The following is a 115,343-nucleotide window of genomic DNA, read 5'->3' on the forward strand; positions in this document are numbered from 1 at the left end:
GACCGTGGCTTTCGGAATCGTGCCAACCAACTTGCCGTTGTAGGGATTGCGGACTTCGATCACGCGTTCATTACCGACCAGCTTGCCGGCAATGCGCATTTTTTGATGCAAGGGTTCACCATCGTTGAGTTTGTTCAATTCTGTTAACAGCGACATATCATCTCCTGATTCATTGCTTGTGCATTGCGCTTGCGGGACAGCGTCCGCCACAACACCTGAAATTGCGCTACCGGCGCCGGCTTCAACGCCCGATAGTCAATGCCCTGTCGTCAACGCTTTATAGTCAACGTTTTATAAACAGCGCCACCACGGCACTGATGGCACAGCTCACGGCGACAATCGGAAATACCAGTGCCGTGTTGCCCGAGCTGTCCAGCAGATGCCCGATCAACGGCTCACCGAGACCGGCAAACAGGTAGGAAGAAAAGTTCATGATGCCGGTGGCGGTGCCGGCACGGCGGGCGCCGACCAGATCCGGACACAAGGCCCAGAACGACGAGGCGGGTCCGTACACGAAGAAGCCGCACAGGAACAAGGCCAGCACGCCGATCATCGAATGCCCGGGAATCGTGAACATCCACAGACTGGTCAATGCACCCAGGACCATATAAAGCATGATCGCCTTATAGCGCTTCGAGCCGAACAGCTTGTCTGAAATCCAGCCATTGCTCAGGGCGCCGATCGCCATCCCCACCGGCAAGGCGATGCTGATCCATTTGGGATTGATAAATGCGTCCGGCGTCTTGGCCCAGTTGGATCCGAAAAAGTGCACCGGGACCCACACGATCAAGCCATAGCGGGCGGCATTTTGAAAGCCAAGAGACAGCGCCGCAATGATCAGCCGCCAGTTGCTCAGCACCGCCTTATAGCGGGTCCACGAAGATTCATGCTGATCATCCAGCGCCGCATTGGCTTTGTCACCGGCATTGGCAACACCGGTATCCAACGGCTGGAAACCCATGTCTTCCGGCCGTTCACGCGCCACCAGATAAAAGAACACACCGCCGGCCAGCATCAGCAGCACCGGAATCCGGAATATCCAGCGCCAGTCGAGATGCAGAACATCCAGCACCACAATCGACGTCACATACGACAGCACCGAGGCGCAGCCGGCCGCGAACACATAAAAGCCATAGACTTTGCCGCGCTCGCCGATACCCCACCAGTTTGACAACAGACGACTGCCCGGCGCCCATCCCAGCGCCTGAAAGTAACCATTGACGGCCCACGGAAAGATCAGGCTGACAAAGCCGCTTGAAAAACTGACGACCCAATTGGCGAAACAGGACAGGATCGCGCCCAGGCTCATGATGCGGCGGCCGCCGTATTTGTCGGCCAGGTTGCCGTTGATGGCCTGGCCGATGGCATAGGCCCACAACATCGCGCTCGATACCCAGCCCAGGGTTTCCTTGGAAAAGCCGAATTCTTTCTGGATCCCGGGAATGGCAAAGCCAAAGGTCTGGCGACCGGTGTAAAAGAACAGATAACAAAGCATCGCTGCCAGCAGCATGCGCCATTGTGCCCGGCGAAAGCTGGTACCACTTGCGACGAACGTGCTTGACGACGTATGTACATAACTCATTGCATGTCTCCTTTTTAGAGGATAACCGAGTTGCGAGTCCTCGGAAACCTCTCTCCTGCCTGGTTGTAATGGTTGGAAAAGGTAATTTTTTATTTGATTTTTATTGACGTGCCGCTTCCGGTCCTCCTTCCGGAAATCTGAAAATCATCTGGTTCAGGATATGTTCCTGATCTGCGGCCAGCGCCCCTGCGTCTCAAACATGGTGGCACCCGCCGCTGTCGGTCATGGACGTGGTTCAGCGATAACGGTGTGGTGGCAGGTCAAGGCAACGCGGCGATGGTTTTGGTGCCGATAAAATTTTTGCCGCGCGCCCCCAGCATCGCGCTCTGCACCATCTCCAGCGCTTCCGGCGCGGAGACGCCGTAGTCGGAAAATTCGGTACCGACGTCAAGCTGATGCAGGAAATTGCGCAGGCGCTCAACTGCCGTTTTGCGGTCGGCGTTGAAAACCTTTTGCAGCGCAGCATCACGATCCGGGGTTTCACCCCATGCCATGTCCAGCACCAGCGGCAACGTGAACGAACAGGCAATGCCGTGCGGCAGTCCGTAGCGCAAGGTCATCTCGTAAGAAATGGAATGGGCCAGTGCCGTTTTGGTATTGGAAAAAGCCAGCCCGGCTTTCATTGCCGCCAGCGCCATGGTGGCGCGCAAGGTCTTGTTGCCGAGGTCCCTGACCAGCAGCGGCAGGCAAGCCATGATGTCGTGGATGGCGGAAATGGCGAAGGCATCGGAAACCGGATTGGCGTTGATATTCCAGATCGATTCCAGCGCGTGCGACAACGCGTCCAGTCCGGTCGAAATGGTAATTTTTGCGGGCAACGACAGCATCAGGTCGGGATCGACAATCGCTGCCTCGGGCCAAGTGCAATCCAGATGCAATGAATATTTTTTTTGTTTCGCTGCATCCCAGATCGTGGCCCACGGCGTGACTTCGCTGCCGGTGCCGGCGGTGGTCGGTATCGCAATCAGTTTCTTGAAGCGGTTGGGACTGAATGGTTTGCCATCTGCCAGCAGTTGCAACAACTCGCCGAACTGGCCGCTCCTGGTGCCGACGATCAGTGCCTTGGCCGTATCGATCGCACTGCCACCGCCCAGGGCCACCACCGTGTCGCAGGCGTCTTCCTGCTGCCAGAACCGGTTGTACATTTTCGCTAGCTGCGCGACATCCGGATTCGGGTGTACATCCTCGATGACGTAAGCCAGCCGATCGCCCAGCAACTGCTCCATTTTCTCAATCAAACCCAGTGCGCGGGCTTCAGGAAAAGCCACCACGACCACCTTGGCGCCATGGGTGATGCGAGGCAGTTCTGCCAGGCTGCCGGGACCGAAATGCGTTGCGACAGGATTGAAAAATCGCTGTGTCATGCGTGTCTCCTTTTATGGTTTTCAATTTTGTTTGGAGCGATTGTCAGCGCCTCGGCCCTGGAGTACAAATCGATTATTATGCTGTTTCTATCGGCTCAACCGATAACGGCGAGGACCGCATTTATTGTCATTGCCGGCAAGACTTCGGTGCGGTAATGTGCGGATGCAGAGGTAAATCCGGTGGCAGTCGTGAGACCGTGATGTGCAAAAAAAGAATGACAAATCATGCACCGCTGACGACCTGATCAGCGTTGGAGACAACCCGCTCTGGAAGGAGCTTTATGTACCAGTACCACAAGTGGATCCGGTCATTTCACGCGGTCGCCAAAACCCGCAGCTTTACCGCTGCGGCGGCGTATCTGCAAATCGGCCAGCCCACCGTCAGCGAACAGGTCAAGGCACTGGAAGACCGCTTTGCCGTGGAGTTGCTATACCGCAGCGGACGCCATGTCGAACTGACTGATGCCGGACGACGCTTGTATGACATCACGGAAGGAATTTTCGGTCAGGAAGACGAGGCGGTGCAGTTGCTGCAAAGCCTGCATTCACAAAAAACCGGCTTGTTGCGGATCGGTGCAGTGTCGCCGCCAGTGGTGATGAATCTGACGTATGACTTGATGCGCAAACATCCGGGTATCGAGTTTGCGATCTCGATCAATTCAGAAAAGGAAACCCTGGCCCGGCTCTACGACTTCACCATCGACATCGCGATTCTGGCCTTCATCGATCCGGACAAGCGCTTGCATGTCATTCCCTACCGCACCTATCCGATTGTCGCCGTGGTCAGGGATGACCATGCGTGGGCCAACAAAGCGTCGATGCCGCTCAAGCAGATTCAACACGAAGCCATCATCATGCGCGAATCCGGTTCCAAGACCCGCGAATTGCTTGAAAACGCGTGCAACAAGCAAGGCATCAAGCTCAAGTATGTGATGGAACTCAACAGCCGTGAAGCCATCATGCATGCGATTGCCGAAGGACTCGGAATCGGTTTCGTCGCCGAGATCGAATACACCGCGATCCCCGGCACCAAAGCGATTCGGCTCAGAGAGGCGGCGGTCACGATTGACTATTACATGTGCGCACTGGCCGTACGAAAAAACCGCCCGCTCATCAAAAGCGTGCTGGACGCCGGCACCGAACCCAAGAGCAGCCGCAAGAAATAGCGACGTCCGTCGCCGATCCTCATTTCATGGCCGGCGTTTGGCCACTTCCATGAACGATGCCACCAGCCGGCTGTCACGCCGTTCAGCCAGACAATAAACGAACGTACGCGTGCTGGCCGGGTCACCCTCGATACGCACCATGCGAATGCGCGGATCGGGAATGAACTCCGCCTCCGAAACCGTCCCCAAACCCAGCCCGCGCGCGACCGCTTCGCGCAGTGCTTCGCGACTCCCGATTTCCATCACGATCTGTGGTTTGACGCCGGCCTGCTGCAATACTTTTTCCAGCGCCAGCCGGGTGGTTGAGCCTTGCTCGCGCATCAGCATCGGCTGCCCGGCCAACTCTTCGAGCCGCACTGATGCACGGCTGGCAAACGGATGGCCGACGTGCGCGAACAACACCAGCGCGTGGTCTGCATAGGGTGCGCTGACGAAGCGCGCATCATCAGTGAAGTTGGCCAGCACTGCCACATCGGTCACGTAATTTTCGAGGTCGGCCAGGGACTGTGCCGAATTGCCCAGCTTGATGGACAACTCGACCTTGGGATAACGCGCGCGATACGCATCCACCATTTCAATCACATGGAACGGCCCCACTGCCCCTACCCGCAGATGCCCGACATGCAGCACGCCGGAATTGACCAGCAGATTGAGTGCATCGAGTTCCAGCTCGGCGATGTTTTGCACAATCGGCAACAGTTGCTGCGCCGTCTCGCTGAGCTCCAGCCGGCGCCCGCGACGATGGAACAGTTCGACGTTGTGTTCGCGTTCGAGCGCCTGCACCTGCGTGGTCAGCGTTGGCTGGGTCACTCCCAGGGCGCGCGCGGCGGCGCTGAAACCGCGATGGCGGGCAACGGCCAGAAAGGCGCGCAGTTGCGAAGATGTCATCTATAGCCCCAACCTATGGATCAGTGAGAATTTATCGATTATATCGATAATGCTGCCGTCACAAAGCATCTTTAATCTTGCGCTGGTCAGGACTCCATCCCGCCTCTGCTCACTGTTGTTCGACGCCGGCCTGCCCTGAAAACCTTACAAGCACACGACACTCATCAAGGATAAATCATGCAACGACGTTCTCTTTTGACCCTTTGTCTCGGCGCCCTGGCCGCGACCATTTTCAGCCAGGCAGCACTAGCGGCAGGCCCGGCACTGACGGTCGGCCTGATTCCGGCGGAAGACGCGCAAGCCATGCTGGAAAACAGCAAAAAAGTGATCGACAGCCTGCAAGAACAACTCGGCATGCCGGTCAAGCCATTCATTGCCACCGACTACAACGGCATCATCGAGGCGCTGCGCGCCAAGAAGCTGGACGTGGCTTATCTCGGCCCGTTCTCTTATGTGCTGGCCAGTTCCATCGCCAATGTCGAAGCCTTCTCGGTAGCAGAAACCAAGAAGACCGGCAAGAGCGCCTACAAGAGCCTGATCATTGCGCGCAAGGACAGCGGCATTGACAACCTGCAGCAGCTCAAGGGCCACACCATGGCGTTCGTCGATCCGTCCTCGGCCTCGGGTCATCTGTTCCCGAACGCCGGCCTGCAAAAGAACGGCATCGACCCCGCCAAGTATTTTTCACGCGTGATTTTCTCCGGTTCGCATGACGCCAGCATCCTCGCCGTCGCCAACAAGAAAGTGGACGCCGCCGCCGTCGCCGACCGCATCCTGGCATCGGCCATTGCCAAGGGCGTGGTCAAGCAATCCGATTTCAATATCGTCTGGACTTCGCCGGATATTCCTGAGTCGCCGATGGTATGGCGCAAGGACTTGAGCCCGGAGCTGAAGCAAAAGATCGCCACCGCGTTTGCCAATATCAAGAATGTGGAATGGGGCGATCAGGGCGTGCTCAACGGTTTCGTACCGACCACCGACGCCGCCTACAACGTGGTGCGCGAAACCGCCAAGGTACTCAATCTCGACCTGAAGGCCATGAAATGATCACCGTCCGTTCGCTCACCAAGCACTATGGCAGCAATGCCGTATTGCGCGGCATCGATCTGGATGTCGCCGCCGGGGAATTTCTGGTGATACTCGGCCCGTCCGGCGCCGGCAAGTCAACCTTGCTGCGTTGCATGAACGGTCTGGTCACGCCGAGCTCCGGCGAACTGGTGGCGGCCGGATTCGACGCCACCGACAGCCGCAGCGTACGCAAGCTGCGGCAGCAGGTGGCCATGATTTTCCAGCATCACAATGTGGTGCCGCGTTTGTCGGTATTGAAAAATGTCTTGACCGGCCGCCTCGGCCAGGTCTCGACGCTGAGCTCGATCCTGCAATTGTTCAGCCGCCACGATCTGGCGCTGGCAATGGATTGCCTGCGCCGGGTCGGTCTCGACCACAAGGCTGGCGAGCGCACCGATGCCCTGTCCGGTGGCCAGCGTCAGCGCGTCGGTATCGCCCGCGCACTGGCGCAACGGCCGCAAATCATTCTGGCCGATGAACCGGTGGCCAGCCTCGATCCCAAGACCTCGCGGCTGGTGTTGCAATATCTGCGCGCCGCCTGTCGCGAACTCGGTATTACCGTGGTGTGCAACTTGCATCAAGTCGATTACGCGCGCGAGTTCGGCGACCGCATCGTCGGTCTGTCGGGCGGCAAGCTGGTGTTTGATGGCCGTGGCGACCAATTGCGCGAATCGCACCTGAACCTGATCTACAGCGGCCCCGAGCAAGCGCAGGAACACTGTGCCGCAACCAGCCGGCAATCACCGCCAGAGCTGGTCCCCATCCCCGATCTTGCCGCGCAAGGAGCACTGTCATGACTACCCCGCTGCAATCCGCCACCGCCGGCGGCAGTTATCACGACTATGTATGGACCGGTCCGCGTCCGCTGACATTGCGCTCCTGGCTGCTGTGTCTGGCGGCGCTGGTGCTGGCGGCCGTGATCCTGACCTGGAGCGCGCAAGGCACGCAACTGAGCTGGGGCGAACTGGCCAACGGCCTGCCGCAGATCGGCGATTTCCTCAGCCGCTCATTCCCGCCCAACTGGAACATCATCGGCAATCTGATCGCACCGGCCATCGAAACCATTCAGATCGCGCTATGGGGCACGCTGCTCGGCGTCATCGTCGCGATACCGGTATCTTTCCTGGCGGCGCGCAACCTGAACCGCAATCGCTTCGTCTATCAGACCGTGCGCCAATTCCTCAACGTCACGCGCAGCATCAATGAATTGATTCTGGCGCTGGTTTTTGTGTCGGCGGTCGGTCTTGGCCCGTTCCCCGGCGTCCTGGCATTGGCGCTGCATGGGGTCGGCATGGTTGGCAAATTCTTTGCCGAAAGCATTGAAGAAATCGACGACGGCCCGCTGGAAGCACTGCGCGCCACCGGCGCCCGGCCATTGCAAGTGATTGTGTTCGGGGTCTTGCCGCAAGTGATCACGGCCTGGATCGCCACCGTGCTGTATCGCTTCGAAGTCAACCTGCGGCAAGCCACGGTATTGGGCATGGTCGGCGCCGGCGGTCTCGGTTTCGAACTGGTCAACAGCCTCAAGCTGTTCAAGTATCAGGACACTGCCACCTGCATCGTGGTGGTGACGCTGATGGTGGTGGTGGCCGACACCATTTCCAGTCGCCTGCGCCAGAAGATTCAGGACGGTCGCGTGCATTAACAGCAGCCATCCATTCCAACCCTCATTGAAGACTCAAGACCCCATGTGGAATTATCACAACCCGGTGGCGGTGCATGCCGGCGCCGGCAGCCTGTCCCAATTGCCGGCGTTGCTCAACGGCCGGCGCGCACTGCTGATCACCTTTCCCGAAGCCGCTGCGCTGGGCCTGGAACAACGCATCGCCGGCTTGCCCGGCATGCGTCTGGCGGGCATTGAAAACGCGGTGCAGCCCAACCCTGACGTCAGCTGGCTGGGGACAATGTACGAACGGATATGGGCGCGTCATGCCGATGTCGAATGCATCGTCGCCATCGGCGGCGGCAGTGTCATCGATTGCGCCAAGGCCATGCTGACCGCCACACCTTCCGGTCGCTTCGATCAACTGCTGGCGCACTTGCGTGATGGCACACCACTGAGCGGTGCCAATGCCAAAGCATTGATTGCGGTGCCCACTACCGCCGGCACCGGCAGTGAAGTCACGCCGTGGGCCACGATCTGGGACGCCGCCGATGGCCGCAAATATTCGTTGCATCGGCCCTGGACCTGGCCGCAGGCTGCCATCATCGATCCCGAACTGATGCTGAGCCTGCCGCCCGGCGCCACGCTGGCCAGCGGCCTCGATGCCCTGTCGCATGCGCTGGAAGCGATCTGGAACGTCAATCGCAATCCGGTCTCGGCCAGTCTCGCGGCGGCGGCGGCACGCGAGATCGTCGTCACCTTGCCGGCGCTGATGCGTCATCCCGGCCACCTGCCACTGCGCGAACGCATGGCCGTCGCGGCGCTGCAAGCCGGGCTGGCGTTTTCCAACACCAAGACCGCGCTGGCGCATTCGCTGTCTTACGACATCACCTTGCAGCACGGCGTGGTGCACGGCATCGCCTGTTCCTTCTCGCTGCCGCACGTGATGCGCCTGGCCTTCGGCAAAGACCCGCAAGTCGATGCGCTGCTGCAGCAGATTTTTGACAGCACCGATGCTGCTGCCGCCATCACCAGCCTGTCCGCCTTTCTCAGCGATCTCGGCATCAGCACCAACCCTGCCGATTACGGCGTATCGGAACATTGGGACACTCTCGTGCAACGCGCCTTGCAAGGACCGCGTGGCCGCAATTTCATTTCTGCCGCTGCCAACTGACATTTTTTAGCAAAGGATCCTCCATGTCTTCTTCATCCCCATGCGCCATCGCCCTCGAAGCAGTGATCTTTGACTGGGCCGGCACGCTGGTCGATTTCGGTTCGCTGGCCCCCACCCAGATTTTCGTCGATGCCTTCAAGAGCTTTGATATCCACATCACGCTGGAACAGGCGCGCGGTCCGATGGGCCTGTCCAAATGGCAACATATTCAAGCCTTGCTGGCGGAACCGGCGATTGCCCGGCAATGGCAGCAATGCAACGGCCATGCCCCGACCGACAAGGACATCGATGCCATCTACAGCCGTTTCATGCCGATGCAGATTGCCAAGGTAGGCGAGTACTCGCAAGGTATCGCCGGGGTTGCCGCCACGCTGTGCTGGTTGCGCAGCAAGGGCCTGAAGATCGGCTCCTGCTCCGGTTATCCGCGTCAGGTCCTGGATGTGCTGTTGCCGCTGGCAGCCGCCGAAGGCATCGCACCCGACCATGTGATTGCCGGCGATGAACTGGCCGCCGGCGGCCGGCCCGGTCCCTACATGGCACTGGCCAATGTGCTGGCCCTGAAGATTGGCGATGTCGCCGCTTGCATCAAAGTCGACGACACCGTGCCCGGCATTGAAGAAGGTATTCGCGCCGGCATGTGGAGCGTCGGTATCTCGCTGTCCGGCAACGAAGTCGGTGTCACGCCGGAACAGTTGGCGCAGTTGACCAGCGAGCAGATCGCCGGCTTGCGCAGCCGGGCCGAAGCGCGCTTGCGCGAGGCCGGCGCCCATTACGTGATCGATTCGGTAGCCGACTTGCCGGCCGTGCTGGCCTTGATTGAAACGCGGCTGCAAGCCGGCCAGCGGCCGTAGCGTCCGGCCTGTTGCCGGCCGGCACTGGCCGGCAACGGACAAAAATCTGCGACAAGTGCTAATGCGTGCATAATGGGGTTCCCCCCCCACCAGCATTGCCCGTCAACATGCATCACGCCGTCCCTGTCAGCACACCGAATGAATCCGCCCGGCATCCCCTCGCCCGGGATATCGAAATGATTCAATCGATTGCGGCTATTCCAACCATCATGCGCGTGATTGCCGACACCACCGGATTACGCTGGGTCGGCGTGGCGCGGGTCACGCCGGAGCAATGGACCCTGTGCACCGTCAATGACCAGTTGAATTTCGGCCTCAAGCCCGGCGACGAACTGGAGATTGCCAGCACCTTCTGCGATCAGGTCCGGCGCAACAATACCGGCATGGTGATCGACAACGTAAAAACCGACGCCGTTTACTGCACCCACGCCATTCCCCGCGATTACGGATTTGAAAGCTATTTTTCACTGCCGGTGTATCGCAAGGATGGCTCGTTCTTTGGCACTCTGTGCGGGCTCGACCCGGTCCCTGCCGACCTGCGGGCACCGAAGACACTCGATACGCTGAAGCTCTTCGCGGAATTGATTTCAACCCACATCGAGACCGAAGAACGACTCAAGGAAACTGAAAATGATCTGAAATTTGAACGTGAAAATTCCAGGCTGCGGGAGCGCTTTATCGCCATCCTCGGCCACGATGTCCGCACCCCGCTGTCGGCCATGCTGCTGGGAGCCGACCTCATCGGCAAACTGACCAGCGATGAAAAAATCGCGGCGGTGTCCATGAAGATAAAACGCAGCGGCTTGCGCATTCGTGGCCTGATCGACGACGTCACCGACTTCACCCGGGCCAATGCCAGCAGCGCATTGCCACTTTGCCTGAAGCCGGTCGACAATCTGGCATCCGATCTGGAGCATGTGATTGGCGAACTGGCGGCGGCTTATCCGGAACGTTCACTGCAAAGAAATTTTACGCTGACCGGGGCGCTGCGCTGCGACCCCAAGCGCATCAGCCAATTGCTTTCCAACCTGATCGTGAATGCCATCGTGCATGGTTTCGCGCATACCGACATCCTGGTGACGGCCAGCAATCAAGGCTCGCGACTGCGCATCGCGGTCGCCAACCGCGGCAAGCCGGTTGCCGATGAAACCAGGCAACGCATGTTCATGCCGTTTTCGCGCGGCGCAGGAACAGAACAAACAGATGGCCTCGGTCTCGGACTTTATATCGCGTCCGAGATCGCCAAGTCGCATGCCGGCAGTCTGCGTCTCGAGAGCACCGGTGAATATACCGAATTCATTTTCGAGGCTGACTGCACAACGTAACGCGACTGCACTTCCGGGTTCTTGCCAATCATCCCGGCCAGCCTCTGCCCCCTCCTCAGTACCCTCGTCTGCCTTACCTGCCGCACACTGCCAGTCATTCAGTTTGATACTTCAAACTGAGATGGCCGGCCAACCTCCCCCCTGTTCTGGCTTGCATCCGGCCACCACTCCTGCAAACCGGCATCCGTCATTTTCGCAACGGATGTCCATCGTTCCGTTGCAAGTTTAAAAACACGCTGCATTCGCAGCCCCACATTTCGCTCAGATTTGCTCAGTTCCGGCCGGCAACGTTTCTATATGCTCGCCCCAGTTTCCATGCTGCCAGGCGCAAGCGCCGGCATGGAAAAACAACGTACCGATGGGGTGCCCGAATGCACCGGACACCGGGGCGGGCGGCGACTCACAACGCCATTTCACAATCCAACAAGCATTCCAAAAATATGACAATCGTATTCAATACGCGCAAAAAACAGCTTGCCATCCTGATCTCCACAGCCTGCCTGAGCATGAGCAGCGCCTTTGCCAGCAGCTGCGGCGGCGTGACCGGAGGCAATGTCACCATCGTCAACAACAGCACCATCGATACTTGTGCACTGGCTGCCGGCGAAAGTATCGTCATCATGCCAACCGGCACGCTTGCCCGCGACGACGAATACGGCGGCAGCATCGGCGTGCTGGTCAGCAACGGTATCAGCGCCGGCGTGATCAACAATCAGGGTGTCATCGAGCGGCAAAGCAGCGGCATCCAGCTGGACAATGGCACATCGGTCACCGGCATCACCAATGCCAGTAACGCCATGATCACCACGGACGAGACCGGCATTCTGATCCAGGGTGCAACCATCAATGGCCAGCTCAGCAACGCCGGCACCATTAACGCCCGGACCGGCGGGATTCAGATTCTGAACGGAGTCATCAGTCAAGGCATAAGCAATACAGGCAGTATCAGTAACAATGAGAACGACGGCATCGGCATCAGCAACAGTTCAACCATCACCGGCGGCATCAGGAACGGCATCAATGGCACTATTCAAAGTGGCCGGGCAGGCATTATGGTCAGCGACTCCACCGTCAACGGCGGCATCAGCAATGCCGGCACCATCGACGGCGGTGAAGGCGGCGCCGTCCACATCGGCTATGGCGGCATCATCAATGGCAATATCACCAACACCGGTATCTTGCGCAATTTGAATGGGGACGCTGCCTTGCGGCTCACCGGTGGCACCGTCAACGGCAAGGTGCTCAACAGCGGCACGATTTCCGGCGGCGAATTCAATCCCGGCATTTTCGTTGACGATAGCAGCAAGATTACCGGCGAGATTGTGAATGATGTCAGCGGTAGCATTCTGTCAGGCAATATCGGCATTACCGTACTGAGGTCGGATATCGGCGGCATCACCAATGCCGGCCTCATCGATGGCGCTGAAGGTGGCCCCGGTGGCATGGGCATTGTGGTCGCGCTCTCCACCGTCCAGGGCAACATTACCAACAGCGGCACCATCAACGCCGCCAACGGCTACGCCATTCTCATTCAGAACAGTACGCTGAACGGCAAGATCATCAACTCCGGCACCCTGTCCGGCCTGAAAGCAATTGACATCATCAAGGATCAGGTTCCGTTCTCCCTCAACGCGCCGATCACCATTGACAACAGCGGCACACTGGACGGCGCAGTAACGCTGGCAGACAGCATTCTGAATCTCAACGGCAATACTGCCCGGGTAACCGGCGCGGTTCAGGGTGTGGGTTCCGTGGTCAATGTCAACGGCAACTTCAGCGCGCAAAACACGTTCGACGTCGGTACCTTCAATGTCACCAGGGGTGGCACCTTCAATGCCGCCTATGCCATCAGAGCCGCTGACGGCCTGAACAACAACGGCACGCTGGCAGTCAAGGCCAACACGCCATTCACTGTCGATGGCAACTACGTGCAAGCGGCCGATGCCAGCTTCCGCACCGAAGTGCTGTCGGCCACCAATTACGGCCAGATGACAGTGAACGGCACTGCTGTTCTGGCCGCCGGCACCGGCATTGACGTGCGCGTGTCGTCGCTGGCGACACTGGCACCCAACACGGTATTGGCTGGCATCATCAAGGCCACTGCACTGCAAGCCTCGACCTTCAAGGTCACTGATGACAGCGCCCTGTTCAACTTCGCCGGCGTAGTCAATGGCAATAATGTCGATCTGCTGGTATCGCAAGCCTCGACGGTCTATGGCAGCACTGTCGACAATCGCAACTTCGTCGGTGCCGGTGCCGCGCGTGAACTCGACAAGCTGATCGCCGGCAGTAACGGCAACGGCGACATGGGTACGGTTGTCACTGCCCTTGGCCGTCTGTCAAACAGCAAACAAGTGTCCGACGCCGTCAAGCAAACCCTGCCGCTGATGACCGGCGCCACTGCGTCCGCCGCTGCGGCAGCCATCAACCAGACTGGTCGCATCGTGCAGGCGCGTCAAGACAGCAATCTTGGTTTGTCGACCGGTGAAGATGTCATCAGCGACAAACAGATCTGGGCCAAGCCGTTCGGTTCCTGGGCCAAACAGGGTGATCGCAACGGCGTGTCAGGTTTTGATGCGCGCACCGGTGGCCTGGTGGTCGGTGCCGATGGCGTGCTGACCGAGCATGACCGTCTCGGTGCGGCATTTGCGTATGCCCACACCAACGTCAGCGGCAACGACAGCAGCACCGCGCAATCGGCCAAGATCGACAGTTATCAGGCCATGCTGTATGGCAGCCACAGCATCGATGAGCGCACCGAGCTGAGCTGGCAAGGCGATCTCGGTCTCAATCGCACCGACGGCGAACGCGGCATCAACTTCGGCGGCCTCAACCGCCGTGCCACCAGCAACTACAACGGCTGGAGCGCACACGTCGGCACCGGCGTGGCACGCGTGTTCAGTCTGAATGATGCGATCAGCGTGGCGCCGTCGCTGCGCCTCGATTACACCTCGCTGACTACCCGTGGCTACACCGAAACCGGTGCCGGCGCATTGAATCTGCAAGTCGATTCGCAACGCACCGAAGAATTGATCGTGGCGGCGGAAAGCAAGCTGTCGTATGCCGTTGCTGCCGATACCACCATCGTCGCCAATCTCGGCGTCGGCTACAACCTACTGGCGAAAAGCGCGCAAATCACCTCGACCTTTGTCGGCGGCGGCAGCGCATTCTCGACCGAAGGTCTGGAACCGTCGCCATGGACGCTGCGTGGCGGCGCCGGCCTGATTCTGCATCGTCAGGGCGGCACCGAAGTCACGGCCCGTTACGATGCCGAAGCCAACCGCAGCGGCTTCAGCAATCAGACCGTATCGCTGAAAGTACGGCAGTCGTTCTGAGCCTATCCGGTATCGTCAATCCTTACCCTTGCGGCCGCCTCAGCGGCCGCTTTTTATCGAGTCAGCCATGTCGTCCATCGTCTTGTCCGCGTCATCCGTTTGCCGGAGCCCATCATGAGCCGCATCGTCTTCGCCTGGGAGCTCGGCGACAATTTCGGTCATCTGTACCGCATGCTGCCCATCGCCGAAGCATTGCTGGCGCGCGGCCATCAAGTCAGCTTCATCGTCAACCATCTGACAGCAGCACAAGCCATACTGGCGCCGAGGGGAATTCCGTTCCTGCCGGCGCCGGCGTTGCGTGCACCGCATGAGTTGAACCGCGACATCGCCAGCTATGCCGACATCCTGGCCCGCACCGGATTCACGCAAGCCACTGCGCTGCACGGCATGATGACGGCATGGCGCCATTTGCACGGCTTGTTGCAGACCGACGTCGTGGTGCTGGAACACGCACCGGCCGCGCTCATCGCGGCCCGCATGCTGGGCTTGAAAACGGTGCATATCGGCACCGGCTTCACGATTCCACCGGCGGTCGCACCGATGCCCTGCTTCCGGCCCTGGCGTCCCGATCTGGCCGCAGCGCTGGCGACCACGGAATGCAAGGTGCTGGCCACCATCAATACCGTGCTGGCGACGCACGGCCATGCCGCAGCCGCCAGCTTGAGTGAGGCCTTGCAAACCGACCGCACCATCCTGCTGACATTACCGGAACTCGATCATTACCCCGCCGCCAATCGCAGTCATGCGGTTCTGGCCAGCCCGCTGCAACACCATGCCGAGGGTCAGACGGTACATTGGCAGCAGGCGCGGTTACCACGCATTTTCATGTACCTGCGTCAGCACCCTTGGCTGCCCGAAGTGCTTGATCTGCTGGCCGCCACCAATGTCGAGGTCATCGCCATGATTCCCGACATTCCCGAATCGTTGTTGCAGCGTCATGCGGGATCCAGGCGCCTGCGCATTTATCGCCAGCCGCTCAACCTGCAGGCGCTGTTGCCTGCATGCGAGCTGGCCATTACCCATGGCGGCCATGGCACCACGGCTGATTGTCTGCAACATGGCGTGCCGATGCTGTTGCTGCCCGTCCATATCGAACAGTTGCTGATCACCGCGCGCGTCGCCGCTGCCGGCGCCGGTCAGGGTATCCTGCCGGATGCGGTCGAAAATGCATTCGGACAAGTACTGCAAACGCAGTTGACCGACGCCTCGTTCACGCTGGCGGCGCATCAGATCGCCTCCCGCCATGCCAAGGCAAATCCGGCGCAAACGCTGGCGACGCTGATCGAGATCATAGAGTCACTGGCAATCGCTGCCGCCACTTCGGATTGAGCTTTTGACACTGCAATGCCAGCCCGGGGTTGGCGATGCATTTGCCATCCTGACATCAATCTGCAGGGCTTATTGTTGTCTTCCCGACAAACGCCATTGCAAGTCAGATAATTAATGTCAGAATAGCAGCCATCAGACAGTTCACCGTGGACAGGCGCAGCATTCAACATGCACAAGAAAATTTCAGCGGGCGACGCAGCCGGAGCATCGCGGGCAGTGACCAAAGAAGATGTGGCGCGCGCTGCCGGCGTCTCGCACATCACCGTCTCGCGGGTGATCAATTCACCGGACAAGGTGGCGCCGGCCACCCGCGAGAAGGTGCAAGAGTACATTGCGCGCATGGGGTATATCCCCAATCTGCTGGCCGGTGGCCTGGCATCGCGGCGCACACGGATCATCGCCGCGGTGGTGCCGACCATCGGCCATTCGATCTTTGCCGAAACCGTGCGCGGCATGTCCGATTACCTGATGGCGCACGACTATCAGTTGCTGCTGGGCCAGAGTGACTATTCGGAACAGATCGAAACCGAACTGGTAGAAGCCTTCATCGGCCGCCGCGTTGACGGCGTAGTGCTGACCGGTGTGCAGCATACGGCCGCGACCCGCCAACGACTCAAGGCGGCCGGTATTCCGGTAGTGGAAACCTGGGATCTGACGCCGGACCCGATTGACATGCTGGCCGGCTTTTCCAATGTCGATGCCGGCGCGGCCATGGGTGAATATTTATATGAACAAGGCTACCGCCGCATCGCCTTTGTCGGCGGCGAAGATCCGCGTGGCGTGGCGCGCATGGCGGGACTGAGCGCGGCACTGCGGCGGCACCGGTTGCGGGCACCGGTCCGCATCACGGTAGCGCCCGGTTCATTCCTGCAAGGCGGACGCGAAGCGATGGTGCAACTGGCCACGCAACATGCCGATGTCGATGCCGCATTTTTCAGTAACGATGTCATCGCTGCCGGTGCCGTGCTGGAATGCAACCGGCGTCAAATCCGGATTCCAGAGGACATCGCGATTGCCGGTTTTGCCAATCTCGACATCGCCTCGGAAATCAACCCGCCGCTGACCACGGTCCATGTCAGCAGCCATCGCATCGGTGAAACCGCGGCACAAATGATGCTGGCCCGGCTCGGTGGCGATGCCGCTGCACCGGCACCAACGGTCAGCGATCTCGGCTTCTCCATCGTCCGCCGCCAGAGCGCCTGACCCTCAGCAGCCCTGACCGCGGACGAACCTCACTCAAGTGCAACCTCAGGCATCCTCGGCATAGATGACGCCGCGCGTTTCCGGCGCCATCAGCAAGGCGATCAACGCCACCCCGCCCATGAAGACCAGATAACCGATGATCGGGTAATAGCTGCCACCGTAGTAGGCCAGCAAACCGGTGGCAATCACCGGCGCCATGCCGCCCGTGATGACTGACGACAATTCGCGTGCCATGCAAATGCCACTCATGCGGGCGCTCGGTGGAAACAGTTCGGCAAAGAACGCGGCCTGCACCGAAAACATCGGATACAGCCCGAACACGATCATCATGACGAAGCCGGCGATGATCATCGGTGTTTCGCGGGTTTCCAGCATCAGGAAGAACGGCCAGGAACCCAGAATCATGACCAGAATGCCGAGGATGTATACCGGCTTGCGGCCGATACGGTCCGACAGCATGCCCCAGAACGGATTGAGCACCGCACCGAGGCCGGCACCGATCAGCACCGCCAGCAGACCGATACTGGCATCGACCTTCAATTGCACCGTCAGGTAAGACAGCGCCCACACCTGAAAAATATAGCCGGCCGTGTTTTCAGAAAACCGGGCACCGATGGCGATGAACAAATGGCGCCGGTGATTTTTCCACACGGCCTTGATCGGCGACTTCAATACTGCTTTCTTGCTCTTGATCTTTTCGAACGCCGGCGATTCTTGCACATACAGCCGGATATACATCCCCACTGCCAAGCCGATGCTGCTGAGAATGAATGGGATGCGCCAGCCGTAGCTCATGAAATCGGCCTCCGGCATTTGCCGCACCAGCGTGAATATGCCGGCCGACAGCACCACGCCGAGCGCCACGCCGACGCCGGGCCAGCTGGCGTAGTAACCGCGTTTGGATACCGGCGCATACTCGGCCGACATGGTGACCGCACCGCCAAATTCGGCGCCGGCGGCAAAACCCTGTATCAGGCGCAACAGCGTCAGCAAGATCGGCGCCGCAATACCGATGCTGGCATAGGTCGGCAAGAAGCCGATCAGCGTCGTGCTCAAGCCCATCATCAGCAAGGTCACTACCAACACATTCTTGCGGCCGATGCGATCACCGATATGGCCAAACACAAAGCCGCCGAGCGGCCGCACCACAAAACCCAGGGCATAGGAACCGAAGGCGGCCAAGGTGCCCATCATCGGATCGAGCTTGGTAAAAAACAGCACGTTGAATACGATCGCCGCAGCAGTACCATAGAGAAAAAAGTCATACCATTCGAGCGCGGTACCGATCACCGACGAGCGCAACGCAATGTTGCGCTGGCGTTGCATGCTGGCGGCTTCACCGGCCGTACGACTGGCGTCCCGCTCAGTCTGGAGGTGTTCTGAAACGGACCCGATGGCGCGGTTGGCACCCGGGTTGCTGGCGATTGTATTCATCTGTCTGTCTCCTGTTGGATGTCGGCACCAGTGTCGTCCCCTCCCGCGTTGCTGCTATTGCGAGCGGGAAATGCGTGTCGTGTTATCTCGATCTGCGCGCGCCACGATGCCGTTGGAAAATACGGGAACCGATACTCCTCCTTGATGTTGCTGTGGTTTTTTACTGCGATTTCTTGCCGTCATTTGCTACCGCGTGAACACTGCTATGCCGCTGCTGCGATTTGTTGCACTGTTTTATCCGGTTGGCACCGGGCCCACAAGGCGCGCACGCCATCCTTCATGACGCCAGCCTCTTGCCAGCGATCCGACAGTTCATGACCGTCAGCGCCGGTCATCGCATATTCGGGTGGTCCGAGTTCGCACAGAAAGGTCAGCACCGCATCATCGGGCGCGCGCCGGTGCCAGCTCCGGAATCCGTACTCCCACCATTGCATGAACAATTCCACCCACTTGCGATGTTGAGGAAATGCCAGCGGCAGTTGTATCTGCTCGCGACTGGCAACGCGGCCATGAAAGCCCCAGGCGTTGTCGATAATGCGATGCATCAGCGCGTGATTCTCCTCGGATACCGGCCAGGCGAATTCCCGGCCTACTACGTAATGCGACAAGTCGGCCGTCAGTTTCAGATCCGGGAATTGATCCAGCAGATGCAGGGTGAAATACAGATCGGTGGTCATGCGGTCGCGATGCGTTTCGATATGCAGCGCAATACCGGCATCATCCGCCAGCCGTTGCCAGCCTTCAATATAGGGAATGCATTCGGCCAGCGTATAAGGCCGCACATCGGCTTGCAGGTTGATGTGATCGGCGCCGAATTCCTGCACATGCTCGATGATGGGCTTGAGTTCATCGACGCTGCGCGGATAGCACTGGGCTTGCCAGCTCATGCCATGCGCACGCAGGAAACCGGTGACTTCGCGCACGTAATCACGGTCAAAGAAACGCACACCGGCACCATCGAAACCGGCATCACGGATCAGCTTCAGTTTTTCGTCCAGCGTCCATTCCACACCGTCCGGGCGACGGCGTTCCATGGCCCATAACGATTGATAGACGAGTAAGGTGTGCATGGTATCGGTACCCCGCTCAAGTGGAGGCGGCCTGCGCGGCGTCGTCGTCGGCAATGTCGAAGAAACGGCTGCCGCGCGACGACTGATTCTCGTAGATCGAGCCTTGATTCAACGCCGGCGGCAGCGGCATGCGCACCGGCACGTCGCGCATGCGCGGCACAATGGTCGGTTCGCCGCTCAGCAAGCGTGCATTGAATTCATCGAAATCGCTCACGCCCATCAACGGGAATGCATCTGCGGCGCATACTTCATAGAGCAGGAAGTTGCGCGACATGGTGGAGCGATTTTGCGCCGAGCCATGGATCGCGCGTACATGATGAAAGGAGACTGCGCCGGCCTTGCCGGTTACCGGCACTGCCCGCTCAAGATCGAGCCCGGGCGTGGCCGGATCAATGGCGCCGCAGAAGCGCCCGGCGGCATGATGATCGTACGTCGGCCCGGTATGGGAACCGGGCACTACCAGCATGGCACCATTTTCCAGTGAAGTATCGTCCAGCATCACGCCCACCGCCAGGATATCGTCATTGGTATGCGGATAGAACGCCCAGTCCTGATGCCATTCGACCGGCGAACCAAAGCGCGGCGACTTCAGGTTCAGTTTCGAATTCTGCAACCGCAGCCCCGGCCCGAGCAGACCACGCAACACCGCCAGCATCGGCTCGGACCGGATGAATTCTTCAAATACCGGATGGTGCTTATGCGGCTGCTTGATGCGACGCAGGCGCGGATCGGCAGCACTGTGACCGTTTTCCAGATCAAACACCTGAGTATGCGCATCGACCGCACGCGACTGCTCTACCCACTGCGCCAGCGCATCTTTCATTCTTTGCAGCGTAAAGACGTTCAATAAATCGGGTACCACCAGCAACCCGTCGGTGCGATATTGTTCGATCTGTGCGTGCGTAAGCATGACAACTCTCCTGGATGTTCGATGATGGTTCTATGACTGTTCGACGGCTCTTTCACGATTGCTCACGCAGGATTTTCAGCATTTTTCAGCCCTGCCGAAAACACATGTTCGCGCGAACATTGATGTGCATCTTATGTCCCGAAAAAACCGATGTCAACCCGAAAATCGATCAGCAGTCACATTATTGATGATGCGCAGCAGCACAAAAAACCAGCAAGAGACTGGTTTTTTCATTCTGAACAGGTGGGAATACGCAGTCGAAAAACTGCAGCAGCGTGATGCCTGACACTGTTCTGTCCGGACCGGGAATGCACGTCGGCCCCTGCTGCCGAAAAGGCTGTGGATTGTCGCTCAGTGCAAGTCGCGCAACACCGCCTGCAACATCTCCGGCGCCAGCGGCTTATGCAAGATGCCCAGCTGCGCGCCGGTGATGCTGTTGATGCTATCGACCGAGGTGTCGCCGGTAATCACCACTGCCGGAATGTCGTAGCCGCATGCCTGACGTACGGCGCGCACCACATCGACGCCGCTGACATTTTCCGCCAGCCGGAAATCACTGAGGATCAGGTCGAACGGCGGCACGCCGGTGGCATTCGGCAGGTTCTGCAAGGCATGCAGGGCTTGTTCCAGCGAGGCCACCGCCACTACCCGATGTCCCCATGACGACAACAGCAAGCGCATGCTGTCGAGGACGTCGGCGTCATCATCGATCACCAATATCGCCTTCGTGGCACCGTTGGCATTTTGCTCCGGCATGGTTTGCGCGGTCATGATCTGCGTGCGGGGTGCCAGCGGCACCCAGACCGAAAACACCGAGCCGCGCGCCGATACGGATTGCACGCCGATGCGGACATTCAACAAATCCGCAGTGCGCTTGACGATTGCCAGCCCCAGCCCCAGGCCATGCTCGCGTCGCCGGGCCGCATTGCCAATCTGATAGAACTCGCCAAAAATCAGTTGCGACTGTTCTGCCGCAATGCCGATTCCGGTATCGGCCACTTGTATTTCGATGAAGTCACCGCGCCGGCGCGCACCGACCAACACTTTGCCGCGCTCGGTATAGCGCAATGCATTGGAAACGAAATTGGCCAGGATGCTGTGCAACAGGGCGCGGTCGGTCTGGATCAACACCGAGGTCGGGCGGACGATAAAGCGCAGTTTTTGTTCGGCAGCGACGCCGGAAAATTGCTGGTCAATGGTTTCCAGCAACTCCTGCACATCGAACACTTCGCGCCTGACCTTGACCGCCCCCGCGTCCAGCTTGGAAATATCCAACAACACATCCAGCAATTGCACCAGGCCTTTGAGCGCCACTTGCAGCTTGCCGGCAATCGCCCCCACCTCCTGCGTGCTGACAGCCGTGGCATTGCACATCGCGCGCAAGGTGGCGATATACAAACCCAGTGCATGGGTCGGCTGACGCAAGTCATGACTGGCAGCCGCCAGGAATTGCGACTTGGAACGACTGGCCGATTCGGCCCGCTCCTTTTCTTGCTGTAATTGTTCTATCAAGCCGGTGTTTTCAAACCGCAGCGCGACCGCTTCGCGCACGGTGCGATGGAAATTGCGGCTGTAGGCCAGATTGACGCCCAGCAAAAACAGCGACAACACACCCAGCACCGAGAACAAGGGACCACCATGGAAAAATGAACGCAAGGCGAACGGCAATACGGTCGGCAGCGCAAAGGCGTAGTACGCCGGCGGGAACGAGGATTGCGACGCCACCGAGCCGCCGGTCATGCCGGCCAGCAGAATGCAGATGAACACGGTGACGACGGCGTTGTCCGGTGCAAAAAACAAAATCCCGGTCGCGCCCCACAGGCATCCGGACAGTCCCGAGAACAAGGCATAGGTCCATGCACGCCGGCGTGCTGCGCCGGATGGTTGTTCCATTCGCAAGTCACGCCGGACGATCCCGATGCGGATCAGGGTCAACAGGAAAATCGTTGCCGCCCACGACAACAGCGCCGGATGCGCCACCTGATTCCACAACAGATATACCGACAGCGCGGCGACCGCGATATTGCCAAAAAAGATGGGCGTCGCCTGCCGGTACAGCACATTGATCAGTTCGCCAAAGATGCGTGTCGCCACGGTGGATGCCGTCGGGTGTTGAGTCATGCAGATTCCGTTCAAAAACAGCAAAAATTGGATCGTCGCTGCCGTGCAGTGTAATATCTCGCCATCCTTTAATGTCAATTCCACCCGCTATTCATTTCCTCTGCCCGGCGCCATGACGAACATCGTAATTGCAGAAGATCACCCCCTGATCCGGGAAGGATTGCGATCCCTGCTGGCGCAGGCCAGCGATTTCAATGTCGTGGCCGATACCGGCAACGGCGCGCTGGTGGAACAATTGCTGCAACAGACCGCGACCGACCTGCTGCTGCTCGACCTCGACTTGCCCGGCTGCCACGGCATCGCGCTGACGGCGCGCATCAAGCAACAACATCCTCACATCAAGATCCTGATCCTGACCGGCTCCACCGATCACAACAGTGTGCGCCAAGCCTTCGCGGCCGGCGCCGATGGCTATCTGCTCAAACTGGAAGACAGCAGCGAATTGCTGGAAGCCATCCCGACCGTGCTGAACAACCGGCGCTACGTCAGCAAACTGCTGGGGCCGCTCGACCATTTCGAGGAGCATGACGAACAAGCGATGACGCCGCGCGAACAACAAATCCTGAAACTGATCGCGGCCGGCAAATCATCCCAGGAAATCGCTGATGCACTGGCGCTGAGCGTGTTTACCGTGCGCAAGCACAAGCAGAACCTGATGGCAAAACTGTCACTGCACAATGCGGTGGAACTGGTGCGCTACGCCATGCATCAGGGCCTGGCCTGATGCGCCGGGCCGATCAGAACTGCGTCTGCACGCCAAGGCTGAATATCTTGCGCGCATAACTGCTATAGCCGATATTCGACGGGTTATCGATCTGCGTATATTGCGCCCGCAGCACCATGTTGCGGCCGGCCCACCGGCTGATATCCCACAGGCTGGTCAGGCTCGCAATCTTCTGGGTATCCTCGCGCGCCGGAAATAAAATGCTGCCCTGATCATAGCGTACGCTGGCATAGCTATAGTTGCCGACCACGGTCCATTGCGGATTGATGCGCCAGGCCGCAAACACGCTGGGCCCATGGGTGCGCCGCGAATAGACCGCAGAGTCGGCCGACTCGCGCTGCACATTGTAGTCAGCCCCGATTTGCCAGGCCGGCGGCAATTGCGCCACCAGACCGACACTACCCAGCACGCCGTCGGCATTCCGATAATGATCCAGATGCACGGTCCGATTGAAATAGCCGGCCGAGCCGGTCAGCGCCAGGCCCTGACGCAGATCGCGCGAGAACCGGGTAACCACCCCCGGCGTGGTTTCATTCATCTGATTGGCCTGGCGCGAGAAATTGACATTCGGTTGAATGCTCGCGCTCCAGTCCGGCGCCCGGTAGATGAAAGCGGCCGACAACGACATCGCCTCATTGTTGAAATCCGACGTATCCAGATAACCGTTCCCGAGCAACACCCCCTGAAACAATACCGACCAACGCGCATTCAATGGCACCACATAACTGCCGGTGACGCTGCCGGTCGCCCCGAGTGAAGACTTGGGCATCGCTCCCGGATCGAGAATGAAGTTGCCCGGCAAGCCGCCCACCATCGCCGGCACGATATTCGATACCGGCCCGCCGTTGATATTGCTGTCATGCACGACGCCGGCAAACACTTCAATCGACCACGGCTTGCCAGCGGCCGGCGCAAACGCCACCGGATCACCGCGCCCCAGTTGTTCGATCAGATTGTTCATCTGGGTTGATACCGGCCCGGCCGGCAACAATGGCAGGGTTTCCTTGTAGAGCTGCGTCGCCTCATCGCGACGGTCGAGGGCCACCAGAATTGCCGCCAGTTCCACGCGCGGATTGGGCGCCTGCGGCGTCAGTGCAATCACCCGGCGGTAATGGCTGATGGCGGCATCGACGTGCTGCAGGGAAGCATGGCAGCGCGCCAGCACATACAGCCGCTCGGCATCGACACTGTCTGCCGGCGTCTCGGCCAGCAAGGCGCACGCCACTTCGGGATGCCCGCGCTCTTGCATCACGCGCGCCATCACGACCTCGTCGCGACTGCGCATTGCCGCTGCATCGGCGGTACCGGGTGCGGCGGCCGGCGTGGCTGCATGCATCAAGGGCGACGACAACAGGCACGGCACGGCTACGCCGATAGCGCGAAATAGCTGGTTCATACGTTCACAGAAAGAAGATGGATGAGATCAACGGCAACCGGCAATCAGGACGATTTCAGCGATTGGCCGCAAACGTGCCGCCGCCGCTGACGCTGCTGGTCGACATATCCCAGCTGCCCTTGATCGCATTGGCCGCCGGGCCGTAAAACTGTCCGTTGCGGATGTAACCGGTCATCGCCTGATTGTTGTAAGTGCCGTTCATGCCGCCGCCGACATAGCCCCCCGATTGCACCAGACTCAGCGTTGCACTGCCCTTGTTGTTATCGAACTGGACGCTGCCGGGAATCGGCGCATGGCTGCCGATGGTCGCGAAGTTGACCTGCATCGACAGATTGCCGCCCACGACCGAACTGTCACTGAGGGTGCCGCTCAGGCGTCCGCTGAATGTGGCGTTCAGATTGGTCGGCCAGTTGGCGCGGGCCGTCACGTTATTGAGATTGTTGCTGGCCTGCGATGCCGCATTGGACAGCGCAATATCGTTGGCACTGCTGGCAGAAGCCGCCGCCGCCGCCGCTGCGGCAGCCAGCACCGAGGCGCCGACTGCCGCCAGGCTGCCGGTTGACAGGCCAGCCACGCCGGCGGTCGTCGCTGCGCCGGCCGCAGCGGAGGAAGCGGCATTCGGTATCGGAGCAGCGACTGACGCTGCCAGCGTGGTTGCCTGAAGCGCCGGCACATTACCGCCTGAAGCAGGACTGGTCGGACTGGAAAAGATGCCGGCATCGACCAGCTTTTGATATTTTTCTTCAGCGCCCGCCGCCAGTGGTTTGGCCAGTGATGGCGCGGAGGGTTTCGCCGCGTCCGGATTGGTGGCGGTGCCTTCCAGCATCGCCGCCATGCGCGCCTTCAGCGCCTCCAGTTCAGCCTGCGTCGCCGATTGCCCGCCGGAGGAACGCTGCTGCTGTACCTGCATCAGCGCCGTTTCGATATCCATCGAATGGATCTGCACCGGTCCCACGCCTGGCACCACCGCCGGCGCCGGCTGCCGGACTTGCTGCTGCATCTGTTGTTGCAGTTGTTGCAACTGCTCCAGCGACGGCGGCGGCCGCAATGCCGGATCCGGCCGCGGCGACAAAGGTGCGATCATCGGCACGCTCAGTGGTTTGAGCTGCGGCCCCGACTCGGACTGCGGCACCAGCTTGAGCGGATCCCAGGTCTGGCCCGGCGCTTGTGTTTGCTTTTGTGTTTGCTTGCCGGTTTCGAGTTGCTGCAACAAGGTTTGCCGGGTCACTTCCGGTGTCTGCTGCGCCGGACTCGGTTTCCGGGTCAACTGTTCGATCTGCAACAGCTTGGTTTTCTCGCTCTCCCCGGACGGCTTTTGCATGAGCGGCGACGGTTCCGGTTTCGGCCCTTGCTCCTTCGCCTGGATGAGCTGCTCGATCTGCTGTTGTTTGGTTTTTCCGGTCTGTTCTGTCATCTGCGGCAAAATCACCGGTTTCACCGGCGCAACTTGTTGCTGCAGTTGCTGCTGCCCGGACGTCGGATATTGTGCGGGCGCCGGCGTCGGGTGCATGAGCGGCGATGACTCCTGCGCCTGGATGAGTTGTTCGATCTGCGGCTGTTTGGTTTTTCCGGTCTGTTCTGTCATCTGCGGCAAAATCACCGGTTTCACCGGCGCAACTTGTTGCTGCAGTTGTTGCTGCCCGGGCGTCGGATATTGTGCGGGCGCCGGCGTCGGGTGCATGAGCGGCGATGACTCCTGCGCCTGGATGAGTTGCTCGATCTGCGGCTGTTTGGTTTTTCCGGTCTGCTCCGTCATCTGCGGCAAAATCAACGGCTTCACCGGCGCAACTTGTTGCTGCAGTTGCTGCTGCTCGGGCGTCGGATATTGTGCGTGCGCCGGCGTCGGATGCCAGGTCAGCAACCCCAGCAAGACCGACGACGCACAACATGCGCGCGTGCGGTGTTGCCGCCAGGCGGATGACGAATACCGGTAGTGAATTGTGCGCATGAGCTTCTCCCCTTATGCTCGCCGCATATGGCTGCGGCTGATGGCGGCGAGATTAGCAATCGCATCGGAGGAAGTAAATACTGCAAATGCAGTAGTCAAACTTGCATCCACGGTTGGATGGCAATCGTGGCGATGATTGCCGCTGACACCGCACCGGATGTGGCCCGCCATGCTGCGAATGCGTATCCGGACCGCGCCTATCCGATTCAACGCGAAGATTCCAGGCAGCACGTGGCCGAACTGCAAGTGTATGGCGGCAACACCGCGGTCATCATTGCGACCTGCCATCACAAGCTGCGCAGTTTGTTGCACGGAAGAATTCTGGCCCGCCTGCTGGTCGCCGCCGCCCTGCAGCTGTCCGTCATTTGCCTTGTGCCGGCGCGGCGCATGCAAGAGGATGAACGCGCCACCACCTGATCGGCATAGTTGCAACATTGACTATGGCTGCCTGGCGACCTACTCTACAAGCAACCGGTGTACGGATTGTCCGCATGCGCATGAGGGCAAGCCACTGATCGCGATACCGACCAGCAGATCATGCGCCGCAACTCAGCAGCAGCGATTGCCATCCGAACCTTTCCGGGAGATCAGCATGATCATATTGCCCCTTGCCTTCAGCGTCAGCATGGTATTGCTGGCCGGCTATAACGGCCCGGACCAGAATCAGTTGCAGCAGCAACAAAGCGCCTCCTCCGCCAATGAGAAAGCCGGGCGCATGGCTGCCGCCGACCGCGATGCCTATCTGAAAACCGCACGCCGCGATCTGGATCAGCTCAGTGAACAGATTGAAGCCCTCAAACTCAAGGCCAACAAATCCGGTACGGCAATGAGAGCCAGTCTGGAAAAGAAAATTCACGGCTTCGAGGACGACCACAAGAATCTCGAAGAAAGCTGGCAACAGGCAAAAGATGCCGGTGAAAGCAGTTGGCAAGAATTCAAACTCTCGTTCACGGCCAGCATGGAAAAACTGAAGAAGGCCGTCCATAACGCCACCCGATAAAAACGCCGGCATCCGGGATCACGGCAGCCAGCGCTCGCGGCTGCCCGCGCCCCCGCCGCGCCATCCCTTCCCCACGCCATTGCAGCATGCGCCGGCCCGGCAGGTCTTGCCGGCCGTCAGGCCATCACCAGCCCATAAGCCAAACCAATATGCAGAATTAGAAATGATAATTTTTCTTATGCCTGCGGCAGGCGTATAAATCCGAGATCAATTTCGAATTGACTCTGGAGACAAAAATAATGACATCAATCGCTGCTACCAACGCCACCCCATCCAAGGCCTCGCGCCACCAACCGGTACGCGCATCAGCGGCCGCCTTCGTCGGCACCATGATCGAATGGTATGACTTTTATATTTACGGCATGGCCGCCGCGCTGGTGTTCGGCAAACTGTTCTTTCCCACCAGTACCGGTTTCTATGGCACGCTGGCTTCGTTCGGCACCTTTGCCGTCGGCTTCTTCGCGCGGCCGCTGGGCGGCGCGGTGTTCGGCTACATCGGCGACCGCATCGGCCGCAAGAAATCCCTGGTGATTACCCTGCTGATGATGGGCACCGTGACGGTATTGATCGGCTTGCTGCCGACCTATTCCAGCATCGGCGTCTGGGCCCCCATCGCGCTGGTAGCGCTGCGCTTCATTCAAGGCATCGCGGTCGGCGGCGAATGGGGTGGCGCGGTACTGATGGCCAGCGAACACTCGCCGGATCAAAGCAAACGCACCTTCCTGGCCTCGTTTGCACAACTCGGCAGCCCGGCCGGCCTGATTCTGGCGACGCTGATGTTCAAGCTGGTCACCTCGTTTGATGATGCCGCTTTCCTCGACTGGGCCTGGCGCGTGCCATTCCTGTTCAGCGCACTGCTGCTGGCGATCGGTTTCATCATTCGTCTGAGCGTCAAGGAATCGCCGGATTTCCTCGACGAACAAGCGCGCCGCGAAAAAGCCGCCAAAGAGACCAAGGCCGCAGTCGAAACCCTGCCGCTCAAGGAAGTCTTGAAAGGCGCGCCCGGTCTGTTGCTGCTAGCCATCGGCGCCAACGTGCTGGGAATTGCCGGCTTCTATTTCACCAATACCTTCATGCTGGTCTACACCACGCAATACCTGCATCTGCAACGCGGCCTCGTGCTCAATTGCCTGCTGGTGGTATCGGTCATGCAATTCTTCATCACGCCGCTGGCAGCATTGATTGCCAGCAAGATCGGCAACCGTCGCTTCCTGGTGCTGACCTCGGCCTTGTCGGTCCTGACCCCGTACGCCATGTTCACCCTGGTCGATACCGGTTCGCTGTTCAATCTCACCATCGGCATCGGCCTCGCCGTGCTGTGCCTGGGCGCTTACTACGCGGTAATCGCCGGCTACGTCAGCGACTGCTTCCCGACCCGTATCCGATACACCGGCATTTCGATGGCCTATCAGGTATCGGGCGCAATCTTCGGCGGCCTGACACCGATGCTCGGCACCATCCTGGCGGAAAAATTCCAGGGCCACTGGTGGCCGCTGGCATTGCTGTTCAGCGCCATTTCCCTGCTGTCGATGTTGTGCGTATTCAAACTTGCCGCGCAACGTCGCGCGGCCTGAAAAGAGATCGTCAATGAAAGCATTTTTCCATCCTGATCAAAAACTGCACCATCCCAAAAGTTACTATTCGCGCGGCAAAATGCGGGTGCCGCAGGAAGTGCCGTCGCGCCTGGATGAACTGGTGCTGGCGGCACGTGAACTCGGTTTTGACGTGCAGCAACCGGCCGATGCCGGCGCCGCCGCGATCAGCGCCGTGCACGCGCTGCCGTATCTGAGTTTCCTGCAAGAAGCACACCGCGAATGGATGAACTTGCCGGATGACTGGGGCAACGAAGTGGTGTCCAATATCTTCGTGCGCGAACCGAATCCCTTGCGCGGGGTACTGGCCAAAGCCGGCCGCTACCTCGCCGATGGCAGTTGCCCGGTGGGGCCGGATACCTGGCAAGCCGCTTACTGGTCGGCGCAATGCGCGATCGCCGGCGCCCACGCCTTGCAGCGCGGCGAACGTCTGGCCTACGCCATGTGCCGCCCGCCCGGTCATCATGCCCGCCACGACGCCGCCGGCGGCTTTTGTTATCTCAACAATGCCGCCATCGCCGCCGAGATGCTGAGCAAGCAACATCAGCGCGTGCTGGTGCTGGATACCGATATGCACCACGGCCAGGGGATTCAGGAAATCTTTTACGAACGCAATGATGTGATGTACGTCTCGATTCATGGCGATCCGGAAAATTTCTATCCGGTGGTGGCCGGTTTCGAAGATGAACGCGGCAGCAAGGACGGCTACGGTTACAACCTCAATCTGCCGATGCCGCATGGCTCGCCGGAAGCGGTATTTTTCGACAAACTGACACAAGCTTGCCGCGCGATTGAATTGTTCCAGCCCGATGTACTGGTGCTGAGCCTCGGCTTCGACATCTTTGAAAAAGACCCGCAAGCGGTGGTCGGCGTCACCTCGGACGGTTTTGAGCGGCTCGGAAAAGTACTGGGGGCATTCCGCTTGCCGACCCTGATCGTGCAAGAAGGCGGTTACTATATCGAAGGCTTGCGCGACAACGCCAGCCGCTTCTTTGCCGGGTTGGCCAACCCCTGACAGACTGGCGGCGCTGACGGAGCAAGCTCACTACTAAAAAAAGCCGACTCGCATGCACCCTTCTGACCCGCCCGCTGAGCAACGCCCCAAACGCCCGGTGGTTTCCGCCGAACGCATGGACTGGAATCTGTTGCGCACCTTCATGTTTGTGGTGCAGGAACGTGGTGTCGGCCGCGCCGCCACGGCGCTCAGCCTGAGCCAGCCAGCCGTCAGCCAGGCCTTGCGCCGGCTTGAAGAAACCGTCGGCGGCGTCTTGCTGCACCGGCGCAACGGTGAATTCCGGCTGACCACGCTGGGTGAAGAAACCTACACCGTGGCGCGCGAGATGTACGGCATGGTGACCCGCATCGAAGGTGCCGCCGGTCACGGCAAAGATGATGTGGCCGGGGTGTTGCGGCTGTTCCTGATGAGCCGGGTGCAAAGCGCTGCCTATGACGACTTCCTCGCGCAGTTTCACCGGCGCTATCCCAAGATCGAGTTCCGGGTCGACGTCATGCAAAGCGCGGCCATCCTCGACGGCCTCGCCAAGGGCGTGACCGCGCTCGGCATCTGCCTGTGCCGCAAGCCGGTGGAAAAGCTGGAACGCCGCCTGTTTCTGCGCCATCGTTACGTGATCGTCTGCGGCCGCCACCATCCTTTGTTTGCCCAGCGCATCGTCAGCATCGATGACATCCTCAGCCAGAATTTCGTCTGTTTCGCCAGCGACCAGCTCGGCGATACGCTGTCGCCGCTGACGGTATTCCGCGACCAGCAAGGCTTCACCGGCCATATCGCCGGCACCTCCTCCTATGTGGAAGAAATCCGGCGCATGGTAGTGGCCGGCGTCGGCCTCGGATTTTTGCCGGAACACCTGATCCGGCAAGATGTCGCCAGCGGCGAACTGAGCGTGTTGCAAGCCAGCGAACCGGTCGCCGAAATCGATGTGTTTTTGACCTGGCATAAACAACGCAAGCTATCGGTTGCCGAACAGGCGTTCCTCACCATGTTCGAACGCTTCCTGCAACGCGTGCCGCTGGAAGTGCGCACCGCATAGCCCTCAACAATATTGATTTGCAGAAACATTTGACGCCGGGCATGATACGATCTGCACACCGGTCATGCGCCGGTGCGCAGCACAATCATGCAAACGTCAACAGCGTGACGGAATCAGTAAAAATATCTGAGGGGAATGCTTGAATCGCACCGGAGTTATTGTCGTCGCGACATTGCTGTCGCTGGTTGCCGCCATCAGTTCGCTGGGCGGCATGTCTTATCTGTCATGGACGCGCGCGCAGGCCGTCGAAGAAAAACGGCTGCAAAGTTTCGCGCAACAGGCGCTGCAACGGGCGCAGATTCCATTTCATGATGCCAGCGTGGTACTGCACCGCCTGCACAACACGCACGCCGCCCCCTGCTCCAACGCGCACATTTTGCAAATGCGCAAAATCACCATCAATACCCGTAGCATCGAAGACGTCGGTTATTTTGAAAAAGGCGTGCTGAAATGCACTTCCTGGCAAAAGAGCCGCAACACCATCATCCAGACCATTCCCGATTTCATCACTGCCGACGGCATTCAGGTCAGCCAGTCGATGCTGCCGGAGATCAGCGGCAAACCGATGGTGGGCATGTTTTACGCCGGACATAAAGTATTGATCGACCCGGCCCGCTTCACCGACATCGTCCTCGAACCCGAGATTCAGATTGCCATCACCACCAGCGATGGCCACGCGTTAAGCACCCTGCATCAACCCGACATGCAACTGGTCGGTACCCTGCTCAAGGGCACCCAGGCCAAGACCGGCATCGACTCGTTCTCGGTCGTGGTGCGCGACGGCGAACTGGCAGCCGTCGTGCTGGAACCGTATGGCAAGATCCGCGACCGCTTGTGGCAAGAACAGTTGATCTGGGTTCCGTTCGGTCTGCTGCTGGCGCTGCTGTTCATCGGCGCCGTGATCTGGATTTCGCGCCGGCGCCTGTCGCCGCTCGGCGAATTGCGTTTTGCGATTGAGCGGCGCGAATTCATCGTCCACTACCAGCCCATCATCGAACTCAAGAGCGGCATGTGCACCGGCGCCGAAGCGCTGGTCAGATGGCGTCGTCCCGATGGCAGCATCGTGCGCCCCGACCTGTTCATTCCGCTGGCCGAAGAAAGCGGCCTGATTCTGCCGATCACCGATCAGGTCATCGAGCTCGTGATTGAAGACTTGGGGACATGGCTGACGCAACACCCGGACTTGCATATCGCCATCAACCTCAGCGCGCAAGATATCAAAACCGGCCGCGTGCTCGATGTGTTGCAGGCCAAGCTGGAAAACACCGGCATCACCAACCGGCAAATCTGGCTGGAAGCCACCGAACGCGGTTTCATGGATATGCAAGCCGCCCGCGCCACGATAGACAAAGCCCGCGCGCAGGGCTTCTGGGTCGCCATCGACGACTTCGGCACCGGCTACTCCAGCCTGTCCTATTTGCAAAAACTGCCGCTCGACGCCTTGAAAATCGACAAGTCATTCATCGATACCATCGGCACCGATTCCGTCAGCAGCAACGTCACGCCGCACATCATCGACATGGCGAAAACCCTGCAACTGAACATCGTCGCAGAAGGCATTGAAACGCAGGAACAGGCCGATTATCTGCTGGCACGGGAGGTTGAATACGGGCAAGGCTGGCTGTATTCAAAAGCCTTGCCGGCAGCCGATTTCATGCAGTTCTGTCAGACCCGGGCCGGCGCTGCGGCGACCGCGACGCCCGGATGATCGGCCGCCAGGTGCCAGTCTTCGTGCGCCACATTTTCTCCGCAATCGCCGTGACCATGCGCGGCATGGCGCTTGAGCAAGGTTCTCAAGACGTTGCGCGATATGCCCAGGATTTTCGCGGTCTGCGTCTGATTGTTGCGGGCAATCGATAATGCCGCGCCGACCACCGCCGCCTCGATCTTGCCAAACGCATCTTCCTCGCCATCGTCGAGCATGGTTTCCAGAAGACGCGTCAATTTCTCTTGCAAGGATTCCGTTTCCAGCGGGCTGACCATCGCTGGCTGATCGGCCACAGCCAGATCGGCCGCCGGCGAGGTGATGCCGGCATGGGCCGGGACATTATTCTCGGCGCCTGCGGCAAAACCGCGGACCCGAATCGGCCGGTGCCCGATACGCAGATCGGCAGCGCGCATTTCACCATTGCCCGTCACGATCACGGCGTAATGAATGGTGTTTTCCAACTCACGGATATTGCCGGGCCAGTCATAGCCGAGCAACACCTCTTCCGCATCCTTGCTGATCGTGATGCCATCAATATTGAGTTTTTCAGAATAATGCTTAACGAAATGCCGCGCCAGCGGCAAGATGTCGCCGGGCCGGCCACACAGCGGCGGCAATTCGAGCGTGGCGATACCCAACCGGTAATACAGGTCGGCCCGAAAGTGCCCGACCTGCACTGCTGTGTACAAATCGATATTGGTAGCGGCAATCAGGCGCACATCCAGCGGCGTGGCGCGGCGTGATCCGATCTTGACGATCTGCCGCTCCTGAATCACGCGCAGCAACTTGACCTGCATGTTCAGTGGCAAATCACCGATTTCATCGAGAAACAGGGTGCCACCATTGGCGGCCTCGAACCACCCTTGCCGCGCATGCGTGGCACCGGTGAACGCGCCGGCTTCGTGTCCGAACAACTCGGCGTCAATCAGATTTTCACTGAAGGCGCCGCAATTGACCGCAATGAAAGGACCACGCCGCCCGCTGTGCGTATGTATATAGCGCGCCAGCAATTCCTTGCCGGTACCGGTTTCACCGATGATCAATGCCGTCGCGTCAGTCGGCGCAATCTGATCTGCCAAGGCCAGCAAGGCTTCGGAACGCGGGTCGTGAAAAACCAGGGCTTTCGCTCTGATCGAGAGGGGCGCAACACCCGAGGTCGGCAACGTAAGAAGAACGCTCACAATAGTCAGTACCTGAAAAATGATGGCCCACCCCGCCGCGGCCGGAGGGGTGAAATAAATAAAGATGAAAAGCTTCTAACGCAACGATGCGGCAAAACCTATAATCACGAATCGGACAAGACAAGTTGCGATAGAGCATATATTTACGATTGGTTACAACAATAGCGCAAACAAGTTTTCTACTTAACGAATAAAACAGCATATTCTTATACTAAAGAGTCAGAATAAATCCCCATCATGACAAAAACAGACAACGAGATTGAATTCGAAGAAGCAAGCAGCACGCTGGCCGCGGATGGCGAAGACGGCTTTGCGGAACGACTGAAAAAGCTGATTGCGCTCAACGGCACTGTCAATGCGCTGGCAAAAAAAGCCGGCATTTCCCATAGCGGTCTGCTGCGTTATCTGTCCGGTGGCGATCCCTCGCGCAAGGTACTGGTGGCACTGGCCGAGGCGGCCAATGTCGATCTGGTATGGCTGGCGACCGGACGCGGTCAAATGACCGGCGCCATGCCCAAGCAAAGCCTGACCATGTTGCCGCTCTATGACGTATCCGAATTTCCCGGCAACACGGTGATCGCCCAACAAGACAAGACGCAATTGACCGAACTCGCCTTCTGCCGCTTCTGGCTCAACCGCAACGGGCTGGACTCCGGCTGCCTGAAAGCGATGATGGTCCGCGGCGACAGCATGGCGCCCTGCATCGTCAACGGCGACACCATCCTGATCGATGAAACGCGGCAACACATCATCGATGGCAAGATTTACCTCATTCGCGACCACGGCAATCTGCTGCTCAAGCGCGTGCAATGGGAACTGCATGGTCGTTTGCGTCTGCTCAGCGACAATCATCAGTATCGCGAATTTGATGTCGCCGCCAGCGAAGTGGAGATTGTCGGGCAAGTAGTCTGGGGTGCCCGCCTGATGTAACGCGCATGCACTGATCCGCGCAGGATGACCGGCCTCCCCGCCGCCATCCGCGCGCGCCACCGGCCCATCCCGTTTTTTCCCTTCCCGTTTTTTCCCTTCCCGTTTTTTCCTCCTGTTTTTTCCTCCTGTTTTTTCTTCCTGTTTTTTCTTCCGGCTGTTTGATTTAAGACAGCAAGCCAACAACGCGCTTCCCGATTCCTTCCGCGAATCGCTTCTTTTCAACCAACTCTCCCGTATTTCCCTTCATTTCAGCCGTTTTTTTCTGGCACACATCCTGCACTGACAGAGGCGCTGCCTGTTGTACAGCGCGCATTCACGGCGGGCATTTTTCTCTACAAGTAAAAGGTAATGAAATGAATCAACTGTTCTCATCTGCAATCGGCGTAGAGGCAACGCTCTATCTGCTGTTGCTGTTTTCAGTGGCGACCTGGGCGCTACTATTGATCAAGGGCGTCCAGCATGCCCGCGTCAGCCGCAGCAATGCGCGTTATGCGCGCCAGTTCTGGCAAGCGCGGGATCTGCAAAGCGCTGCCGCCATCGCCTCCGCCGCGCCGTTCGCACGGGTAGCCAAGGCCGGTCTGATCGGACTCGGTCATGCCGATCAGCGCGGCTACGATCTGGAACACAGCGGTGATCGTCAGGACTTGCTGGAGCGCCATCTGCGTCAGCAAATACATAAAGAGCGCCGCGCGCTGGAAAGTGGTCTGGCAGTACTCGCCAGTATCGGCAGCACGGCGCCGTTCATCGGTTTGTTCGGCACCGTCTGGGGCATCATGCACGCGCTCAAGGCCATCAGCGCCAGCGGCTCTGCCAGTCTCGATGTGGTGGCCGGTCCGATTGGAGAGGCCTTGATCGCCACCGCCATCGGCATTGCAGTCGCGGTACCGGCGGTGCTGGCGTTCAACTTCTTCCAGCGCCGCAATCGCGCCGTCGGCGCCGATCTCGATGATTTTGCGACGGACTTCATCACGCTGTCCCAAGCCACCGCTTTCCGCCACCCCGGCAGCGCTGCAACGCCAGCGACCTCGGCCAATGACAACCCGGCGGCCAAGCCGGCGGCGACAGACATCCATATCAGAAAGGCAGTGTTGAGCTGATGGCCTTTTCTACGCAAAGCGACGATGGCGTGGTCAGCGATATCAACATCACACCGCTGGTGGATGTGATGCTGGTGCTGCTGGTGGTGTTCATCGTGACAGCGCCGCTACTGACCAATGCGATCCATGTGAATCTGCCGAAAACCACCGCTACATCTGCGCCGACGCAACAGAAGGCGGTGCAGGTAGCGATTGACGAGCAAGGCCGGATCCGGGTGAATGAGCGACTGGTGACGGAAGACGTTCTGGAAGCGGAACTGAAGGCCTTGCAGGCCAACAATCCGGAACTGGCACTGCATCTGCAAGCCGACACCAAGGTCTCGTACGGCACGGTGGCATCCGTGATGGCCTCCATCGAACACGCTGGCATCTCCAAGCTCTCGGTACTCACCATCGCCAAATGAAGGTTGGCGAACTTATCTCTTTTTTTCATCTCAACAGAAACATACTTTTCATGACGACAAGAAAATTCAAAGTGCGCACCATCGTCGCACTGCTGGGGGTCGCTTTTTCACCGGCATTGCTGGCGCAAACACAAAGCCAGACGGCCAAGAGCACGGCGCAGGGCGATATACAACAACTCGATAACGTAGTGGTGCTCGGCACCCGCCGCGCCGACCAGACGGTGCTCAAAAGCGCAACACCGGTGGAAGTCATCAGCTCCCGGCAACTGGAAGAAAGCGGCGCCAAGAATGTGGCCGCGGCACTGGCCAAGCTGGTGCCTTCGATCAATTTCGACCCGTTCAGCAACTCCAACAATTCCGGCGCACGTCCGATTCAATTCCGCAGCCTGGGGCCTGATGAAGTCTTGATTCTGGTGAACGGCAAGCGGCGTCACGCCTCGGCCATGCTGCATGGCAAAGCCAGCTACGGCCGCGGCTCGCAATTCGTCGACGTCAACAACATTCCGGTCAGCGCGATTTCCCGCATTGAAGTATTGCGCGACGGTGCCTCTGCGCAATACGGCTCGGACGCGATTGCCGGCGTCATCAACATTGTGCTGCGCGAAGCCGACAGCGGCGGTGAACTGAATGTACGGGTCGGCGAATTTACCTCCGACAATCGCGGCGGCCTCGAAAAAACCTACAGCGGCTGGAAAGGCATTCAATTGGGCGAAGACGGCTTCCTGACCATCAGCGCCGAATGGAAAGACCAGAACCGCACCCGCAATCCCTATAGCGACAGCCGGCAACAATACTTCAACGGCGATCCGCGCGAAGCTACCGCGAATCGCCATGTCGGCAGCGGCGGCAGCGCCGATATCGACTCCAAATCGTTTGCACTGAATGGCGAAGTCGGAATCAACCGGGATGTCCGGCTGTACAGCTTCCTGACCTATGCCGACCGCTACAGCCAGGCCGCCGGCGTATGGCGCCGGCCGCAAGAAGACACCAACGTCCGCGCCATCTTTCCTGACGGTTATGCGCCGGAACTGGGTACCACGTCCAAGGATTTTGCTGCCGCCCTCGGCGTGCGTTTCGGTGATGTCGATCTGGACGGTGCCTTCGACCTGAGCGTCAATTTCGGCCAGAACGACATTGACCAGACGGTGACCAATTCAGTCAATGCCAGCTATGGCAAAGCCAGCCCGACGCAATTCTATCTGGGCAAACTGATCAATACGCAAACCAATGTGAATGCCGATTACACCAAAAGCATTCCGAGTACATTTGCCGTCAAGCCATTAACCTTTGGCGCCGGCGCCACGGCCCGTACCGAGAGTTATGAAATCCGTCGCGGTGACCCGGCCGGCTATTCTTACGGCGGTGTCGCCATTCTGGATGGCCCCAATGCCGGCAAACCGGCAGCACCGGGGGTGCAAGGCTTCACTGCATATCAGCCGCAAGATGAAGGTACGCTCAAGCGCAATGTCTATGGCGGCTATCTGAGTCTGGAAGGTCAATTGACCGACAAATTCCAGGCCGGTATTGCTGGTCGCGCCGAGCACTATTCCGACTTCGGCTGGACCGCCACCGGCAAGCTGTCGGCGCGCTACGACTTCACCCCGGCGGTAGCGATTCGCGGCACCGCCAGCAACGGCTTCCGCGCGCCGTCAGTGGGCCAGATGGGATTCTCCAACACCACCGTGACCTGGGTCGGCGGCACCCAATACGATACCCGCATCTTCCCGGTCAATCACGCGGCAGCGCAGGCGCTCGGTGCCAAACCGCTGGATCCGGAAAAATCGACCAACTACACCATCGGCACCGTGATTCGTCCGACCAGCCGCTCCTCGGTGACGCTGGACCTGTTCCAGATCGACATCAAGGATCGCATCACCCTGACCGATAACCTGACCGGCACCTATGTCAGAAACGTATTGACCAGGGCCGGTTATCCCACGGTACAAGGGGCCAGCTTCCTGTTCAACGGTCTCGATACGCAAACCCGCGGCGTCGATATCGTCGGCAAGCAACAACTCGACCTCGCCGGCGGCCTGCTCGATCTGAGCGCGGCCTTCAATATCAGCCGCACCAAAGTCAAGAATATCAAGGCCAATCCGGCCATTCTGCAAAATACCGGCATCACGCTGATCGGCCGTCAAACCGTCGGCATCATCGAAAAGAGTTCGCCGGCCACCAAACTGGTTCTGAACGCCCGCTACGAAATCGGCTCCTGGTCGTTCAACGGCACCGCGACCCGTTACGGTGGCTTTGAAACGGTCAGCACCGTGGCCTCCGCCGACGACAGCTTCGGCCCGCAGTGGGTGGCCGATCTGAGTGGCACGTACAAGGTCACGAAGAATTTCAGCATCACCTTCGGCGCCAACAATCTGTTTGATTCCTACCCCACCTACAGCGCCTTGCAACTGGCGCAAACCGGTGGCAGCAGCGGTCCGTACTTGAATGCCGGGGCCCCGGCAGGATCCCTCGGACGCTTTGTTTACGCGGCTGCCAACTATACGTTCTGAGTTGAAGCACACCAACACTTCGCTGTAACAACACACCCGCCGAAATAATAAACACGGCGGGCTTTCATGACCAAGGAGAAACCCATGAGCAACATTGCCACCACTGAAGAAGTCAAAATCGACATCCTGCAATTCGTGCAAAAATTCGAGCAAGACTTTGCCGAGGCACATCAACTGCTGCGCGACAGCAAGACCTTGTCGGTGACTGAGGCCGGCAACCTGAGCCTGCGCGTGCCGGGCGAAGACAAGATTGTGATTGCCGCCTTCAACGGTCCGAAGAACGGCGTTGCTGCCGTGGTCGATTTTGAGCTCAACAGCCATGGCGGCACCTTGACTGCCAGCCTGAAAGAAGTCGCCGCATTGCACATCGCGATTTTGCGCGAACGTCCTGCGATCAATGCCGTGGTGCACACCCACTCGCCCTACCTGACCGCATGGTCCATCGCCGGCCGCTCGCTGCCGGTACGATATGCCACGCTGCTGGGCAATGGCACCGACGATGTGCCGCTGGCCGCATGGGGCGCACGCTACGCGACGGAACCGGTAGTCGAGGTGCTGCAAAAGCACCCCAACGCCTATGCCACGCTGCTGGCAAACCATGGACCGTTTGTCTGGGGCGACACCGTAATCGGGGTAGCACGCCAGCTGGTGTTCCTGGAAGAAGCGTCGTATTTCACCTTCCTCGCAGAACAACTGGGCGGCGCCAGGGAATTGCCGGCCGGTGCCTACGAAGCAGTACAACTGGGCAAACAAAAGTATTACGCCTGATGTATTTCCTCTATCAGATCTGATTCGTTGATTCACCGAGCGCAGGACCCGCATGCCATCAAGGCATGCGGGTCTTGTATCGTTTTTACCTGTTGCAAAAATCCATGATGAATTCCTTGTTGCGCCTGCTTTCCCTGACACTTTTTCTGCTGCTGAATGCATGCTCCCCCACATCCGACAACACGCCGCCGGCCGCGTCCGGCACCAGCGACCTGAGCGAAAATGCTGCGGACCGGGCCGCCCTCGACCACCTGTATCAGTCGGCACGCCAGGCCGGCGAGATTGAAGCTGTCGCCTATATCGGCTCGGTACCGGAAGAGTTGCAGCCCTTGATGGATGCCTTTGGCCGCCGCTTTCCCGGTATCCGGCTCAATCTGCAACGGATGATGGGCGACAAGCTGCATATCCGCATCGATGCCGAATTCCACAGCGGCCGCCGCGCCGCCGATCTGGTATTCGGCGGCCTGACCGACCTCAGCACGCTGACTGCCAGCCAGCGCCTGGAAAGCTATACCCCGGACACGCTGGGGGCGTTGGACAAGCAATATTATGGCCCCGGCAATTACTTCCATGCGCCGTTCAAAAAGGGATTTGCAGTCGCGTACAACCCGACCCTGATCAAGAAGAGCGAATTGCCGGCCAGCGTTGCCGAGCTGGTCGATCCCAAATGGAAGGATCGTTTCGGCTTTCCTTCGCTGGCCCGATTCGGCCCCGGCGATCTGGTGCTGGCACTATCGCAACAGCATGGCGAACTGAGCGCAGCGCAATTGCGCGCGATCAGCAACAATGGCTTGCATGGGCCGCCGACGTCGGAACTGATCCCGGCAGTGGCGCAAGGACGGCTGCTGTTTACGGTCTGGTCAGGTGCCGCTGCCATCGTCGGCCAGCAAGTGCAAGGCGCCAATCTTGACATCGCCTTCCTGCCCAAGCTCGGCGTCCACCTGAATACCGGCGTGGCGTTGCTCAAAGGCGCACCCCATCCACACGCCGCCAAACTGGCCAAATCCTGGCTGTTCACACCGCAGGCGCAGAAAATCCTGGCGGACCTGAATTTCTACGGCACCATGCCGGACGCACCGTTGCCGCAAGGATTTCCGCCGTTGTCCGCGTATCTGAACGGCAATCAGCCGGAAGATGCGCGCCTGATCAAGCTGCTGGAAGATTTTGACGCTTACAAAATCGCCACCAGCGGCGCCCGACGCTAGTCGCCCGGTTTGTTGGTTTAAGCTGCCGGCGTACTGGCATGACCATGACAGCGGCACACCGCCGTCATGGTCATGATGATACTTCTTCCGCAAATCCTCCCGCCTGCATGCTCCACAAGCGGGCATACATGCCCTCCCTTTGCAGCAGATCGGCGTGGCTGCCGTCCTCAACAATTTCGCCGTCGCTGAACACCAGAATGCGGTCCATGTGCGCAATCGTCGACAAGCGGTGGGCAACCACGATCACCGTCTTCTGATGCATCACGTCCTGCAGCGTATCCTGGATGGTTTGCTCGGTGATCGAATCCAGACTGGAAGTGGCCTCGTCCAGAATCAGGATCGGCGCATCCTTCAACAGCACACGCGCAATCGCAATGCGCTGGCGCTGACCGCCCGACAGCTTGACGCCACGCTCGCCGACCATGGAACCATACGCTTCCGGCATGGCGGCAATGAAATCATGGGCATGCGCCTTGCGCGCGGCGGCTTCGACTTCTTCATCCGAAGCATCGATCTTGCCGTAACGGATATTCTCCAGCAGCGAGCGGTGAAACAAGGTCGGATCCTGCGGTATCAGGCCCAACTGCGAATGCAAGGCATCTTGCGTCAGATCGGAAATATCGATGCCATCGATACAGATTTTCCCGCCCTGCGGTTCAATCGTGCGCAACAGCAATTTGACGAACGTCGATTTTCCCGAACCCGAGGTACCAACCAGGCCAACATGCTGGCCAGGCGGAATGGTGACATTGAGACCATGAAACAATTGCTTGCCGTTGCCATAAGAGAAGTCCAGATTGTGGAATTCAATCGCTCCGTTGCCGATCTGTTCCACGCGGGCATGACTTTCGTCGATCAGTTCGTGCGGTTGCACGATGGTGTGCACGCCGTTGGCGACATTGCCGACGTATTCGAAAAACTCCAGAAAGCGCCGGCTCAGGTTGCGCGCTTCATTGATGATCAGCAACGACAGGCTGACCGCCATCACGAAATCGGCGACCCCGATCTGGCCTTGCTCCCACAGCATCAGCGCATACAGCAGGGTACCCACCTTCAACACCGCCGCCGCGCTGAACTGAAACCAGCGCACGCATTCAGCGTAATTGAGCGAACGGCGGATGGCGGCCATTTCACGCCGCAGATAATGTTCCAGATAGCTGCGCTCGAATCCCAGTCTGGCGAACAGGCGCACGCTCTCGAAATTGGCGATGGCATCGACGATCTTGCCGGTAGTTTCACTACGCGCACTGGCTGCATTCAGCGCATGCGGCTGACAGCGGGTAGCCAGCCAATAAGAGGCGCTGACAAAGAACACCGCCCAGCAGGCGACGAAGCCGCCCAACAGCACATTGACCCGCATCAGCAGGGCCACCGACACTGAAAACACGATGGTCATCGGCAGGAATTCGGTGATGATGGCCCACATCACCTGCGACACGCCCATTGCCATTTCGCTGATGCGGTGCGCCAGCGCGCCGGCAAAGTTATTGCTGAGATAACGATGTGAATGATGTTGCAGATAGTGATACACCAGCCGCGTCACATTCTGGCGCTGGCGCGGCCCGACCCGGATCTGGATCGCCCCCGCCATGCGGCCGAACAAGACCTCGCCGCAACTGAAGGCGATGAATAGCAGCAATGGAAAGTGCAACGCGGTGCGCCAGTCAACGCCGCTCTGCAATACCGTCACGCCCTTGATGATCAGGCTGACGGCGTAGGGAATCAAAATGCCGCAGGCGGCGTTCAATGATTCCAGCAACATCATGCCCAGATACCACCATTTGAAATTGGCAAAAAAGTGAGCGATGAAACGAAAGGCGCTTGCCGGCAACAGCGGTGAACCGGGTGCGCGTTTGAATACGTGGAATTGGGACATTTTCTATTTCTCAAATCTATCATCAGCACGCCACTGCGCGTGCCACAAAGTCGGGCAGATCGAAAGCGCTCACGGCCGGCAACGGGCCTTCCCAGCGTACGATGTCAACCAGACAGGATTGGGCGGCACAGCCCTGTGCCAGCGCCGAGGTCGGGCGGTCGCTGGTGAGCATATTGGGATTGCCATGCTTGTCGAGCGTCGGCTCGCCGTCATACCAGGGATCGAGCCAGGCACCGGTCGACAGCCGCACCACACCCGGCGCCATTGCCGCATTCAACTGCGCAATCGCAATACAGGCACCGCGCCGATTGAACACCCGCACCGCATCACCGTCGCCGATTGCGCGGCGGCCAGCGTCGTCGGGGTGCAGATGCAGCGGCTCGCGCCCGTGCCGTTTGGCGGCGCGGCTCCAGCGCGAATGATCGAGCTGGCTATGCAACTTGTTGGCTGGCTGATCTGAAATCAGATGCAAAGGATAGTCCTGCGCCAGACTGGCGCCCTGCCATTCTTCCGGCGGCAACCAGGCCGGATGCGGCGGACAGTCGGCCAGCCCGAAGCCGGCAATCACCTGCGAGTACAGTTCAATCCGGCCGCTCGGCGTCGGCAGCGGGTATTGCTGCGGGTCGCGCCGAAAATCGGCCAGCATGACAATCCCTTTATCCTCGTAATCAAAATCCACCACGCCCTGCGCACGAAACTGATCGAAATCCGGCAATGCGATCGCGGCGCTGGCCGCATTCGCCTGTGCCTGCTGATACAGATGGCGCAGCCATTGCTCGCTGCTCCTGCCTTCAGTAAAGGCCGCTTCATGCCCCATATACCCGGCCAGACGGGCAAAGATGGCATGGTCATCAAGCGCATCGGCATACGCCGGCAGTACCTGGCGCATCGCCACCAGATGGCGTTCGCGGGCAGCAAAGGCAATATCATCCCGCTCCAGCGTGGTGGTGACCGGCAACACCACATCCGCCATGCGCGCCTGCGGATTCCAGAACTGCTCATGCACGATGACGCTCTGCGGCCGTTGCCAGGCGCGGCGCAAGCGATTCAGGTCTTGCTGATGATGAAACGGATTGCCGCCGCACCAGTACACCAGCCTGATATGCGGATAGCGATAGTGACCGCCGTTATAGCGAAACTCTTTGCCCGGATGCAGCAGCATGTCGGTCAAGCGCGCTACCGGAATGAAATCACTGACCGCATTCTTGCCTTGCGCCAGCGTCGGCCCGGCAAAGCGGATATCGGCATTGCCGATGGCATTCATGGCACCGTAGCCGAGCCCGAAGCCACCGCCCGGCAAGCCGATCTGGCCCAACAAGGCGGCCAGCGCAATCAGGGCCCAGAACGGTTGTTCGCCATGCCGGGCGCGCTGCAACGACCACGAAATATTGACCATGGTGCGTGACGTCGCCATGCGGCGCGCCAGCGTCACCGTGCGCGCTGCTTCGATCTGGCAGATCGGCGCCGCCCAACAGGCATCTTTGACAATGCCATCGTCCAGACCAAACAGATAGCGGCGGAATTCGTCAAAACCGCTGCAATGCGAAGCAACAAAACCGGCGGCGTGCCACTGATTGGCAATCAACGTATGACACAAGGCCAGCATCAGTGCCGTATCGGTATTGGGCCGCACGGCAAACCAGTCGACCTCAGCACCGGTTTCCAGGTCATCCCGGGTCGGACTGATGTTGACGAACGCCACGCCGCGCTCGCGCATGTGCGTAAGGGCCGCAGCCGTCCGATGGCGGCCGGCGCTGCCATTGGTGATCTGCGAATTTTTCAGCGGCACGCCGCCGAAGCTGACGAACAGTTCGGTATGCGCGGCCAACACATCCCAGGTCGTGTGATGTGCGGTCAGCCAGGGCATCGATGCAATCACATGCGGCAGCAATACCGTGGCTGCCGCATTGCTATAGGAGTCGACACTGCGCACATAACCGCCGATACCGTTCAGGAAACGGTGCAACTGACTCTGTGCATGGTGAAACCGGCCGGCGCTGGACCAGCCGGCAGAACCGCCAAAAATGGCTTGATTGCCATGGGTCCCGATCACGCGGCCGAGTTCATCACCGACCAGCGCTATCGCTTCTTCCCATGTAACTTCGACAAACGGTTCCCGGCCACGCAAGTGGGGATTGCTGCCCGGCCCCTGTTGCAGCCAGCTTTGACGCACAGCAGGACGGCCGATGCGCAACGGGTGCTGGCTGGCTTCAAGCATGTGCAAGCCAATCGCAGAAGGCGCGGCATCCTGCTGCCATCCCTTCAACACCGGCTGCACACCATCATGCTCTACCTCGTAAATTCCCCAATGACTTGCGGTATACGATTTACGCATCATTCCTTCAGCGATTGCAGGGCCTCGTTCAGATAACTGTCATCCGCCCACTGCTGCACATTGAAATCGTTGGTGACATAGCCACGCTCGCGCAGGAAATTCTTCTTGATCTCGATTCCTTTCAGATTCTTCGCTGACAGTGCCGGCACAAAATCATGCTGGGCAATCGCCCGCGCCGCTACTTTGGCATTCGGCAAGAACGTCACGCGCGGGAAAATCTCGGCAGCGGCCTGGCGATTGGCATTGATCCAGCGACCGGCGCGGATCGATGCACGCAAAAAGGCAATCACCACTTCCGGATGGGCTTCGGCAAAATCGGTATTGACTGCATTGGTGTACGGGCCGTTGGCAATCTGCAAGGTCCAGTCGGCATGCGCGGACAAATCTTCAATCACCTTGAACTGCCCGGTTTCAACCAGTGCCAGAGAGCGCCCCAGCGAACTGTAGATGGCGTCGACGCTGCCGCTGCGCAAGGCCGCTACTTCCGGGTCTTCATGCTGCTTGCCGATGGCCTTGATCTGGCTCCACAACTCGTGCGGACGGACGGCAGGTTTCAGTTGCGGGGCGTCGCCCGGCTGCAACAGATCGACAATCTCCACCTCTTGCTCGGACAGCCCCGCCAGTTTCAGCGACAGATGGATACCATAGTCCGAGGCCGCACGCGAAAAGTCGATGCGTTCGGTATTCGGTGTTTTCGACAGACCGATGCGGCGCCCGCGCAGGTCGGCTACACGATAGATGCCGGAATCGGCACGCACCAGGATTTGCCCGCCCGATTGCGTATTGGTCAAACCGACCAGCTTGGTATCGGTCAGATCGGCCTTGGCCCAAATCGTAGGAATCGCTCCGCCGTCACGGAACAGCGGATTGAGCGAATGCCGGTAATGCGGCAACCAGCCGGCATTGTCGGCCAGCGAGCGCAGATAAGTCGGCTTGGCGCCGACACGCTTGAACTCTTCATCCAGCCAACCGAATTCGGTCGCGATATTGGATGCCACCAACACCGGGCAAATGGTGTAATACGCTTCGGTCAGGCTGGCTGGAGTGGTGGCGTATGGTGTTTGTTTTTCAGTAGTCAGGCTCATGTCTTATCCTCTGGAAAAGGTGAAACAACGGTAATTATTGAGATCTCAGCAAGCAAATCGGCGGCAAGTGCGTCAGGCCGCGACGGCGGCGTGGTCCGTCTGCTGGTAAGGGATAACGGCTTCGCCGCGGATCACCAGCCGGCGCAGCAAACGACGGTCGGTACTGGCAAAGGCTTCACGTCGATGCAACAGGCTGCGGTTATCCCAGATCAGGATGTCGCCGGCCTGCCATTGCTGTACCCACTGGAATTTTTCCTGCGTCACATGGGCCCACAGTTCATCCAGCAACGCCTCTGATTGCATAACAGCCAGGCCGCTCAGCCAGGCGTAGGGACGACGCCCCAGATACAGCGCCGGATGTCCGGTTTCCGGATGCCGGATCAGCAGCGGATGCAGGTGACCGGGCGAGATGCTGACGTCTTGCACGGCTTGCGCACCGGGCCGCAGATAGCCGGCAGCATCGATGATCTTGTCGTGTTTCAGCGCCAGCGCCGCCAACTGTTCCAGTTTGGACGCCGGCAATTCGGCGGTGGCCCTGACGGCGCTGGCGAAGAAAGTACGACCGCCAGTCGGCGGCACCTCGATCGCATACAAGATAGTGGCGCTGGGCGGTGCCTCGAATGAGGACATGTCGCTGTGCCACACCAGCTCGCCGTCACCGAGACCGCCGAGCGCCAGACCCTGTTCGATGACATTGGAGACATAGGTGAATTGCGGATACAGCGCGGCGCGCGGCGCCTGCGTCACTTCGCCGGGACGTCCGATGCCGGGCAAATCGGCACGCGTCACCGGACTCGGCAACGGATTCGAAATCTGGAATTCGCCGAACCAGCGGCCAAACGTGATTTGCTCATCCTCGTTCAGTTGCTGGCCACGGATACGAATCACTTCATACTTCAGCCACGCCTGGCGCAACTCCTGAGCCGTCGCAGCATCCAGCAAGCGCACATCGGGAATGCGGATATCGGCGCCAATCAATCCCGCTGACGGGATGACTTCGATGCGTTGGAATTGCGCATCGTGAGGGGCAGGTGCAGATTGCAATTGATCGCTCATGTGATTTCCTTGTCCCCGGTTCAACGCGCGATAGGAGCACCGACCAGACTGCCCCACTCCGTCCACGAACCGTCATAGACGCGCACATGAGAAAATCCCAGCAGCTCGGTCAAGACAAAAAAGGCCAGCGTCGAACGGTGACTCAAACGGCAATACACCACCGTTTCCTGTGTCGGATCGAGCCGCGCCGCGGCTGCTTTGGCTTGCAGTTCGGCCAGCGGACGCAGACGGCCGTCCTGATCCAGCAGATCGGCAAACGCAAATAACGTCGCCCCCGGAATATGACCGCCGCGCTCGGCGCCGTTATTGGCACCACCTTCCGGACTGACGCGTTTGCCGTCGTATTCTTCCGTGGTACGAATATCGAGAATGCGCAGCGTGCTGTCGTTGAGACGCTGCCTGATTTCATCGCGCCCGATCCGTATCCGTTGTTCATTGCCGGCATCTTCCGGATGCGGATCACCGTGCAGCGGCGCAGCGATCACCGTCTGCAACGCAGCCAGTTCGACTACCGGAAAATCGTCAGCCCGCCACGCGCGCAAGCCGCCGTTGAGCACGCTGACGCGTTGCAGGCCGGCGCGCAGGAAGGCCCAGCGCGCATAGAAGCCAAACTGGGTCGGCTCGCCGTAAAACACCAGGTGGCTGTCAACATCAATCCCGGCCGCCGCCAGCCTGAGACGCAATACTTCGGCACTGGCAAACTGGCGCTGATAGTCGTCCCACAACAATTCTTTCCAGTGAAATGCATGCGCGCCGCCGATCTTGAATGCCGGTTGTTCTGCTTCCGGATGTTTGTGCTGGATGGCGATGATGCTGATTTCCTTGCTGTCCTGATGGCGCGATAACCACGCGCTGTCAATCAGGGGCTGGATGCCAATGGCGTTGCTGGCGATGTCGTTCATATGCTCTTTCTGTAAGTTGATCTGATTTGCGAGGTACGGCATACCAGCTGTTGCGCCTGTGATTGCCGATGTCATTGCGGACTACTTAGCAAATACCGAACCAGCTTTGAACTGACATGAAAAAAGACGCCGCCATTGCTGACGGCGCCTTGCCGGCACTGGCGTTGCGTGCTTCTGCTGTGATCCACGCCAAGCCGTTGCGAGAATTTTATTCTGCTGCAAGCTGCTGCAAACAGAACAGCCGCTGACCAGAAAAGCGGCGGTATCGCAAGCCGCCGGTGAAAACGCAGCAACCCCTGCCAGATCAGCCCAGCGCTACCGGTGCCGGCGTCAACACGCCGTTACCGGCAAAGAAGGATTCCAGATTAGCGGACAACAACGCCAGTACCGCCGCCTGCGTTTCCGGCGATTGCGCCGCAACGTGCGGCGTCAGGATCAGATTCGGCAAGGCGCGCAGCGCGGGATCGACATGCGGCTCGCCTTCGATCACGTCCAGCGCGGCACCGGCGATGGTATTGCTGCGCAAGGCAGCAGCCAATGCCGTGGTATCCACCACGCTGCCGCGCGCGACATTGACCAGAATGCCGTCCGGCCCCAATGCCTGCAATACCCCGGCATTGACCAGATGCCGCGTGGCGCTGCCGCCGGGGCACGAGACGACGAGAAAATCAACCGCGTGCGCCAACGCCGTGACGTCGCTGACAAAGTGATAAGCACTGTCGGCCTGCGGCCGCCGGCCATGATAAAAAATTTCCGCATCGAAGCCCTGCAGACGCCGGGCGATGTCCTTGCCGATATGACCGAGGCCGATGATGCCGACTTTTTTCCCGGTCAATTGCGCCAGTTGCTGCGGCCGGGCGATGCCACTGGCAGCGTCGATGCCGGCACGCACCACGCCGCGCGCTGCGGCCAGCAACAAGGCCAGCGCATGATCGGCGACGCAAGCAGCATTGGTGCCCGGCCCGTAGCTGACTTCGATGCCGCGCTCGCGTGCGGCCGCCACATCCACCTGCTCGTAGCCGGCACCGGTCACGGCAATCAGTTCCAGCGCCGGAAAGTCGTCTGCGCTGAACGGATTCAAGCCGCGCCCGCCGACCGTGACGACGGCGCGTATCGCTTGCCGGACTGCCGCCGGCAACCGCTCCAACTGCTCGCCCGGCAACAGATAATGAATCTGGTAGCGCGTGGCCAGCGCCCGCGCAAAGCTGTCCTGATAGCGCATCAGCACAGCAATGTCCGGCAGCTGCGACGTGGCCGCCGCTGTCGCCGGGGCTTGCGGTTCAATGATGGTAGTCGTCATGTGCTGTTCCCCGCTCACGCTGCCTGCTGCACATCAAGCTGCGCGGCGCGGTCCGGCGGCCGTGGCAAACCGAGATTCTCGCGCAGCGTCTGGCCTTCGTAGCCGGTACGGAACAGGCCACGCTGCTGCAGGATCGGCACCACCAGATTGACAAAATCATCGAGGCCGTCCGACATGTACGGCGGCATGATGTTGAAACCATCGGCGGCGTAATTGACGAACAGATACTCCAGTTCGTCGGCAATTTTCTCCGGCGTGCCGACGATGCTGAAAAATCCGCGCGAGGTTGCCACCCGCTGCGCCAGTTGACGAATATTCAGATTGTCGCGTTTGGCCATTTCCACCAACAATTTTTGCCGGCTCTTGCCGCCATTGGTTTCCGGAATTTCCGGCAAGGGTCCATCGACCGGATACAACGACAAGTCGAAATCGATGCGGGTAGACAAGGCTTGCACCGCTTCATGCACCGGCACTTCATTCTGCAGTTGCGCCAGCAGTTGCTCGGCCTCCTCCTGCGTTCTGCCGATGATCGGCGACACGCCCGGCATGATCTTGACATGGTCCGGATTGCGGCCATGGCGCGCAACGCGCTGCTTGATATCCTGATAAAAATCGCGCGCTTCTTCAAAGGTCGGATAGGCAACGAACACCACATCGGCACTTTGCGCGGCGACGTCCCGCCCGCTGTCGGAGGCGCCGGCCTGTACCACCACCGGATGACCTTGCGGCGGCCGCGGCACGTTCAATGGCCCCTGTACCGAAAAATGCTTGCCGGTGTGATTGAGCGGATGCACTTTCTTGAAATCAAGGCACACCCGGCCCTGCGCATCGAGATAGGTCGGATCATCTTCCCAGGTGTCCCACAAGCCGGTCACTACCTTGAAGAATTCCAGTGCGCGTTCATAACGGATGACGTGGTCCGGATGCGCACCCCGGCCGAAATTGAGTGATGCCGCTTCGACCCACGAAGTCACCAGATTCCAGCCGGCACGGCCGCCGCTCAGATGATCGAGCGAGGCAAAACGGCGCGCAATATGATATGGCTCGTCATAGGTAGTGGTGGCCGTGGCGATCAGTCCGATATGACTGGTAGCGGTAGACAATGCCGACAGCAGCGTCACCGGATCGAAGTAACCGCTGTAAGGACGTTCCTGGGTATTGGCGCCCTTGTAGCCCATCATCGCCGGTGTATCCGCCAGGAACACGGTATCAAACAGCGCGCGCTCGGCGGTCTGCACCCAGTTGATGTATTTGCTGAAATCCATCGCCGTGCTCGGGTCCGCCTTGGGATGGCGCCAGCCACCGACGTGATGTCCGTGCGCGAACAGAAACAAGCCGAGTTTGAGTTTTTCATTCCTTGCCATGATATTTTTTCCAAATGTTGAATAGTGAAATGCGAAATCTGCGGTAATCAGGATTTTTTGAGTATCTCTGCCAGCTCATTGCGGCGGAATTGTTGCAACTGATCCAGCGCCTTCTGGTCTTCCACGAAATCCTTGTTCAGGTATTGATCGCGCGGCGGCAGATCCCTGGCCTTGGGTGCACCCGGCATCACGCCGTAGAAATTCAGGTCAGCCAGAATCTGTTGCGCTTGCGGCGTGAACATCCATGCCGTCACCAGTTTGGCAGCGTGCGGATGCGGCGGATCGCGCAAAATGCCGATGCCGGTATCGACCAGAATGTCCAGCCCCGGCGAGAACGACAGCGCCACATTCGCGCCTTGGGCTTGTTGCGGCAATACCGCCGCGGCATTGATCCAGACGGTAAAAATCAGGCGTCCCTGCGCCACCCATGGCACCAGTTCCGACGACGGCGGCACCGGCGCACCGGCACCGCCGATAAAGTCTTTCAACTCTGCCGCTGTCAGTTCACCGCTGCGGTACAGACGCATCAATGCCGCATCGCCGGCCAGCGTGGCACCAAAATTGATATGGCCGTAACGGCCTTTCCAGCGCGGATCGAGCACTTGTTTGATACTGCGCGGCACCTCTTCTTTGGCGATCAATGACGGGTTGTACGCAATCGCAAAACCTTTCTGGTAGACGATATGGTAATAACCGTTGGCATCGCGATAGCGCGCCTCCAATGTCGTCGCGGTCGGCGGCTGGAAGGTCTCCCAGCGGTCCTGCGGCATGCTCGACAGTGTCTGCGCGATGCTGCCGCCAATCACGATATCGCCGGCTCGCTTGCCGCTGCGAAATTCGCCATCCAGCCGCGCCCGCAGTTTGTCGCCCATCAGGCGCTGAAAGTTGGCGCGTACACCGGGAAAGGCACGGGCGAAGGCATCTGCCAACGGCTGCACTTCCTCGGCAACCGACGAGATGTAAATCACCGCTTCCGTTTCGCCGGATTGCAGCGTCTGCTGGTATAGCTGACGCAACGCTGCCTTGTCTTCCGGGGTGCCGGTCAGACGCTGCTCGATACCGTCAACTGCACCGCCCGTCGCTGCCGATGGTGATGATGGTCCGGCGTCGCAACCGGCCAGCAACATGCACATGCCGGCCAGCAAGCCGGGGAGAATTTTTCTGCTGGTATTGTTCATGACGTCGGCTCACTCTTTCTCTGGCAACAACACGATGTCGCGTGCCGGGATCGCGGCATATACGGTGCTGCCGATCAGGCTGCGGTCGTGATCGGTACCTCGCCCCCAATCCTCCAGCGTCATGATGGCGTTCACCAGAGTATTGTCGATGGCGATGCTGCATTGATAGCGATCACCGAGATAGGTCACCTGTTGCAGCCTGGCTTCCACCACCGTCACCTGCGGCGCTGCTTGCGGCGCCGGTTGCACGCGGATACTGGAACTGCGGATCGCCACCTCCGCCCGTTGCCCGGCTTCGATATGCAGCTCCGCGCCGGCCTGCAGCCGTTGCCGCCAGCCGTCTGGCAGTACCGACAAAGTATTGCCGTCGGTCGCCAGTACCCGGGCCGGCAAGATATTGTCGAAACCGACAAACTCGGCCACAAAGCGCGTCGCCGGCGACAGAAAGATATTGTCCGGTGAACCGATCTGCTCCACCTTGCCATGCTGCATCACGGCTACCCGGTCCGCCAGCGCCAGCGCCTCGGATTGGTCATGCGTAACATACACGGCGGTATGCCCTTTTTCCAGATGAATGCGCCGCAGGTCGTAGCGCAGCCGATGGCGCAGTTGGGCGTCGAGATTGGATAGCGGCTCATCGAACAACAGCAATTGCGGTTGCGCCACAATGGCGCGCGCCAATGCCACCCGCTGTTGCTGGCCGCCGGACAAGGCTGACGCATAGCGGTCGCCGTAACCGGTAAGGCCGACCAGCGCCAGCGCTTCTTCCACTTCCTGCGGACGTTGCTTGCGGCCGCGCATCTTGAGCGGATAGCCGACGTTGCCGTACACACTCATGTGCGGCCACAAGGCATAACTCTGGAATACCATGCCGATATCGCGCTTGTTGGGCGGCACAAACACGCGCTGCTCCGGATGCACCACGATGTCATTGCCGATGGTGATGCGTCCGGCGTCCGGCTCTTCGAGGCCGGCAATGCAGCGCAAGGTCGTCGTCTTGCCGCAACCGCTCGGTCCCAGCAGGACGAAGAATTCACCATCATTGATATGCAGATCCAGCGCATCAATCGCCAATGCGCCGCCAAAAGTCTTGCTGATCCCCTGCAGCGATACCTCGCTCATACTGCCCATCCTCTCAAGAAACGCTCTATATCCACATGCTCCACATGCCCGGTACGCGCGATGGCCACCGTCGGCAATGGCGGCGTCACCTGCACCGCGACTTTCGGTGCCTGCCGCCATTTGCGCACGGCCCAGGCCAGCAACACGCCAAGGGTACCGATAGCGCCCATCGTCAGCATCAGAATCACCAGCAAGGCCGAGGCTTCCGAAAACCGGCCCAGCGAATTCAGGTTGTAAACTTCGGCGGCAATTGTGCTCAGCCCGGGCGCGCCCAGCAGCAGCGGCACATCCAGATTGCCGACGATAACCACGCCAGCGATATACCAGCCGGCAAAGAAACTGGGCGCGATCAGCCGGCCAACGATGTCGAACAGCGTGCGGCCGGCGGAGGCGCCGGCAATGCGCGCCGCCTCCAGCAGTTCCGGTGCGATCTGGGCGCTGGCAGCATGGGCCTGCTGCATCGCCAACGGCATGACCACCACCACCATCGCCACCACCATCAGCCAGATGGTGCCGTAGAGTTCGCGCAGGCCGGGCACGCTGACATAAGCCCAGACCACCGCCAGCGCTGTCACCAGACCGGGCAATGCGAGCGGGATCAGGGTCGCAAAGCGCAACACGGCCGCTGTGGTACGACTGACGAAGCGGCTCACCTGCGCCACCGCCAGCGCAATGGCCATGGCGCTGCCGCCGACCACCACCGCCAGCGTTACGGTGGTAACAATGGCTTCGATCACCGCCGGCCGTTTGAGCGCGCGCAGATAATTGAGCAGCGTGAAATTGGTATACACCCCGGGATAAGGCTGCAACGACGAAAAGAACAGCGAGATGATGGGTAATACTTCGGCGATCAGCAGATAGGAACCGATCAGCGCGCCGATCACGTAACGCAGCCAGCCGCGGATCTTGAAGCGCCGTGTGGCGGATGCCTTGCCGCTGACCGTGGTGTAATTGCGCCGTCCCAACAACCGCACTTGAATCAGATACAGCAGCACCACCACAATCACCAGCGCCACCGACAAGAAGCTGGCGCGCGAATAATCGGGCGGCGAATAACTGGTCAGAAATTCAAATATCTGGGTCGAGATGACTTCGATCTTGGCCGGCGACCCGATGATCAGCGGCAGTTCGAAGGCATGCAGCCCGGACACGATGCCCAGCAGCACGACACCGGTCAGCGCCGGCGCCAGGATCGGCAGGTCGATGCGAAAGAAGGTGGCCAGCGGACTGGCACCGGAAATCAGCGAGGCATCTTCATGCATGCCATTCAAGGCGCGGAACGGACCGATCAGAAACAGATAGGAAATCGCCGTCTTCCTGAAGATCATGACGCCGATCAAGCCCTCCCATGACTCGATATTGATCGGTGCCGCCGTCGTGGAAAACACCACCTGGATCAATTTGTTCAGCAAACCTGAATACTGGTTGGCCAGCAAGCCGTAACCGACCGCATAGAACAAGGTCGGGGTGGCAAACATCAGCACCATCATCGGTGTGATCCAACGCCGCAGCGGGGCATCGGTGCGTTCTGAAATGAAGGCGAAGGCGGCGGCGATGATGGTGGCGGCAAAGGTAGCCGTCAGCGCCAGCACAAAGGAATTGCCGATGGCGGTGAAAATTCCCGGGCTGTTGAAGGTGGTAAAGACCGCCTGCGTGGTCCAGCTGCCGGGATTACCCGGTGAAGAAGTGCGGAATGCCCCCACTACCAGCATCACCAGCGGCCAGACGAACAATACCGCCAGCAACACAAACAGCGGCGACAACGCGAGCAGGTGATTGCGCGTGCGCCCCCAACGTACGACATGGATAGACATAATGAACCAGAAACAATTGAATGAAATGAAGTTGCAGCATCGGCGCCGCGCGCCATCCGCCGGCGCTCAGCGGCCGCTGGCAAGCTCCGGAAGCCGGATCCTGCCGGCATACCCGCCATCGTTGATCCGCAACGGCAGCGCGCGCGGCGGGGCGACGCCGGTTGCGGATGTGAACAGTTGAGTCATTACTTTACCTTTTAAAAATCATGTCAGAGAGATAGCGGTGACTGCTGCCGGCTCACTCGTCCAGCTTGAATTCGATTGGTACCGTCACCCAGCCGTCAATCGCCACATTGCCGCGCCTGGCTGGCGCAAATACCCAGTTGTTCACGGTAGCGACGGCGGCATCATCCAGCGCCTTGCGGCCGCTGCTGCGTTCCACCCCGACCTGATCGGGACGGCCGCTGGCCAGCACATGCACCCGCAACAACACTTCGCCGGACCAGCCGCGTCGCACTGCCAGTTCCGGATATTTGGGCGCGGGATTGCTGAGATAACCGGCACGCCCCATCGGTGGCGTGACGGGGGCTTCGCTGACGGGTGTACGAGATGGCGCAGGCGATGGCGCCGCGGCGGGCGCAGCAGCCGCTGCCGGTGCAGCCTCTTGCGGCGCGGCCGGTGCCGGCGTCGCCGCCGCAGCGGTCGGCGCCGGCGCAGCGCGCGGCTGCGGTTGTGGCTTCGGCGGCGCGGGTTTCTGTACTTGCGGCGGTGCCGGTGCCGCTGGTGGCGCCGGTGCCGGCCGGCTCAACTCGACCGTCATTTGCGGAATCTTGGGTGGCTGCACCAGCTCGTCCACCGCTGCCTGCGGCAGCAAACCGCCCTTGAGCAGCAGTGCGTGGATCAGCAACGACAGCAAACCCAACAGCAGAAAATCGAGCGTGCGGCGCGGCACGTTGAGTTGTGCCTTGTCAGCCTTGGCGGTCGCTGCGGCAGGCAAGATGACGGCACCAATGCGTTCAATCACCGTCAAGTGAGGCGAGCGGTCAGCTCTGGTCGCAGGCCGGCGCGCAAAAATCTCATCTGAAAAAACGGGGGCGTGAACTGAGGTCATGACAAACCATGTACGTAGGCAAGTGAAGCTCAAAACTACGCACAATTCATGCCAGACATACCCCGGGAATTTCAGCGCTTTACGCTGAAAAACTGGTGAAAATTCACCCGTTTTTCAGATTGCCGCGAGGTAAGTGTTGATTGGCAGCTGCAATTTCAACAGCATGGCAGCGCCCCTGACCGGCCCGCTTCAGGCAATCTTCTTTTGCGCATGGGCAAATGCGCCCAGCGCATAATCGAGATCGGCAATCAGGTCGGACACCGTTTCCAATCCCACGTGCAGACGGATGATCTGGCGTGCCGGATCAAGCGGTTGAAAGGTCCGGGTGGCATGCGGCAGCTTGACCAGACTTTCGAAGCCGCCCCAGCTGGCGCCCATGGAAAACAGTTGCAGATGATCCAGGAACACATTGAGCACCGGTTTTGGCACGGCTGGCAGTTCGAATGAAAATAATCCGGATGAGCCGCTGAAGTCGCGCTGCCATGTGGCGTGACCCGGATGATGGGCGAAGGCCGGATGCCGCACCCCCAGCACGCCGGGATGGCGCAACAGCCATTCGGCCACTTCAATTGCCGAACTTTCGTGACGGTCCAGCCGCACGCCCAGCGTACGCAGCCCGCGCAACGCCAGGTAGGCATCATCCGGGCCGGCAATGTAGCCCAGGCCACGCACGGTGGAGCGCACGTCGGGATAAATTTCCTTGCGTGCCACGATCAGGCCCAGCATGGCATCCGAATGGCCCACCAGATATTTGGTCGCCGCGTGCAGGGAAATATCCACGCCATGTTCGAAGGGCTTGAAAAAGTACGGCGTGGCCCAGGTATTGTCAAACAACACCAGCGCGCCATGCGCATGGGCAATCTCGGCAATGCGCGGCACATCCTGCACCTCGAACGTATCCGAACCCGGCGCTTCCAGATACAGCGCCCGTGTGTTGCGCTGAATGCGGACCGCAATGCCGTCGGTATCCAGCGGGTCAAAAAAGCTGGTCTCGATGCCATAACGCGACAACACATTAGTGAAGACATTGCGCGCGCTCGGGTAGACATTGTCGGTCACCAGAATATGCTCGCCCGCCTTCGCCACGCTCAGTACCGCACCGACGATGGCGGCCAGCCCGGATGGCATGATCAGTCCGCGAAAACCGCCTTCCAGTTCAGCCACCGCATCTTCGAAGGCGATCGTGGTGGGATTGCCGCCACGCCCATACATCGTGCCGCGATACGCCGGATCCTGCGCCAGCAGCCGCTCCTGTTCCTGCGTCGCGGTGTCCGGCCAGACATAGGTCGAAGCGCGGTAAATCGGTGTGTTGACGGTGCGGCCATGCGCGGCCGGATCGCGGCCCAGATGGCCGAGGCGGGTCTCGACACCGTATGCAGCCGGGTTGCCGGCAGCGACTTCTGTTACAGAGGCAGTCATTACAAAATCCTTTCGAGAAATGTACGGGTTCGGGCGTCATCAGGCGCCGTGAATATTTTGTCGGGCGCGCCCGACTCGACGATGCGGCCGCCATCAGTAAAGTGCACCACGCTGGCAATCTCGCGCGCAAACCGCATTTCATGCGTGACGATCAGACACGTCACGCCGCTGGCTGCCACATCCTTGATGGTGCTCAATACTTCCTTGACGGTTTCCGGATCGAGCGCGGCCGTGACCTCATCAAACATCATCACGTCCGGTTGCATCGCCAGGCTGCGGGCAATCGCCACCCGTTGCTGCTGGCCGCCGGACAACTCCCCCGGATATGCCTTTTCCTTGCCGGCCAGCCGCACCTTGTCGAGGAAAAACCGGGCCCGTTCCTCAACCTGGCTGCGCGCTTCCTTGAGTACTTCGAGCGGCGCCAGCGTGATGTTGTCGAGCACCGTCAGATGCGGAAACAGGTTGTAGCTCTGGAAGATCATGCCCACCTGCCGCCGCAGACGCAGCAGATCCGGCCCCGGATCGGTGACCCGGATACCACACACATCGATGGTGCCGCTGTCGACCGTTGCCAGGCCATTGATGGTCCGCAGCAGTGTCGACTTGCCCGAACCGGATGGTCCGATCAGGCAAGCGATCTCGGAACGTTTGACGTCCAGTGAAATGCCGTCCAGCACAATGTTGTCGCCATACGCCTTGACCAGATTGCGGATGACGATCTGACTGCCATTCGGCGTCTGATGGTGATTCATTGCTTCACACTCCATTTTTTTTCAAGACGCCGCGACAGCAGAGAAATCGGATAGATGTACAGAAAGAACAGCACAAAGGTATAGGCATGCGCCGGCAGCAACAGGTCCGGACGCGTTTCGCCGGCCAGGCGCAATGCCGTCGTCGTCATCACCTCCTCCACGCCGAGCAGATTGGCCAGCGAGGTCGACAGCGTGACGATGCAATACAGGCTGACCCACGGCGGCACCATGCTGCGCAGCGCCTGCGGCAGGATCACCCGACGCAGGATCTGGCGCCGGTCGAGGCCGAGGGCGCTGGCGGCTTCCCATTGCTGCAGCGGAATCGAGCGGATGCCGCCGCGCACGATCTCCGACATGTAACCGGCCGCCGGTACCGCAATGCCGATGGACGCCTTGAGCCAGTCAGACAAAAAGAAATAGCGACCAAAGACACGAATTTCATACGGCACCAGATACATGACGTAAAACACTGCAATCAGCCACGGTGAATTGCGCAACAACAAGGTGATGCCGCGTGCCGTTGTGGCACGCCGGCGCTGCGGCGAACATTGCAGTACGCCAAGCACGCTGCCACCGGCAGTGGCCAGGATGATGGCGGCCCAGCCCATCACGATATTGAGCGAAAAACTCTGCAACAGACCTGGCGTCCACGTGATCAGAATATCGATCACCTCGGTATACGCAAGATAGGTCCAGCCGATGACGGCTGCCGCGACGCTCCATGCCAGCGCCCGCCAAAGATGACGCCAACGGCCAGCGCCGGCAGCGGCCCGGACTGCGACCGGAAGCGATGAAAAATGGCTGTTCATGGCGACTGCAATCCCGGCAAACGCAAACCTTGTTCGATCCGCTTCATGATCCACGAGACGGCGCCAATCATGAGCAGATACGTCACCAGCAATACCTGGATCATGACCGGCACATTGAAGTTGTCAGACCAGATGCGGTTGCAGGCATAGGTCAGTTCCGGCACCGCAATGGCAAATGCCACCGAGGTGGCCTTGATGGTTTGCGCAATGCTGTTGCCGAGCGCCGGCAAACTGTTGCGCAAGGCCAGCGGCCAGATCACCCGGCGAAATATTTGCAAGCGGTTGAGTCCGAGCGCCTGTGCCGCTTCGATGGTGGACGCCGGCACCGAATCAATGCTGCCGCGCAGGGCCTCGATCTGAAACGCCCCCGCATGCAAACCCAGCACAATCACGGCCCATTCGAAGTTGCCGACCATCCGCACCGGATCGCCCTCGCCGTTGACGATCATCGGCAGCAGCGAGCCGATGCCGAAGAAAAAGAAGTACATCTGCGCCAGCAACGGCGTGTTGCGAAACAGTTCGACATAACCACTCACCGCCCGCCGGCCGAGCGCGAACTCGGAACCCTTGAGCGCGGCGCCAGCGACCCCGATCAGCAGCGACACGATAATGCTCAACAGCGCCAGCACCAGCGTCAACACCAGACCGAACAGAAAGCGCTTGCCGTCAGCCGGGTCCCACAGGATGGTCAGGTTCAGACCATGCTCGATCATCCAGGTTTGGATCTCGGCACCTGCCAGTGACATGCTCATCGCGCGCCGACCTTCACCGCATAACGGGCCGCCATCTGTTTGGCCCACGGGTTGGATGGCAAGCGATATTTCTGTTCCAGCGCGATGATGAAACGATCCCGATGCCATTGTTCAATGATGCCGGCCAGCACGCGCTTGAGTTCAGGCTCGCCCTGCTTCAGCGCCACGCCCCATGGCAGCCGTTCCTCGCCGATCAGCTTGACCTCGAAGTTGCCCCAGTGCTTGCTGTCTTCCTTGACCAGCGAATAACCGGTGTCGTCACCGAGCGAACCGATGCAACGCCCGTCCGTGACCGCCTTCTGCACTTCGGCCAAGCCCGAGAACGCCGCGAACTTCAAGCCGCGTTCTTCATACAGCCGCACCCAGACCGACGACGCCGGCGCGCACAAGGTTTTGCCGCGCAAATCTTCCCAGCTCTCGATGCGCGTGCTCTTCGGTGCAAACACGGCCGGTGCGGCGCTGTAGAAGCCCGGTTCGACAAAGTCTATCTCGCGCCGCCGGGCCGGCGTATCCAGCAGTGAGCTGACCAGAAAATCGCAACGGCCCTGCTTGACCAACGTCAGGCGATTGACCGGCGTGATGCGCACCAGATTCAGTTGCAACTGCTTGCCGGACAGTGCATTGAAGCGCTGATGCAAATCGGCAATCAGCTCCCAGGTCAGCCCCGCCGGCTTGCCCGACTTGTCCAGAAAGGCAAAGCCGGGAGATTCCAGCCCGCCATAACATACCGACAACTGACCGCGATCACGAATCTTGTCGAGCGCGGTATCGCGTGCCTGCGCAGACAATGTCACGCCGCACGCCACGACCAGCGTGAGCAGATGCCACCAGATCAACGTGGGTTTCATATCCTGAGTCTCCTGCAAAATAAGATCATCAACGATGGCCATCAAGCCATCAGAACCCGGATGCCAGACGCAAGTAGTAATACGTGCCGTAAGCCCCTACCGGTGCCTGACTGGTCGGATAAACATAACGTCCGCCGGAAGCGCGCAGTTCGGGCCGGGTCTGATCCGGATAGGAATCGAACAGATTGTTCACGCCGAACGTCAGGCTGGTTTGCTTGGTGAATTTGTATGCCAGCGTCAGATCGGTCACCCACTGCGCGCCAAACACCTGATCGCGGGACGCATCGTTGCCGGCATCGATGACGGTAAATTCGCCGTAACGCGATTGCGTAATGCCGGCGATCCAGTTGCCGATCGTATAGCGCCCGGTCAGGCGCAGCACGGAGCGCGGCGAGTACGATTCGATATTGCCGCGCGCCACCCGGCCGATCAGTTCCAGACCGCTGCCTGCCAGTTGCCCCGAGCTGTCCTTGACGCTGGTGATCTTGGTTACACCGTAGTTGTAGCCGATACCGAGTTCAAGATTGCCGTACTGTTTCAACGACAGGCGCTGTTTGCCGACCACGTCCACACCGCGGGTTTTGGTATCCATCGCATTCACGAAAAACGAGGCGCCGCTGACGCCGGGAAAGCCGGCGTTGTTCAGCACCTGTTCCACCAGCGGGCCGCTCAAGGTTTCGGACAGTGTGATGCGATCCTTGATCGTGATCTGGTAGGCATCAATCGTCAGCGAGGTATTGCTGGCCGGTTGCAGCACCAGTCCGACCGAGTAATTGGTGGATTTTTCCGGCTTCAGTGACGTCGCGCCCAAGGCTCGTGCGGCCGGATTGTCGACCGGGAAATTGCGCACATCGAACGGATTGCCATTGCGGAAGGTGGTCTGGGTTGACGACAAACCGATCTGGCCCAAGGTCGGTGCCCGATAGCCGGTGCTGGCAGTAGAGCGCACACCGATGGCCGGCGTGAAATCATAGCGCGCCGACAGCTTACCGTTCCAGGTGGTGCCGAAATCGGAATAGTTTTCGACGCGGGCGGTGGTGCCCCATTGGAATTTCTTGGTCAGCTGATTTTCCAGCCCGACATACAAACCATACACATTGCGTTGGTAAGTCCCGGTATCGGCCGGCCGATAGCCGGGAAAGCCCTGCGCCCCGGCGGGCGCCCGTGTACCGGCACTGGGGCCATCCAGAATCGGCACCGAACCGGCAATCCAGGATGCCGTATCGCCCGCTTCGATTTCGAATTTTTCCTTGCGGTAGGCGGCTCCCGCCGATACCACCAGCGGCTCGGCAGAAAAGCCGACCGCCAGATTCTTGACGTAGTCCAATGTCAGATTGGCCTGCGAGTTGGTCATGCCGCCGGCATAAAAACTGCGCGGACTGGCAGCGCCAAGACTGGCATTGATCGAGAACGGGACATCGTAATCAATCTTGTTTTGGCCGTAATTGACGCCGAGGTCGAAGCGACCAATGCTGTCATTGCCATAGCGCAGGCCGGCATTGATCGCGGCATCCTGCGAGGTAGTATCGAGTAACGGTAAAAAGCCATCGGGGAACACCGAACGCACCGTGCCATTGTCATTCGGCCGCCGGAACAAGCCTTGCGAGTGGCCGACGCGATAACCGAGATTGCCGAACACATAGGCGCGCAGATCGGTGGCGATGCCCCATTCGGCATTCAACACCCCGTTGTACTCTTCCAGCGCCGGCGAGCCGACGCGCCAGGTACGCTGTGCCGACGCCGTCTTTTCGCGCGGATCATTGGCGAAGTAAAACGGTCTGGTATCCGCGCCCTCGCGTATCGTGGTCGGATTGGTTTTGAGCGCTTCCGCTGCAATCGTCAGAAAGCCGTCGCCGGGCAAGGCAAACCCCTTCCATCCGCTGAGACTTCTGCTGAAGCCATCACCCTCGCCATACACGCCTGCCTGCGTGACGATGCCGCCGCCGGTATCATCGCTGCGCAACACGATATTGATAACGCCGGCAATCGCGTCCGAACCATATTGCGCAGCGGCGCCATCGCGCAATACCTCCACCCGTTCAATCGCCGCCAGCGGAATCTTGGCCAGGTCGAATGCCTGCGCCCCTTTGCCCAGCCCGCCCTTGTTATTGACGAAGGCTGACAGATGCGCACGCTTGCCATTGATCAGCACCAGCGTCTGCGACGGCGACAACCCGCGCAAGGCCGCGGGCCGCACGGTAGCCACGCCGTCCGAGCCGGCGGTCACATTGTATTGAAACGAAGGCGCCAGTTCCTGCAAGGCCTGATTCAGATTCGACGCGCCGGTTTCCTGCAACTGCCTGCTGGAAAAAATATCGATCGGCGCCTGGCTGCTCAGTTCCGTCACATTCTCGCGCCGCGTTCCAAGCACCACGACATTTTCCAGCCGGGTACTTTCAGATGCTTCACTGGAACCGGCAGCAACCTGCTGGGCCTGCACCGGAGACAAGAACGCCGACAGCAATGGAGCGACGAGCAATTTTCGCGACGAGAGAAGTGACATTGAATAGCCTGTGAGTGGGTTATCTGGTCCTCTGCCCGGCCGTGTCGAACAATGCACGGCTTGCCGGCAGAAATAAAAATGATGACCAGCCCTATCAGCACAATGTGTGCCATGCTTTTTCAATGCTTTTTTGATCGATCACTACGAAATTTGTTGAAAATTCACCGACGCCCAAATCCGGGCCGGGCTTTTTCGTTTTGATCGGAACAGGTGATCACCAACGCCGGCGTAGCACCGGCTTAACCATTACTGGCGAGAGGTATGCGGATGCCGGGAGCATTCTGAGCGGGACGTTGCCAGCGCGTGGGCCGCCCCGCTCAAAAACCGACATCTCCGGTGGCAATGCCGAATGTTGGATATGATGGCTGCTCTTAACCACGAAAGGGAAACAGCATGACCGCCTCCATCTACGACATCCCGGTAAAAAAAATCGACGGCACCGAATCCAGTCTCGCCGGCTATCGCGGCAAAGTGCTGCTGGTCGTCAACGTCGCTTCCAAATGCGGCCTGACGCCGCAATATGAATCGCTGGAAAAACTGTATCAGGGCAAACACGCTCAGGGTCTGGAAGTATTGGGTTTTCCGGCCAACAATTTCAAAGGCCAGGAGCCTGGCAGCGATGCCGAGATCAGCCAATTCTGCTCACTGACCTACGATGTGCATTTCCCGCTGTTTTCCAAAATCTCGGTGCTGGGTGCCGACCGCCATCCGCTGTATGCGGAACTGACTGCCGCGCAACCGGCAGCCATCGGCGACGGTCCGTTCCGCGAGCGCCTGAAAGGCTATGGCGTCAATCCGGAAAACACCACCGACGTCCTGTGGAATTTCGAGAAATTCCTGCTCAATCGCAAAGGCGATGTGGTCGCCCGCTTTGCGCCCGATGTCGCAGCTGACGATCCGCGCGTCGTCGCCGCCATTGACGCCGAGCTGGCCAAGGGCTGATTCGCGCACCGGTATCAGTTACCGTATAACAGCGTCTGATCGCCGCCGAGATTGGTGGCGGTCAGCGGACGCAGAGCCAGCCATTTTTCTTCCTGCGGCAACTTGCCCGGAAAATAGCGGTGGTAGATTTCCACAAACGCGATCTGGTTGCCGGACGGTACGCCGCCATCGACCGGATCTTGTGCCTTGCCCGCCAGTGCAGTGATCGCTGCCGGATCGGCCAGCGCATCGAAACTGAAACGCACGACGCGGTGCAAGGCGCCGTCGCACATGTCAAACGCGGGACTGCCATTGCGCTCCAACATCGCCGCCAGCGGCACCAGCGCACTCAACGCATATAAGTGATAACTGCGCGCTTTGCTGCCGCGCTGCAATTCCAGCGGCAGGCCACCTTCAGCGGTGATATCGCAGACCGCTTTTTTATACGTCTGCGCACTCCAGGCCAGCAGTTTGCGGTCGTCACTGGCGACAGCAATGCCTGCCACCGCCAGCCCGCCCCAGTACACATGGTTATTGCGGGAGCCTTTCAGGCGTGTCGTACTGTCGAAGAAGCGGATCGTGGCCGATGCCAGATCATGCATCCAGGCCGTGACGGATGGATAACGCGGATCACCCGACACCGCCGGCGATATCTGTAACAACGCCAGACTCAACCCGGACAGCGCGACCGCCCGTTGAAAAACCGCATTGGGATCGTTCATCTGCGCCAGCGCCTTGCCGGACGCCCACGCATCCAGCCACGTCAGGGCACAGGCAGCATCCGCCACACGGCCGGTGCGGGTATAGCGATTGGCCAGTTTGACCACACCTTGACCATAGGCACGCAACGGCGCCATCTGCTTTTCTTCCGCGGCTGCAGCCACCGGATCAATCGTATCGCGCTGCGGACCGTCATTGCCGTATTTCGATGTAATCGACAACGCCACCATCGGTACCGGCGGCACCGGACAGCTGCCATTCGACGGCTGTGGTGCCGGCGCCTTCAGCGCAAACGACGGTTTCAATGCGGCCTTGACCGGCGACGATGTTGCCTGCGCAACAACCGAAAGCGGCAACAGCACAATCGCCAGACAGGCTGGCAGGGACAGGACGCGAAATGACATGGGTGCTCGATTCAGTTGGGTGGCCCGGAACTGTCTGACCTGTGGTTTTGGATAAATATCCGGGGTGCTGGATATGGCGCACTGGCATACCGCCGTGATGTCTTCCAGTGGAGCAACGACATGGTCGAAAACCGGCAACTGACAATTTTCCATCGCAGGAACAAATGGCTTATCTGCTGACGCGGGAGCATCGATGCGGCTAAGGCTGACTATACTCAAAAGCCTTGCCAGCTAACAATTTCGTACATTCGTACATTTCTTTCGGGATAGCAACAACGGAGCAACTGCAACACCAGCCGTTGACATCAACTGAATTAAGGCCTAAATTCAGTTCAGTCCGAATAAAGGAGTTAATCATGCAATCCCTCGCCAACATCAAGTCGATTTCCTATCTGAAAAGTCACGCTGCGCAAATTTCCGAGGACCTGGAACTGAATGGCAATCCATTCATCATTACCCAGAATGGCGAGGCCAGCATGGTGATTGAAAGCATCAAACAATTCCAGGAAAAAGAAGAACTCCTTGCCGCACTGAAAATCATCGCATTGGGTGAAAAAGATCGCCTGCAAAACAAGGGACTCACCAGGGACGAATCTCGCGCACAACTTCGTGCTGCCCGTCAAAGCCGCAAATAATGGCGGTCATTATTCTTCCCGATGCACAAGAAGACTTGCTTTCACTGCAGGAATACATGCTCGACAAGTGGGGCGAAACCGAATGGCTGAAGGCCGAGGACGAGATTTTTGACAAACTTGAAAAAGCCAATGCCGGCACTTACCCCGGCGCTGCTGTCAAAGAGTTGGCGTCGGTTGGCGTCGTTGAATACCAGAACGTTTTTACATCGCATCACAAGCTGGTCTGCCGACGCATCGTCGATGACATCTATGTCTATGTCATCGCAGGGCACAGGCAGGATTTCGCTACGCTGTTGATGAAGCGGTTGTTGAAAAAATGATGATCGATAGCGAACGAGCGGGGTTCCGAGCATGTGCCAACGATCCTGATATGTTGGAACACGCACCGCGGCTGGGATTCGATGTGGCGAGGATTCATCGCACGCGTTCTAGCCGAGACCAAAGTAGAGATGCGTTTTACTGAACACGATTTGAGAGCTAAATGCGCTAGCGATGCGACTACTTTGGAGCACGCAAGGTCGTTGCTGACCCATGTCGATAGCCGGCTTACTGATCGGGTTTATCGTAGAAAACCGGAAGTAGTTAAGCCTTTGCGATAATTCGGCTAGTCAATCTCTGGCAAAGTACTAATTAAGGTTTCTGCATTCTTCTCCCACCACTCCCGAAATCGTATTAGTTGTTGTGTCGGGGCATCGGAGAAGCTGGGATGCATTCCTGCTGCGCGAGCAATTAACAACATGGAGTCAACATTACGGACTTCCATTTCGTCGAATGCTGGATCTCCAGCATGCTTCAATTGATTTCTAACGTTATTTAACGCTTTACGAAATTCTGGGGACGGTATCTCAGGAGCGCCATTGGCTGACCAGTTGGCGAATAACTGATCTAATGCATTCGGAATGCCCTCTCGTTTTAGAAGTGAGCCAAAAATTTCCTCCGCTGCTCCTGCCAGTGTTGCAGATGATATGTAGTCTTTCTCATCTATAAATAGGCGAATTGCTTGATCAAGCTGCATTTCTGCCAATTCAGATTTCCTATAGAGCATCGCATCTCCCTGGAGAAAGAACGAAATTTCATCCTAACGGCAATTTGAATAGTACAACTTGATTCTATAGTACAAATGAAAAGGCCTCCATTGCTGGAGGCCTTATAAATCCTTGGCGGAGAGACGGGGATTTATTTTATTATATAAATCAAATGCTTAAAAACAAATACCACAAAATATACCCTATATTCCAAATCAGCCGCGAATGGTGACAAAATGACACACGCGTGGTGGCATTTTGTCACCACGCGTGATAAAATCGATCCTGCTCATAAGGCAAACTTAAATTAAATCTCTAAATTAAATCTCTAAATTAAATCTCTAAATTAAATCTCTAAATTAAATCTCTAAATTAAATCTCTAAATTAAATCTCTAAATTAAATCTCTAAATTAAATCTTAAAACTTATTTATTAGTAGTGAAGTGCTTCACGGCACGCCGAAAGGTCGAAATGATGAATGCGACGGAAAACAGGGATCGGATTACTGCCCGGGTTTCCCAACCCATAGCAACAAAATTACAGGTGGCAGCAGACTTAACGGGCGCAACGTTGAATCAGTTTTTGGTTCAAGCTGCGGTCGAAAAAGCGGACAAGATTATCGATCACGAACAAACGATACGCTTTTCACGCGACGATGCTGCCTTGTTTATGAAAATGCTCGACAATCCTGCGCAGAGTAATGCAGCGCTGGCGAAGGCGTTTGAGAGACGTAACAATAAGGTAAAAAATGACGCCACAAATAATCGCACTGGAAAAAACACATGAAGTAAGACGTTTCAATTGTGGCAATGACGTCCTAAATAGGTGGCTGCAACAAACCGCTAGGCAGCATCAAAAAAACTCGATATCCCAGACTTTTGTTCTGGTTAAAGAAGACGAGCCAGGTACTATTCTTGGCTTCTATGCATTGTCATTGCGCTCGATGACACCGAACGAAGAGTTGCCGGCAGATGTGGCAAAAAAACTCCCGTGGCATGTGCCTGGAATCACATTGGCCCGTTTGGCAGTGCAAGAAGACGAGCAAGGTAATCGCTACGGTGAAGAATTGCTAGTCGATGCAATGACACGTTCTCGTAACGCATCGAAAGGTGTCGGTGGCTGGGCATTATTCATTGACGCGAAAGATGAAAAAGCTGCAGCTTTTTACCTGAAATATGGGTTCACTCCACTCCCATCTAATCCGCTCATGTTATTCATGCCATTTGCGGACATGCCCGAGTAAAAAACTCAGTTAAGGCGCCTTCGGGGCGCCTTAATTTTGCTTGGTCTGAGATCGTAAGAAAAACATTTCAAAGGGCAACAAATGACCCCTGAGTTTTTTAGTTTAAAAACCCCTCGGGATATGTTGGAAAAAGCAAAGCGAGAACGACTCCGACTTGCAGAATCGCCGACTGTTGATAACGCATTCAATTTCTTTGTTACTGCTCGGCATATTGTTGACTATGCGAAAAAAGCGAGCCCCATCAACCAATTTTTAATCAACAACTTTGAGCAAGACTCTGATATCAAGGCGCTATGTGATATTGGCGACAAGGGAAAACACCTAACGTTGACGCGAAATGACCGGATTGATCCAGTGGCAGAGAGAAAACTAGCCGGCCTTTTTAACGCTCCTTATGGGACCGTGTCATTTGGCCAAACGGTGATCGTCTGGAAATTGGAGCTAGATGGAAAGCGGGTTGATCTGTTTGAATTTGCAGATACGATTATAGAAAAGTGGGAGAAATTTCTGTCCGAAAATGAACAATAACTACACTTCTCCCCTCCTGATTACAAGTCCGGGCCAGATTTCATTAAAAACAAGCACTTAGATTGTTTTTTGCTCCGCAATCCACAAAAATATCTCGCCCGTGAAGCCGCATTGTGCCTGATTCGATAGGAAATTGCGGAGCAAAATTAGAGGAAATAATGAGCGCGAGTGAAATAAAACAAAATTCCTTGATAGAGTTGCGGCTTGGGCTGATTACTAAAGTCCGCAATCGGCCAGGAACGGACATCGATACTTAACAAAATACGCATATGAATCTTCATATAATCTACACAGAATCTGCAATGCTTCTGTCAAAAAAACAGTACGAATCATGGCTCGAAATTCAGCATGAGTATCCTGATTACAAAGCATCTCTCGGCCCTTGGAGTATCGAAGAGACAGAGGAATATTTGAACGATGCATACCCCAAAATTCATCCTTCAGCATCAGAGCAATTGCGCGGCTTCGCCAAATCACCCGACACGGTTCACATCGTTTCATTTTCTTAAACATTGAAATGAAATATCTAATTAGCTAGGATGGGAAAAACAGAGGGCAGCAATCGGCCAGGAGCGGACGTCTAAAAATCCAAGATTCTTATTGTGAGAGCTAAAACGATTTCGACCGATGGCAAAGGTTTTCGCCTAATTATTTCTATAAATATGCATACTAAGAAAAATAACATGTCCGCTGTATTTTCGCCTCTATGTGTGAGCTTTATCTTATTCACATTACAGACGCTATGTGCTGCGCCAGCGAATGCGATTGAGTGCCCGCCAGCCATAATGAAGGAAAAAGCGTCCAATGGTGGATTCGAAATTATCAGCATCAAGGGTGATCACGCTGAGTTTGTATTTCGAAATATGCAAAGAGACTCGATATTTATCAATCGTCGTGTAGCCAATTCCGATAGTTTTTCATGCGAACTCTATATAGTTGAAAAAGGTACCACGGTAGATATTGAAAATGCGATAGTTATCAAGGTGATTGAGGTAATCAATCGAGTTTACGGGGACAGCTTCGTTTGGAGTTCAAATCGCACGGGAAAGAATGTGACTTTGCGAACCACTACTCCCCAAGATTTAGAAGCAACAGAAAAATTCTTGATCGAAGAGTTTTTTCATGATTACTCTAAAAACCATCCAACTCCTAATTCACAGTAATGTTAAATACTCGCGCGCATTCTCTGTCCGCAATCGGCCAGAAGCGGACTTAGTAGGCAAAAAAAATAGCCCGATGAATTCGGGCTATTTTTTTGCGAGTAAAAATTATCCTGTTTTAGCGACTGCATAAAATCACCAAAAAACAGCCTGCTCCGCAAAAAAAGTGCATTGCGGAGCAAAAGAAAAAGGCTCTCCGGTCGGAGAGCCTTTTAAATACTGGTGCTGGCTGCAGGACTTGAACCCGCCACCCCCTGATTACAAGTCAGTCGCGAAAATCATTAGAATCAACCGCTTGCGGTCTTTTTTGCTTCGCACTTTCGAATAAATAGGCAGCGCAACGCCTTATTGGGCGCGCATCAGAAAAAAGTTGCGAAGCAAATTTCTTACCCCTCAATGCGAGTGCGAGACTCATCGCTGCTACAGTGCCGAAACAAATGTGGGCGTACCTTATTGAGGTGAAAAATGGACAAAAATGAGATTGGGGCGGATCAAGCAGGCATTGCTTACGAGCAATATCCTGCGCATGCCAGCGAAGCGGTTCAGGCTCGATATGCGTCGGAATTGATAGGGTTTTCTGTGTTGAATTTGGTCGAGAAAATGCAGCCGCCGCTTAGTTTGGCTGACCGTCCCAAGGTAATGCTGTTCTTGAACATCGCCGAAAGTCTTCAGGCAACGAATATTCTGATACGCAAAGATATGGGTGCGCATGCAGGTCTGCATGTGAGAGCCATGCTTGAATCGTTCGTTAATCTGACCATGCTTACGTTGCAAAGCGACCACTTGGAGCAAATGGAATACGAGAAAGTCGACGGGCAACTCAAGCTGTGTAAGGAACTGATGTGCGACTCTCATTTATCGAGCGAGCCTGAATCCATAGCAGATTTGAATGCATGGCTTCTAAAATTGGGGCCGCGCCGGGCCGAGCTGCGCGGCAAAGGCTGGAAAAGAAAAAACCTTACCGAGTTAATCGCGCACAACCTTCCTCATTTTTCGGGCGCTTACCTGTCACTAAACAGCATGACGCATTGGGATTTAGGGATGCTTTCCGAGCGGCATGAGAAGGCGGGAGGGGAAATGCAAATCTTTGCCAAGACGCCGGATGCCCTGGTTGTTGCAAATTTGTTTGCCGACTCAGCGGCACTACATGCGGCTTGCGCAATTTCATGCGCTCTTCCGGGATTACCCACACCGCATCCGCATAGTTGATTTCGTCCCATCTGGCACCGTTCAATTCACCCGACCGCACAAAGGTGTGCGCGATCAGCATCAGGCCCAGTCGCGTCACTGCCTCATCGTATCCGGCAATTGCCAGAAACAGGGGTGCGACATCTGCCGGCGCAATGGATGCCATCGGTTTTTTGCGCTTGCGCTGCTCAATGACGCGAACCAGACCATTCGCCGCGTGCGCTTCAATCAATCCGGCGTCCTGCGCGTAATCAAACACCATATTGATGCGGCCGGCGACACGATGCGCAGTCTCGATCAGGCCGGCATCCGCGACAACCCGCACAATATCGACCAATTCCTGACGCTTGATTTTGTCGATCGGCTTTTTGCCGATGCTGGGATAAACGTGCCGGGACAGAGTTTCTGCCACCTGAATCTGATGTTTTGCGTTGGATAAGGTCGGGAGCTTGATTTTCAGCCAGGCCGCAGCGACCTTTTCAAATGTCGGTGCCGCGGCACTTTCCGGCGCCGCCTGGACATCCCGAAACTGAGCATGTGCCATGCGGGCATCAGCCAATGACATTGCGGGATATTGACCGAACGTTTTAGTCTTATCCTTGCCGCCGTCCATGTAGTTACAGCGCCATGACTTGGTGCCAGACACTGCCACGTACAAATACAAGCGATTGGCGTCAGTCAGCTTGTAGGGCTTCTCTTTTGGCTGCGCGGCTGCAACCTGTTTTGCGGTTAATGGCATGTTCTGTGTGGTATACGTGGGCTGATACCACAGCAAAATACCACATTAGCACTGAGACAGAGGAAAACGGGGAGAGACAACAAGAGAGACCGGGGGACGGGAAAGCCGCATAAACAAAAGCCCCGCAGAGACTTTAAGGGTCTGTGCGGGGCTTTGTGATACATATTCTGGCGGAGAGACGGGGATTCGAACCCCGGATAGGCTATTAACCTATACACGCTTTCCAGGCGTGCGACTTCAACCACTCATCCATCTCTCCGTATTCTGGCTCCGCTTTTCGCGAAGCCGCTAATTATAGCTGCATTTCAGAAAAAAGGAGACAGTTTTGTCGTGGCGACATGAAAATGGCGGTGCAATCTGTGGTTGCACCGCCATTTTCAGGGCCTGCCTTGCGGCGGCCGGCTGTACGTCTGGCTTATTGCGATTCTTTCAACTGATCCAGAATGGCCGGGTTTTCCAGCGTGGAAATATCCTGGGTGATGTCTTCGCCTTTGGCCAGTACCCGCAGCAAGCGACGCATGATCTTGCCGGAACGGGTCTTGGGCAGGTTGTCGCCGAAACGGATTTCCTTCGGTTTGGCAATCGGGCCGATTTCCTTGGCGACCCAGTCGCGCAATTCCTTGGCGATCTGTTTGGCTTCGTCGCCGGTCGGACGGGCGCGCTTGAGGACCACGAAGGCGCAGATCGATTCACCGGTGGTTTCATCCGGTTTGCCGACCACGGCGGCTTCGGCCACAATCGGATTGGCCACCAGCGCCGATTCGATTTCCATCGTGCCCATGCGGTGACCCGACACGTTCAGCACGTCATCGATACGGCCGGTGATGGTGAAGTAGCCGGTGTCCTTGTTGCGGATCGCACCATCGCCGGCGAGGTAGATCTTGCCGCCGAATTCTTCCGGGAAATAGGCTTTCTTGAAGCGCTCCGGATCATTCCAGATGGTGCGGATCATCGCAGGCCACGGACGCTTGACCACCAGAATGCCGCCGTTGCCGTTCGGCAGATCGTGGCCGGTTTCGTCGACGATGGCAGCGGTGATGCCTGGCAGCGGCAAGGTGCATGAACCCGGCACTTGCGGCGTCGCGCCCGGCAGCGGGCTGATCATGTGGCCGCCGGTTTCGGTTTGCCAGAAGGTATCGACGATCGGGCATTTTTCATGACCGATATTCTTGTAGTACCACATCCAGGCTTCCGGATTGATCGGCTCCCCGACCGATCCCAGCAGGCGCAACGACGACAGGTCGTATTGCTTGGGATGGATTTTTTCATCGGCTTCGGCGGCCTTGATCAGCGAACGGATCGCGGTTGGTGCGGTGTAGAAAATGGTGGCCTTGTGACGCTGCACCATATCCCAGAAACGTCCGGCATTCGGATAGGTCGGCACGCCTTCGAACACGATCTGGGTGGCGCCGACTGCCAGCGGACCGTAGGCGATATAGGTGTGGCCGGTGATCCAGCCGATGTCGGCGGTACACCAGTAGACATCATTGGGCTTGATGTCGAAGGTCCACTTCATGGTCAGCACCGCCCACAGCAGATAGCCGCCGGACGCGTGCTGCACGCCCTTCGGTTTGCCGGTCGAGCCGGAGGTGTAGAGGATGAACAGCGGATGTTCGGCATCGACCCATTCCGGTTCGCATTCATCGGCCTGATTGGCGAGCACGTCGTGCAGCCACAGATCGCGACCCTCGACCCAGTTGATATCGGCACCGGCGCGCTTGTAGACGATCACGTTGCGGATGGTGTCGCAGCCGCCCATGGCGAGCGCGTCATCGACGATGGACTTGAGCGGCAGTTGCTTGCCGCCGCGCACTTGCACGTCGGCGGTAATCACGGCCACGGCGCCGGCATCGATCACGCGTTCCTGCAATGACTTGGCGGAGAAACCGCCGAACACTACCGAGTGGGTAGCGCCGATACGCGCGCAAGCTTGCATCGCGGCCACGCCTTCAATCGACATCGGCATGTAGATCACCACGCGGTCGCCCTTCTTGACGCCGAGCGATTTCAGGCCGTTGGCGAAATGACAGACGCGGCGATGCAGTTCGCGATAGGTCACGCGGGTCACCTTGGCGTCATCCGACTCGAACACGACGGCGGTCTTGTCGGCGTTGCCGTTGCTCAGGTTGACGTCGAGACAGTTGTACGAGACGTTGATCTTGCCATCTTCAAACCATTTGTAGAACGGCGCGTCGGTTTCGTTGAGGACTTTGGTGAAGGGCTTTTGCCATTGCAGATTCTCGCGCGCCAGGCGGGCCCAGAATCCTTCATAGTCACGCTCGGCTTCGGCGCACAGCGCTTCGTATGCCGGCATGCCTGAAATGGTGGCGTTTTTTACAAAATCTGCGGGGGGTGCGAATACACGATTTTCCTGCTTGAATGTTTCGATGTCTGCCACGTTAGTCTCCTGCGATTGATGATTTTTGCTTTCCGCAAAACATAGGCTGTCTCACTTACTTGGTGCTTACACATGCGCCAAACGGCGGCATCTGTAGTCGATTCAAGACGTCTGGCAGGGTTCCTGCCGGCAAGTTTATTGCCTGTGAGCATGCAACCGTACAAGCTGTCATTATGGCATCACCATCGCAATTTGACAGCGCGGATTCATGGCGGCACCTGAAATTCGGTCGCGGGAAGTGTAAAATAGCGGCCTCTAATCCGACTCCCCCCGACGACCCAGACAGGCCAGCCGCTCATGAAAGAAATTCGCCCCGCCTCAGCCCGCCCGAAAATCGGCATTCTTCCCAATCTGATTTTCATGAGCCGGTGGTTGCAGTTGCCGCTGTATCTGGGTCTGATTCTGGCGCAGTGCGTCTATGTTTATCATTTCTGGGTTGAACTGAGCGACCTCATCGGCGCCGCCCTCGGCAATCCGGAATCGCTGCAACACATCCTCGACGCGGTCGCCATCGAAGGCGCGCTGCGTCCGACCAGCCTCAATGAATCGACCATCATGCTGGTGGTGCTGGCGCTGATCGACGTCGTGATGATTTCCAATCTGCTGATCATGGTGATTGTCGGCGGCTATGAAACCTTCGTCTCGCGCATGAATCTGGAAAGCCATCCGGATCAGCCGGAATGGCTGTCGCACGTGAATGCGTCGGTGCTCAAGGTCAAACTGGCCACGGCCATCATCGGCATTTCGTCGATCCATCTGCTCAAGACCTTCATCAATGCCAACCTGTATGACGTCAAGACGCTGCTGGCGCAAACCGGCATTCACCTGACGTTTCTGGTGTCGGCCATGGCGATTGCCTACTGCGACCGCCTGATGGCCCACGTGCCGCACGCGCCGCCGGCGGTGCCGGGACCAGACCCGCATCATTGATCCACCCTATTCCATCCACCCGAGAGAACCAGCCATGACCATCATCAAGCAAGACGATCTCATCGAATCAGTCGCCGCTGCGCTGCAGTACATCAGCTACTACCATCCGGTAGATTACATCCGCCATCTGGCGCGCGCCTATGAGGCCGAGCAAAGCCCGGCCGCCAAGGATGCGATTGCCCAGATCCTGACCAATTCGCGCATGTGCGCCGAAGGCAAGCGTCCGATCTGCCAGGATACCGGGATCGTCAACGTGTTCCTGAAGATCGGCATGGGCGTGCGCTTCGAAGGTTTTTCCGGCTCCATCGCCGACGCCGTCAATGAAGGCGTGCGTCGCGGTTACGCGCACCCGGACAATGTCTTGCGCGCCTCGATCGTGGCCGATCCGCAATTCGAGCGCAAGAACACCAAGGACAACACGCCGGCCGTGATTCACATGGAGCTGGTGCCGGGCAATACCGTTGACGTGCAGATCGCCGCCAAGGGTGGTGGTTCCGAAAACAAGACCAAGTTCGTCATGCTCAATCCATCCGACTCGCTGGTCGACTGGATTCTCAAGACCGTGCCGACCATGGGCGCCGGCTGGTGTCCGCCGGGCATGCTCGGCATCGGTATCGGCGGCACTGCCGAAAAAGCCATGCTGATGGCCAAGGAAGTGTTGATGGAAGACATCGACATGTACGAATTGCTCAAGCGCGGCCCGAACAACAAGACCGAAGAATTGCGCATCGAGCTGTACCAGAAAGTCAATGCGCTCGGCATCGGCGCGCAGGGCCTCGGCGGCCTGACTACCGTGCTCGACGTCAAGATCATGATGCATCCGACCCACGCGGCATCGAAGCCGGTAGCGATGATTCCGAATTGCGCCGCGACCCGTCACGGCCACTTCGTGCTGGACGGCTCCGGCCCGGCCTACATGGAGCCGCCATCGCTGTCGGAATGGCCTGAAGTCCATTGGGTTGCCGACACCGAAAAATCCCAGCGCGTCAATCTCGACACCCTGACCAAGGAACAGGTCGCGGCCTGGAAGCCGGGTCAGACGCTGCTGTTGAACGGCAAGATGCTGACCGGTCGCGATGCTGCCCACAAGCGCATTCAGGACATGCTGGCCAAGGGCGAGAAATTGCCGGTCGATTTCACCAACCGCGTGATCTATTACGTCGGTCCGGTGGATCCGGTGCGCGATGAAGTGGTGGGCCCGGCCGGTCCGACTACCGCGACCCGCATGGATAAATTCACCGACATGATGCTGGAGCAAACCGGCCTGATCTCCATGATCGGCAAGTCGGAACGCGGCCCGGTCGCCATCGAATCGATCAAGCAACACAAGTCGGCCTATCTGATGGCAGTCGGCGGCGCCGCTTATCTGGTGTCGAAGGCAATCAAGTCAGCCACGGTGGTGGGCTTTGCCGATCTCGGCATGGAAGCGATTTACGAGTTCGACGTCAAGGATATGCCGGTCACGGTCGCAGTCGATTCCAACGGCATCTCGGTGCACAACACCGGTCCCAAGGAATGGCAGGAACGTATCGCCACCAGCGTATCGTTGAGCAAGATCCCGGTCACCACGGCCTGATGATCGTGATCAACCCTGAGCATGACGGCAGCGCCGATGTCTGATGTAATGTCGGACATCCCGCTGCACACCTTGCCGGTGGACGCTGCTGCGCCCATCGGCATTTTTGATTCCGGCCTCGGCGGCCTGTCGGTGTTGCGCCATATCCATGCCGGCATGCCGCAAGAACATCTGCTGTATTTTGCCGATTCCGGCTATGCCCCTTATGGCGACAAAAGCGACGCCGCCATCGTGCAACGCTCACTCGCCGTTGCCGGTTTTCTGGTGGAGCATGGCATCAAAGCATTGGTAGTGGCCTGCAACACTGCAACCGCAGCGGCGATTCAAGCCATCCGCAGCGCCTGGCCAACGCTGGTGGTAGTGGGCATCGAGCCCGGCCTGAAGCCCGCGGCGCAACTGAGCAACAGCAAAATCATCGGCGTACTGGCCACGCGCAGCACGATTGCCAGTCCGCGCTTTCAGGCGCTGCGACAGCAAATCGAAGCAGATGGCGACATCCGTTTTTTGACGCAGGCTTGCGTCGGTCTGGCCGACCAGGTGGAGAAAGCGGAGTTGTCCTCCGTCGCCACCGCACAACTGGTAGATCGCTACGTGCGCCCCCTGTTGGCCCAAGGTGCCGATACCCTGGTGCTCGGCTGCACCCATTACCCGTTTGTCCGGGCGCTGATCGAAAGCGCCGCCACCGACGGCCCGGCGCCGATCATTATCGATACCGGCGAAGCCGTCACCCGGCAATTGGCGCGGCGGCTCGCCAGCACCGGTTTGCAGCGCCCGGCGCAACTGACCGGGTCCTTGTCGGCCTGGACCACCGGCAGCGCGGCCACGCTGACGCATGCCTTTGTCAACTTGCTAAAACTCAACCCGCCCGTCAGCGCCATTGCGACTGCGCCAGGCAATGTCAACAGCAGCGCTGCAAAAGAAAATCAGGCCTGATTGCAATAAACCCGTTTTTTCGTTTGCAAGGCTCCGTACAATTTTGTATAATCGCCTGCTTCACTGATAGATGACGAGTAACAACAGTCATGTATCGCATGCAGTGGTGGCTGTAGCTCAGTTGGTAGAGTCCAGGATTGTGATTCCTGTTGTCGCGGGTTCGAGCCCCGTCAGCCACCCCACTTCTTGCATTGGTGACAGTCCTCCGTATTTTCTCCGCAGTACCCTTCCTGTTTCACCAATCACTTTATCCGGCATGACACCGGCAAGATGCATTCGCATCAGCGCAGACGCATTGGCGTGGCATCGTCATGACTGCCACGCGCCACGCATCCAGACATTCAAAACAAACTACCCGATACACCTGCCTGCCTGAGTCCGTTGATCGCGCGCGGTGCGGCCCAGGTGCGCATTTGCTCGGCCGGATACAGCGTCAGCATGGAACGTGCGGTGCCCGGATTGCGGCACGCCAGCCAGGCATCGTACTGTGCCGGCGGTACGATCACCAGACTGCGCTTCTCTTCGCCCGGCTTGAAGAACCGCCTCATCAACGGATGGCGGTCGGCATTGATGGTGATTTGCGTAAACGCCAGCGCGGTGCCGCCATCCGGCTCTTCCCACTCGCGCCACAAGCCGGCGACGCAAAACGTGGCGTCATCAGCCATGGCGATGCTCCAGCGCTCCGAGCGGCCGCTTTCATAATTGGGCTCGAAAAAACATTTCATCGGAATCAGGCAGGTCTGGCCATTTCTCCATGCCGTCGAAAACGAGCGCTTTTCCGTGATGGTTTCGGCGCGCGCATTCATCGTGCTGAACAGGGTGATGCCGGGTGGAATATGCCGCTTGGGAACAATGCCATAGGACGCCAGCGCCACCTCTGCCGCCGGCTGGCTAGCAATGCCGTTGAGCGCGCCTGCTGCGTGCGGCGCCGGGATGTCGCTGCGGGTACGAATGATCGGCGCTGCATAGTCTTGCCAGATTTCATCTGGCCAGTGCTGGTCGGCACGCATGACAGCACGAATCGCCGGCACGATTTCAGCCGGCTTGGGTGGGATGTAATTGACGCACATGCTTTTTCTCCAATGATGGGAAGATTCTACGCCTGCGCCTGGAATTGGTGAAAATCAAGGTAGAGACTGCCATGGCCCTTTCATCAAGAACCAGAGAAAGCTACGATAGCAGTAATTCGATGCCGATAGCCATAACACTGAAGCATTGCGCCACAATTTTCCCGGCCCGCCATCCCCGGCCGTATCCAACCCTGAACGGAGCACCGCCCCATGCAATTTGCCTACACCATCATTTACGTCCCCGATGTGGCGGCATCGCTGAGCTTCTTTGAACAGGCATTCGGTTTGCAGCGACGCTTCCTGCATGAATCGGGTACTTACGGCGAACTCGATACCGGCGCTACCACACTGGCATTCGCAGCCCATGCAATGGGACCGCTGAATATTTCCCGTGCGCACGTCGAAGCCCATGCCTCGGCCGATCCGCTGGGAATGGAAGTCGCGTTCGTCACCGCCGACGTGGCGGCGGCGCACCGGCAGGCGCTCGCTGCCGGCGCCAGCGAACTGGCAGCACCGGCGGCCAAACCCTGGGGGCAGATGGTGTCCTATGTGCGCTGTCCGGATGGCACGCTGGTAGAACTGTGCACCGCCATGGGCGCCTGAGTCCGGCCCAGACGGCGGCTGGCAGAGCGCCGCAGGCGGCATAGCCGCGCAGCAACGACTTGCGCTCGCCCCCCCGTCGCTCGCAGCGCGCCATGGCCATCTTTGTTTCATGTGTAATCAAATGCTATTTTGATTGGTTTCTCAAAAACTGTCGGTATAGTTTGATAAACAAAATGACAACGAGAGAGCAACCATCATGACACTCAAACACATCCTTGCCGCCACCGTGCTGACCGCCATCAGCGCCAGCGCATTCATCCCGGCGCAGGCCGTGGCGCAAGTCGGCGTCAGTATCGTCATCGGCACACCGCCGCCGCCACCACGCTATGAACGCGTACCGCCGCCACGCAATGGCTACGTCTGGGCACCGGGCTACTGGAACTGGGACGGACATCGTCATGTCTGGGCCGGCGGCCACTGGGAACCGGTGCGCCGGGGCTATATGTATGACCGGCCGCAGTGGCGTCAGGGCCACAATGGCTGGGAATTGCAACGCGGCGGCTGGCGGCGCGGCGATGACCGGGACCGTCACGACGGCCGTCGTGACGACCGGCATGATGAGCGACGTGATTACCACTGTCCTCCCGGCCAGGCCAAGAAGGGCAATTGCTGAGCATTACCCTGCCCGCACCTGAAACCAAAAGCACCAGCGCGTGGCATCACGCGCTGGTGCTTTTTTGCAATCGGGGCTGCGGGCTGGCCCGCTTATTCGGCCCGCGTGACCGGCACAGTGCCGGCCTCCGATAATGTGCGCATGCCTTTGTTGCGCACCACCGTACCGGCCTTGGTGCGGCAGGCAGCGCTTGCCGTATCGAAACCGACCCCCTTGGCATTGGTCGCGCGCGGTGCAAAACGGTAGCTGAAACTGCACTGCGCGTCCGGCGTGTTGCCCCACTTCGCGGTCAGTTCACCACTATCCGCGATGCCGCGCACGAATACCCGTCCCGCCTGCCCTGCCAGGCCAAGTTCGGTTCCTTGTTCATTGTGAATCGTGGCGCCAAACGGCAGCGGCTGACCATCCGCTTGCGTCACATCAATCACGGCGCTGCGGCCGGTGACGGTGTCAAACTTCACCATCACTACTGCACCGGCGCGCGGCACGATTTGCTGACTGGTCGATTTGAGTTCGACATCGGTCGACAGACCTTTGGGATCAATGCCGATTTCATTGACGCGATAGGCCGTCAGATATGGCACCACGGCATAGCCACGGCGATCAATGGCAACGCCGTTGGTGTTCGGCAATTCGGCACCGGCGGCATCGCGCGCCTCCACCACCGCAATCGTATCGCCCAGCGACTGCGACAACGTGACGCCACCCGGATGCGCCACCAACCCGCCGCTGATACTGGCCGACATTTGCGAAGTGCCATTGCCGCGACCATAACTGCCGGCGAAGTCCGCCACCGAGGTGCGATATTGACCGTTGACGCTTTGTGAAGTCACGCCGCTGCCGTCGCGGTTGGCCGAGACGCCATACGAAAACTGACTCTGCTCACCGGCCGTGCCGCTCAAACTGCTTTGCAGCGAAGTGCCGCCGTTGCCGCGAAAGGCACTGGCATACAGGCTCGGCGAATGGATTTCACGCCCCAGCGGAATACTGAGACCAATCGAGAATTGCGTACTGACGGCGCCGCTCAGCACATCCTTTTGCCGGCGCGCCGACAGATTGTAGCTGGCCGGCCCCAGGCTGTTGCTATAGCTGAGTTGAAACGTGGTGGTGGAACCGGGCCGGTTCCAGTAATTTTCCGTCGTTCCGACAGCAGACAACGTGCCGCGTTTTTCACCGAGAGTCTGGCTGATATTGAACAACAAACTATTGCGCCGTTGTTGCGGTTCATTGGCGGCGCCGCCGCGCGCCAGATTATCCTGCAGCATCCCGGCATCATTCAACGTCAGATAGCCGCGGCTTGAATAACGATACGCGGCCAGTGAAAAGTTGGTCCCCAGCTCATGCAATTGTTTGCTGTAAGTGACACGGGTACTTTGGCCGCTGCGCATGTGGCCGCCGGAAAAACTGGCGCGTGAATAGGTGGTATCGGCGGCGACTGCGCCGATCGGCGTATTGACTGCGGCGCCCGCTACTGCGGCGGCGTAGCCCGAGGCCAACTGTACTCCGCCCGACAATGTCAGATCATTGCTGATGCCGTGTTCCAGCGTGCCCTGCAACACCGGAATCTGTTTCAGCCAGCCGGCATTGCGGGTCTGGCCTGTGCTCAGGCTGTAACGCCAGCTGCCCGGCCGCAACAACTCAGCCAGTGCGGCATACGGCACGGCATAGCTTTGCACGCTGCCATCGGCTTCCGTAATCATCACATTCAGATCGCCGCCATAACCGGTCGGATACAGATCGTTGATTTCAAACGGTCCGGGCGCCACGGTGGTTTCATACAAAATGTTGCCGTTCTGCGTAATCCGCACCTTGGCATTGGTGCGCGCCACACCGCGCACCACCGGCGCATAACCGCTTTGCGAATCCGGCAGCATGCGCGGATCGGAGGCCAGTTGTACGCCGGTCAAGGCAAAACTGTCGAACAGGCGGCCGCTGGTGAAGGTTTGTCCCAGCGTCAATTGGCTGCCGATTGCCGGCAATCCTGTCTGGGCATAAGTGGCGATGCTGCTGTAACGCAGCGGTTGCTGATCTTGCTTGACCACCGACGCCGTATGGCGCAAATACCAGTTACCCAGATTCACGCCGCCATTCAGCCCCAGATAAGATTGTTGCGATGAGGTGGCGCCCGCACCCAGGCGATAGGTGTTGAAGTTATAGCCGACAAAGGCCGCCGTCACGCCGCTGTCCCATAATTCAGGACTGACATAACCGCGCGCGGAACGGCGCAGCATGGCTTGCGGAATGCTCAGATCCAGGCGCAGCTCGGAACTGTCGTATTCAGCGCCGGCCTCTGCAATCACGTCTGCGATGCCGATACAGGTACTGCCGTCGGCATTGCTCAGCAGCGCGGCGGCTGACGGCGTCAGGCGCGTCATGTCCACGCCCATCTGCATCAGCAACGCCGCTGTCACGCACGGCGTGGCAATCCCGCTGCCGGCTGCATCCTTGAAGCCGACTTCGGTGCGACCGATCCAGCCGCCATTCACATACAGATCCACCCGATAAGAACCGGACGGGACCGGATTGCCGCGTGCAAACCGGGACAGATCAATCGCCTTCTCGCCGCTGCGCGGAAAGAACTGATCACTGAACTCGACCTGCGCCAGTGTCGTGCCATTCTTGGCAGCGGCGGCCACCGGCCATGCCAGCAGGGCTGAGATCAGCGCCAGGCAAGCGGGCTTGAGCGTCGCCGCCGGCGTCTGGCGTGGCCCCCGGGTGATCCATATGTGATTCACAATATACCTCGATATTCATTCCGGCCAGTGCGCATTGCGGCGCCGACATGATGGTCGCGATCTGGCTGTGCATGGTTGCAACCCTTGCGCCTCACGGCGTCAGCGGCGTCTTCGTTTCAATCGCCGAGCCCCAGTCATTGATGGTCAAAAATCTGACCACGACTTCACCGGCCGGCAATTGCCTGACGTTCTTCAACGCAAAGTCGTGCTGCGCACCGGGCGCCAGCATGTGCGAATCTTCACTGTCGATTTTTTTACCGGCGGCGACGATGCCGGCTTCTGTCACCGTGATGAAATACGGTGAGGGATTGACTGCCCGCAAGACATACGTCTGCCCATCGGCCGCGCGTTGCAGCGACCACTTCATGCCATTCACGGCGTCTTCCGTTTTTTGCACCGAGTTCAGTGCCACCGGACGATAGAAAATCTTGATGCGGGTGCGAAACGCCATTTGCAGAAAATTGCTGTCTTCAGCGTCCTGCGGCTTGGGCGGCACTTCCAGCAGATTCAGCCAAAATACCGACTCGCGGTCATCCGGCAACGGCTCGCGGGTATACAGCAAGCGCATCGTCTGTCCTTTTTTCGGATCCACGCGAAATACCGGCGGCGTCAGCACGAACGGCGCCTTGGCGCTTTCCGGGCTGGAGTCGATATCGCCGTTGTCGACCCAGGCTTGCACCAGACCTGGCGCCTCACCTTCATTGCTCAGCTTGACGCTGACTTCTCGCTCATTCGATGGAAAAATGATGCGGGTACCGGTAATGACGACATTGGCCATTGCCTGCGTTGCGCACACCATCGCCATCACACTCAGTGCGGCCTTGATTTTCTTTTGCATGATCTTCTCCCTGACCTGATTGACTTCCCCCGCCGGCTCCCGCGCTGAACGCGCGAGCCAAAGGGGGACAACACAATTACTGCATGTCCAGATAGAACTGAACGTTGCTGCGCACCAGACCGGCAGTTGCTGCACCGGTGGCGTAATAGCGCGCCTTGTAGTTCAGTGTGGCGGCGCCGTTGTTGATCGCAGCCTGGTCAGCACCTTGCGAACCGCGGGCAGCGGCCAGGTTGATGACGGAGTCGTTGGACGCATTCAGCAATTCCAGATTCACGCGTTGCGCGCCGTCAGCCAGCGTGTTGTTCAAACGACCGGCAGTGTTGACCGCCGAACCAACAAAATAGGGCTTGACTGTGGATGCCAGGGTGGCGCCGCCAGCAGCGACGCAGCCAGTCAATTTGATCGAGAATGGCGTCGCGCCAAACTTGGCGCCATCGGCAGCCAGATCAGTGGTTTTTGCGGTTGGCAAATTGACTGCGCCATCCTTGTTGCCGTCGTTGACGGAAATGATGCAAGTGGTGCTTTGCACATTGCCGTTGAAAGTGATGGTGCCGTCTGCGGTAGTAGCAGGTGCGGTTTGCGCGCTGGCTGCAAATGGAACCAGTGCTGCGCCTGCCAACAGTGCCGAGATAAGAGTTTTGTTCATGTCAGATCCAATCGAAATTTACAACATCAAATCTCCGTAAATTGCCTCCATGAAAGCAATAAACCGAGAACGGAATACGCATTTCGCAAGGGCAAAATGCGACGTTATCGATGGTCGTCAATGCGCACGAATTCTGTTCGGACCACACCGGCAACCAACCGATGTCGTCAGAATAGGGATTACCGCATTGTTGAAATATAAGAAAACTCTTAAAAGATGATCACACCGGCTGCACCTGGCAACCTCGAACGAATGCAGAAACGGGCGTCATGCATTCGAACGCCCGCGCAAGAAATAATGTCGGTCCGAAGCAACAATATTTCCATCAGGAAAATTTCATTTGTCGCGCCGGCGAAGGAAGATCAGTGACCAGTCATGCCTGCCGGCAGCCGGCGGGGCCGCGTCTGCGGGCTGTTCATACACTCTGTCGCAGCGCGCACGGCGCCTGCGCGAGACCGCATCAGCGGGCGAAAAAAAAGGACAAGCATTGCTTGTCCTGTTCTGTTCCATGGCGTATCGGCGTGTGAAAAATTTTCCCGATCTGCCGACCGAAACACAAAAATATTCTGATGCTCAAATCAGCCCGCTGGCGAATGCGTACTTGATCAGATCGGCATCGGTCGCCAGTCCCAGTTTGCGCATCGCATTGTTCTTGTGCGTGCTGACGGTGCTTGGCGTACGCGACAACCGCTCACAAATATCGCCGAGCGAATTGCCTTCGACGAACAGACGCACCACTTCCAGTTCGCTGACCGTCAATTCCTTGTTTTGCGCAAACGCATTGCCTTGCGCCCAGCTCATTTCCAGTTCGCCGCGCAACGACACCGGGAAATAGGCTTGCTTGCTCGACTGCGTGGCCAGACAGGCATTGATCAGCTCATCGGCCTTTTCCTTCTTGTTGATGACGGAGAATACGCCCATCCGGTACAGACGCTTGACCACCGCGATATTGCCCATGGCGGTGTAGACGATGACCTTGCTGGAAGGATGCTCGGCCTTGATGCGTTTGATCAGGGCGAAACCATCCGAATCATCGTTGTCATTATTCGGCATGGCGAAATCGGTTACCACGATTTCGCACGGCGTTCGCTTCAACGCTGTCAATAGCGCCTCGCCGGTATCTGCCTCAAGATCGATCCGCACTTCCGGCAAACGACCCAGTTCATTCTTCAATGCGCCCAGCACCACAGGGTGGTCGTCGGCGATCGCGATATGCAATACTTTGTTAGCAATAAAACTCACGTTTATCTCCATCATCAATGTCAATCCGCATCGACTTCAGGCTGACCTCACGGCGGGTCATCGCCAGTCCATACGGCTTTAAGAAATACCTACACTGGACTGGACCAGGTAGCGCTTTGTTCCCCGATTTCTGAACAACGGCAGGCAAGAAAAAGCTTCTAGAATGAAAAACAAGTGTAAATATTTGTTTCCAAAATAAAACATTTCCATAATACAACAATTAATAAAATTATCATGGAATCTTATTAAAATTTATTCGATGCAGAGGTACATTGTTGTTGTGCGAAAGGTCGCTGTCCAGCCTGTCGCATCTCGATAAAATTCATCTGCAGCCCGCGTGGGGCTTCACTTTCCGATGAGGTGCCGTATGTTTGAAAAGCCGCTTCAATTGCGACATTTGGTCGCACTATCACTGTTTTCCGCAACTTCCCTGAGTACGTTCGCCGACAGCGGCAGTATCGGATTCCAGGGTCGGATCGTCGATCCGACCTGCACCATCCGCGGTGCCGGGAGCGGTGACCGGCACCTGAACTGCCACACCGCGCAACACGTTCAGATACGCGTCACCCAGGTTGGCAAAAGTACCGGCGGTGCGCGGTTCGCACTCGATGGCAAGCCGTTGGAAAATGCGCGGCTGGTCACGCATCGTTTGCAGGCCGGTAAACATGTCGCGCTGAAAGACATCGTGCAGACGCCGGCCGGCAATGCCGTGATTGTCTTGTTCTCTTATTTGTAATTTATCGCGGCCAGCAGATTGTGCTCAAGGTCGCGGTGTCACCAATAGTCTTCCGTAATGAACTGGCCGCCGGCGTTGCGACGGCATGGACCCAGACCGCGCTGGCGCAGCAGTTCACGGGTTTCGGTAATCATGTCGGGATTGCCGCACACCATCAGGCGCGAGCTGTTGATATCGATGGCCAGCCCCACCTGTCGCTCCAGGCTGCCATCCTGCAACAGCGTGGTAATGCGGCCGTGCATCTGATCCGGATAAGTCATCGCGGTGTCGCGCGTGGTCACCCGCACCAGATGCAGCGTGGCTGGCAAACCCAGTGTTGCGGCCTGTTCCTGCAACGCCGCGAACTTGTCCTGATAGGTCAATTCATCGGCCTGGCGCACGCAATGCACCAGCACCAGATGCCGGAAGCGCTCCCAGGTCGAACGCTCTTGCAACAAGGAGACAAATGGTCCGAGTCCGGTGCCGGTCGCCAGCATCCACAGATCGCTGCCATCGGCAAAACGGTCGGCAGTCATGAAGCCGTAGCTGAGTTTTTCGACCCACACCGGATCGCCTTCGGCTATTTGCGCCAGCGCTGTAGTGAATGCACCGCCCGGCACGATGATCGCGTAATACTCCAGGAAATCATCGCCGCTGGCCGACGTAATCGAATAGGCGCGCCACACCATTTCACCGTTGACCATCAGCCCCAGCCGCGCGAACTGGCCAGCGACAAACTGATAGCCGGGCGCACGCGTGGTACGGAATGTCAGCAGTTTGTCGGTCCAGCGCTGCACTGAAATCACCGCTTCTTTGGTCGCCTTGTCACTGACTTTGTCGTTCGGGCCGGTTTCAACACTCACGCTTTACCTCCGTTATTTGCCATCGATCAATACAGAAAATTCTCAAAAGTGTGCACGGATTGCCCCAATTGCTGCGCCGCTTTTTATAATGCCGGCCAAGCTCGGTACAATGGCATCCATGATTACCCTGCGCAGGGCCGGATCTGTATTGTCTCTCAACGGCGGCGACAGGAACTATATGACCCTGCGACAGTCATGGAGATGCTGCATACCATGCAAGAAAATGTTCCTGCCAGCACTTTACCTGAAACCCGATTCTGAAGCTGATTCTGAAACCGCCTTTGAAACCGCCTTTGAACCCTGTCTTCAAGACCATGCAACGCACTTGCCGGCTGGCAGTCGGCGTTTTCTGTCTGAGCGCCCTGTCCGCGCACGCTGCCTACAAGGTCGAGATCGAGGCGCCAGCGCCGATCGACAAGCTGCTCAAGGAACATCTTGATCTGGTGCGCTATCAGGACCGCGACGATCTCAGCGATGAGCAGCTCAAGTTCATGACCGACACGGTCGGCGAACAAGTGACTGAACTGAGTTCCACCGAGGGTTGGTTCTCACCGAAGACCACGGTGGAAGTTACCGACGCCGACGGCGATGCGCCACGTCGCGTCCGCGTAAAAGTCGTGGCCGGCGAACGCACCCTGATTACCGGCGTCGATATCGAGGCCACTGGTACAGTAGCGCAACAAGAGCCGCAGCGCGTCGATGCCGTGCGCAAAGACTGGCCGTTGCCGGTCGGCGCCCCATTCCGTCAGGAAGACTGGGACAACGCCAAGAACAAAGGTCTGCAAGAGTTGCAGCAGCGCCGCTATGCCGCTGCCCGCATTGCGCAGTCACAAGCGCGGGTCGAAGCCGATGATCATGAAGCGCAATTGTCGGTGCACTATGACAGCGGCCCGGCCTTCTTTCTCGGCCCGCTGAACATCACCGGCACCAAGCGTTACCCGCAAGAGATCATCCGCAACGTCAACCCGCTGCTGGTCGGCGAGGAGTACAGCAGTGACCGCTTGCTGGCGCTGCAACGCCAGATCCAGAATACCGCTTACTTCAGCAACACCATTGTCGCGCTCGACGATAACCCGGCCAATGCCGGCATGGCCCCGGTCAATGTGCAAGTGACCGAATTTCAGACCCAGCGCATCCGTGCCGGTGTCGGTTACGCCTCGGATACCGGCGCCCAGGTTGAAGGCCGGTATACCAACTACAACGTATTCGACCGCGCTTATATTTTCGACAGCCAGTTGCGACTGGAACAGCAGCGGCAGTATGGCTCGCTCACGCTGGCGATGCCGCCCGATGAAAAGAGTTTCGTCAACAGCGTCAATACCTCGTATGACCGCACCACGCTGCAAGGCGTCGACCTGCGCACCCAGCGCATCGGCATCAAGCGCGCGCGCAGCGGCGAACTGTACGATACCGCCTACACCCTGACGTTTTACCGCGACCAGTTGCAACAGACCGATGGCGCTACCCTGCCGGCCAATACCGTGGTCACGCCGGGCAAGCATCAGGCGCTGGTGCCCGGCTTTGCCTGGGCGCGGCGCGCGGTCGACGATCCGATCTTTCCGCGCCAGGGACATTTGCTGGCGCTGGAAACCGGCTTTGCCGTCAAAGGCGTCGCCACCGACCAGACCTTTGCCCGCCTGTATGGCCGCTTCAAACAATACTTCCCGGTGGGCAAGCGCGATCTGGTGATCCTGCGCACCGAACTCGGCGCCGTCTTCACCAAGGGCAGCGCCTCCGAAGTACCGGCCTCGCTGCTGTTTCGCGCCGGCGGCAATGAATCGATCCGCGGCTACAGTTACCAAAGCATCGGCAACGAACAAAACGGCACGGTCTATCCGACCAAGTACCTCGCCACCGGCAGCGTCGAGTACCAACACTGGCTCAATGACAAATGGGGTGGCGCGGTATTCTGGGATGTCGGCACCGCCGCCGATAACTGGAGCAGCAAGACTTTCTATCAGGGCGTCGGTTTCGGTGCCCGCTGGCGCAGCCCGGTGGGTGCGGTCAATCTGGATCTGGCCTATGGCATACAGAAACAGCAGATTCGTCCGCACATTTCGCTCGGCATCGCCTTTTGATCGCCTTTTCATTATCAGTAACGTAAACAGAACCACGCATGAGCGCTCCGGAAAATCCAGCAACAGACGCCCCTACTCCTGCCCCGGCACCGGCGCCGCGCCGCGCGCGCACCGGGCGCCGGATCATCGGCGTGCTGCTCGGTGCGGTACTGTTGCTGGCGGCGCTGCTAGTCTGGGTAGTCCAGTTTGAAAGCGGTACCCGTCTGTTGTGGAATACCAGCGTCTGGGCCATGCAAGGTCGTCTCGCCGGCAACTTCGAGGGCGGCACGCTGGCCAGCGGCATTCGTGTGCAACAGTTGCGTTATCGCGATGCCAGCACCATCGCCACGATCGACAGCATCGCCGGCAGTTGGCATCTGGCGCTGACGGCACGCCGTCTGACCGTCAACTACCTGCACGTCGGCAATGTCGATCTGCAATTGCAACCGACGCCATCCGAGCCGACCACCCTGCCGGCTTCGCTGCGCTTGCCGCTGGCACTGGCGCTCAATGACATTACGCTGAAACAATTGCGTCTGCAGCAAGGCACCACGGTCACCGAACTGAGCGATCTGCAAGTGCATGGCGATTCCGATGGCGCGCGCCATACGCTGGTGCTGGACCGTCTGACCACACCCTACGGCAAGGCCAGCGCCATGCTGCATCTGGACGGCCAACAGCCGTTTGTCATCAGCGGCGGCGCCGAACTGGCCGGAGCGTATCAGCAAGAAAAATTCCAGCTTGCCGCCACCTTGTCCGGATCGTTGCAGCAACTCGGCATCCAGCTCATCGCCAGCGGCGACAAACTCAACGGCAGCGCCAATATCGTCGCCACGCCGTTTGATGCAGTACCGCTGCAACGCGCCGACATCGATCTGCAACACGTCAATCCGCACACCTTCAGCGCCTCGGCACCACAGGCAGATTTGCGCGTCACCGCCAAGCTGGCGCCGCTGCCGGGTCAGAGCGCGGCCTTGCCGGTGGCCGGCACGCTCAGCATCGACAACGCCATACCGGGCAGCATCGATCAGCAACGACTGCCGCTGATGTCGGCGCAGGCCGAACTGCATCTCGACAGCAGCGTACAAACCCTGAAGAACCTGCGCATCCGCCTGCTGCAAAACGCCAGCATCGAAGGCAGCGGCGCATACCATCCCGGGGCTGACGGCAAGGCCGGCGGCGGCGACTTCGCGCTGCAGATCGCCGGACTCGACTTGCATGCGCTGCATCAGCAATTGCAAGCGACTTCGTTGCGCGGCCCGCTGACCCTGAAGCTGACGCCAACGATGCAGACGGTGGCGCTGGCGCTCAGCGATCCGCGTTTCCGGGTACAACTCGACGGCACGCTGGAAGGCGACAAGCTGACGCTGCAACAGGCCCGGCTGGATGCCGGCAAGTCCCGCGTGCAACTCGACGGCAGCCTGATCACCAGCGGTGACATGCGCTATGCGGCCAAAGGCAAGCTCAGCAATTTCAATCCGGCCGACTGGATTCACGCCGCCCCGGCCAAAGGCAAAGCCGCAGCCAGGCAACCGGTCAACGCCAACATCAACATGGATTTCAATGCCGATGGCGTGCTGGCACCGGAATTGCAGGCGCAACTGGCGTTCCGCATTCATGACAGCAACTACGCGCAATTGCCGATGAGCGGCAGCGGCAATCTGAAGCTGGCCGGCCAACGTCTGTTGCCGAGCACTGCCAATCTGGACATCGCCGGCAATCAATTGCAGCTCAACGGCAGTTTCGGCGCGCCATCAGACCGCCTCAATCTGCATGTCAATGCGCCGCAACTGGCGCGTCTGGGCTATGGCATTTCCGGCCTGCTGCAACTGGATGGCCAGCTCACCGGCGCGCTGCAACGGCCGAGCCTGAAAGCCACTTATCGGGCCGAGCAACTGGCATTCGGCGTCCATCATCTGGCCAGGCTCAGCGGCCAGGCCGATATCCAGACCGATCTCAGCGCCGCCCTCGACTCCGCCAAAAACAAGTTGCAACTGAGCATCGCCGCCCAAGGTTATGCAGGCCCTGATGCCCGCCTCAAACAACTCGATCTGAATCTGTCCGGCACCTACGGCCAACACGCACTGACACTGCATGCGGATGGCAATGTGCATAACCGGCCGTTGCTGCTGGACGCTGCGGTGCACGGCAAACTGACGCAGAATAAAGGCGCGTATGGCTGGAGCGGCGCGCTCGACAAACTGGTCAATACCGGCTTCCCGCGCACCACGCTGGCAGCCCCCGTCACCCTCACGCTGGCGGCTGACGACATCAGCGCCGGCGCCGCGCAACTGACCATCGAACAGACGGCAGTCAACTTGCAGCATTTCAGTCTGCGTCAGGGCCGGATCGCTTCGGCCGGTGCGGTCAAGGCCCTCGATGTGGCGCGCCTGCTGCAACTGGCGCAAGACTTCGGCGTGGAAGAAATACCGTTCAAGAGCGACCTGATTCTCGACAGCAACTGGGACTTCGCGCTCGGCGAAACTGCCAGCGGCTTTTTCCAGGTGGCCCGCAAAAGCGGCGACATCCGTATCAATGTCAACAATACCGATGTCGCCCTCGGCGTATCCGATATCCGGCTGCGCGCCGATCTGCAAGGCAACCAGCTCAAGCTTGATGCCCACGCGGCAGCAGCCCGGATCGGCACCTTCGACGCCAAGGGTCAGGCCGCATTGCAGCGTCAGGGCAAGCTGCTGACGCTGACACCCGACGCCGCACTGCAAGCCCAGGCCGACTTGAATGTGCCGCAACTGAAATCGATCGGGGCGCTGCTGGGTCCGCAAATTTCACTCAACGGTGCGCTGGCGATGCAGCTCAAGGCCGGCGGCACCCTCAACAAGCCGGCGTTGTCCGGCGCCATCAACGGCGATGCCCTGGCAGTGACCTTGTTCGACCAGGGGATCCAGCTGAAAGACGGCATTGCCCGCATCGTCATGGATAACAACGTGATCGATCTGCGACAACTGGTATTCCATGGCGGCGACGGCACGCTGAGCGCCACCGGCAAGGTGCAACTGGGCGCCTCCAATCCGGATCTGAACGCCACCATCGTCGCCGACCGCCTGCAATTGTTCGCCAGTCCGGATCGCCGGCTGATGTTGTCGGGTCAGGCCAAACTGGCCAACGTCAACGAACAGTTGCGCATCGACGGCAAGTTCGTGGTCGACAAAGCCTTGTTCGATCTGCCGAAAAACAGTGCCCCCAAACTCGGTTCGGATGTCGTGGTGGTACGCAACAATGGCAAGGCCAAGACCGGTGCTGCCGCCAGCTCCAAGGAAAAACTGGAAGCCGCCACCGAAAAACCGGCCGGCCGCTTTGCGCCCTTCATGACCATCGCCGTCGATCTCGGCAATGATTTCCGCTTCCGCGGTACCGGCGCCGATCTGCTGCTGCGCGGCGACATGACCGTGCGCAGCGAACCTTACTCGCCGTTGCGCGCGACCGGTTCGATCTTTGTCGCCAACGGCACCTACGAAGCCTTTGGCACCAAGCTCAACATCGAGCGCGGCATCATCAACTTCCAGGGGCCGATCAGCAATCCCAACCTGAACATTCTGGCAATGCGCCGCAATCAGGACGTGGAAGCCGGGGTTGAAGTCACCGGCAACGCCAATCAGCCGCGCATCCGGCTGGTATCGGAACCGAATGTATCGGACGAAGAAAAACTGTCCTGGATCATGTTCGGTCACGGCAGCGACAGTTCCGGCCTCGGCCAAACCAATGCCGCCGCTCAGGCACTGGCCTTCCTCGGCAACATGGGCGGCAAGAAAATCGCCAAAGACCTCGGCTTCGACCAGTTTTCCATCGGCGCCAGCGAATCCGGCCTGACCGATGAACAAGTAGTCAATATCGGCAAGGCGATTTCGGAAAAGCTGTCGGTCGGTTACGAACAAAGCCTGACCGGCGCCGCCAGCATCGCCAAAGCCACGTGGCAGTTGTCGCGACGCTGGTCGGTGGTGGCCCGGGCCGGTGCCATCAATGGCCTGAACATTTTGTTCAACCGCAGATTTGATTAGCCACGCCTGTCATCCATCGCCGCGCAGGCGATATTGATGCGATGCGTGTTGCTCATGTGCAGCCGTTGATTCATCATCAGTGGGCTGCATCTGCCCCTTGTTTTCCTTGCGGAAACAACGCTGAGACGCCGCTGATTTCAGATTTTTCCTATATTTGAGCATGCAATATCCCGGCACTATGACCGTCAATTTAACGGGACTAGCGCCATGCAATTCAAAATATCATCTGCATTTTCTGTACTCGGACGGACTCGTCAGCGACTGGCATCGTTGCTGCCGGCGCTGCTGGTCTTGTGCCTGTGGCAAGGCGATGCACAAGCAGCATGCTCGCGTGCCGCCATCAATATCGTGCCGCAAGCACCGGCCCCCACCCTGACCTTCGATACCACGACGCCGCTCGGCACCGTGATTGGCAGAACCACGATTGTCACGCTGCCGGCCAATACCGTGCTCGGCAATTGCACCGGCGGTAGCGGTGCGATGTACATCACCGGCACACCGGATGGCGGCTATGCATTGATCGCCCCGGGTGCCACAGAGGAAAATCAGCGGGCCGTGCATGACGTGAACAACAAAGTCATTCCCGGTCTGGCCATGGTCCTGTATGTCACCTACAACGGTACCAGATACGCCATGTCCCGAGACAACCGCGCCGGCGATGCCGAGGTCTACACGGTAAAATGCAACCGCTGTTCAAGCATCAGTTCCAGCGCGTCGGGACTCAAGATCGAGGCCGAATTCATCAAGACCCAACACAGTTTGCAGACGGTCAATATGCCGCAAAGGACGGTTGCTCTGTTGCAATTCGATGCTACGCCGCCGGGTAACAATCTTAATTATTATCCGTTCTCGATGGCCGGCTCGAACACCAAAGCGAAAGCCAGTTGCAGGGTCAACTTCCCCGGCACCATTCAACTCGGCACCATCTCAAAAAACATATTGGTGCACGACGGCGGCAGCCCGGACCAGCGCGTGCGTATCACATTTGTCTGCGATGTCGCGCCGAAGCTGACGATGCGGATAAGTCAGGCGGCCGGCGCTGCCGCCGACAGCAAACGCGGCATCTTGAGCAATACCGATACCAGCAGTTCGGCAGCGCGGGGAGTCGGCGTCCAGATCCGGGCCGACGACGTTGCGCGCACACCGGTGGAGCTGGGCCAAGATCAGGATTCCGGCCTGCAAAGTTCAGCCAGCTTCAATCGGGATTTTTATGCGCGCATGGTGCCGCTGTCGACGCTCTCACCGACATCAGGATCGGTGCGTGCCCAGGCCGCGATTACGGCAACGTTTGACTGAACCGGCTGCAGCGCTCTGCCCGCGGCTCTTCTACAGCCAGCCCACCCGCTTGAGCCGCGCATACAGCCACATGCAGGAGCCGCCGATCCCCAGTAGCACGGCCGGATAACTCCAGTGCCAGTCCAGTTCCGGCATGTACTTGAAGTTCATGCCGTACAGACTGAACACCATGGTAGGGATCGCCAGAATCGCACCCCAGCCGGCCAGCCGCTTGACCACTTCATTCTGGCGAATGGTGATTTGCGCCAGATCGACCTGCATTGCCGCCGCCACCATTTCACGCAAGCGGTCACCGGTATCGATTACGCGCACCACGTGATCGTAGATGTCGCGGAAGTAGACCTTGCCTTCTTTGGTGATGATGTTTTCGTGGAAGCGCAGCAACTGGGTACAGACTTCCAGCAACGGTACCGCCGCCGAACGGATCTTGATCAGTTGTCGCTTGAGCTGGTACAAGTCCTGCAAATGCGCGCGTTCGGAATCGCGCTCAAACAGTTCTGCTTCAAACTTGTCGAAGCGTGCTTCGAGATCGTCCATGATCGGGCGATAATTATCGACCACGAAATCCATGATCGAATACAGCACGAAACTGGGGCCGCGGACCAGTCGGTCCGGCAGGCTCTCGCAATGCTCGCGCACCTTGGTGTAACTGCGCGAGGCGCCATGGCGGATGGTGACCACGAAACGGGCGCCAAGGAAAATATGGGTTTCGCCGAACACCACTTTTTCTTCCCACAGCTGCGCCGTTTGCAAGACCACAAACAGTGTGTCGCCGTATTCTTCGATCTTCGGCCGCTGATGAGCGGCGTAGGCATCTTCCACCGCCAGCTCATGCAGGTTGAATTCTTCCTTGATCTTGCGCATCAGTTCGACACTCGGCTCCAGCAAGCCGACCCAGACGAAGGTCCCTTCGTGTTCCAGCTCATCGCTGATTTCATCGATAGTGATATCGCGCAGTTTCTTGCCGCTCTTGTAGACCGTGCAATTGACGATCATATTGGCGTCGATCATGTTGTCCTGTCTCCGTTATCAGGAGCGGGCCGCTCTCTTGCGGACCCGCTGATTCAGCGTCTGCGCCAGAATCACCCCAAACAGGGTAATGCCGCCGCCCAGTGCGTGGTAGGCATGCAGCGATTCGCCCAGTGCCACCACCGCGATTATGACGGTAAATACCGGAAACAAGTTCATGAACATGGTGGCGCGGTTCGGTCCCAGGTGGGCTACGCCGCGCATCCACAGAATCTGCGACAAGATCGAGGCGGCGATGCCGGCAAACAGGATCAGCGGCAGATTGGCAGCCGTGATGGGCGAGGACGGCGCCAGCACAAAGCCCGGCACCAGCAGCACCACCGCAACCAATGTTTGCAGATACAGCAATTGCCAGGAAGGAATCGGCAGCGACCACTTGCGCAGCAAGACGCCATACAAGGCATAGGCCACGGTCGCCAGCAACATCAGGAAATCGCCCGGCACCACGCCGTTTTCGAACAGTTGCATGGGATGGCCCTGACCGATCAGGATCAGCAAGCCGAACAATGACAGCAAGCCGCCGCAGACGGTGCCGAGGCCCGGCGCTTCCCGCAGGAACAGGCTGCTCAGCAACAAGGTCAGCAACGGCATCAGCGAGGCGATCATGCCCATGCTGGTGGCCGAGGAAGTCGCCGCCGCGTAATAGGCCAGACATTGATACAACACCATGCCCAGCAGCGCCAGCACCAGTACCTGCGGTAAATACGGACGGATGGCGCGACGCTGACGCCATACCGGGCGCAACAGGAACGGCGTCAGGATCAATGCCGCCAGCGCCCAGCGATAAAACGAAATCGCCGCCGGCTCGATCAATCCGGCCGACAGCTTGCTGACGATGGAATTCATCGCCCAGATCAGAATGGCGCTGAGCGCAAGTAAATCATGCATGAGGAAGGTGGCGGTCTGGTTTGTTTTTTATTGGATTAATGCGCCGCATCGGCGGCACTCTTGTCGCGTCCGGTCAGTTCGGCACCGGCATTGGGCGGCAGACGCAGCAACATCGGCAGCGACAGTGCGGCGGCCATCGCCACCACCACAAATGCCGGCCAGAAGTCGGCCGCTACAAGGGTGGCGTGACCTTGGATCGAATTCGATACCTGCAAGGCATAACCGCCGAGCACCACGCCCATGCCTATCGACAATTGCTGCGCCACGCTGGCGATGCTGGTGGCCTGGCTCAGTTCGCGTTTATCGACATCGGCGTAGGAAATCGCGTTCAGGCTGGTGAATTGCAATGAACGGAAGCAACCGCCAATCAACAAGATGATCATCATCACCGAATACGGTGTGGTTTGCGTAAAGATGCCGATGGCGGCAATCGACAACACGCCGAACAAGCCATTAACCAGCATCACCTTGCGAAAGCCGTAGCGTTCCAGAAACCAGTAAGCAATGGTTTTCATGAACATCGAGCCGAGCGCCGAGGCGCAGGTCAGCAAACCGGAATGGAAGGCACTCAAGCCGAAACCCAGTTGCAGCATCAGCGGCAACAGGAAAGGAATGGCGCCGATGCCGAGCCGGAACAGCGAACCGCCGAACACGCCGGCCTGCAACGTCGGTATCTTGAGCATGGCCAGATCAATCAGCGGATGCGCAGTGCGGCGGGCATGCCAGACATAGACCATCAGCGACAGCGCCCCGAAAATCACGCACAACAGCGAAATATCGCCGGACACCAGATGGCGGCCGGAAGTCGCCAGCCCCATCATGAGCAAGGAACAACCCAGCGCCGACAGGATGAAGCCCGGCCAGTCGAGCGGCGCTACTTGCGCTTCCTTGTTGTTTTCAATAAAGCGCGTCGCCAGGTACAAGCCCAGAATGCTGATCGGAATATTGATGAAGAAAATCCAGCGCCAATGAAAATAGGTGGTGATGAAGCCTCCCAGCGGCGGCCCCAGTACCGGTCCGAACATGGCCGGCATGGTCAGGTAACTGAGCGCCTTGACCAGCTCTGCCTTTTCCACGCTGCGCAAGATCACCAGCCGCCCTACCGGCACCATCATGGCGCCACCGATGCCTTGCAGGAAGCGGGCCGCGACGAATTGCGGCAAGGTATTGGAAATGCCGCACAGAATCGACCCCAGCATGAAAATGCAAATGGCCGAGCGGAACACCGTCAGGGTCCCGAAACGGTCCGCCATCCAGCCGCTGATCGGAATGAATACCGCCAGGCTGACCAGATACGAGGTCAGCGCCAGCTTGAGTGAAATCGGATCGACTCCCATGTCGACTGCCAGCACCGGCAGCGAGGTCGAGATCACGGTGGAATCCATCTGTTCCATGAACAGGGCACAGGCGATGATCAGGGGGATAATGAGTGAACGCGGAAGAGCCATGTCTGGAAAAAGGAAAGCAGGACGTACTTGAAAGGAAACCGGACCTGGCTCCGGCCCGTTATATATGCCATGGTCATGCGGCACGGCAATGGCCGCCAGTATACCGTTTAAGCTATCATGCTGCCGGGCGCCGCCAACAGTTGCTGGCCGACCATTTCCCCGTTTCGTCAGTTTGCCAGGTTTGCCACGTTTGCCATGAATACTTGTTTTGCCCTGCTCGATGACCATACTGCGGACGCCAGCGCACCACGCTCGCGTTTGTATACGGAATGGCACAGCACCTTGCGTTGTGACGATGCCGCGCAATTACCGGTCATGCTGGCGCAGATGCAGGCGGCGTTGGGTCGCGGCCTGCATGCAGTAACACTGTTCTCTTATGAACTCGGTGCCCGGTGGCAACAGATTGCGCCCTACCCGGCCCCGGCGCCGGCAATACCGCTGGCCCAGGTGCTGCTGTTTTCACGCTGCCAGCGCCTGAGTACGGAACAGGTAACGGCATGGTTGCAGCAAGCCGGCCCCGACCACGATGGCGCGCCGGCCGGCATCGCCAATATCCGCGCCAGTGTCGGCCAGCAGGCATTCCACGACGCCATCGCCCGCATCCGCGCCTATATTGAAGCCGGCGATACCTATCAGATCAATTACACCTACCGTTTGCAATTCGATGTATTCGGCAGCCCGGTCACGCTGTACCAGCAATTGCGCGCACGCCAGCCGGTGCCTTACGGCGCACTGATCGCCTTGCCGGACGGCAGCAGCGTGCTGTCATTTTCACCGGAATTGTTTTTCCGTCATGCGCAAGGCGTATTGCGGGCGCAACCCATGAAGGGCACGGCGCCGGCAGCACCGGATCAGGCCGGCAGCGATGCTGAAAACCAGCGCCGTGCCACGGCACTCGGCAACGATGAAAAAAACCGCGCCGAAAACCTGATGATCGTCGATTTGCTGCGCAATGATCTGGGCCGCGTCGCCGTTTCCGGTTCGGTAGCAGTACCGCAACTGTTTGAAGTCCGGCGCTACGGCGAGGTGCTGCAAATGACCTCGACCGTGACTGCCCGTTTGCAACCACATATCTCATTGCATGACTTGTTGCGGGCGTTGTTCCCGTGCGGCTCGATCACTGGTGCGCCGAAACGGCGGGCGATGCAGATCATCCGCGAACTGGAAACACTGCCGCGCGGTTTGTACACCGGCGCCATCGGCTGGTTTGATGCGCCTGCCGGGACCGACGCAGGGACCGATACCGACACCGCGGGCGAGGCGATTGGTGATTTCTGTCTGTCGGTGCCGATCCGCACCTTGCATCTGCAAGCCGCACAGCACGGCGTGCGCAGTGGTGAAATGGGCGTGGGCGCCGGTATCGTGCATGACAGCGTGGCGGCCGACGAATATGCCGAATGCCGGCTCAAGGCCGCCTTCCTCACCGGTCTCAATCAATCGCTGCGCAGCAGCCAGCCGCTGAGCCTGTTCGAGACCCTCTACGCCACCCGTGAACACGGTTGCCGCCATCGTGATCTGCATCTGCAACGCTTGCGCACCTCGGCGGCTTACTTTGATTTTGCCTGCGATGTAACCGCGCTGCATGCCGCGCTGACTGAGGCTTGTGCGCAATTACCCGCCGGTGTGCCGCAGCGGCTGCGACTGGCATTGCAACATGATGGCGTGATGCAGATACACACGGCGCCACTGCCGCCGATAGCGGCCCAGGTCACTCTGTGCATTGCGGCCGACACCAGCGATAGCAACGATCTGTTTTTACGCCACAAGTCGACCCGCCGCGAACGCTATGACGCCGCCTGGCGGCTGGCAGAACAGCATGGCGCATTCGACATGCTGTTTTTCAATCAACACGGTGAGCTGACCGAGGGCGGGCGCAGCAATGTACTGTTGTCGCTTGATGGCCGCTGGTACACGCCGCCGCTGACAGCCGGTGTATTGCCGGGCGTAATGCGCGCGGTATTGATGGCCGATCCGCAATGGGCGGTACAAGAACGACGCCTGACCCGCGACGATCTGATCCGCGCCGACAGCATCATGGTGTGCAATGCCCTGCGCGGGGCCGTACCGGCCACCATCGACTGGGACCTCACACTCTAGCCGACGCACCAAAAGCAAAGCCGGATGCACATACGCACATCCGGCCCGCCCACCTCAAGATCGGTTCTGTTGCTATTTACTTCGGTGCCGAATCCAGCACCCACTTGCCATCTTCGACCCGCACGATCACGCGTGCCCGTTCATCGAGACCGGAGTGATCAGCGGTGGTCATGTTGAAGACACCGGCATTGCCCGGCAGATTCTTGATGTTTTCCAGCGCGTCACGCAAGGCGATACGGAATTCCCTGGTGCCCGGTTTGGCTTTCTTGCCGGCTTCCGGCAACGCACGTTCCAGCAACAGCAAGACGTCATAAGCCTGCGCCGCAAAATTGGAGCGCGAGTTCTTGCCGTACTTGCTTTCATACAAAGGCACGAACTTGGCGCTCACGGCCTTGGTCGCGTAATTGTCCGGCAATTGTTCCCACACCAGATTCGGACCGACCGGCAGATAACCGCCATTCAGTGCCTTGCCGCCCACGCGCAGGAAATCTTCGGTGGCAGCGCCGTGGGTCTGATAGATCTTGCCCTTGTAGCCACGTTCCTTCAATGCCACTTGCGGCATGGCGGCCGGAGTGCCGGAACCGGCGACGATGATCGCGTCCGGCTGGCTGGCAGTCACCCGCAGGACTTGCGCGGTAACGCTGGTGTCTTTCGGATTGAAACGCTCGACACCGGCCAGCTTGATCTTGTTCTGTTCCGCAAAGGCCTTGATTTCAGTCAGCCAGCTTTCGCCATAGGCATCGCTGAAGCCGATGAAACCGACAGTCTTCACACCATGATCCACCATGTGTTTGACAATCGCCGAAGCCATCAGCGAATCGTTGGCGGCAGTCTTGAACACCCATTTCTTTTTGTCATCCATCGGCGTCACGATGCGCGCCGAGGCGCCGAGTGCAATCAACGGCGTTTCGGTACCGGCAATCGCTTCGATGATCGCCAGCGATTGCGGCGAGGTCGAGGAACCGACGATCAGATCGACTTTCTCGTCCAGAAACATCTTGGCGTTCTTGACCGAGTTGGTGGTGTCGCTGGCATCATCGACTACTTTGAAATTGACGTCATAGCCGGCAATTTTCTTGGGAAACAGGGCGACTGAATTGCGCGCGCCAATACCCAAAATGGCGGCAGGGCCGGTGGTCGGCACGGTAACGCCGACATTCACAGTCTCGGCACGGGCGCCGATTGCCACGGCGGCAAGCATCAATCCAGACAGGCAGGTAGCACGCAGTCTCATCTCATCCTCATTATGGTTAATATGTTAGTGAATTAGATAACATATTAATTATGTCTGTCAAGCAGGAATCTTGAGACATCACTTTTCACCACGAGCGACGGCTGCCGCCAGCGGTAGCAAGAGCTTGTTTGCAGTGCAACTTCAGAGGGCTTGGCGCATGGTGACAAACTCCTCTGCCGTGGTCGGATGAATGCCGATGGTGCGGTCCAGCATTTTCTTGGTGATACCGCATTGCAACGCCGCCGCAAAACCCTGCAAGATTTCGCCGGCTTCGGCGCCGACCATGTGCATGCCGAGCACCACATCGCTGGCGGCATCCACCACCAGCTTCATGAATACCCGCTCATCGCTGCCGCTCAGGGTATGCCGCAGCGGCTTGAATTCACTCTTGAAAATAAGCACCGCCGCGTGTTGCGCCCTGGCCTGCTCTTCGCTCAAACCCACCGTCGCCACATTGGGATGACTGAACACGGCCGTCGGTACATGGCGATACAGATTGTCGTCAGCACTCACCGCCTTGCCAAACAATTGCGCCGCTACCTGCATGCCTTCGGCCAGCGCCACCGGCGTCAGTTGCAGGCGCCCGTTGACGTCGCCAATCACATCGCCGATCGCCAGCACCGAGGCCACGTTGGTACGAAAATCCGCATCCACCGCAATCGCGCCATTGGCGGTTTGCTCAATGCCCGCCTGCGCCAGCCCGAGGCCGTCGGTATTGGCGCGGCGGCCGGTGGCAAACAGCATGCAATCGGTGTGCAGCACGCGGTTGTCATTCAGTGTCACCTGTGTGCCGCTGCGGCCGGCGGCCATCGACGTTACCTGCGTTTGCAAACGAATGGTAATGCCCTTCTTTTGCATTTCGCGCGCCAGCACGGACCCGAGTTCGGCATCCATGCCGCGCAACAAGCGATCACCCCGATGCAACAACGTCACCTGACTGCCGAGGCCATTCAGGATCGACGCCAGTTCCACCGCGATATAGCCGCCGCCGGCCACCACTGCCCGCGCCGGCAAACCCGGCATGGCAAAGAACGCATCGGAACTGATGGCATGGCCGATACCCGGTAAATCCGGCATGGCGGGCTTGCCGCCGGTGGCGATCAGAATGTGGCGCGCGGTAATGTGTTTGCCACCGACACTGACCGTATGCCCGTCGACCAGCGTGGCCCGCTGAGCCATCAATGTCACGCCGGAATTGCTGAGCAAGCGCCGGTAGACATCATTGAGGCGGGCGATTTCGCGATCCTTGGCCGCACGCAAGGCTTGCCAGTCGAACGCCCGGATGCCGACGGTCCAGCCGTAGCCGGCGGCGGCGTCGAATTCCTGATGCATATGCGCGGCATATGACATCAGCTTTTTGGGGATACAGCCGACATTGACACAAGTACCGCCCAGGTATTGCTGTTCCGCCACGGCCACGCGGGTGCCATGACTGGCGGCAAAGCGGCTGGCGCGTACGCCGCCGGAACCGGCGCCGATGGTGAATAAATCGTAATCGTATTGCGGCATGCAGAGAATCTTTCCGGCGCACGCCACCGGAATCGGCGACGGACGCATGTTGCGTTGACAGGGTGTTGAGATTGATGTTGCGGCGGCCTTACTTCGGCAATGGCTCCATCACCCATTTTTCATTCTTGATCGACACCATCACGCGTGACCAGTCATCGAGTCCCGAATGATCGGCCGGCGTCATGTTGAAGACCCCGGAATTGGCCGGCAGATTCTTGATGTTTTCAAGCGCGTCACGCAAGGCGATGCGGAATTCACGGGTACCCGGCTTGGCCTTTTTCGCGGCTTCCGGCACTGCCCGTTCCAGCAACAGCAACACGTCGTATGCTTGCGCAGCAAAGGTCGAACGCGAATTCTTGCCATACTTGCTTTCATACAACGGCACATACTTCGCGCTCACCGCCTTGGTCGGATAACTGTCCGGCAATTGCTCCCACACCAGATTCGGCCCCACCGGCAAATAACTGCCATTCAAGACCTTGCCGCCGACACGCAAGAAATCTTCGGTGGCGGCGCCATGGGTCTGGTAAATCTTGCCCTGATAGCCGCGTTCCTTGAGCGCCGCATGCGGCATCACGGCCGGCGTGCCGGAGCCGGCAATCAATACCGCATCCGGATGCGCCGCGATGATTCGCAGCACCTGCGAAGTCACGCTGGTGTCCTTGGGATTGAATCGCTCGACGCCAACCAACTGGATCTGCCTGGCATCGGCAAACGACTTCACTTCCGACAGCCAGCTTTCCCCGAAGGCATCACTAAAGCCGATGAAGCCCACCGTCTTGACGCCATGCTCGCGCATGTGCCGGATGATCGCCGTGACCACCAGTGAATCGTTGGAGGCGGTCTTGAATACCCACCGCTTCTTGTCATCCATCGGCGTTACCAGCCGTGCCGAGGCGCCCAGTGCAATCAGCGGGGTATCGGTGCCGGCAATCGCCTCGATGATTGCCAGCGACTGCGATGAGGTCGACGAACCGACGATCAGATCCACCTTGTCATCGAGAAAACGCTTGGCGTTCTTGACCGAATTGGTGGTATCGCTGGTGTCATCGAGTATCTGGAAATCGACATCGATGCCGGCGATCTTCTTGGGAAACAGATTGACCGAATTGCGCGCACCGATACCGATGGTGGCCGCCGAACCGGTGGTCGGCACCGTCACGCCGACCTTGATGCCCTGCGCCAGTACACTGCCGCCGAGCAGCATGATGCCAAGTTGCGACCAGAGCAGCCGGCGCACCATTTTTTTTGCGGTTTGTCTCATCATTTCCTCGTTTTATATTTTAAGTTCTTATAGTCGGCGTCTTGCAACGCCATCTCCTCGCTGCTACTCCAGACCTGCTACAAATCCAGTGTCAGCGACGCCCCTTTGGCACGCGACACACAAATCATCATGCAATTGCCGGCCGCCTTTTCCGCTGCCGACAAGACGTAATCACGATGTTCCGGCTCCCCTTCCAGCACCTTGACTTCACAACTGCGACACATGCCTTCGCGACAGGAAAACGGCAAACAGAAACCGCTTTCTTCGAGCACGTCCAAGATGCTGCGGTCAGCACCGATTTCGATTTCGCGCCCGCTGCTTCCGATCTTGACGGCAAAGCTACCGGCTGCCCGGTCACCGCCGCCACTATCCGGCGGTGGCGCGAACCATTCCACAAATGCCGGATTGTTCGGATGTTCCTGAGCAAAACCGGTCACCGCTTCCATCACCGGTGCCGGTCCGCAGCAATACACCGGCACGCCGCCACCGAGTTTGCGCAATGCACTGCGGAAGTCACACAGACCCGCTTGCTCGTCGTCGAAATGCAGGTGAATGCGGTTGCGATCGAAGCCCATCAATTCATCGCAAAACGCTGCACGCTGCCGGCTGCGCGCCAGATACAGCAATTCCCAGTCGCGCTGTTCGGCGATACATTGGCGGATCATGGCCAGAATCGGCGTGATGCCGATGCCGCCGGCGACGAAGAACAACTTGCGATGATCGGCGGCCAGCGGAAAATTGTTGCGCGGCGCACTGATGCTGATGCTGGTGCCTTGCCGCAATTTTTCGTGGACCCACGCCGAACCGCCGCGACTGTTGGCTACCCGCGCCACGCCGATCTGATAACAGCCGCTGTCGCGCCAGTCATTGAGCAGCGAATACTGGCGAACCAGGCCGTTCGGCAAAAACAGATCGATATGCGCACCCGGCGTAAAGCGCGGCAAGGAGGCGCCGTCTGCTCGCCGCAATTCCAGCGTCACGATGCCCTTGGCCTCGGCCGCATAGCTGCTGACGATGACCTCGATTTTTTCCATGTCATTCCCATCGATAAGAAAGAATCAACTGCAAAAATTGGCATCCGCACTGCGCACGCCGGCCGCTGACGGTCGGGCGTTCCGGCACTGGGCGATGCCGCTGCCGGTTCATGCCGCGGCGCGTTCTTTTTTGATTTTCTGATCGACCACCCAGCGCAGATGCGACAACGCGGCATCAGCGGCAATCGCGCGCAACGGGAAAGCAGGATCGGCATCCAGCACTTCCTGCTGCTTTTCGATGATGGCCTTGTCTTCGTAAAAGCCTTCCAGGATACTGGCGCTCAGTGAACGCGAAATCTGATCGACGTCTTCACGCTGGTTATGCATATAGACCCAGAAAAAGTGTGTGGTGGTTTCACTTTCCGGCGTCATGGCCTGGAAATTGCGGAACGAGATCGAGCCTTCGCGATTGCCCTTTTCGATGCCGTTGCCAACCGGTGAAAAGCCCGACTCCAGAAAGAAGAATCCCGGCACCAGCATCTTCACCGTATTCCAGCGGTCCACCTTCGGCATATGCTTGACGAACTTGCGCACGAATGGCGGCAAGTCGCTGTTCAAATGGTATTTGGTCAGCTTGAAGCCATTTTCCAGCCGCTCCATCGGCGTTTGCGTCTGCTCGGCGATGTAGTTTTCCGAACCGCCCAGAGTATTGGTATGCACATACGCAATATGGTTGATGTCGGCCAGGTTGTCGGTGATCAGCTGATAATTCGATTTGTAATGCATGTAACCCGGCATGCCGTGCCACTCGGGATTGGTCAGGTATTCAAACTCCGGAATGTCGGCCTTGTTGGCGAGCGCCTTGTCGCCCATCCAGATCCACACCAGCCGCCCCACGGTTTCAACCGGATAGCTGCGCACCTTGAGGCTGGGCGGGATCGACTCCTGTCCCGGGATTTCAACACACGCGCCGGTGTTATCGAACAGCAAACCGTGATACATGCAGCGCACGCAATTGCCTTCCAGTCGTCCTTGCGACAATGCCGCACCGCGATGACAGCAGCGGTCTTCCATTGCCACCACGGCGTTGTCCGCGCCTTTGTACAACAGGATCTTTTCGTTGAGGATGGTGCGCGCCAGCAAGGCGCCATCGATCAGTTCGTAATCCCATCCGGCTACATACCAGGTATTTTTGATAAACATGTTGTCGTCTCCATTGAAAATCGTTTTTAGGTGTTCACGCCAGCCACTGCAAAAACCGCTACCGCATCAAAGGTTCATGACCCCCACCGTGCAGCCGCAGGCAAACGGCGGGATCGGTTCGTAACACCAGATTTCACCCTTGCTGCCTTCGGCCACGCCGGCGGCGGCAATGTAGGTGCGGATTTCATAACCGCCCTGACCGCCTTCGCGATAGGTATCTTCATCGGTGTAATCGAGCATGGCGGCGCGGTCATTGGCCGACCAGCGGCGCAGGAATTCGCGGTCCCATGCTTCGTTGATGGTGCCGGTGTCGGGGGTACAGGGCCAATGCGAAATGCCACCGGTGCCGATCACGGCGATGCGTTCCGGCATCTGGTCAGCAGCGCGCCGGATTGCCTGCCCTAATGCATAAGCGCGATGCAGCGGCGCCATTGGCGGACACTGGCAATTGATATTGACCGGAATCACCGGGATATCGTAATCAGGCGTCAGGTGATGCAGTGGCACCATGATGCCGTGATCGAATTTCCATTCTTCGCAATAGCTGATATCCACCTCTTGCATCACGCCATCCATCAAGCGGCGTGAGATATCGCGCGAACCCGGCACTTCGCGGCGCGGAATCCGCAACCATTCGGGATCTTCAATCGGCCCTTCATACTGATCTGCCATGCCGATGGCAAACGACGGCATGTTGTTCATGAAGAAATTGGCGAAATGCTCGGCGGCGATGATCACCAGCGCATCCGGTTGGGCGGCATGCAAGGCGTCACGCATGCGGGCGTAACTCTGCATCAGGCGTTCACGCGCCGCCGGCTCGGCGCGTTCGGTGCGGGCGGTGATGCCGGGACCATGACTGCAAACACCGGTAAAAACGATACTCATGATTGCTTACCTTTATTCTGGCTGTGGTTTTCCTTGATCGCATAAATCCCGGCGCGTACCGGGCCGTGCGTGGCCACGCCGGCGCGCATCGCTTCCAGATAGGCGTTCCATTCATGGCCGCAAGATGCGGCGAAATGCATCAGCAACTGGCCGTTCACGCCGAGCACGTACAGCAAGCCGATATCCGGCCCGCGCAAGGCATTGCGTTCTTCGTCGTTGAGGCTGTATGCCGTCAGGAATTGCGCGCTGTCGGCGCGAAACGCCGCCATCGCCTGGGGATTGCGGTTGACCTCGTAGATCACCTTTTGCACCGCGTACAAGCTCATTCAAGCCTCCATCACGATATGCGGCGGCAAATCGTAGGCGCGTACCGCACGCTCACGCGCCACCGCCTTGCGCACTGCCGGTCGCGCCGCAACCCGCTGCGCCAGTGCAGCGTAACGCGGGCGCGCGGGCAAACCGCATTGCACGCGCTCGTCGAAGCTCCACAGATAAAACACGAACAGATAGGCATCCACTACGGTGAAGGTTTCACCGAGTGCGTAAGTGCTGTCGCCGAGGCGCGATTCGATCAGTTCCAGATACCTGGCCAGATTCTTGCCGCCCTGTGCCTGCACCGCCGCCATGCCTGCCGCCTCTTCGCCGCCATATGTCTGCGGCCGGAAGATCGAGCGATATGCCACATGCAGGCTGCTGGAAATCAGATTCATCCATTCATGCGCCCGTGCCCGCGCCACGGTGCCGGGGCGCGGCAACAACTGGCTTTCCGGTGCCAGATCGGCGATATAGGTCAAAATCGCCTGCGATTCGGTCAGGATCTGGCCGCCGATGCCGAGTGCCGGCACCGTGCCGCTCGGATTGAGTCGCAAATAATCGGCCTGACGGTTTTCCTGATTACGGATATTTACCGCCACCGCCTCAAATGCCAGACCCGATTCTTCCAGCGCGATATGCGAGGCCAGCGAACAGGCTTTGGGGCTGTAGTACAGCGACAGCGACGGTGGGAATGCGGAAGGTAAAGATTGGCCGGTCATGTGTTGTCCTCGATTGTTGATGCAAATCTGATGTCATGCAGCAACTTCACGGACAAAACCACGCCGCCATGGCTTTGCATTAGAATGCCCCTGAAGCCGGCATCGGTTTGCCCTGAGATTGCATGCGTCGATCATAGAGAGCGGGGCCAGTGATGTCTGTCCTCCGAACTAAGGACAAATGGCCCGAAACCGGCTTCCGACCTGCGTTAGAAGCAGGTACATACAAGAACGGAGACAACATGCGTATATGGCAAAGCAGCCAGCAACCAGCGCGAATTTCGGTCGCCCCGGCCGGTCTGTCACGTCTGCTGGCGGCGATTACCGATGAAGACCGGACGCAATTGCCGCGCGCGATTCTGGATCTGGTGCGTTCCGAAGTGGACGTGATCAACTGCGCATTGTTTTTATTGCCGGCAGTGGGCCAGCCGTGGCTGCTGGGACATGCCGAGGTGAATAATCCGTCGCTGGTGGCATCCGCCTGGGGCGCCTATCTGGATCAGTATTACCAGCGCGATATCGGTTTGCAGCAAGTCTTGCGACATGACAACCTGTCGGTACTGTCGCGCTCCTCGATCCTGTTGCATCAGGACGCCAGCGACATCATCGATACCGGCTACCGCAACGATTGCTACGACAATACCGGGACCTCGCAACGCTTTGCGATCTTCCGCAAGATCAAGGGCAACAATAATCTGCTGATCGGGATTTATCGCTCGGCCTCGGCCAAGGCCTTGTCGGCGTCCGATCTGCTCTATCTGGAATTGCTGGCCGACTGCCTCAGCGAAGCCGCCGTGCAGCGCTATCGCATCATGCCGCAGACGCTGGTGCTGAGCGCCAACAAGCTGGACTCGCTGCAACAGGAACTCGATACCAAACTGAGCAAGCGCGAATACGACCTGATTCTGTGTATCGCGCGCGGCATGACGATTCCGGCTGCAGCCAAGGCCATGGGCATCAAGACCGTATCGGCCGTGACCTACCGCAACCGCGGCTTCGCCAAACTCAACATCCGCACCCAGCAGGAATTGTTCGCCAAACTGATGGAGCACAGCGATGGCAGCAGCGCGGCCGGCGTGATGATGCCCGCCTCGCCAATATTGATGTCGTGAATCTGGCCGGCCGGCGGCGCTGCCACCGGCCCTCTCCAGCCTTCACCAGGCTTGATCAGCCCTTGTAGATACCGCAACCAATCACCAGCCCGTCGATCTTTTCGATGTAGGTGGTCTTGGCTTCCAGTACTGCCGTCACCGGATTGGGCCAGCGGTAATCGATCCAGCCCTTGCCGGCGGCATTGGCGGTATCGACGAAATGCTTGATGAACGGTTTGCCGTCGGCATCCTTGAGATCGATCAGATTCTTGCCGATCAGCTTGGCATTGTCGCCATGCGCCAGTGTATTGCCTTGCAAATCAATCACGTTGATATACAGATCGCGCTGCCGGAACGGCGGTGTCGGCGTGCTGAAATCGGCCAGCGCCTGTTGCTTGCCATGCTGACGCACATGCTGCACCGCGCGGCCCACCATGGCAATCGCTTCGTCCACATTGTTTTCGAGACGGAAGGCGCTCACCGATTGCGCCAGCGAGGTCGCCAGTTGCGTCATCTGACCGGCAGCAGCCGCCGCCTGTTCCACCATTGCTGCATTTTGCTGGGTCATGCGATCCATTTCGGTGACGGCCTGATTGACTTCACTGATGCCGCTGCTTTGCTGGCGGCCGGCGTCGGTGATCTCGGCCATGATGCGCGCCACATGTTGCACCGAATCGACGATCTCGTGCATGGTCTTGCCGGCATCATCGACCAACGCATTGCCGTTCTGTACCTGCTGCACCGAGTCACCGATCAAGGTCTTGATTTCGCGTGCCGCCACCGCCGACCGTTGCGCCAGATTTCTGACTTCGGCCGCCACCACCGCAAAGCCGCGGCCCTGCTCGCCGGCGCGGGCCGCTTCCACCGACGCATTGAGCGCCAGAATATTGGTTTGAAAGGCGATGCCATCAATGACGCTGATGATGTCGACGATCTTGCGTGAACTGGTGTTGATCGAATTCATGGTGTCGACCACCTTGCTGACCACCGCGCCGCCCTTGATGGCGAACTCTGAGGCCGACGCCACCAGCGTATTGGCGCGTACTGCGTGATCGGCATTCTGGCGTACCGCAGAAGTCAGTTGCTCCATCGATGCCGCCGTTTGTTGCAACGAACTGGCTTGCGCTTCGGTGCGTGACGACAAGGCATCGTTGCCGCTGGCGATCTGGCCGGACGCGGCGGAAATGGCATTGGTGCCGGAGCGTACCTCGCCGACGATCTTCAGCAAGTTGCCATTCATGTCTTGCAAGGCGAGCAACAAGGCACTGATTTCATCGTTGCCGGCCACTGCCGTCTGCGATGACAGATCACCCGACGCCACGCGCCGTGCAATCGATACCGCCGCCTGCAATGGCCGCGTGATGCTGCGCCCGAGCAGCCATACCAGCGCCACGCTGAGCAGCAAGACGATGGCGCCGGCCAGTGCCGCCCACAGCATCAGGCTGTGACGGCTGGCGGCGGCATGCGCCAGCTCGGCGGTGATGGCGGTCGCCGCCGGCCCCTGCCCGGCCACCGTCAGCAAGCGCTGACTGAGAGCGGACTGAATCATCTCGGCTTGCAGCGCCAGCGCCACGCCGAGCCCGGCCAGCAATACAAACACAATGGCAAAACCGCCGTACAGGCGGGTACCAATCGCAAATCGACGCAGCCCCATCTCTCCCCCGTTATTGTTATGCAGTACTTGTCAAATGCTTAGTGCTTGGCAAACCCCAGATAGCTTTCAATGATTTGCTTGTTGCCGGCCAGTTCCGTCGCCGGTCCCTGCATCACCAGTTCGCCCATTTCCAGCACATAGGCGTAATCGGCAACCTGCAAGGCGGCACGGGCATTCTGTTCGATCAGCAAGGTCGCCACGCCGGTTTGACGCAAGGCGCTGATGATGTGGAAGATTTCCTTGGTGATCAGCGGCGCCAGTCCCAGACTCGGCTCATCCAGCATCAAGACCTGCGGCTTGGCCATCAGTGCGCGGCCGACGGCCAGCATTTGCCGTTCGCCGCCGGACAAGGTGCCGGAGGCTTGCTTGCGGCGCTCCAGCAAACGCGGGAACAAGTCATACACGGCATCCAGTTGATCCATGTAATTGGCTTCGCCATTTTTCTTGCGCTTGTAGGCACCGAGCTGCAAATTGTCTTCCACGCTCATGGTGGAAAACAGTTCGCGTTTTTCCGGCACCAGCGACAAGCCGCGCGCGACCCGTTCTTCCACTTCCATGCCGCTCATGCTGTGGCCCAGATAACTGACATTGCCGGTGGCGCCAGCGCCGCTCGGCAAGCTGCCCATGATGGCGTTGAGCAAGGTCGATTTGCCGGCGCCGTTGGGGCCGATCACCGTCACGATCTGTCCTTCGCGCACTTGCAGCGCGCCGCCATGCAATGCTTCCACCTTGCCGTAGCGCACATGCAAATCGCTGACATCCAACAATACTTTGCCGTTTTGCTGCGTCATTCCACACCTCCGAGATAAGCTTCCAGCACGGCCGGATGCACCTGAATCTGTGCCGGTGTGCCTTCGGCGATCTTGGTGCCGAATTCCATGACCACGATGTGATCGGTCAACTGCATCACGAAATCCATATCGTGTTCCACCAGCAGCACGGCCATGCCTTCGCTGCGCAATTTTTTCAGCAATTCTGACAAGGCTTGCTTTTCCTTGTAGCGCAAACCGGCCGCCGGCTCGTCCAGCAACAGCAAGGCCGGATCGCAGCACAACGCCCGCGCGATTTCCAGAATCCGTTGCTGCCCCAGCGCCAGACTGCCGGCCGGGCGATACATCAGATCGCTCAGCCCCACCCGCTCCAGTTGTCGCGCAGCTTCGTGCAGCAGCTTGCCTTCTTCCTTTTTATTGAGACGCAAGATGCTGGCCAGCACCCCGCCCTGGGCCGCGAAGTCACCGCGCAAATGGGCGCCGATGGCGACGTTTTCCAGCACGCTCATGCCCGGCACCAGCCGCACATGCTGGAAGGTACGCGCCACGCCGCGCTGCACGATCTGGCGCGACGACAAGCCGGCAATCGACTGGCCGCGATAATCGACACGACCGCTGGTGGCCGGCAACACGCCGGTCAGCAAATTGAAGGTGGTCGATTTACCGGCACCGTTGGGGCCGATCAGGCCGACGATTTCTCCGGCCTTGACCGAAAACGAGACATCGTTGACCGCCACCAGTCCGCCAAACTGCTTGCGCGCATCTTGCACGTCCAGAATCACTTCGCCCTTGGCCGGCTTGGTTTTTTGCGGTAATGCTACGGCCTGTTCCGGGGCCCGCGCCGATGGCTGGATACCGAATTTTTCCGCACAAAATGCCTGAATGAATGGCCACAGACCTTCGTTTGCATATTGCAGGAACAGCACCAGCAACACGCCGAAGGCAATCACTTCAAAGTTGCCGCTGGCGCCGAGCAGACCGGGCAGCCAGGCTTGCAGGAAGTTGCCGAGAATGGTGATGACACCGGCACCGAGAATCGCACCCCAGACAAAACCGGCGCCGCCGACCACCACCATCAGCAGGTAATCGATACCGTACTTGAGACCGAACGGGGTCGGATTGACCGCATGTTGCAAATGCGCGTACAACCAGCCCGAGACGCCGGCCAGCATGGCGGCGTAGGCAAAGATGACGATCTTGATCCACGGTGTATTGACGCCCATCGCTTCCGGCATCACATAACCGAACTTGAGCGCCCGCACCGCGCGCCCCGGTCTGGAGTTCAGAAAATTCTGCACCGATAGCAAGGCCAGGATGACCGCAATCCAGATCAGCACATACATCGAGCGACCGCTGCTGAATTCGAAATCGAACAAGCTGATCGATGGCACGCCGCCGATGCCGTCATATTTGCCGAGGCTTTCCAGATTGCCGAACAGGAAGTACAGCGACAAGCCCCAGGCAATCGTGCTCAACGGCAGATAATGGCCCGACAGGCGCATCGTGAAGGAACCGATCACAATGGCCGAACCGCCGGTCAGCAACAAGCCGGCCAGCAGGCCGATCCATGGCGACAAGCCGTAATGGGTGGTCAGATACGCCGTGGCGTAAGCGCCGATACCGACAAACGCCGCCTGTCCGAACGAGGTCATGCCGGCAACGCCGGTCAGCAATACCAGTCCGAGGCCGACGATGCTGTACAGGCCGACATAGGACAACAAGGTAATCCAGAATGCCGGGATCGGCAGCAGCGGCAACAACAGAATGGCCGTCATCGCCACCAGCGGCGCAATCAGGGTAATTTTGCTTTTCATTTCGGCGACCTCACGCTTCTTCATCGACATGCGTGCTCGTCAGCGAGCGCCACAACAGCACCGGAATGATCACGGTGAACACAATCAGATCTTTGAACGAGCTGGCCCAGAATGATGAGAAGCTTTCCAGCAAACCGACCCCGACCGACCCCGCAGCCGCCAGCGGATAGCTGGCCAGGCCGCCGAAGATGGCGCCGACAAAGCCCTTGAGCGCGATCAGAAAACCCGATTCGTAGTTGATGATGGTGAATGGTGCGATCAGGATGCCGCACAAGGCGCCGATGCCGCCGCCGAGCGTGAACGCCAGTTTGCCGGCCTGATTGGTGCCGATGCCGACCAGCCGGGCGCCGAGACGATTGACGGCGGTCGCGCGCAAGGCCTTGCCGGACAAGGTGCGCTCAAAGTAAAAGTAAATCGCGATGATCAGCGCAATCACGGTTACCAGCACCGCGATGCTTTGACCGGAAATCAACATCTCGCCAAGCTGGAACTGGGCATCGCTGAATGGCTTGGTATTCGAACCTTCAGGACCGAACATCACCAGACCCAGACCGACCATCGCCAGATGCACGCCGACCGAGACGATCAGCAACACCAGTACGCTGGCATGCGCCAGCGGCTGATACGCGATGCGATACATCAGCGGCGCCAGCGGCACCACAATCGCCAGTGCCAGTGCAATCTGCGCCACCATCGGCAAGGCTGCCAGCGGCAGGTAATACGCCAGCGCCATCATGGCCAGCGGGAACAGCACATATTTGCCAAGCAGTTTGGGCAATAATTTCGGCAAGCCAAGGCGACGTTCGGCATCACGCAGATTAGCCGACAATTCCGCCAGCAAGGTCGCCACGCCCATGACCAGCAGCAACCACACGGTCAGCGGCGACTGACCAGCCTGAATCGCTGCCAGTGTCAGTGCACCATAGGCGACGAACTCGCCTTGCGGCAGAAAGATGACTCGCGTCACCGAAAAAATCAGTACCAGCGCCAGCGACAACAGGGCATAAATCGCACCCGTGGTAATGCCGTCTTGCACCAGGACTGCAAAAATGTTTGCGTCCACGTCTTTCCTCCACCATCCAGTTCAGATTCTGTTTCCGGCCTGTCCCGTTCTTGTGTGACGGGCGTAGCCTGCTTGTCACGCATAAGCGGACGCCCCGCCGGGCGCGGTGTCCGCTATGTATGCATTGTGTGTCCGGCGCGCGGCCGGCATGGTTCAGTTGCGCTTGGCGACCAGCGTCAGAATGTCGTAGGACGCCACCAGCTCGCCTTCCTGATTGGTCACTTCGACATCCCATGCCACCACGCCTTGACCGACGCCATTGACGTCTTTCTTGTTGCGATCGATCTTGCGTTTGCAGGTCAGGCGCGCCTGGATGGTGTCGCCGATGCCGACCGGTTTGACGAAACGCAACGTATCCAGTCCGTAATTGGCCAGTACCGGTCCCGGTGCCGGTGATACGAACAGACCGGCGGCAGCCGACAACACGAAGTAGCCGTGCGCGATGCGTTTGCCGAACGGCGATTCCTTGGCGGCGATTTCATCGAAGTGCATGTAGAAATAATCGCCCGACAAACCGCCGAAGTTGACGATGTCGGCTTCGCTGACCGTGCGCCGATGCGTCAGCAGCGAATCACCGATCTGCAATTCTTCGAAATGATGGCGGAACGGATGAATCGCCGATTCGCGTACCGCCGCGCCGCGCACGTGCTCACCCACCACTGCCGCGAGCATGGTTGGCGAACCTTGCAATGCGGCCCGTTGCAGGTAATGCTTGACGGCACGGCCACCGCCGAGTTCTTCACCGCCACCGGCGCGCCCGGGACCGCCGTGTTTGAGTTGCGGCAACGGCGAACCGTGACCGGTCGATTCCACCGCCGCTTCGCGATCCAGAATCAGCAAACGGCCATGCCAGGCTGCCGCTACCGGAATGGCTTTGGCCGCGACTTGCGGATCGCGCGTGATCAGGCTGCCGACCAGACTGCCGCGACCGCGTGCCGCCAGCGCCAGAGCGCCGTCGAAATCGTCATAGGTCATCAGCGTGCTGACCGGGCCAAAGGCCTCGACGTCATGCACCTTGTCGTTGTTGAGCGGATCGCGGCACAGCAGCAAGGTGGGAGCGAAGAAAGCGCCATCGGCCACGCCCTCGCCTTGCGGATGGAAGCCGTCGCGCTCGCCGAAAATCACTTCGTTGCCGGCGGCCAGCAAGGCCAGGCGTTCAGCCACGTCATGTTGCTGCGCCTTGGATGCCAATGGCCCC

The 115,343-nt window shown here is 58.7% G+C and carries 95 protein-coding genes, 2 tRNA genes and 1 pseudogene (1 of these 98 running past the window's edge); 43 read left to right on the plus strand and 55 right to left on the minus strand.

The features are described 5' to 3' along the window. Positions 1-283: 283 nt before the first annotated feature. Complete coding sequence (locus AKL27_RS11075) at positions 284-1,582, minus strand: MFS transporter (RefSeq protein WP_050462887.1); 1,299 nt, start codon at positions 1,580-1,582, stop codon at positions 284-286. A 260-nt stretch (positions 1,583-1,842) separates the two neighbouring features. After that, on the minus strand, positions 1,843-2,946 hold the full coding sequence (gene psrA / locus AKL27_RS11080) for an iron-containing alcohol dehydrogenase PsrA (RefSeq protein ID WP_050462888.1): 1,104 nt from the start codon (positions 2,944-2,946) through the stop codon (positions 1,843-1,845). 281 nt (positions 2,947-3,227) lie between these two features. On the opposite strand from psrA (AKL27_RS11080), the gene AKL27_RS11085 reads away from it, so the two are divergent. After that, on the plus strand, positions 3,228-4,112 hold the full coding sequence (locus AKL27_RS11085) for a LysR substrate-binding domain-containing protein (protein WP_050462889.1): 885 nt from the start codon (positions 3,228-3,230) through the stop codon (positions 4,110-4,112). 24 nt (positions 4,113-4,136) lie between these two features. Here AKL27_RS11085 and AKL27_RS11090 read toward each other — a convergent pair whose 3' ends face one another. Continuing rightward, the gene (locus tag AKL27_RS11090; RefSeq protein ID WP_050462890.1) at positions 4,137-5,000 is read right to left on the minus strand and encodes a LysR substrate-binding domain-containing protein; all 864 of its coding nucleotides are present in this window, start codon (positions 4,998-5,000) and stop codon (positions 4,137-4,139) included. A 177-nt stretch (positions 5,001-5,177) separates the two neighbouring features. Here AKL27_RS11090 and phnD point away from each other — a divergent pair, with 177 nt between their 5' ends. The 9 genes from phnD to AKL27_RS11135 all read left to right on the plus strand — a co-directional run bounded on the left by phnD (position 5,178) and on the right by AKL27_RS11135 (position 16,888). Beyond that, positions 5,178-6,047, plus strand: coding sequence for a phosphonate ABC transporter substrate-binding protein (gene phnD, locus AKL27_RS11095; protein WP_083438986.1), 870 nt, complete (start codon positions 5,178-5,180; stop codon positions 6,045-6,047). Beyond that, positions 6,044-6,865 carry a phosphonate ABC transporter ATP-binding protein gene (gene phnC / locus AKL27_RS11100; protein WP_050462891.1) on the plus strand — a complete coding sequence of 274 codons (822 nt, stop codon included), beginning with the start codon at positions 6,044-6,046 and terminating at the stop codon, positions 6,863-6,865. The genes phnD and phnC overlap by 4 nt, the downstream gene beginning before the upstream one ends. After that, positions 6,862-7,713: a phosphonate ABC transporter, permease protein PhnE gene (gene phnE / locus AKL27_RS11105; RefSeq protein ID WP_050462892.1), complete on the plus strand. Its 852-nt coding sequence runs from the start codon at positions 6,862-6,864 to the stop codon at positions 7,711-7,713. The genes phnC and phnE overlap by 4 nt, the downstream gene beginning before the upstream one ends. Before the next feature lie 43 nt (positions 7,714-7,756). Further along, positions 7,757-8,845: an iron-containing alcohol dehydrogenase PsrA gene (psrA, locus tag AKL27_RS11110; RefSeq protein ID WP_050462893.1), complete on the plus strand. Its 1,089-nt coding sequence runs from the start codon at positions 7,757-7,759 to the stop codon at positions 8,843-8,845. A gap of 23 nt (positions 8,846-8,868) precedes the next feature. Next, entirely contained in the window at positions 8,869-9,696 is an 828-nt protein-coding gene (gene phnX, locus AKL27_RS11115; protein WP_050462894.1) for a phosphonoacetaldehyde hydrolase, read from the plus strand. Between the two features lie 176 nt (positions 9,697-9,872). Then, positions 9,873-11,021 (plus strand): sensor histidine kinase, encoded by a 1,149-nt coding sequence (locus AKL27_RS11120; RefSeq protein ID WP_050462895.1) that lies wholly within the window; start codon positions 9,873-9,875, stop codon positions 11,019-11,021. Positions 11,022-11,461: 440 nt separating this feature from the next. Then, positions 11,462-14,356 (plus strand): autotransporter family protein, encoded by a 2,895-nt coding sequence (locus AKL27_RS11125; RefSeq protein ID WP_198155943.1) that lies wholly within the window; start codon positions 11,462-11,464, stop codon positions 14,354-14,356. Between the two features lie 114 nt (positions 14,357-14,470). After that, the gene (locus AKL27_RS11130; RefSeq protein WP_050462897.1) at positions 14,471-15,685 is read left to right on the plus strand and encodes a glycosyltransferase; all 1,215 of its coding nucleotides are present in this window, start codon (positions 14,471-14,473) and stop codon (positions 15,683-15,685) included. A 168-nt stretch (positions 15,686-15,853) separates the two neighbouring features. Next, complete coding sequence (locus tag AKL27_RS11135; protein ID WP_050462898.1) at positions 15,854-16,888, plus strand: LacI family DNA-binding transcriptional regulator; 1,035 nt, start codon at positions 15,854-15,856, stop codon at positions 16,886-16,888. A gap of 45 nt (positions 16,889-16,933) precedes the next feature. Here the strand turns inward: AKL27_RS11135 and AKL27_RS11140 are convergent, their stop codons facing one another. The 4 genes from AKL27_RS11140 to AKL27_RS11155 all read right to left on the minus strand — a co-directional run bounded on the left by AKL27_RS11140 (position 16,934) and on the right by AKL27_RS11155 (position 22,423). Continuing rightward, positions 16,934-18,322 (minus strand): MFS transporter, encoded by a 1,389-nt coding sequence (locus AKL27_RS11140; RefSeq protein WP_050462899.1) that lies wholly within the window; start codon positions 18,320-18,322, stop codon positions 16,934-16,936. A 203-nt stretch (positions 18,323-18,525) separates the two neighbouring features. Beyond that, positions 18,526-19,392, minus strand: coding sequence for a sugar phosphate isomerase/epimerase family protein (locus AKL27_RS11145; RefSeq protein WP_050462900.1), 867 nt, complete (start codon positions 19,390-19,392; stop codon positions 18,526-18,528). A 16-nt stretch (positions 19,393-19,408) separates the two neighbouring features. Beyond that, positions 19,409-20,302, minus strand: coding sequence for a phytanoyl-CoA dioxygenase family protein (locus tag AKL27_RS11150; RefSeq protein WP_050462901.1), 894 nt, complete (start codon positions 20,300-20,302; stop codon positions 19,409-19,411). 351 nt (positions 20,303-20,653) lie between these two features. Beyond that, complete coding sequence (locus AKL27_RS11155) at positions 20,654-22,423, minus strand: hybrid sensor histidine kinase/response regulator (RefSeq protein ID WP_050462902.1); 1,770 nt, start codon at positions 22,421-22,423, stop codon at positions 20,654-20,656. Between the two features lie 112 nt (positions 22,424-22,535). Here AKL27_RS11155 and AKL27_RS11160 point away from each other — a divergent pair, with 112 nt between their 5' ends. Next, a complete protein-coding gene (locus AKL27_RS11160; protein WP_050463001.1) occupies positions 22,536-23,147 on the plus strand; it encodes a response regulator in 612 nt (203 codons plus the stop codon). Between the two features lie 13 nt (positions 23,148-23,160). Here AKL27_RS11160 and AKL27_RS11165 read toward each other — a convergent pair whose 3' ends face one another. Both AKL27_RS11165 and AKL27_RS11170 read right to left on the minus strand, forming a co-directional pair. Then, a complete protein-coding gene (locus AKL27_RS11165) occupies positions 23,161-24,543 on the minus strand; it encodes a surface lipoprotein assembly modifier (protein WP_083438989.1) in 1,383 nt (460 codons plus the stop codon). A 55-nt stretch (positions 24,544-24,598) separates the two neighbouring features. Next, complete coding sequence (locus AKL27_RS11170) at positions 24,599-26,491, minus strand: hypothetical protein (protein ID WP_050462904.1); 1,893 nt, start codon at positions 26,489-26,491, stop codon at positions 24,599-24,601. Positions 26,492-26,617: 126 nt separating this feature from the next. Between AKL27_RS11170 and AKL27_RS11175 the strand changes: the two genes are divergently transcribed. The 6 genes from AKL27_RS11175 to AKL27_RS11200 all read left to right on the plus strand — a co-directional run bounded on the left by AKL27_RS11175 (position 26,618) and on the right by AKL27_RS11200 (position 32,839). Continuing rightward, a complete protein-coding gene (locus AKL27_RS11175; protein WP_157056891.1) occupies positions 26,618-26,908 on the plus strand; it encodes a hypothetical protein in 291 nt (96 codons plus the stop codon). 175 nt (positions 26,909-27,083) lie between these two features. After that, positions 27,084-27,491: a sll1863 family stress response protein gene (locus AKL27_RS11180; protein ID WP_050462906.1), complete on the plus strand. Its 408-nt coding sequence runs from the start codon at positions 27,084-27,086 to the stop codon at positions 27,489-27,491. A gap of 239 nt (positions 27,492-27,730) precedes the next feature. Further along, positions 27,731-29,065 (plus strand): MFS transporter, encoded by a 1,335-nt coding sequence (locus AKL27_RS11185; protein WP_050462907.1) that lies wholly within the window; start codon positions 27,731-27,733, stop codon positions 29,063-29,065. 13 nt (positions 29,066-29,078) lie between these two features. Continuing rightward, positions 29,079-30,098 (plus strand): histone deacetylase family protein, encoded by a 1,020-nt coding sequence (locus AKL27_RS11190; protein WP_050462908.1) that lies wholly within the window; start codon positions 29,079-29,081, stop codon positions 30,096-30,098. A gap of 115 nt (positions 30,099-30,213) precedes the next feature. Continuing rightward, the gene (locus AKL27_RS11195) at positions 30,214-31,131 is read left to right on the plus strand and encodes a LysR family transcriptional regulator (protein WP_050462909.1); all 918 of its coding nucleotides are present in this window, start codon (positions 30,214-30,216) and stop codon (positions 31,129-31,131) included. Positions 31,132-31,270: 139 nt separating this feature from the next. Beyond that, the gene (locus AKL27_RS11200) at positions 31,271-32,839 is read left to right on the plus strand and encodes an EAL domain-containing protein (RefSeq protein WP_050462910.1); all 1,569 of its coding nucleotides are present in this window, start codon (positions 31,271-31,273) and stop codon (positions 32,837-32,839) included. Here the strand turns inward: AKL27_RS11200 and AKL27_RS11205 are convergent. After that, positions 32,797-34,020, minus strand: coding sequence for a sigma-54 interaction domain-containing protein (locus AKL27_RS11205; protein WP_050462911.1), 1,224 nt, complete (start codon positions 34,018-34,020; stop codon positions 32,797-32,799). The two genes, AKL27_RS11200 and AKL27_RS11205, sit on opposite strands and share 43 nt — an antisense overlap. Before the next feature lie 237 nt (positions 34,021-34,257). Between AKL27_RS11205 and AKL27_RS11210 the strand changes: the two genes are divergently transcribed. From AKL27_RS11210 to AKL27_RS11235, 6 genes are all read left to right on the plus strand, one after another. Then, complete coding sequence (locus AKL27_RS11210; RefSeq protein ID WP_050462912.1) at positions 34,258-34,950, plus strand: LexA family transcriptional regulator; 693 nt, start codon at positions 34,258-34,260, stop codon at positions 34,948-34,950. Between the two features lie 353 nt (positions 34,951-35,303). After that, positions 35,304-36,047 (plus strand): MotA/TolQ/ExbB proton channel family protein, encoded by a 744-nt coding sequence (locus tag AKL27_RS11215; RefSeq protein ID WP_050462913.1) that lies wholly within the window; start codon positions 35,304-35,306, stop codon positions 36,045-36,047. Continuing rightward, positions 36,047-36,451 carry an ExbD/TolR family protein gene (locus AKL27_RS11220; RefSeq protein WP_050462914.1) on the plus strand — a complete coding sequence of 135 codons (405 nt, stop codon included), beginning with the start codon at positions 36,047-36,049 and terminating at the stop codon, positions 36,449-36,451. The genes AKL27_RS11215 and AKL27_RS11220 overlap by 1 nt, the downstream gene beginning before the upstream one ends. A gap of 50 nt (positions 36,452-36,501) precedes the next feature. Further along, positions 36,502-38,958, plus strand: a complete 2,457-nt coding sequence (locus tag AKL27_RS11225) for a TonB-dependent receptor plug domain-containing protein (protein WP_050462915.1) — start codon at positions 36,502-36,504, stop codon at positions 38,956-38,958. Positions 38,959-39,042: 84 nt separating this feature from the next. Then, positions 39,043-39,726: a class II aldolase/adducin family protein gene (locus AKL27_RS11230; protein WP_050462916.1), complete on the plus strand. Its 684-nt coding sequence runs from the start codon at positions 39,043-39,045 to the stop codon at positions 39,724-39,726. Positions 39,727-39,830: 104 nt separating this feature from the next. Beyond that, positions 39,831-40,931: an ABC transporter substrate-binding protein gene (locus tag AKL27_RS11235; protein ID WP_198155944.1), complete on the plus strand. Its 1,101-nt coding sequence runs from the start codon at positions 39,831-39,833 to the stop codon at positions 40,929-40,931. A gap of 70 nt (positions 40,932-41,001) precedes the next feature. Here the strand turns inward: AKL27_RS11235 and AKL27_RS11240 are convergent, their stop codons facing one another. From AKL27_RS11240 to AKL27_RS11325, 17 genes are all read right to left on the minus strand, one after another. Next, positions 41,002-42,807 (minus strand): ABC transporter ATP-binding protein, encoded by a 1,806-nt coding sequence (locus AKL27_RS11240; protein WP_050462918.1) that lies wholly within the window; start codon positions 42,805-42,807, stop codon positions 41,002-41,004. Between the two features lie 22 nt (positions 42,808-42,829). After that, positions 42,830-45,145 (minus strand): molybdopterin-dependent oxidoreductase, encoded by a 2,316-nt coding sequence (locus AKL27_RS11245; protein ID WP_198155945.1) that lies wholly within the window; start codon positions 45,143-45,145, stop codon positions 42,830-42,832. Beyond that, positions 45,142-46,227, minus strand: a complete 1,086-nt coding sequence (locus AKL27_RS11250) for an ABC transporter substrate-binding protein (RefSeq protein WP_050462919.1) — start codon at positions 46,225-46,227, stop codon at positions 45,142-45,144. The genes AKL27_RS11245 and AKL27_RS11250 overlap by 4 nt, the downstream gene beginning before the upstream one ends. A gap of 72 nt (positions 46,228-46,299) precedes the next feature. Continuing rightward, complete coding sequence (locus tag AKL27_RS11255) at positions 46,300-47,283, minus strand: TauD/TfdA dioxygenase family protein (RefSeq protein WP_050462920.1); 984 nt, start codon at positions 47,281-47,283, stop codon at positions 46,300-46,302. A 20-nt stretch (positions 47,284-47,303) separates the two neighbouring features. After that, the gene (locus AKL27_RS11260) at positions 47,304-48,185 is read right to left on the minus strand and encodes a sulfurtransferase (RefSeq protein WP_198155946.1); all 882 of its coding nucleotides are present in this window, start codon (positions 48,183-48,185) and stop codon (positions 47,304-47,306) included. 304 nt (positions 48,186-48,489) lie between these two features. Beyond that, positions 48,490-49,485: a 2-hydroxyacid dehydrogenase gene (locus tag AKL27_RS11265; RefSeq protein ID WP_157056893.1), complete on the minus strand. Its 996-nt coding sequence runs from the start codon at positions 49,483-49,485 to the stop codon at positions 48,490-48,492. 14 nt (positions 49,486-49,499) lie between these two features. Further along, the gene (locus AKL27_RS11270; RefSeq protein ID WP_050462922.1) at positions 49,500-50,849 is read right to left on the minus strand and encodes an LLM class flavin-dependent oxidoreductase; all 1,350 of its coding nucleotides are present in this window, start codon (positions 50,847-50,849) and stop codon (positions 49,500-49,502) included. Positions 50,850-50,896: 47 nt separating this feature from the next. Further along, positions 50,897-52,027: an ABC transporter substrate-binding protein gene (locus AKL27_RS11275; protein ID WP_050462923.1), complete on the minus strand. Its 1,131-nt coding sequence runs from the start codon at positions 52,025-52,027 to the stop codon at positions 50,897-50,899. 9 nt (positions 52,028-52,036) lie between these two features. Beyond that, complete coding sequence (locus AKL27_RS11280) at positions 52,037-53,149, minus strand: ABC transporter ATP-binding protein (protein WP_157056894.1); 1,113 nt, start codon at positions 53,147-53,149, stop codon at positions 52,037-52,039. Further along, positions 53,146-54,963 (minus strand): ABC transporter permease, encoded by a 1,818-nt coding sequence (locus AKL27_RS11285; RefSeq protein ID WP_050462925.1) that lies wholly within the window; start codon positions 54,961-54,963, stop codon positions 53,146-53,148. Before AKL27_RS11285 ends, AKL27_RS11280 begins: the two co-directional genes overlap by 4 nt. Before the next feature lie 238 nt (positions 54,964-55,201). Then, entirely contained in the window at positions 55,202-55,927 is a 726-nt protein-coding gene (locus tag AKL27_RS11295; RefSeq protein ID WP_232310970.1) for an energy transducer TonB, read from the minus strand. Between the two features lie 276 nt (positions 55,928-56,203). Next, positions 56,204-57,433, minus strand: coding sequence for a cystathionine beta-lyase (metC, locus tag AKL27_RS11300; protein WP_050462928.1), 1,230 nt, complete (start codon positions 57,431-57,433; stop codon positions 56,204-56,206). Then, positions 57,433-58,185, minus strand: a complete 753-nt coding sequence (locus AKL27_RS11305; protein WP_050462929.1) for an amino acid ABC transporter ATP-binding protein — start codon at positions 58,183-58,185, stop codon at positions 57,433-57,435. Before AKL27_RS11305 ends, metC begins: the two co-directional genes overlap by 1 nt. Beyond that, positions 58,182-58,994, minus strand: coding sequence for an amino acid ABC transporter permease (locus tag AKL27_RS11310; RefSeq protein ID WP_050462930.1), 813 nt, complete (start codon positions 58,992-58,994; stop codon positions 58,182-58,184). The genes AKL27_RS11305 and AKL27_RS11310 overlap by 4 nt, the downstream gene beginning before the upstream one ends. After that, a complete protein-coding gene (locus AKL27_RS11315; RefSeq protein WP_050462931.1) occupies positions 58,991-59,746 on the minus strand; it encodes an amino acid ABC transporter permease in 756 nt (251 codons plus the stop codon). The genes AKL27_RS11310 and AKL27_RS11315 overlap by 4 nt, the downstream gene beginning before the upstream one ends. After that, positions 59,743-60,594 (minus strand): transporter substrate-binding domain-containing protein, encoded by an 852-nt coding sequence (locus AKL27_RS11320; RefSeq protein WP_050462932.1) that lies wholly within the window; start codon positions 60,592-60,594, stop codon positions 59,743-59,745. The genes AKL27_RS11315 and AKL27_RS11320 overlap by 4 nt, the downstream gene beginning before the upstream one ends. A gap of 49 nt (positions 60,595-60,643) precedes the next feature. Beyond that, on the minus strand, positions 60,644-63,097 hold the full coding sequence (locus AKL27_RS11325; RefSeq protein ID WP_050462933.1) for a TonB-dependent receptor plug domain-containing protein: 2,454 nt from the start codon (positions 63,095-63,097) through the stop codon (positions 60,644-60,646). 393 nt (positions 63,098-63,490) lie between these two features. Here AKL27_RS11325 and AKL27_RS11330 point away from each other — a divergent pair, with 393 nt between their 5' ends. After that, on the plus strand, positions 63,491-64,039 hold the full coding sequence (locus AKL27_RS11330; RefSeq protein WP_050462934.1) for a glutathione peroxidase: 549 nt from the start codon (positions 63,491-63,493) through the stop codon (positions 64,037-64,039). A gap of 14 nt (positions 64,040-64,053) precedes the next feature. Here the strand turns inward: AKL27_RS11330 and AKL27_RS11335 are convergent, their stop codons facing one another. Further along, positions 64,054-65,142, minus strand: a complete 1,089-nt coding sequence (locus AKL27_RS11335) for an alginate lyase family protein (RefSeq protein WP_050462935.1) — start codon at positions 65,140-65,142, stop codon at positions 64,054-64,056. A gap of 356 nt (positions 65,143-65,498) precedes the next feature. Here AKL27_RS11335 and AKL27_RS11340 point away from each other — a divergent pair, with 356 nt between their 5' ends. Both AKL27_RS11340 and AKL27_RS11345 read left to right on the plus strand, forming a co-directional pair. Beyond that, complete coding sequence (locus tag AKL27_RS11340; RefSeq protein ID WP_050462936.1) at positions 65,499-65,777, plus strand: type II toxin-antitoxin system Phd/YefM family antitoxin; 279 nt, start codon at positions 65,499-65,501, stop codon at positions 65,775-65,777. Then, positions 65,777-66,097, plus strand: coding sequence for a type II toxin-antitoxin system RelE/ParE family toxin (locus AKL27_RS11345; protein WP_050462937.1), 321 nt, complete (start codon positions 65,777-65,779; stop codon positions 66,095-66,097). Before AKL27_RS11340 ends, AKL27_RS11345 begins: the two co-directional genes overlap by 1 nt. Before the next feature lie 284 nt (positions 66,098-66,381). Here AKL27_RS11345 and AKL27_RS11350 read toward each other — a convergent pair whose 3' ends face one another. Further along, a complete protein-coding gene (locus AKL27_RS11350) occupies positions 66,382-66,801 on the minus strand; it encodes a hypothetical protein (protein ID WP_198155947.1) in 420 nt (139 codons plus the stop codon). Between the two features lie 472 nt (positions 66,802-67,273). On the opposite strand from AKL27_RS11350, the gene AKL27_RS11355 reads away from it, so the two are divergent. The 4 genes from AKL27_RS11355 (at position 67,274) to AKL27_RS11370 (ending at position 69,736) form a co-directional block, all read left to right on the plus strand. Further along, on the plus strand, positions 67,274-67,588 hold the full coding sequence (locus AKL27_RS11355; RefSeq protein ID WP_050462939.1) for a type II toxin-antitoxin system TacA family antitoxin: 315 nt from the start codon (positions 67,274-67,276) through the stop codon (positions 67,586-67,588). Beyond that, a complete protein-coding gene (locus AKL27_RS27145) occupies positions 67,551-68,045 on the plus strand; it encodes a GNAT family N-acetyltransferase (RefSeq protein ID WP_083438998.1) in 495 nt (164 codons plus the stop codon). The genes AKL27_RS11355 and AKL27_RS27145 overlap by 38 nt, the downstream gene beginning before the upstream one ends. Before the next feature lie 81 nt (positions 68,046-68,126). Then, positions 68,127-68,573 carry a hypothetical protein gene (locus AKL27_RS11365; protein ID WP_050462941.1) on the plus strand — a complete coding sequence of 149 codons (447 nt, stop codon included), beginning with the start codon at positions 68,127-68,129 and terminating at the stop codon, positions 68,571-68,573. A 683-nt stretch (positions 68,574-69,256) separates the two neighbouring features. Beyond that, on the plus strand, positions 69,257-69,736 hold the full coding sequence (locus AKL27_RS11370) for a hypothetical protein (protein WP_157056896.1): 480 nt from the start codon (positions 69,257-69,259) through the stop codon (positions 69,734-69,736). Positions 69,737-70,183: 447 nt separating this feature from the next. Here AKL27_RS11370 and AKL27_RS27710 read toward each other — a convergent pair whose 3' ends face one another. Then, positions 70,184-70,444 (minus strand): hypothetical protein, encoded by a 261-nt coding sequence (locus AKL27_RS27710; protein WP_157056897.1) that lies wholly within the window; start codon positions 70,442-70,444, stop codon positions 70,184-70,186. On the opposite strand from AKL27_RS27710, the pseudogene AKL27_RS28805 reads away from it, so the two are divergent. After that, positions 70,433-70,741 (plus strand): annotated as a pseudogene (locus AKL27_RS28805) (hypothetical protein); the annotation flags it as partial. The gene AKL27_RS27710 and the pseudogene AKL27_RS28805 sit on opposite strands and share 12 nt — an antisense overlap. Here the strand turns inward: AKL27_RS28805 and AKL27_RS11380 are convergent. The 3 genes from AKL27_RS11380 to acs all read right to left on the minus strand — a co-directional run bounded on the left by AKL27_RS11380 (position 70,692) and on the right by acs (position 74,058). Then, positions 70,692-71,660 carry a tyrosine-type recombinase/integrase gene (locus AKL27_RS11380; protein WP_050462944.1) on the minus strand — a complete coding sequence of 323 codons (969 nt, stop codon included), beginning with the start codon at positions 71,658-71,660 and terminating at the stop codon, positions 70,692-70,694. The pseudogene AKL27_RS28805 and the gene AKL27_RS11380 sit on opposite strands and share 50 nt — an antisense overlap. A gap of 168 nt (positions 71,661-71,828) precedes the next feature. Then, a tRNA-Ser gene (locus AKL27_RS11385) sits at positions 71,829-71,919 on the minus strand. 156 nt (positions 71,920-72,075) lie between these two features. Then, positions 72,076-74,058 carry an acetate--CoA ligase gene (gene acs, locus AKL27_RS11390; RefSeq protein WP_050462945.1) on the minus strand — a complete coding sequence of 661 codons (1,983 nt, stop codon included), beginning with the start codon at positions 74,056-74,058 and terminating at the stop codon, positions 72,076-72,078. Between the two features lie 297 nt (positions 74,059-74,355). Between acs and AKL27_RS11395 the strand changes: the two genes are divergently transcribed. The 4 genes from AKL27_RS11395 (at position 74,356) to AKL27_RS11410 (ending at position 77,679) form a co-directional block, all read left to right on the plus strand. Next, positions 74,356-74,988 (plus strand): YqhA family protein, encoded by a 633-nt coding sequence (locus AKL27_RS11395; RefSeq protein WP_050462946.1) that lies wholly within the window; start codon positions 74,356-74,358, stop codon positions 74,986-74,988. A gap of 34 nt (positions 74,989-75,022) precedes the next feature. Further along, positions 75,023-76,564, plus strand: coding sequence for a fumarate hydratase (locus AKL27_RS11400; protein WP_050462947.1), 1,542 nt, complete (start codon positions 75,023-75,025; stop codon positions 76,562-76,564). 36 nt (positions 76,565-76,600) lie between these two features. Beyond that, positions 76,601-77,497, plus strand: a complete 897-nt coding sequence (gene murI / locus AKL27_RS11405; RefSeq protein ID WP_050463004.1) for a glutamate racemase — start codon at positions 76,601-76,603, stop codon at positions 77,495-77,497. Positions 77,498-77,603: 106 nt separating this feature from the next. Next, positions 77,604-77,679, plus strand: a tRNA-His gene (locus tag AKL27_RS11410). Positions 77,680-77,838: 159 nt separating this feature from the next. On the opposite strand, the gene AKL27_RS11415 is transcribed toward AKL27_RS11410, so the two are convergent. Beyond that, a complete protein-coding gene (locus tag AKL27_RS11415) occupies positions 77,839-78,567 on the minus strand; it encodes an SOS response-associated peptidase family protein (protein ID WP_050462948.1) in 729 nt (242 codons plus the stop codon). Between the two features lie 210 nt (positions 78,568-78,777). Here AKL27_RS11415 and AKL27_RS11420 point away from each other — a divergent pair, with 210 nt between their 5' ends. Together AKL27_RS11420 and AKL27_RS11425 are read left to right on the plus strand one after the other, a co-directional pair. Next, on the plus strand, positions 78,778-79,170 hold the full coding sequence (locus tag AKL27_RS11420; RefSeq protein WP_050462949.1) for a VOC family protein: 393 nt from the start codon (positions 78,778-78,780) through the stop codon (positions 79,168-79,170). 196 nt (positions 79,171-79,366) lie between these two features. Beyond that, a complete protein-coding gene (locus tag AKL27_RS11425; protein WP_050462950.1) occupies positions 79,367-79,783 on the plus strand; it encodes a YXWGXW repeat-containing protein in 417 nt (138 codons plus the stop codon). A 92-nt stretch (positions 79,784-79,875) separates the two neighbouring features. Here the strand turns inward: AKL27_RS11425 and AKL27_RS11430 are convergent, their stop codons facing one another. The 4 genes from AKL27_RS11430 to AKL27_RS11445 all read right to left on the minus strand — a co-directional run bounded on the left by AKL27_RS11430 (position 79,876) and on the right by AKL27_RS11445 (position 85,244). Beyond that, a complete protein-coding gene (locus AKL27_RS11430; RefSeq protein WP_050462951.1) occupies positions 79,876-82,518 on the minus strand; it encodes a fimbria/pilus outer membrane usher protein in 2,643 nt (880 codons plus the stop codon). Between the two features lie 91 nt (positions 82,519-82,609). Continuing rightward, positions 82,610-83,356, minus strand: a complete 747-nt coding sequence (locus AKL27_RS11435; protein ID WP_050462952.1) for a fimbria/pilus periplasmic chaperone — start codon at positions 83,354-83,356, stop codon at positions 82,610-82,612. A 76-nt stretch (positions 83,357-83,432) separates the two neighbouring features. After that, positions 83,433-84,002 carry a fimbrial protein gene (locus tag AKL27_RS11440; protein WP_050462953.1) on the minus strand — a complete coding sequence of 190 codons (570 nt, stop codon included), beginning with the start codon at positions 84,000-84,002 and terminating at the stop codon, positions 83,433-83,435. Between the two features lie 573 nt (positions 84,003-84,575). Continuing rightward, positions 84,576-85,244: a response regulator gene (locus AKL27_RS11445; RefSeq protein ID WP_232310971.1), complete on the minus strand. Its 669-nt coding sequence runs from the start codon at positions 85,242-85,244 to the stop codon at positions 84,576-84,578. Between the two features lie 367 nt (positions 85,245-85,611). Between AKL27_RS11445 and AKL27_RS11450 the strand changes: the two genes are divergently transcribed. Continuing rightward, positions 85,612-85,980, plus strand: a complete 369-nt coding sequence (locus AKL27_RS11450) for a type 1 fimbrial protein (protein WP_050462954.1) — start codon at positions 85,612-85,614, stop codon at positions 85,978-85,980. 38 nt (positions 85,981-86,018) lie between these two features. On the opposite strand, the gene AKL27_RS11455 is transcribed toward AKL27_RS11450, so the two are convergent. Then, positions 86,019-86,822, minus strand: coding sequence for a ferredoxin--NADP reductase (locus AKL27_RS11455; RefSeq protein ID WP_050462955.1), 804 nt, complete (start codon positions 86,820-86,822; stop codon positions 86,019-86,021). 314 nt (positions 86,823-87,136) lie between these two features. On the opposite strand from AKL27_RS11455, the gene AKL27_RS11460 reads away from it, so the two are divergent. The 3 genes from AKL27_RS11460 to AKL27_RS11470 all read left to right on the plus strand — a co-directional run bounded on the left by AKL27_RS11460 (position 87,137) and on the right by AKL27_RS11470 (position 94,191). Beyond that, the gene (locus AKL27_RS11460) at positions 87,137-88,900 is read left to right on the plus strand and encodes an autotransporter assembly complex protein TamA (protein ID WP_050463006.1); all 1,764 of its coding nucleotides are present in this window, start codon (positions 87,137-87,139) and stop codon (positions 88,898-88,900) included. A gap of 38 nt (positions 88,901-88,938) precedes the next feature. Beyond that, positions 88,939-92,895: a translocation/assembly module TamB domain-containing protein gene (locus AKL27_RS11465; RefSeq protein ID WP_050462956.1), complete on the plus strand. Its 3,957-nt coding sequence runs from the start codon at positions 88,939-88,941 to the stop codon at positions 92,893-92,895. Between the two features lie 207 nt (positions 92,896-93,102). Further along, positions 93,103-94,191 carry a fimbrial protein gene (locus tag AKL27_RS11470; protein WP_050462957.1) on the plus strand — a complete coding sequence of 363 codons (1,089 nt, stop codon included), beginning with the start codon at positions 93,103-93,105 and terminating at the stop codon, positions 94,189-94,191. Positions 94,192-94,221: 30 nt separating this feature from the next. Here the strand turns inward: AKL27_RS11470 and corA are convergent, their stop codons facing one another. Genes corA through AKL27_RS11485 form a run of 3 tightly spaced genes read right to left on the minus strand, consistent with a single transcriptional unit; the run spans position 94,222 to position 97,556 of the window. Beyond that, positions 94,222-95,202 carry a magnesium/cobalt transporter CorA gene (gene corA / locus AKL27_RS11475; protein ID WP_050462958.1) on the minus strand — a complete coding sequence of 327 codons (981 nt, stop codon included), beginning with the start codon at positions 95,200-95,202 and terminating at the stop codon, positions 94,222-94,224. A gap of 18 nt (positions 95,203-95,220) precedes the next feature. Next, the gene (locus AKL27_RS11480; protein WP_050462959.1) at positions 95,221-96,108 is read right to left on the minus strand and encodes a DMT family transporter; all 888 of its coding nucleotides are present in this window, start codon (positions 96,106-96,108) and stop codon (positions 95,221-95,223) included. Positions 96,109-96,143: 35 nt separating this feature from the next. Continuing rightward, positions 96,144-97,556 carry an MFS transporter gene (locus AKL27_RS11485; protein ID WP_050462960.1) on the minus strand — a complete coding sequence of 471 codons (1,413 nt, stop codon included), beginning with the start codon at positions 97,554-97,556 and terminating at the stop codon, positions 96,144-96,146. A 195-nt stretch (positions 97,557-97,751) separates the two neighbouring features. On the opposite strand from AKL27_RS11485, the gene AKL27_RS11490 reads away from it, so the two are divergent. Next, positions 97,752-99,653 (plus strand): chorismate-binding protein, encoded by a 1,902-nt coding sequence (locus AKL27_RS11490; protein ID WP_050463007.1) that lies wholly within the window; start codon positions 97,752-97,754, stop codon positions 99,651-99,653. A 76-nt stretch (positions 99,654-99,729) separates the two neighbouring features. Here AKL27_RS11490 and AKL27_RS11495 read toward each other — a convergent pair whose 3' ends face one another. The 8 genes from AKL27_RS11495 to AKL27_RS11530 all read right to left on the minus strand — a co-directional run bounded on the left by AKL27_RS11495 (position 99,730) and on the right by AKL27_RS11530 (position 107,756). After that, on the minus strand, positions 99,730-100,887 hold the full coding sequence (locus AKL27_RS11495) for an ABC transporter substrate-binding protein (protein WP_050462961.1): 1,158 nt from the start codon (positions 100,885-100,887) through the stop codon (positions 99,730-99,732). Between the two features lie 141 nt (positions 100,888-101,028). Further along, positions 101,029-102,396 carry a glutathione-disulfide reductase gene (gene gorA, locus AKL27_RS11500; RefSeq protein WP_050463008.1) on the minus strand — a complete coding sequence of 456 codons (1,368 nt, stop codon included), beginning with the start codon at positions 102,394-102,396 and terminating at the stop codon, positions 101,029-101,031. A gap of 88 nt (positions 102,397-102,484) precedes the next feature. Then, positions 102,485-103,660: an ABC transporter substrate-binding protein gene (locus AKL27_RS11505; RefSeq protein ID WP_232310972.1), complete on the minus strand. Its 1,176-nt coding sequence runs from the start codon at positions 103,658-103,660 to the stop codon at positions 102,485-102,487. A 77-nt stretch (positions 103,661-103,737) separates the two neighbouring features. Beyond that, positions 103,738-104,694: a PDR/VanB family oxidoreductase gene (locus AKL27_RS11510; RefSeq protein WP_050462963.1), complete on the minus strand. Its 957-nt coding sequence runs from the start codon at positions 104,692-104,694 to the stop codon at positions 103,738-103,740. 108 nt (positions 104,695-104,802) lie between these two features. After that, on the minus strand, positions 104,803-105,837 hold the full coding sequence (locus AKL27_RS11515; protein WP_050462964.1) for an aromatic ring-hydroxylating dioxygenase subunit alpha: 1,035 nt from the start codon (positions 105,835-105,837) through the stop codon (positions 104,803-104,805). A gap of 66 nt (positions 105,838-105,903) precedes the next feature. Then, the gene (locus AKL27_RS11520; protein WP_050462965.1) at positions 105,904-106,722 is read right to left on the minus strand and encodes a DODA-type extradiol aromatic ring-opening family dioxygenase; all 819 of its coding nucleotides are present in this window, start codon (positions 106,720-106,722) and stop codon (positions 105,904-105,906) included. After that, on the minus strand, positions 106,719-107,048 hold the full coding sequence (locus tag AKL27_RS11525; RefSeq protein ID WP_050462966.1) for an aromatic ring-opening dioxygenase LigA: 330 nt from the start codon (positions 107,046-107,048) through the stop codon (positions 106,719-106,721). The genes AKL27_RS11520 and AKL27_RS11525 overlap by 4 nt, the downstream gene beginning before the upstream one ends. After that, positions 107,049-107,756: a glutathione S-transferase N-terminal domain-containing protein gene (locus tag AKL27_RS11530; RefSeq protein ID WP_050462967.1), complete on the minus strand. Its 708-nt coding sequence runs from the start codon at positions 107,754-107,756 to the stop codon at positions 107,049-107,051. 239 nt (positions 107,757-107,995) lie between these two features. On the opposite strand from AKL27_RS11530, the gene AKL27_RS11535 reads away from it, so the two are divergent. Continuing rightward, complete coding sequence (locus AKL27_RS11535; protein WP_050462968.1) at positions 107,996-108,865, plus strand: helix-turn-helix domain-containing protein; 870 nt, start codon at positions 107,996-107,998, stop codon at positions 108,863-108,865. Positions 108,866-108,920: 55 nt separating this feature from the next. On the opposite strand, the gene AKL27_RS11540 is transcribed toward AKL27_RS11535, so the two are convergent. From AKL27_RS11540 to paaZ, 5 genes are all read right to left on the minus strand, one after another. Beyond that, the gene (locus AKL27_RS11540; RefSeq protein ID WP_050462969.1) at positions 108,921-110,498 is read right to left on the minus strand and encodes a methyl-accepting chemotaxis protein; all 1,578 of its coding nucleotides are present in this window, start codon (positions 110,496-110,498) and stop codon (positions 108,921-108,923) included. Between the two features lie 38 nt (positions 110,499-110,536). Further along, positions 110,537-111,289: an ABC transporter ATP-binding protein gene (locus AKL27_RS11545; RefSeq protein ID WP_050462970.1), complete on the minus strand. Its 753-nt coding sequence runs from the start codon at positions 111,287-111,289 to the stop codon at positions 110,537-110,539. Beyond that, positions 111,286-113,082, minus strand: coding sequence for a branched-chain amino acid ABC transporter ATP-binding protein/permease (locus AKL27_RS11550; protein WP_083439005.1), 1,797 nt, complete (start codon positions 113,080-113,082; stop codon positions 111,286-111,288). Before AKL27_RS11550 ends, AKL27_RS11545 begins: the two co-directional genes overlap by 4 nt. Positions 113,083-113,092: 10 nt before the next feature. After that, positions 113,093-114,145, minus strand: a complete 1,053-nt coding sequence (locus AKL27_RS11555) for a branched-chain amino acid ABC transporter permease (RefSeq protein WP_050462972.1) — start codon at positions 114,143-114,145, stop codon at positions 113,093-113,095. Positions 114,146-114,298: 153 nt separating this feature from the next. Then, a protein-coding gene (gene paaZ / locus AKL27_RS11560) for a phenylacetic acid degradation bifunctional protein PaaZ (RefSeq protein WP_050462973.1) crosses the window boundary here: on the minus strand, positions 114,299-115,343 show its 3' portion. The gene runs 1,004 nt beyond the window's last position; 1,045 of the gene's 2,049 nt are visible here — the last part of the coding sequence; its start codon lies beyond the right edge, outside the window; it ends in the stop codon at positions 114,299-114,301.

It is taken from the genome of Herbaspirillum autotrophicum (assembly GCF_001189915.1).
Lineage (GTDB): Bacteria > Pseudomonadota > Gammaproteobacteria > Burkholderiales > Burkholderiaceae_D > Herbaspirillum > Herbaspirillum autotrophicum.

What these genes read in the sequence shown, in the direction of transcription:
- AKL27_RS11075 (WP_050462887.1), bottom strand. Translation starts at nt 1,582, where the DNA reads ATGAGTTATGTACATACGTCGTCAAGCACGTTCGTCGCAAGTGGTACC.
- psrA (WP_050462888.1), bottom strand. Translation starts at nt 2,946, where the DNA reads ATGACACAGCGATTTTTCAATCCTGTCGCAACGCATTTCGGTCCCGGC.
- AKL27_RS11085 (WP_050462889.1), top strand. Translation starts at nt 3,228, where the DNA reads ATGTACCAGTACCACAAGTGGATCCGGTCATTTCACGCGGTCGCCAAA.
- AKL27_RS11090 (WP_050462890.1), bottom strand. Translation starts at nt 5,000, where the DNA reads ATGACATCTTCGCAACTGCGCGCCTTTCTGGCCGTTGCCCGCCATCGC.
- phnD (WP_083438986.1), top strand. Translation starts at nt 5,178, where the DNA reads ATGCAACGACGTTCTCTTTTGACCCTTTGTCTCGGCGCCCTGGCCGCG.
- phnC (WP_050462891.1), top strand. Translation starts at nt 6,044, where the DNA reads ATGATCACCGTCCGTTCGCTCACCAAGCACTATGGCAGCAATGCCGTA.
- phnE (WP_050462892.1), top strand. Translation starts at nt 6,862, where the DNA reads ATGACTACCCCGCTGCAATCCGCCACCGCCGGCGGCAGTTATCACGAC.
- psrA (WP_050462893.1), top strand. Translation starts at nt 7,757, where the DNA reads ATGTGGAATTATCACAACCCGGTGGCGGTGCATGCCGGCGCCGGCAGC.
- phnX (WP_050462894.1), top strand. Translation starts at nt 8,869, where the DNA reads ATGTCTTCTTCATCCCCATGCGCCATCGCCCTCGAAGCAGTGATCTTT.
- AKL27_RS11120 (WP_050462895.1), top strand. Translation starts at nt 9,873, where the DNA reads ATGATTCAATCGATTGCGGCTATTCCAACCATCATGCGCGTGATTGCC.
- AKL27_RS11125 (WP_198155943.1), top strand. Translation starts at nt 11,462, where the DNA reads ATGACAATCGTATTCAATACGCGCAAAAAACAGCTTGCCATCCTGATC.
- AKL27_RS11130 (WP_050462897.1), top strand. Translation starts at nt 14,471, where the DNA reads ATGAGCCGCATCGTCTTCGCCTGGGAGCTCGGCGACAATTTCGGTCAT.
- AKL27_RS11135 (WP_050462898.1), top strand. Translation starts at nt 15,854, where the DNA reads ATGCACAAGAAAATTTCAGCGGGCGACGCAGCCGGAGCATCGCGGGCA.
- AKL27_RS11140 (WP_050462899.1), bottom strand. Translation starts at nt 18,322, where the DNA reads ATGAATACAATCGCCAGCAACCCGGGTGCCAACCGCGCCATCGGGTCC.
- AKL27_RS11145 (WP_050462900.1), bottom strand. Translation starts at nt 19,392, where the DNA reads ATGCACACCTTACTCGTCTATCAATCGTTATGGGCCATGGAACGCCGT.
- AKL27_RS11150 (WP_050462901.1), bottom strand. Translation starts at nt 20,302, where the DNA reads ATGCTTACGCACGCACAGATCGAACAATATCGCACCGACGGGTTGCTG.
- AKL27_RS11155 (WP_050462902.1), bottom strand. Translation starts at nt 22,423, where the DNA reads ATGACTCAACACCCGACGGCATCCACCGTGGCGACACGCATCTTTGGC.
- AKL27_RS11160 (WP_050463001.1), top strand. Translation starts at nt 22,536, where the DNA reads ATGACGAACATCGTAATTGCAGAAGATCACCCCCTGATCCGGGAAGGA.
- AKL27_RS11165 (WP_083438989.1), bottom strand. Translation starts at nt 24,543, where the DNA reads ATGAACCAGCTATTTCGCGCTATCGGCGTAGCCGTGCCGTGCCTGTTG.
- AKL27_RS11170 (WP_050462904.1), bottom strand. Translation starts at nt 26,491, where the DNA reads ATGCGCACAATTCACTACCGGTATTCGTCATCCGCCTGGCGGCAACAC.
- AKL27_RS11180 (WP_050462906.1), top strand. Translation starts at nt 27,084, where the DNA reads ATGATCATATTGCCCCTTGCCTTCAGCGTCAGCATGGTATTGCTGGCC.
- AKL27_RS11185 (WP_050462907.1), top strand. Translation starts at nt 27,731, where the DNA reads ATGACATCAATCGCTGCTACCAACGCCACCCCATCCAAGGCCTCGCGC.
- AKL27_RS11190 (WP_050462908.1), top strand. Translation starts at nt 29,079, where the DNA reads ATGAAAGCATTTTTCCATCCTGATCAAAAACTGCACCATCCCAAAAGT.
- AKL27_RS11195 (WP_050462909.1), top strand. Translation starts at nt 30,214, where the DNA reads ATGGACTGGAATCTGTTGCGCACCTTCATGTTTGTGGTGCAGGAACGT.
- AKL27_RS11210 (WP_050462912.1), top strand. Translation starts at nt 34,258, where the DNA reads ATGACAAAAACAGACAACGAGATTGAATTCGAAGAAGCAAGCAGCACG.
- AKL27_RS11215 (WP_050462913.1), top strand. Translation starts at nt 35,304, where the DNA reads ATGAATCAACTGTTCTCATCTGCAATCGGCGTAGAGGCAACGCTCTAT.
- AKL27_RS11220 (WP_050462914.1), top strand. Translation starts at nt 36,047, where the DNA reads ATGGCCTTTTCTACGCAAAGCGACGATGGCGTGGTCAGCGATATCAAC.
- AKL27_RS11225 (WP_050462915.1), top strand. Translation starts at nt 36,502, where the DNA reads ATGACGACAAGAAAATTCAAAGTGCGCACCATCGTCGCACTGCTGGGG.
- AKL27_RS11230 (WP_050462916.1), top strand. Translation starts at nt 39,043, where the DNA reads ATGAGCAACATTGCCACCACTGAAGAAGTCAAAATCGACATCCTGCAA.
- AKL27_RS11235 (WP_198155944.1), top strand. Translation starts at nt 39,831, where the DNA reads ATGATGAATTCCTTGTTGCGCCTGCTTTCCCTGACACTTTTTCTGCTG.
- AKL27_RS11240 (WP_050462918.1), bottom strand. Translation starts at nt 42,807, where the DNA reads ATGTCCCAATTCCACGTATTCAAACGCGCACCCGGTTCACCGCTGTTG.
- AKL27_RS11245 (WP_198155945.1), bottom strand. Translation starts at nt 45,145, where the DNA reads ATGATGCGTAAATCGTATACCGCAAGTCATTGGGGAATTTACGAGGTA.
- AKL27_RS11250 (WP_050462919.1), bottom strand. Translation starts at nt 46,227, where the DNA reads ATGAGCCTGACTACTGAAAAACAAACACCATACGCCACCACTCCAGCC.
- AKL27_RS11255 (WP_050462920.1), bottom strand. Translation starts at nt 47,283, where the DNA reads ATGAGCGATCAATTGCAATCTGCACCTGCCCCTCACGATGCGCAATTC.
- AKL27_RS11260 (WP_198155946.1), bottom strand. Translation starts at nt 48,185, where the DNA reads ATGAACGACATCGCCAGCAACGCCATTGGCATCCAGCCCCTGATTGAC.
- AKL27_RS11265 (WP_157056893.1), bottom strand. Translation starts at nt 49,485, where the DNA reads ATGACGACTACCATCATTGAACCGCAAGCCCCGGCGACAGCGGCGGCC.
- AKL27_RS11270 (WP_050462922.1), bottom strand. Translation starts at nt 50,849, where the DNA reads ATGGCAAGGAATGAAAAACTCAAACTCGGCTTGTTTCTGTTCGCGCAC.
- AKL27_RS11275 (WP_050462923.1), bottom strand. Translation starts at nt 52,027, where the DNA reads ATGAACAATACCAGCAGAAAAATTCTCCCCGGCTTGCTGGCCGGCATG.
- AKL27_RS11280 (WP_157056894.1), bottom strand. Translation starts at nt 53,149, where the DNA reads ATGAGCGAGGTATCGCTGCAGGGGATCAGCAAGACTTTTGGCGGCGCA.
- AKL27_RS11285 (WP_050462925.1), bottom strand. Translation starts at nt 54,963, where the DNA reads ATGTCTATCCATGTCGTACGTTGGGGGCGCACGCGCAATCACCTGCTC.
- metC (WP_050462928.1), bottom strand. Translation starts at nt 57,433, where the DNA reads ATGACTGCCTCTGTAACAGAAGTCGCTGCCGGCAACCCGGCTGCATAC.
- AKL27_RS11305 (WP_050462929.1), bottom strand. Translation starts at nt 58,185, where the DNA reads ATGAATCACCATCAGACGCCGAATGGCAGTCAGATCGTCATCCGCAAT.
- AKL27_RS11310 (WP_050462930.1), bottom strand. Translation starts at nt 58,994, where the DNA reads ATGAACAGCCATTTTTCATCGCTTCCGGTCGCAGTCCGGGCCGCTGCC.
- AKL27_RS11315 (WP_050462931.1), bottom strand. Translation starts at nt 59,746, where the DNA reads ATGAGCATGTCACTGGCAGGTGCCGAGATCCAAACCTGGATGATCGAG.
- AKL27_RS11320 (WP_050462932.1), bottom strand. Translation starts at nt 60,594, where the DNA reads ATGAAACCCACGTTGATCTGGTGGCATCTGCTCACGCTGGTCGTGGCG.
- AKL27_RS11325 (WP_050462933.1), bottom strand. Translation starts at nt 63,097, where the DNA reads ATGTCACTTCTCTCGTCGCGAAAATTGCTCGTCGCTCCATTGCTGTCG.
- AKL27_RS11330 (WP_050462934.1), top strand. Translation starts at nt 63,491, where the DNA reads ATGACCGCCTCCATCTACGACATCCCGGTAAAAAAAATCGACGGCACC.
- AKL27_RS11335 (WP_050462935.1), bottom strand. Translation starts at nt 65,142, where the DNA reads ATGTCATTTCGCGTCCTGTCCCTGCCAGCCTGTCTGGCGATTGTGCTG.
- AKL27_RS11340 (WP_050462936.1), top strand. Translation starts at nt 65,499, where the DNA reads ATGCAATCCCTCGCCAACATCAAGTCGATTTCCTATCTGAAAAGTCAC.
- AKL27_RS11345 (WP_050462937.1), top strand. Translation starts at nt 65,777, where the DNA reads ATGGCGGTCATTATTCTTCCCGATGCACAAGAAGACTTGCTTTCACTG.
- AKL27_RS11355 (WP_050462939.1), top strand. Translation starts at nt 67,274, where the DNA reads ATGATGAATGCGACGGAAAACAGGGATCGGATTACTGCCCGGGTTTCC.
- AKL27_RS27145 (WP_083438998.1), top strand. Translation starts at nt 67,551, where the DNA reads ATGACGCCACAAATAATCGCACTGGAAAAAACACATGAAGTAAGACGT.
- AKL27_RS11365 (WP_050462941.1), top strand. Translation starts at nt 68,127, where the DNA reads ATGACCCCTGAGTTTTTTAGTTTAAAAACCCCTCGGGATATGTTGGAA.
- AKL27_RS11370 (WP_157056896.1), top strand. Translation starts at nt 69,257, where the DNA reads ATGTCCGCTGTATTTTCGCCTCTATGTGTGAGCTTTATCTTATTCACA.
- AKL27_RS27710 (WP_157056897.1), bottom strand. Translation starts at nt 70,444, where the DNA reads ATGCGCACCCATATCTTTGCGTATCAGAATATTCGTTGCCTGAAGACT.
- AKL27_RS11380 (WP_050462944.1), bottom strand. Translation starts at nt 71,660, where the DNA reads ATGCCATTAACCGCAAAACAGGTTGCAGCCGCGCAGCCAAAAGAGAAG.
- AKL27_RS11395 (WP_050462946.1), top strand. Translation starts at nt 74,356, where the DNA reads ATGAAAGAAATTCGCCCCGCCTCAGCCCGCCCGAAAATCGGCATTCTT.
- AKL27_RS11400 (WP_050462947.1), top strand. Translation starts at nt 75,023, where the DNA reads ATGACCATCATCAAGCAAGACGATCTCATCGAATCAGTCGCCGCTGCG.
- murI (WP_050463004.1), top strand. Translation starts at nt 76,601, where the DNA reads ATGTCTGATGTAATGTCGGACATCCCGCTGCACACCTTGCCGGTGGAC.
- AKL27_RS11415 (WP_050462948.1), bottom strand. Translation starts at nt 78,567, where the DNA reads ATGTGCGTCAATTACATCCCACCCAAGCCGGCTGAAATCGTGCCGGCG.
- AKL27_RS11420 (WP_050462949.1), top strand. Translation starts at nt 78,778, where the DNA reads ATGCAATTTGCCTACACCATCATTTACGTCCCCGATGTGGCGGCATCG.
- AKL27_RS11425 (WP_050462950.1), top strand. Translation starts at nt 79,367, where the DNA reads ATGACACTCAAACACATCCTTGCCGCCACCGTGCTGACCGCCATCAGC.
- AKL27_RS11435 (WP_050462952.1), bottom strand. Translation starts at nt 83,356, where the DNA reads ATGCAAAAGAAAATCAAGGCCGCACTGAGTGTGATGGCGATGGTGTGC.
- AKL27_RS11440 (WP_050462953.1), bottom strand. Translation starts at nt 84,002, where the DNA reads ATGAACAAAACTCTTATCTCGGCACTGTTGGCAGGCGCAGCACTGGTT.
- AKL27_RS11450 (WP_050462954.1), top strand. Translation starts at nt 85,612, where the DNA reads ATGTTTGAAAAGCCGCTTCAATTGCGACATTTGGTCGCACTATCACTG.
- AKL27_RS11460 (WP_050463006.1), top strand. Translation starts at nt 87,137, where the DNA reads ATGCAACGCACTTGCCGGCTGGCAGTCGGCGTTTTCTGTCTGAGCGCC.
- AKL27_RS11465 (WP_050462956.1), top strand. Translation starts at nt 88,939, where the DNA reads ATGAGCGCTCCGGAAAATCCAGCAACAGACGCCCCTACTCCTGCCCCG.
- AKL27_RS11470 (WP_050462957.1), top strand. Translation starts at nt 93,103, where the DNA reads ATGCAATTCAAAATATCATCTGCATTTTCTGTACTCGGACGGACTCGT.
- corA (WP_050462958.1), bottom strand. Translation starts at nt 95,202, where the DNA reads ATGATCGACGCCAATATGATCGTCAATTGCACGGTCTACAAGAGCGGC.
- AKL27_RS11480 (WP_050462959.1), bottom strand. Translation starts at nt 96,108, where the DNA reads ATGCATGATTTACTTGCGCTCAGCGCCATTCTGATCTGGGCGATGAAT.
- AKL27_RS11485 (WP_050462960.1), bottom strand. Translation starts at nt 97,556, where the DNA reads ATGGCTCTTCCGCGTTCACTCATTATCCCCCTGATCATCGCCTGTGCC.
- AKL27_RS11490 (WP_050463007.1), top strand. Translation starts at nt 97,752, where the DNA reads ATGAATACTTGTTTTGCCCTGCTCGATGACCATACTGCGGACGCCAGC.
- AKL27_RS11495 (WP_050462961.1), bottom strand. Translation starts at nt 100,887, where the DNA reads ATGAGACTGCGTGCTACCTGCCTGTCTGGATTGATGCTTGCCGCCGTG.
- gorA (WP_050463008.1), bottom strand. Translation starts at nt 102,396, where the DNA reads ATGCCGCAATACGATTACGATTTATTCACCATCGGCGCCGGTTCCGGC.
- AKL27_RS11505 (WP_232310972.1), bottom strand. Translation starts at nt 103,660, where the DNA reads ATGAGACAAACCGCAAAAAAAATGGTGCGCCGGCTGCTCTGGTCGCAA.
- AKL27_RS11510 (WP_050462963.1), bottom strand. Translation starts at nt 104,694, where the DNA reads ATGGAAAAAATCGAGGTCATCGTCAGCAGCTATGCGGCCGAGGCCAAG.
- AKL27_RS11515 (WP_050462964.1), bottom strand. Translation starts at nt 105,837, where the DNA reads ATGTTTATCAAAAATACCTGGTATGTAGCCGGATGGGATTACGAACTG.
- AKL27_RS11520 (WP_050462965.1), bottom strand. Translation starts at nt 106,722, where the DNA reads ATGAGTATCGTTTTTACCGGTGTTTGCAGTCATGGTCCCGGCATCACC.
- AKL27_RS11525 (WP_050462966.1), bottom strand. Translation starts at nt 107,048, where the DNA reads ATGAGCTTGTACGCGGTGCAAAAGGTGATCTACGAGGTCAACCGCAAT.
- AKL27_RS11530 (WP_050462967.1), bottom strand. Translation starts at nt 107,756, where the DNA reads ATGACCGGCCAATCTTTACCTTCCGCATTCCCACCGTCGCTGTCGCTG.
- AKL27_RS11535 (WP_050462968.1), top strand. Translation starts at nt 107,996, where the DNA reads ATGCGTATATGGCAAAGCAGCCAGCAACCAGCGCGAATTTCGGTCGCC.
- AKL27_RS11540 (WP_050462969.1), bottom strand. Translation starts at nt 110,498, where the DNA reads ATGGGGCTGCGTCGATTTGCGATTGGTACCCGCCTGTACGGCGGTTTT.
- AKL27_RS11545 (WP_050462970.1), bottom strand. Translation starts at nt 111,289, where the DNA reads ATGACGCAGCAAAACGGCAAAGTATTGTTGGATGTCAGCGATTTGCAT.
- AKL27_RS11550 (WP_083439005.1), bottom strand. Translation starts at nt 113,082, where the DNA reads ATGAAAAGCAAAATTACCCTGATTGCGCCGCTGGTGGCGATGACGGCC.